This window comes from Pseudomonas sp. NFR16 (assembly GCF_900108875.1).
In the GTDB taxonomy this organism is placed as follows: Bacteria; Pseudomonadota; Gammaproteobacteria; order Pseudomonadales; family Pseudomonadaceae; genus Aquipseudomonas.
Map to the genome: position 1 here is coordinate 1,395,533 of NZ_FNYJ01000001.1, position 114,698 is coordinate 1,510,230.

103 protein-coding genes and 2 pseudogenes (1 of these 105 cut by a window edge) are annotated in these 114,698 nt (G+C 61.6%); 37 read left to right on the plus strand and 68 right to left on the minus strand.

What is annotated here, in order from left to right:
• The 7 genes from BMZ10_RS06330 to BMZ10_RS06360 form a co-directional block, all read left to right on the plus strand.
• Positions 1–369, plus strand: a 369-nt coding sequence (locus BMZ10_RS06330) for a hypothetical protein (RefSeq protein WP_218147168.1), incomplete at its 5' end; no start/stop codon positions are given.
• 156 nt (positions 370–525) lie between these two features.
• Positions 526–1,011, plus strand: coding sequence for a DUF3304 domain-containing protein (locus tag BMZ10_RS06335; RefSeq protein WP_093459147.1), 486 nt, complete (start codon positions 526–528; stop codon positions 1,009–1,011).
• The gene (locus BMZ10_RS06340) at positions 1,008–2,909 is read left to right on the plus strand and encodes a T6SS phospholipase effector Tle1-like catalytic domain-containing protein (RefSeq protein WP_093459148.1); all 1,902 of its coding nucleotides are present in this window, start codon (positions 1,008–1,010) and stop codon (positions 2,907–2,909) included. Before BMZ10_RS06335 ends, BMZ10_RS06340 begins: the two co-directional genes overlap by 4 nt.
• Entirely contained in the window at positions 2,906–3,394 is a 489-nt protein-coding gene (locus BMZ10_RS06345; RefSeq protein ID WP_093459149.1) for an META domain-containing protein, read from the plus strand. Before BMZ10_RS06340 ends, BMZ10_RS06345 begins: the two co-directional genes overlap by 4 nt.
• Positions 3,394–5,025, plus strand: a complete 1,632-nt coding sequence (locus BMZ10_RS06350) for a type VI lipase adapter Tla3 domain-containing protein (RefSeq protein WP_093459150.1) — start codon at positions 3,394–3,396, stop codon at positions 5,023–5,025. The genes BMZ10_RS06345 and BMZ10_RS06350 overlap by 1 nt, the downstream gene beginning before the upstream one ends.
• On the plus strand, positions 5,022–5,291 hold the full coding sequence (locus BMZ10_RS06355; protein WP_093459151.1) for a PAAR domain-containing protein: 270 nt from the start codon (positions 5,022–5,024) through the stop codon (positions 5,289–5,291). The genes BMZ10_RS06350 and BMZ10_RS06355 overlap by 4 nt, the downstream gene beginning before the upstream one ends.
• A 282-nt stretch (positions 5,292–5,573) precedes the next feature.
• Positions 5,574–6,503 (plus strand): LysR family transcriptional regulator, encoded by a 930-nt coding sequence (locus BMZ10_RS06360; RefSeq protein ID WP_093459152.1) that lies wholly within the window; start codon positions 5,574–5,576, stop codon positions 6,501–6,503.
• 119 nt (positions 6,504–6,622) lie between these two features.
• Here the strand turns inward: BMZ10_RS06360 and pstB are convergent, their stop codons facing one another.
• The 7 genes from pstB to BMZ10_RS06395 form a co-directional block, all read right to left on the minus strand.
• Positions 6,623–7,402: a phosphate ABC transporter ATP-binding protein PstB gene (gene pstB / locus BMZ10_RS06365; RefSeq protein WP_093459153.1), complete on the minus strand. Its 780-nt coding sequence runs from the start codon at positions 7,400–7,402 to the stop codon at positions 6,623–6,625.
• On the minus strand, positions 7,402–8,280 hold the full coding sequence (gene pstA, locus BMZ10_RS06370; protein ID WP_093459154.1) for a phosphate ABC transporter permease PstA: 879 nt from the start codon (positions 8,278–8,280) through the stop codon (positions 7,402–7,404). Before pstA ends, pstB begins: the two co-directional genes overlap by 1 nt.
• A complete protein-coding gene (gene pstC / locus BMZ10_RS06375; RefSeq protein ID WP_093459155.1) occupies positions 8,277–9,272 on the minus strand; it encodes a phosphate ABC transporter permease subunit PstC in 996 nt (331 codons plus the stop codon). Before pstC ends, pstA begins: the two co-directional genes overlap by 4 nt.
• A 70-nt stretch (positions 9,273–9,342) precedes the next feature.
• Positions 9,343–10,362: a phosphate ABC transporter substrate-binding protein PstS gene (gene pstS / locus BMZ10_RS06380; RefSeq protein WP_093459156.1), complete on the minus strand. Its 1,020-nt coding sequence runs from the start codon at positions 10,360–10,362 to the stop codon at positions 9,343–9,345.
• Between the two features lie 355 nt (positions 10,363–10,717).
• On the minus strand, positions 10,718–12,025 hold the full coding sequence (locus BMZ10_RS06385) for an MFS transporter (protein WP_093459157.1): 1,308 nt from the start codon (positions 12,023–12,025) through the stop codon (positions 10,718–10,720).
• Between the two features lie 57 nt (positions 12,026–12,082).
• On the minus strand, positions 12,083–13,276 hold the full coding sequence (locus tag BMZ10_RS06390) for a CaiB/BaiF CoA transferase family protein (protein WP_093459158.1): 1,194 nt from the start codon (positions 13,274–13,276) through the stop codon (positions 12,083–12,085).
• 2 nt (positions 13,277–13,278) lie between these two features.
• Positions 13,279–14,109: an enoyl-CoA hydratase/isomerase family protein gene (locus BMZ10_RS06395; RefSeq protein WP_093459159.1), complete on the minus strand. Its 831-nt coding sequence runs from the start codon at positions 14,107–14,109 to the stop codon at positions 13,279–13,281.
• 262 nt (positions 14,110–14,371) lie between these two features.
• On the opposite strand from BMZ10_RS06395, the gene BMZ10_RS06400 reads away from it, so the two are divergent.
• The 6 genes from BMZ10_RS06400 (at position 14,372) to BMZ10_RS06425 (ending at position 18,700) form a co-directional block, all read left to right on the plus strand.
• Entirely contained in the window at positions 14,372–15,055 is a 684-nt protein-coding gene (locus BMZ10_RS06400) for a GntR family transcriptional regulator (RefSeq protein WP_093459160.1), read from the plus strand.
• Between the two features lie 113 nt (positions 15,056–15,168).
• On the plus strand, positions 15,169–15,489 hold the full coding sequence (locus BMZ10_RS27695) for a hypothetical protein (protein WP_177182054.1): 321 nt from the start codon (positions 15,169–15,171) through the stop codon (positions 15,487–15,489).
• 408 nt (positions 15,490–15,897) lie between these two features.
• Positions 15,898–16,212 (plus strand): antibiotic biosynthesis monooxygenase, encoded by a 315-nt coding sequence (locus BMZ10_RS06410; protein WP_093459162.1) that lies wholly within the window; start codon positions 15,898–15,900, stop codon positions 16,210–16,212.
• A 223-nt stretch (positions 16,213–16,435) separates the two neighbouring features.
• Entirely contained in the window at positions 16,436–17,767 is a 1,332-nt protein-coding gene (locus tag BMZ10_RS06415; RefSeq protein WP_093459163.1) for an OprD family porin, read from the plus strand.
• Between the two features lie 109 nt (positions 17,768–17,876).
• The gene (locus tag BMZ10_RS06420) at positions 17,877–18,290 is read left to right on the plus strand and encodes a cupin domain-containing protein (RefSeq protein WP_093459164.1); all 414 of its coding nucleotides are present in this window, start codon (positions 17,877–17,879) and stop codon (positions 18,288–18,290) included.
• 146 nt (positions 18,291–18,436) lie between these two features.
• On the plus strand, positions 18,437–18,700 hold the full coding sequence (locus BMZ10_RS06425; protein WP_093459165.1) for a hypothetical protein: 264 nt from the start codon (positions 18,437–18,439) through the stop codon (positions 18,698–18,700).
• Between the two features lie 41 nt (positions 18,701–18,741).
• Here BMZ10_RS06425 and xylB read toward each other — a convergent pair whose 3' ends face one another.
• The 6 genes from xylB to BMZ10_RS06455 form a co-directional block, all read right to left on the minus strand.
• The gene (gene xylB, locus BMZ10_RS06430) at positions 18,742–20,223 is read right to left on the minus strand and encodes a xylulokinase (RefSeq protein ID WP_093459166.1); all 1,482 of its coding nucleotides are present in this window, start codon (positions 20,221–20,223) and stop codon (positions 18,742–18,744) included.
• A 27-nt stretch (positions 20,224–20,250) separates the two neighbouring features.
• Positions 20,251–21,249: a LacI family DNA-binding transcriptional regulator gene (locus tag BMZ10_RS06435; RefSeq protein WP_093459167.1), complete on the minus strand. Its 999-nt coding sequence runs from the start codon at positions 21,247–21,249 to the stop codon at positions 20,251–20,253.
• Between the two features lie 26 nt (positions 21,250–21,275).
• A complete protein-coding gene (locus BMZ10_RS06440) occupies positions 21,276–22,217 on the minus strand; it encodes an ABC transporter substrate-binding protein (protein WP_093459168.1) in 942 nt (313 codons plus the stop codon).
• A 61-nt stretch (positions 22,218–22,278) separates the two neighbouring features.
• On the minus strand, positions 22,279–23,271 hold the full coding sequence (locus tag BMZ10_RS06445; protein WP_093459169.1) for an ABC transporter permease subunit: 993 nt from the start codon (positions 23,269–23,271) through the stop codon (positions 22,279–22,281).
• A complete protein-coding gene (locus BMZ10_RS06450; protein ID WP_218147170.1) occupies positions 23,268–24,890 on the minus strand; it encodes a sugar ABC transporter ATP-binding protein in 1,623 nt (540 codons plus the stop codon). Before BMZ10_RS06450 ends, BMZ10_RS06445 begins: the two co-directional genes overlap by 4 nt.
• Positions 24,891–25,223: 333 nt before the next feature.
• Positions 25,224–25,622: a nuclear transport factor 2 family protein gene (locus BMZ10_RS06455; protein ID WP_093459170.1), complete on the minus strand. Its 399-nt coding sequence runs from the start codon at positions 25,620–25,622 to the stop codon at positions 25,224–25,226.
• A 188-nt stretch (positions 25,623–25,810) separates the two neighbouring features.
• Here BMZ10_RS06455 and BMZ10_RS06460 point away from each other — a divergent pair, with 188 nt between their 5' ends.
• The 4 genes from BMZ10_RS06460 (at position 25,811) to BMZ10_RS06475 (ending at position 31,663) form a co-directional block, all read left to right on the plus strand.
• Positions 25,811–26,998: an ABC transporter substrate-binding protein gene (locus tag BMZ10_RS06460; protein WP_093459171.1), complete on the plus strand. Its 1,188-nt coding sequence runs from the start codon at positions 25,811–25,813 to the stop codon at positions 26,996–26,998.
• 83 nt (positions 26,999–27,081) lie between these two features.
• Positions 27,082–27,951 carry a branched-chain amino acid ABC transporter permease gene (locus tag BMZ10_RS06465; protein ID WP_093459172.1) on the plus strand — a complete coding sequence of 290 codons (870 nt, stop codon included), beginning with the start codon at positions 27,082–27,084 and terminating at the stop codon, positions 27,949–27,951.
• Positions 27,948–30,440 carry a branched-chain amino acid ABC transporter ATP-binding protein/permease gene (locus tag BMZ10_RS06470; protein WP_093459173.1) on the plus strand — a complete coding sequence of 831 codons (2,493 nt, stop codon included), beginning with the start codon at positions 27,948–27,950 and terminating at the stop codon, positions 30,438–30,440. The genes BMZ10_RS06465 and BMZ10_RS06470 overlap by 4 nt, the downstream gene beginning before the upstream one ends.
• A complete protein-coding gene (locus BMZ10_RS06475) occupies positions 30,437–31,663 on the plus strand; it encodes an amidohydrolase family protein (RefSeq protein ID WP_093459174.1) in 1,227 nt (408 codons plus the stop codon). Before BMZ10_RS06470 ends, BMZ10_RS06475 begins: the two co-directional genes overlap by 4 nt.
• A 1,139-nt stretch (positions 31,664–32,802) precedes the next feature.
• Here the strand turns inward: BMZ10_RS06475 and BMZ10_RS06480 are convergent.
• The 3 genes from BMZ10_RS06480 to BMZ10_RS06490 all read right to left on the minus strand — a co-directional run bounded on the left by BMZ10_RS06480 (position 32,803) and on the right by BMZ10_RS06490 (position 37,630).
• On the minus strand, positions 32,803–33,495 hold the full coding sequence (locus BMZ10_RS06480) for a GntR family transcriptional regulator (RefSeq protein ID WP_093459175.1): 693 nt from the start codon (positions 33,493–33,495) through the stop codon (positions 32,803–32,805).
• A gap of 97 nt (positions 33,496–33,592) precedes the next feature.
• Positions 33,593–35,164, minus strand: coding sequence for a gamma-glutamyltransferase family protein (locus BMZ10_RS06485; protein ID WP_093459176.1), 1,572 nt, complete (start codon positions 35,162–35,164; stop codon positions 33,593–33,595).
• A gap of 102 nt (positions 35,165–35,266) precedes the next feature.
• Positions 35,267–37,630: a DNA polymerase II gene (locus BMZ10_RS06490; protein ID WP_093459177.1), complete on the minus strand. Its 2,364-nt coding sequence runs from the start codon at positions 37,628–37,630 to the stop codon at positions 35,267–35,269.
• 190 nt (positions 37,631–37,820) lie between these two features.
• Between BMZ10_RS06490 and BMZ10_RS06495 the strand changes: the two genes are divergently transcribed.
• The gene (locus BMZ10_RS06495) at positions 37,821–39,059 is read left to right on the plus strand and encodes a M20/M25/M40 family metallo-hydrolase (protein WP_093460084.1); all 1,239 of its coding nucleotides are present in this window, start codon (positions 37,821–37,823) and stop codon (positions 39,057–39,059) included.
• A gap of 63 nt (positions 39,060–39,122) precedes the next feature.
• On the opposite strand, the gene BMZ10_RS06500 is transcribed toward BMZ10_RS06495, so the two are convergent.
• Positions 39,123–40,292, minus strand: a complete 1,170-nt coding sequence (locus BMZ10_RS06500; protein ID WP_093459178.1) for an aspartate aminotransferase family protein — start codon at positions 40,290–40,292, stop codon at positions 39,123–39,125.
• Positions 40,293–40,390: 98 nt separating this feature from the next.
• Here BMZ10_RS06500 and BMZ10_RS06505 point away from each other — a divergent pair, with 98 nt between their 5' ends.
• The 3 genes from BMZ10_RS06505 (at position 40,391) to BMZ10_RS06515 (ending at position 43,651) form a co-directional block, all read left to right on the plus strand.
• Positions 40,391–41,293 carry a LysR family transcriptional regulator gene (locus BMZ10_RS06505; RefSeq protein ID WP_093459179.1) on the plus strand — a complete coding sequence of 301 codons (903 nt, stop codon included), beginning with the start codon at positions 40,391–40,393 and terminating at the stop codon, positions 41,291–41,293.
• Between the two features lie 153 nt (positions 41,294–41,446).
• Positions 41,447–42,463, plus strand: coding sequence for a zinc-dependent alcohol dehydrogenase family protein (locus tag BMZ10_RS06510; protein ID WP_093459180.1), 1,017 nt, complete (start codon positions 41,447–41,449; stop codon positions 42,461–42,463).
• A gap of 249 nt (positions 42,464–42,712) precedes the next feature.
• Complete coding sequence (locus BMZ10_RS06515) at positions 42,713–43,651, plus strand: PI-PLC domain-containing protein (protein WP_256214376.1); 939 nt, start codon at positions 42,713–42,715, stop codon at positions 43,649–43,651.
• Here BMZ10_RS06515 and BMZ10_RS06520 read toward each other — a convergent pair.
• The 3 genes from BMZ10_RS06520 to BMZ10_RS06530 all read right to left on the minus strand — a co-directional run bounded on the left by BMZ10_RS06520 (position 43,638) and on the right by BMZ10_RS06530 (position 46,202).
• On the minus strand, positions 43,638–43,955 hold the full coding sequence (locus BMZ10_RS06520; protein ID WP_093459181.1) for a hypothetical protein: 318 nt from the start codon (positions 43,953–43,955) through the stop codon (positions 43,638–43,640). The two genes, BMZ10_RS06515 and BMZ10_RS06520, sit on opposite strands and share 14 nt — an antisense overlap.
• A gap of 291 nt (positions 43,956–44,246) precedes the next feature.
• Positions 44,247–44,684, minus strand: coding sequence for a DoxX family protein (locus BMZ10_RS06525; protein ID WP_093459182.1), 438 nt, complete (start codon positions 44,682–44,684; stop codon positions 44,247–44,249).
• Positions 44,685–44,792: 108 nt separating this feature from the next.
• A complete protein-coding gene (locus BMZ10_RS06530; RefSeq protein WP_093459183.1) occupies positions 44,793–46,202 on the minus strand; it encodes an MltF family protein in 1,410 nt (469 codons plus the stop codon).
• A 186-nt stretch (positions 46,203–46,388) separates the two neighbouring features.
• Between BMZ10_RS06530 and BMZ10_RS06535 the strand changes: the two genes are divergently transcribed.
• The 4 genes and pseudogenes from BMZ10_RS06535 to BMZ10_RS06545 all read left to right on the plus strand — a co-directional run bounded on the left by BMZ10_RS06535 (position 46,389) and on the right by BMZ10_RS06545 (position 49,292).
• Positions 46,389–47,198 carry a TatD family hydrolase gene (locus BMZ10_RS06535; RefSeq protein ID WP_093459184.1) on the plus strand — a complete coding sequence of 270 codons (810 nt, stop codon included), beginning with the start codon at positions 46,389–46,391 and terminating at the stop codon, positions 47,196–47,198.
• Between the two features lie 684 nt (positions 47,199–47,882).
• Positions 47,883–48,035, plus strand: a pseudogene (locus BMZ10_RS28225) (HAMP domain-containing protein); the annotation flags it as partial.
• Between the two features lie 114 nt (positions 48,036–48,149).
• Positions 48,150–48,911, plus strand: a complete 762-nt coding sequence (locus tag BMZ10_RS28230) for a methyl-accepting chemotaxis protein (protein ID WP_371265949.1) — start codon at positions 48,150–48,152, stop codon at positions 48,909–48,911.
• Between the two features lie 159 nt (positions 48,912–49,070).
• Entirely contained in the window at positions 49,071–49,292 is a 222-nt protein-coding gene (locus tag BMZ10_RS06545) for a hypothetical protein (RefSeq protein WP_093459186.1), read from the plus strand.
• A gap of 62 nt (positions 49,293–49,354) precedes the next feature.
• On the opposite strand, the gene BMZ10_RS06550 is transcribed toward BMZ10_RS06545, so the two are convergent.
• The 7 genes from BMZ10_RS06550 to BMZ10_RS06580 form a co-directional block, all read right to left on the minus strand.
• Positions 49,355–50,149, minus strand: coding sequence for an acyl-CoA thioesterase (locus tag BMZ10_RS06550; RefSeq protein ID WP_093459187.1), 795 nt, complete (start codon positions 50,147–50,149; stop codon positions 49,355–49,357).
• A 100-nt stretch (positions 50,150–50,249) separates the two neighbouring features.
• Complete coding sequence (locus BMZ10_RS06555) at positions 50,250–51,029, minus strand: CHAD domain-containing protein (RefSeq protein ID WP_093459188.1); 780 nt, start codon at positions 51,027–51,029, stop codon at positions 50,250–50,252.
• Positions 51,030–51,051: 22 nt separating this feature from the next.
• The gene (locus BMZ10_RS06560; RefSeq protein WP_093460090.1) at positions 51,052–53,046 is read right to left on the minus strand and encodes a transglutaminase TgpA family protein; all 1,995 of its coding nucleotides are present in this window, start codon (positions 53,044–53,046) and stop codon (positions 51,052–51,054) included.
• A 13-nt stretch (positions 53,047–53,059) separates the two neighbouring features.
• Positions 53,060–54,016 (minus strand): DUF58 domain-containing protein, encoded by a 957-nt coding sequence (locus tag BMZ10_RS06565; RefSeq protein ID WP_093459189.1) that lies wholly within the window; start codon positions 54,014–54,016, stop codon positions 53,060–53,062.
• Positions 54,013–54,930 carry an AAA family ATPase gene (locus BMZ10_RS06570; protein WP_093459190.1) on the minus strand — a complete coding sequence of 306 codons (918 nt, stop codon included), beginning with the start codon at positions 54,928–54,930 and terminating at the stop codon, positions 54,013–54,015. Before BMZ10_RS06570 ends, BMZ10_RS06565 begins: the two co-directional genes overlap by 4 nt.
• 191 nt (positions 54,931–55,121) lie before the next feature.
• Positions 55,122–55,400 (minus strand): hypothetical protein, encoded by a 279-nt coding sequence (locus BMZ10_RS06575; protein ID WP_093459191.1) that lies wholly within the window; start codon positions 55,398–55,400, stop codon positions 55,122–55,124.
• Between the two features lie 155 nt (positions 55,401–55,555).
• Positions 55,556–55,948 carry a tautomerase family protein gene (locus tag BMZ10_RS06580; RefSeq protein WP_093459192.1) on the minus strand — a complete coding sequence of 131 codons (393 nt, stop codon included), beginning with the start codon at positions 55,946–55,948 and terminating at the stop codon, positions 55,556–55,558.
• Positions 55,949–56,191: 243 nt separating this feature from the next.
• On the opposite strand from BMZ10_RS06580, the gene BMZ10_RS06585 reads away from it, so the two are divergent.
• Positions 56,192–57,250, plus strand: coding sequence for a patatin-like phospholipase family protein (locus BMZ10_RS06585; RefSeq protein ID WP_093459193.1), 1,059 nt, complete (start codon positions 56,192–56,194; stop codon positions 57,248–57,250).
• A gap of 24 nt (positions 57,251–57,274) precedes the next feature.
• On the opposite strand, the gene BMZ10_RS06590 is transcribed toward BMZ10_RS06585, so the two are convergent.
• The 6 genes from BMZ10_RS06590 to kdpF form a co-directional block, all read right to left on the minus strand.
• Positions 57,275–57,964, minus strand: a complete 690-nt coding sequence (locus BMZ10_RS06590) for a response regulator (RefSeq protein WP_093459194.1) — start codon at positions 57,962–57,964, stop codon at positions 57,275–57,277.
• Positions 57,965–58,021: 57 nt separating this feature from the next.
• Positions 58,022–60,679: a sensor histidine kinase gene (locus BMZ10_RS06595; protein WP_093459195.1), complete on the minus strand. Its 2,658-nt coding sequence runs from the start codon at positions 60,677–60,679 to the stop codon at positions 58,022–58,024.
• A 185-nt stretch (positions 60,680–60,864) separates the two neighbouring features.
• Positions 60,865–61,431, minus strand: coding sequence for a potassium-transporting ATPase subunit KdpC (gene kdpC, locus BMZ10_RS06600; RefSeq protein WP_093460093.1), 567 nt, complete (start codon positions 61,429–61,431; stop codon positions 60,865–60,867).
• Between the two features lie 63 nt (positions 61,432–61,494).
• Entirely contained in the window at positions 61,495–63,564 is a 2,070-nt protein-coding gene (kdpB, locus tag BMZ10_RS06605) for a potassium-transporting ATPase subunit KdpB (protein ID WP_177182055.1), read from the minus strand.
• 9 nt (positions 63,565–63,573) lie between these two features.
• Complete coding sequence (kdpA, locus tag BMZ10_RS06610; RefSeq protein ID WP_093459196.1) at positions 63,574–65,268, minus strand: potassium-transporting ATPase subunit KdpA; 1,695 nt, start codon at positions 65,266–65,268, stop codon at positions 63,574–63,576.
• A gap of 5 nt (positions 65,269–65,273) precedes the next feature.
• Positions 65,274–65,369, minus strand: a complete 96-nt coding sequence (gene kdpF / locus BMZ10_RS06615) for a K(+)-transporting ATPase subunit F (RefSeq protein ID WP_037009437.1) — start codon at positions 65,367–65,369, stop codon at positions 65,274–65,276.
• A gap of 1,089 nt (positions 65,370–66,458) precedes the next feature.
• Between kdpF and BMZ10_RS06620 the strand changes: the two genes are divergently transcribed.
• From BMZ10_RS06620 to xopAW, 3 genes are all read left to right on the plus strand, one after another.
• Complete coding sequence (locus BMZ10_RS06620) at positions 66,459–67,211, plus strand: response regulator (protein WP_093459197.1); 753 nt, start codon at positions 66,459–66,461, stop codon at positions 67,209–67,211.
• Entirely contained in the window at positions 67,208–68,284 is a 1,077-nt protein-coding gene (locus BMZ10_RS06625) for a sensor histidine kinase (protein WP_093459198.1), read from the plus strand. The genes BMZ10_RS06620 and BMZ10_RS06625 overlap by 4 nt, the downstream gene beginning before the upstream one ends.
• Positions 68,285–68,442: 158 nt before the next feature.
• Positions 68,443–69,303: an EF-hand domain-containing protein gene (gene xopAW, locus BMZ10_RS06630; protein WP_093459199.1), complete on the plus strand. Its 861-nt coding sequence runs from the start codon at positions 68,443–68,445 to the stop codon at positions 69,301–69,303.
• Between the two features lie 56 nt (positions 69,304–69,359).
• On the opposite strand, the gene BMZ10_RS06635 is transcribed toward xopAW, so the two are convergent.
• The 9 genes from BMZ10_RS06635 to BMZ10_RS06675 all read right to left on the minus strand — a co-directional run bounded on the left by BMZ10_RS06635 (position 69,360) and on the right by BMZ10_RS06675 (position 76,213).
• Positions 69,360–70,412 carry an AI-2E family transporter gene (locus BMZ10_RS06635; protein ID WP_093459200.1) on the minus strand — a complete coding sequence of 351 codons (1,053 nt, stop codon included), beginning with the start codon at positions 70,410–70,412 and terminating at the stop codon, positions 69,360–69,362.
• A 91-nt stretch (positions 70,413–70,503) separates the two neighbouring features.
• Positions 70,504–71,328 (minus strand): DUF4892 domain-containing protein, encoded by an 825-nt coding sequence (locus tag BMZ10_RS06640; protein WP_371265929.1) that lies wholly within the window; start codon positions 71,326–71,328, stop codon positions 70,504–70,506.
• Positions 71,329–71,478: 150 nt separating this feature from the next.
• The gene (locus BMZ10_RS06645) at positions 71,479–72,333 is read right to left on the minus strand and encodes an alpha/beta fold hydrolase (protein WP_093459202.1); all 855 of its coding nucleotides are present in this window, start codon (positions 72,331–72,333) and stop codon (positions 71,479–71,481) included.
• Positions 72,330–73,163, minus strand: a complete 834-nt coding sequence (locus BMZ10_RS06650; RefSeq protein WP_093459203.1) for an alpha/beta fold hydrolase — start codon at positions 73,161–73,163, stop codon at positions 72,330–72,332. Before BMZ10_RS06650 ends, BMZ10_RS06645 begins: the two co-directional genes overlap by 4 nt.
• A gap of 137 nt (positions 73,164–73,300) precedes the next feature.
• On the minus strand, positions 73,301–73,720 hold the full coding sequence (locus tag BMZ10_RS06655) for a hypothetical protein (protein ID WP_177182056.1): 420 nt from the start codon (positions 73,718–73,720) through the stop codon (positions 73,301–73,303).
• Positions 73,721–73,840: 120 nt separating this feature from the next.
• Complete coding sequence (locus BMZ10_RS06660) at positions 73,841–74,284, minus strand: hotdog fold thioesterase (RefSeq protein ID WP_093459204.1); 444 nt, start codon at positions 74,282–74,284, stop codon at positions 73,841–73,843.
• A gap of 78 nt (positions 74,285–74,362) precedes the next feature.
• Positions 74,363–74,821 (minus strand): phosphohistidine phosphatase SixA, encoded by a 459-nt coding sequence (gene sixA / locus BMZ10_RS06665; RefSeq protein WP_093459205.1) that lies wholly within the window; start codon positions 74,819–74,821, stop codon positions 74,363–74,365.
• Entirely contained in the window at positions 74,818–75,162 is a 345-nt protein-coding gene (locus tag BMZ10_RS06670) for a DUF4389 domain-containing protein (protein WP_093459206.1), read from the minus strand. The genes sixA and BMZ10_RS06670 overlap by 4 nt, the downstream gene beginning before the upstream one ends.
• 25 nt (positions 75,163–75,187) lie before the next feature.
• Positions 75,188–76,213 (minus strand): NAD(P)H-dependent glycerol-3-phosphate dehydrogenase, encoded by a 1,026-nt coding sequence (locus BMZ10_RS06675; RefSeq protein WP_093459207.1) that lies wholly within the window; start codon positions 76,211–76,213, stop codon positions 75,188–75,190.
• 313 nt (positions 76,214–76,526) lie between these two features.
• On the opposite strand from BMZ10_RS06675, the gene BMZ10_RS06680 reads away from it, so the two are divergent.
• The 3 genes from BMZ10_RS06680 to fabB all read left to right on the plus strand — a co-directional run bounded on the left by BMZ10_RS06680 (position 76,527) and on the right by fabB (position 80,441).
• Entirely contained in the window at positions 76,527–78,452 is a 1,926-nt protein-coding gene (locus BMZ10_RS06680) for a response regulator (protein ID WP_093459208.1), read from the plus strand.
• 242 nt (positions 78,453–78,694) lie between these two features.
• Entirely contained in the window at positions 78,695–79,210 is a 516-nt protein-coding gene (gene fabA, locus BMZ10_RS06685) for a 3-hydroxyacyl-[acyl-carrier-protein] dehydratase FabA (protein ID WP_093459209.1), read from the plus strand.
• A gap of 10 nt (positions 79,211–79,220) precedes the next feature.
• Positions 79,221–80,441, plus strand: coding sequence for a beta-ketoacyl-ACP synthase I (fabB, locus tag BMZ10_RS06690; protein ID WP_093459210.1), 1,221 nt, complete (start codon positions 79,221–79,223; stop codon positions 80,439–80,441).
• Positions 80,442–80,504: 63 nt separating this feature from the next.
• Here the strand turns inward: fabB and BMZ10_RS28235 are convergent, their stop codons facing one another.
• Positions 80,505–81,368: a methyl-accepting chemotaxis protein gene (locus BMZ10_RS28235; protein WP_371265950.1), complete on the minus strand. Its 864-nt coding sequence runs from the start codon at positions 81,366–81,368 to the stop codon at positions 80,505–80,507.
• Positions 81,360–82,115: pseudogene (locus BMZ10_RS28240) on the minus strand (MCP four helix bundle domain-containing protein); the annotation flags it as partial. The pseudogene BMZ10_RS28240 and the gene BMZ10_RS28235, both read right to left, overlap by 9 nt.
• A 218-nt stretch (positions 82,116–82,333) precedes the next feature.
• On the opposite strand from BMZ10_RS28240, the gene BMZ10_RS06700 reads away from it, so the two are divergent.
• The gene (locus BMZ10_RS06700) at positions 82,334–83,197 is read left to right on the plus strand and encodes a pirin family protein (protein WP_093459212.1); all 864 of its coding nucleotides are present in this window, start codon (positions 82,334–82,336) and stop codon (positions 83,195–83,197) included.
• Positions 83,198–83,296: 99 nt separating this feature from the next.
• On the opposite strand, the gene BMZ10_RS06705 is transcribed toward BMZ10_RS06700, so the two are convergent.
• The gene (locus BMZ10_RS06705; protein WP_093459213.1) at positions 83,297–84,022 is read right to left on the minus strand and encodes a dienelactone hydrolase family protein; all 726 of its coding nucleotides are present in this window, start codon (positions 84,020–84,022) and stop codon (positions 83,297–83,299) included.
• 78 nt (positions 84,023–84,100) lie between these two features.
• Complete coding sequence (htpG, locus tag BMZ10_RS06710) at positions 84,101–86,005, minus strand: molecular chaperone HtpG (protein WP_093459214.1); 1,905 nt, start codon at positions 86,003–86,005, stop codon at positions 84,101–84,103.
• A gap of 339 nt (positions 86,006–86,344) precedes the next feature.
• On the opposite strand from htpG, the gene BMZ10_RS06720 reads away from it, so the two are divergent.
• Positions 86,345–86,599 carry a hypothetical protein gene (locus tag BMZ10_RS06720; RefSeq protein WP_093459216.1) on the plus strand — a complete coding sequence of 85 codons (255 nt, stop codon included), beginning with the start codon at positions 86,345–86,347 and terminating at the stop codon, positions 86,597–86,599.
• Positions 86,600–86,700: 101 nt separating this feature from the next.
• Here BMZ10_RS06720 and brnQ read toward each other — a convergent pair whose 3' ends face one another.
• The 10 genes from brnQ to sdhC all read right to left on the minus strand — a co-directional run bounded on the left by brnQ (position 86,701) and on the right by sdhC (position 99,902).
• The gene (gene brnQ, locus BMZ10_RS06725; RefSeq protein ID WP_093459217.1) at positions 86,701–88,014 is read right to left on the minus strand and encodes a branched-chain amino acid transport system II carrier protein; all 1,314 of its coding nucleotides are present in this window, start codon (positions 88,012–88,014) and stop codon (positions 86,701–86,703) included.
• A gap of 389 nt (positions 88,015–88,403) precedes the next feature.
• Positions 88,404–89,288, minus strand: a complete 885-nt coding sequence (sucD, locus tag BMZ10_RS06730) for a succinate--CoA ligase subunit alpha (protein WP_093459218.1) — start codon at positions 89,286–89,288, stop codon at positions 88,404–88,406.
• Positions 89,288–90,454 carry an ADP-forming succinate--CoA ligase subunit beta gene (gene sucC / locus BMZ10_RS06735; protein WP_093459219.1) on the minus strand — a complete coding sequence of 389 codons (1,167 nt, stop codon included), beginning with the start codon at positions 90,452–90,454 and terminating at the stop codon, positions 89,288–89,290. The genes sucD and sucC overlap by 1 nt, the downstream gene beginning before the upstream one ends.
• Before the next feature lie 204 nt (positions 90,455–90,658).
• Positions 90,659–92,098 carry a dihydrolipoyl dehydrogenase gene (lpdA, locus tag BMZ10_RS06740; RefSeq protein ID WP_093459220.1) on the minus strand — a complete coding sequence of 480 codons (1,440 nt, stop codon included), beginning with the start codon at positions 92,096–92,098 and terminating at the stop codon, positions 90,659–90,661.
• A 167-nt stretch (positions 92,099–92,265) separates the two neighbouring features.
• Positions 92,266–93,513 carry a 2-oxoglutarate dehydrogenase complex dihydrolipoyllysine-residue succinyltransferase gene (gene odhB / locus BMZ10_RS06745; RefSeq protein ID WP_093459221.1) on the minus strand — a complete coding sequence of 416 codons (1,248 nt, stop codon included), beginning with the start codon at positions 93,511–93,513 and terminating at the stop codon, positions 92,266–92,268.
• 41 nt (positions 93,514–93,554) lie between these two features.
• Positions 93,555–96,386: a 2-oxoglutarate dehydrogenase E1 component gene (locus BMZ10_RS06750; protein WP_093459222.1), complete on the minus strand. Its 2,832-nt coding sequence runs from the start codon at positions 96,384–96,386 to the stop codon at positions 93,555–93,557.
• Between the two features lie 287 nt (positions 96,387–96,673).
• Positions 96,674–97,378 (minus strand): succinate dehydrogenase iron-sulfur subunit, encoded by a 705-nt coding sequence (locus BMZ10_RS06755; RefSeq protein ID WP_093460102.1) that lies wholly within the window; start codon positions 97,376–97,378, stop codon positions 96,674–96,676.
• 11 nt (positions 97,379–97,389) lie between these two features.
• Positions 97,390–99,162 carry a succinate dehydrogenase flavoprotein subunit gene (gene sdhA, locus BMZ10_RS06760; RefSeq protein ID WP_093459223.1) on the minus strand — a complete coding sequence of 591 codons (1,773 nt, stop codon included), beginning with the start codon at positions 99,160–99,162 and terminating at the stop codon, positions 97,390–97,392.
• Between the two features lie 3 nt (positions 99,163–99,165).
• Positions 99,166–99,534, minus strand: a complete 369-nt coding sequence (sdhD, locus tag BMZ10_RS06765; protein ID WP_093459224.1) for a succinate dehydrogenase, hydrophobic membrane anchor protein — start codon at positions 99,532–99,534, stop codon at positions 99,166–99,168.
• A complete protein-coding gene (gene sdhC, locus BMZ10_RS06770) occupies positions 99,528–99,902 on the minus strand; it encodes a succinate dehydrogenase, cytochrome b556 subunit (protein ID WP_093459225.1) in 375 nt (124 codons plus the stop codon). Before sdhC ends, sdhD begins: the two co-directional genes overlap by 7 nt.
• Positions 99,903–100,265: 363 nt before the next feature.
• On the opposite strand from sdhC, the gene gltA reads away from it, so the two are divergent.
• Entirely contained in the window at positions 100,266–101,555 is a 1,290-nt protein-coding gene (gene gltA / locus BMZ10_RS06775; protein ID WP_093459226.1) for a citrate synthase, read from the plus strand.
• A gap of 71 nt (positions 101,556–101,626) precedes the next feature.
• Here gltA and BMZ10_RS06780 read toward each other — a convergent pair whose 3' ends face one another.
• The 9 genes from BMZ10_RS06780 to BMZ10_RS06820 form a co-directional block, all read right to left on the minus strand.
• Positions 101,627–102,232 carry an START domain-containing protein gene (locus BMZ10_RS06780; RefSeq protein WP_093459227.1) on the minus strand — a complete coding sequence of 202 codons (606 nt, stop codon included), beginning with the start codon at positions 102,230–102,232 and terminating at the stop codon, positions 101,627–101,629.
• A gap of 56 nt (positions 102,233–102,288) precedes the next feature.
• Positions 102,289–102,546 carry a YkgJ family cysteine cluster protein gene (locus BMZ10_RS06785; protein WP_093459228.1) on the minus strand — a complete coding sequence of 86 codons (258 nt, stop codon included), beginning with the start codon at positions 102,544–102,546 and terminating at the stop codon, positions 102,289–102,291.
• 102 nt (positions 102,547–102,648) lie between these two features.
• A complete protein-coding gene (locus BMZ10_RS06790) occupies positions 102,649–103,314 on the minus strand; it encodes a translation initiation factor 2 (protein ID WP_256214389.1) in 666 nt (221 codons plus the stop codon).
• 148 nt (positions 103,315–103,462) lie between these two features.
• Positions 103,463–104,902: an aminotransferase-like domain-containing protein gene (locus BMZ10_RS06795; RefSeq protein WP_093459230.1), complete on the minus strand. Its 1,440-nt coding sequence runs from the start codon at positions 104,900–104,902 to the stop codon at positions 103,463–103,465.
• Positions 104,903–105,115: 213 nt separating this feature from the next.
• Complete coding sequence (locus BMZ10_RS06800) at positions 105,116–105,931, minus strand: OmpA family protein (protein WP_093459231.1); 816 nt, start codon at positions 105,929–105,931, stop codon at positions 105,116–105,118.
• Positions 105,928–106,281, minus strand: coding sequence for a DUF4398 domain-containing protein (locus BMZ10_RS06805; protein WP_093460108.1), 354 nt, complete (start codon positions 106,279–106,281; stop codon positions 105,928–105,930). Before BMZ10_RS06805 ends, BMZ10_RS06800 begins: the two co-directional genes overlap by 4 nt.
• A 21-nt stretch (positions 106,282–106,302) precedes the next feature.
• Positions 106,303–107,118, minus strand: a complete 816-nt coding sequence (locus tag BMZ10_RS06810; protein ID WP_093460105.1) for a substrate-binding periplasmic protein — start codon at positions 107,116–107,118, stop codon at positions 106,303–106,305.
• Positions 107,119–107,261: 143 nt separating this feature from the next.
• The gene (locus tag BMZ10_RS06815) at positions 107,262–108,191 is read right to left on the minus strand and encodes an electron transfer flavoprotein subunit alpha/FixB family protein (RefSeq protein WP_093459232.1); all 930 of its coding nucleotides are present in this window, start codon (positions 108,189–108,191) and stop codon (positions 107,262–107,264) included.
• On the minus strand, positions 108,192–108,941 hold the full coding sequence (locus tag BMZ10_RS06820) for an electron transfer flavoprotein subunit beta/FixA family protein (protein WP_093459233.1): 750 nt from the start codon (positions 108,939–108,941) through the stop codon (positions 108,192–108,194).
• 526 nt (positions 108,942–109,467) lie between these two features.
• Here BMZ10_RS06820 and BMZ10_RS06825 point away from each other — a divergent pair.
• Positions 109,468–111,132: an electron transfer flavoprotein-ubiquinone oxidoreductase gene (locus BMZ10_RS06825; RefSeq protein WP_093459234.1), complete on the plus strand. Its 1,665-nt coding sequence runs from the start codon at positions 109,468–109,470 to the stop codon at positions 111,130–111,132.
• An 86-nt stretch (positions 111,133–111,218) separates the two neighbouring features.
• On the opposite strand, the gene BMZ10_RS06830 is transcribed toward BMZ10_RS06825, so the two are convergent.
• A complete protein-coding gene (locus BMZ10_RS06830) occupies positions 111,219–112,124 on the minus strand; it encodes an AraC family transcriptional regulator (protein WP_093459235.1) in 906 nt (301 codons plus the stop codon).
• 178 nt (positions 112,125–112,302) lie between these two features.
• Here BMZ10_RS06830 and BMZ10_RS06835 point away from each other — a divergent pair, with 178 nt between their 5' ends.
• Positions 112,303–113,355 (plus strand): NAD(P)-dependent alcohol dehydrogenase, encoded by a 1,053-nt coding sequence (locus BMZ10_RS06835; RefSeq protein WP_093459236.1) that lies wholly within the window; start codon positions 112,303–112,305, stop codon positions 113,353–113,355.
• 164 nt (positions 113,356–113,519) lie between these two features.
• On the opposite strand, the gene BMZ10_RS06840 is transcribed toward BMZ10_RS06835, so the two are convergent.
• Both BMZ10_RS06840 and BMZ10_RS06845 read right to left on the minus strand, forming a co-directional pair.
• On the minus strand, positions 113,520–114,326 hold the full coding sequence (locus tag BMZ10_RS06840) for an IclR family transcriptional regulator (RefSeq protein ID WP_093459237.1): 807 nt from the start codon (positions 114,324–114,326) through the stop codon (positions 113,520–113,522).
• 64 nt (positions 114,327–114,390) lie between these two features.
• Positions 114,391–114,698, minus strand: the final stretch of a protein-coding gene (locus BMZ10_RS06845; RefSeq protein WP_093459238.1) for an MFS transporter. The gene runs 1,006 nt beyond the window's last position; only the last 308 of its 1,314 coding nucleotides appear in the window; the start codon falls outside the window, past its right edge; its stop codon occupies positions 114,391–114,393.

A 114,698-nucleotide genomic window follows, 5' to 3' on the forward strand; every position in this document is an offset into this window, starting at 1 on the left:
CGTGATTACCAGCAGGCGCTGACCGCCTGGCGTGCGCAACAGCAGGCTGATCAGCAAGCCGCGCTGGAAGGCAAGTACGTGGTGCCAGCCCCGCCGCCCCGAGACCCACTCGGCGAATCCGGCCGGGAAATGCTGCGCCTGTACCGCAGCGGACAACCGGCCATTTTCAGCGATGCCCATCCCGGCTCCAGCGTGGATGGCACCACCGACGGACGTGATCTGGTCCACAAGGTGTCCGGCCGGCGGGAAAACTGGAGTTACCTGCGCCTGCGTCATCTGTTCGCCGGTGAACGCGTGCGCTACACCCCTGCCCCCCTGCGCAAGGACGCGCCTACATCATCAATCGTTGAAATGAGGAGACGAGCATGAAAGAAATCCCTGTTGGCCATTCCAATTGTGTCGAGTAATGCGTGCACAAGTGCAGTTTTGTTTCAGATGAACGCTCGAAAAGCATTCACTTTGTTTTTTAGCAGCTCTGAGCAGCAAAGAAAGACTGTTTTAATTAAGCTCTAACAGGAGCGCTCTATGCGCATGAACCTCGGTATATTTTTGGCACTCGCCGCGCTATTCATTGCGGCGTCCAAATATGAAAAACCACCACCTGAACCGCCGCCTAAACCTAGGTATTTCGGGACGGCTGTATCACCGATGGACCACGAAATAAGCGATACGTTTGTCAGACCGGTGTACGTGAATGGAGGCTGGGTTAGCGCCGCGGGTCCGGGCGGAAGTACCGTGACAGGCGCGCTCAGCCTGCCTATGCCATGGCATCCGGGATTGACCGTTCGGGTTAAATGGCGGCGTTGCGAGCCTTACGGAAAAAACTGTCGCTGGATAGAAAAAGAAGTGTTGGTTCACCCTTATGACCATTCGGGAGGGACCAATCTGCACATTCTGGAAAATGATGATGTGTTGATAATCCCAACCATGCTGGCTCCGAATAATCCTGATTATCCCGGCCCTGGCTTCCCCGGAAAAAACTTCTACGCACGGAAAGGAATCTCAAAATGAGCGATATAAGCTGGAGTCCGCTGGATGCGCCCCCCTCTCGGTTTACTTTCCCGAACTTGCTGCGCCCTATAGCCCAATATCCCTGCCGATTGAAACTCAACTTTTCGATATATTTCGATGGTACGAGGAACAGCAAAGAGGAAGACAAACCGAAGGGATCACATAGCAACGTCGCAAGATTGTTCGAACTCGGGATTCATGACGAACAGCAATGTATATACCAGCTATATATCCAAGGTGTAGGGACTCGTTTTCCCGAGATTGGTGAGCCAGAGCCTCATCCAAACGGCGCTAAAGAGGGCGCATTCGGAGACCGGCGGATCCGTTACGCCATGCTTTTCATTGCGAACAGAGTCGCACGCCTCTCGCATGGCCGCGAGTTGGTCGCCGAGGATCCACTGTCCCTCACCCACGCCGTCAAGGACGACACCCTGATCCCCCGTTGGCGCGACCAGATCACCGCCATGCTCGTCCCACGCGTCGGCCGCCCGAAGATCGATGAAATCACCCTCGACCTGTTCGGTTTCTCGCGGGGGGCGACGGCGGCCCGGTCCTTTCTCAATCAATTGCTGATGCATTTTGGCAACGGAGACAGCACCTTCTGCGGCATTCCGCTGCGGGTGCGTTTCATGGGGCTGTTCGACACCGTGGCCTCGGTAGGGCTGGCCGACGCCTATCCGCTGCCGGTGGATGGCCATATGCACTGGGGCAAGAAATCCCTGCTGACCATTCCCGATTGCGTCGAGCAATGCGTGCACATGGTCGCTGCCCATGAAAACCGTGTCTCGTTTCCGGTGGACCTGGTCCGTGCCGGTGACAGCTATCCAGCCAGCTGCCTGGAGATCGTCTACCCCGGCATGCACGCCGACGTAGGGGGCGGCTATGGCCTGCGCGACCAAGGCAAAGGGACCCAACTGGCAGACGGCAGCGTGCGTCATTTACACGCGGACAAGCTGTCGCAGATTCCGTTGAACGATATGTATGAACGCGCACTGCAAGCCGGCGTCCCGTTAAGAAGAATTGATCAAATAGGCCTTGGCGACTCATCAAATGACCTTGCCATCAGCCCCGAACTCCAGGACAGCTTCGACGCCTACATGGCGCAACTCACCGCTTTGCAAGGTGGCGCTCCGGTCACCGAGCACATGCTCGCCCACCGCAAGCTCTATCTGGGCTGGCGTAAACAATTCATCGCGGACGAGGATTTCAGCCAGTTGTCCTTCGTGCGCCACAGCGGCGATCAGGAACGCGTGGACCTGATCGAGGCCAACCGTCAACTGCACGAACGCGTGGCGATGTTCGGCAACGATGCTCAACGGCGGCAGTTTCTGGAGCGCAATCAGTACAGCCTCGCCTCGCCGATGGAAAAGGGCTTTCACCTCGAATGGCGCCACGCCCCTGCCGTGACGCCGGAGGTCGGGCGGTTTCTCGAACAGTACGTGCACGATTCCCGTGCCCACTTCGTGCTGACCGATCCGCAGACCGAGGATGAACATCGTGTGCTGCATCAATCACTCGAACAACAGGAGCGTGATTACCAGCAGGCGCTGACCGCCTGGCGTGCGCAACAGCAGGCTGATCAGCAAGCCGCGCTGGAGGGCAAATACGTCGTGCCAGCCCCGCCGCCCCGAGACCCACTCGGCGAATCCGGCCGGGAAATGCTGCGCCTGTACCGCAGTGGACAACCGGCCATTTTCAGCGATGCCCATCCCGGTTCCAGCGTGGATGGCACTACCGACGGACGTGACCTGGTCCACAAGGTGTCCGGCCGGCGGGAAGACTGGAGCTACCTGCGCCTGCGTCATCTGTTCGCCGGTGAACGCGTGCGCTACGCACCTGCCCCCCTGCGCAAGGACGCGCCTACACCATCAATCGTTGAAATGAGGAGACGTGCATGAATCGCAAAGGATTGCTTTACGGATGGATCGTTTTTCTGGCTGTTGCGCTGACTGGCTGCCAGCAGGAGCAAGCGCCCGAACCGGTCAAGGATAAATCCATGCCGTTACGCGCCACGGTCTGGAAACTGACCCAGCTGGACCTGGGCCAGACGCCCTACGCCCTCACCGATATTCCGCAGGAAAGCCACGTGGGCTTTGTGATTTTCAACAGCGATGACCAGACCCTGATTGGCTTCGCCGGTTGCCAACAGGTGGACGGTCGCTATCGGGTCGAAGGCGAGCAGTTGAAGGTAGAAGCGATCACGTTGACCGGTTCGCGCTGCTACAACCCGCGCTTTGATCAGGTCGGCGACCGTTTTGCCCAGGCCCTGCGTAGTGCGACCAGCTATCGTCTCGCCACGGATGACGCACGACTGGAGCTGATGACAGACGGAGTGGTCAGCGCGGTGCTGCTCTACCGCCAGTCAGAAGAAGGATACTGGTAATGGGTACTCAGCAAAACGATGCCGGCCGCGTGGTGCTCAAGTCCCCGCGAAGGTTGAATGACCCTCCGTTTCGCCTGCCGAGAGGTTATATCCGAGTCGCCCTGCTGCTGATAGGTGCGTGGCTGGGATTTTTCGTGGCGGTGAAAGGAGGGCTGGTGGCCGAAGGGCGCCACATGCCGGGTGTTGCCCGCGGAGCGCTCTGGATTGTCTTGGGCGTATTAAACGCGTTCGTATTGCACGCCTTATGGAAAATGAACGCTTACGAACGGCAGGGACGACTCGAAGTCAAGGCTCAAAGCCAATGGTTGATCGACGAAGCACAGCGAACCTTCGCCCTGGAGATACAGGGTGCCGGGCTGGGCATGCACGGCACTGCGCTGGGCGATTTATGGGCAGCATTGAGCAGTGGTGAAGTGGCTGTGAGCGCCACGGCCACGTTGCAAAAGCACAATTACAGCACCCGGGACTGGCTCTACCCCTTGCGTCGAATGGCGTTTCGAGGCGCGGCCGCTCACGCGGTGACCTTCTGGCCGATTCCGACCTTTGTCGTGGGCTCGCTGCGCTCCGATGCCCAACAGGTCAGTGCAGCCTGGATGATCAATGAAGCGCGTAATGCCGCCATGTTGGGACAGAGCCTGTTCGTCTCGCCTTTCGCCGAGCGGGGCAATCAGGCGCCGACGATGATCCGGCGTGCATTTGCGTTCATGGACGAGCAATCGCAAGTGCCACAGATCCTCGTGGTCAGCGATGAGGAAGACGCTTCAAGCGAGTCTTCGGTGAGAGCGAACACCTGCGCGTTGTTGCTCGGCGGTGCAGGACGGGCGTCGTCATTGGCCGCATCCTCCGTGGAAACGCCCAAAGGCGACGCGTTCATGAAAACGGCGCCGGGCAAACTCTGGACGTGCTTCTGGCAGGCCGACCAGGCTTACGCGGCGCACTATCAGCTCGAACACGATCCTCAGCATACCGGCGACGTCATCATTCCTCGCACGATGCCCGCCAGCTATTGGCTGGATCGAGTACCCACCCTGATCAAGACTGCCGGAGAGTCAGGCATCGGATCGTTCGTGCCCGGCCGCTGGCTGCCGGTGCGCTGGGGGACGTTCCAGGTGAAGACCTTCGAGACCGCGCCCGTGCTCGGTTACCTGCACCTTCCAGTGACCGTCGCCACCTTGCCGGAGGACGCCGGAGCCACGACTGGCGCGCAAAATGTTGCGGCGGTGAAGGACGGCCGGATCGGCGCGCTCAATTCCCTGCCGGTTGGCGAACGGCCTGTCCGGCTGTTTTATGACAGCACTCAGCACCCTGCCAATGCCTCGACGCTGATGCGCGCGATGTCCGAATTGCAGCGTGAGGGTCACGGGCTGGACATGGCAAACGCCAATGAGGCGTTCGATATCGGGCTGCGAGTGGGCAACACCGGCGTCGGCAGCCCGTTGCTGTCGATCAATCTGGCGACAGCAGCCAGCCATGAGGCGGGTGGCGTCAGCGCGGTCGTGTACACCGGCGAGGATCACAGCATGACCTTCCAGATGATTCGTCCGCCTAATGCTGCGCGCAAGCGCCTGAACGAACAGAGCGAAGGGTTTGCCAATCCATTCGTTCCTGGCATTGAGGTCACTGCGAAATGAAGAATCCGATCTGTCTGGGCGATCCCACCAGCGGCGGCGGCAGCGTCATCAACTGCCAGATGGCCGAGACTCACACCATTCAGGACGTTCCTGTGGCAGTCGTAGGCGACAGTGCAAGCTGCCCTTTGCATAAGGGCGTGTTCACCTTTCAGGAAGGGCATCCGGTTCGGAAAATGAATGGCATTTCCGTGGTGTTTGAAGGGCATCGGCTGACGTGCGGGTGCCACGCCTTAGCCAGACATGCGCTGGCTGTCCAGTCCTCGTAGGCGGTGCGATCAGGTCTCTGCCGGTCAGGCTGTGCCGCCCATGCCGGCGCCTTCGTCCGATGCCGGTCAGGAGCGAGAGCAGTCGCGAAGACTGATTCCAACCCATGCATCTGTACAGCGTGCACCGACCTCTTCACGGCTGAAGCCGGTCCTGCAAAAGCTGCAGCTCGCAGGACCGGCTTTAACGGGGAAGGCTGGACGCGCACCAATGGCGGTCCATAAACTGTCGTCCATCATTTCGTTACAAAATGGATGACACATGCTGGGCAACGGGGACGTTTTATGAACCGCAATGAGCTGCGCAAGGCCGATATCAACCTGATGGTGGTGTTCGAGACCTTGATGCAGGAGCGCAACGTGACCCGGGCCGCCGAGAAGCTGTTTCTTGGCCAGCCCACGATCAGTGCGGCGCTGAACCGGTTGCGGGCGCTGTTCAATGACCCGCTGTTCATCCGCGTCGGCCACCGCATGGAACCGACGGCGCGGGCCAATGAGATCATCCATCACCTGTCGCCGGCGCTGGACGCAATGTCGGTGGCGCTGAGTCTGACCCGGGATTTCGACCCGGCCAGCAGCGACATGACCTTTCGCATCGGGCTTTCCGACGACGTCGAATACAGTTTGCTGCCACCCTTGCTGCGCGCCATTCGTGAGGAAGCGCCGGGCATCGTCATTGTCATCAAGCAGGTCAACTACTGGAATGTGTCGGAACTGCTGATGTCCGGCGAGATCACCGTCGGCGTGTGCCTGACCCGGGAGTTGCCAGCCAACGCCAAGCGCAAGTTGCTGCGCAGCGTACAGCCGATGGTGGTACGGGCGGACGCGTCTGCCGAGCCGATCACCCTGGACGAATACTGCGCGCGGCCTCACGTGGTGGTGTCCCACGTGGCGAACATCTCAAGCTTTGCCGATGAGTGGCTGGCGGCAATCGGCCGCAAACGCAAGGCGGTTCTGTCGGTGCCGCAATACAGCACGTTGCCAGCGCTGATGGAAGGCACGGATCTGCTGTGCAATCTGCCGGATCATCTGACCCTGGCGATGAGCAAGGCGGGATTGCTGCGCGGCGAGCCTTTGCCCTTCATCACGCCCAACCTGGAGCTGTCGATGGTCTGGCTGAGCGTGATGGACACCGACCCCGCCGAACGCTGGCTGCGCAAGCGGCTGGAACAGTTCATGGGCGACCACAGCGCAATCCCGCCGGCGCTTCTCTGACACACCACGTTAAACGTGATGGCTGACGCTGCTGTCAGGAACTGCGTGCGCAGGTTTCCAGGCTTAATGCCTCTGGGTCCATCCGTTGACGGCGTCCCTGCCCTCAACTGTCGAGTCGATCAACCAAACCGGCCGGTGATGTAGTCTTCGGTCTGGGTTTTGGACGGTTTGGTGAAGATGGTGTCGGTGTCGCCATGCTCGATCAGCTCACCCATGAACATGAACGCGGTGTAGTCCGAGCAGCGCGCGGCCTGTTGCATGTTGTGGGTCACGATGACCACGGTGAACTGCTCCTTGAGCTCGGTGATCAGCTGCTCGATACGGCCGGTGGAGATCGGGTCGAGTGCCGAAGTCGGCTCGTCCAGCAACAGCACTTGTGGACGCAACGCGATGGTACGGGCGATGCACAGGCGTTGCTGCTGGCCACCGGACAGGCTTTGCGCGCTCTGCTTGAGCTTGTCCTTGACTTCGTCCCACAGTGCGGCTCCGCGCAGGGCCTCTTCGACACGTTCTTCCATTTCGCGACGCGACAGCTTTTCGTGGTGACGCACGGCATAGGCGATGTTGTCGAAGATCGACATCGGGAACGGCACCGGCTTCTGGAACACCATGCCGACGTGGCTGCGCAGGCGGTTCATCGAATAGCCCGGCGCCAGAATGTTTTCCCCATTGAGTATCACTTCGCCCTTGGCTTCCTGCTTCGGGTACATCGAGTAGATCCGGTTGAATACGCGCAACAGGGTCGACTTGCCGCAACCCGAAGGGCCGATGATCGCAGTGATGCGCTTCTCGGGAATATTCATGTCAATCGATTTGAGCGAACGATGGCCGTTGTAGAAAAACTCGAGGTTGCGTACCTGGATTTTGGTTTTTTCGTCGGCAAGGGAAAGGTTATTCATCAGGACGCCTTATTGCGCAAAAGGAGAAGACGGGAGCTGAGGCTCAGCACCAATACAAACAAGGTCAGAATCAAGGCACCGGCCCAGGCCAGGGAATGCCAATCATCGAACGGGCTCATCGCGTACTGGAAGATCACCACAGGAACGCTTGCGATCGGCTTGAGCAGGTCGCTGCTCCAGAACTGGTTGCCGAACGCGGTGAACAGCAGCGGTGCGGTTTCGCCTGTGATACGTGCCAGCGCCAGCAGAATGCCAGTGACCACGCCGGCCTTGGCGGCCCGCAGGACGATCTGCAGCGTCAGCTTCCACTGCGGCACACCCAGCGCCAGCGCCGCTTCGCGCATCGTCGAGGGTTGCAGTTGAAGCATTTCATCGGTGGTACGCACCACCACCGGAATCACCAGCAGCGCCAGGGCCAGCGCACCGGCGAAGGCCGAAAAGCCCACCTGATGGTTGGTGACCGCACTGAGCGGCAGGATCACAGCGGTATAGACAAACAGGCCCAGCACGATGGACGGCGCCGACAGCAGGATGTCGTTGATGAAGCGCACGGCATTACCGAGCTTCGAGTGACGGGCGAATTCTGCCAGCCAGATCCCGGCCATCAATCCGATCGGCGTGCCGATCAGCAGACCGATACCGGACATCAGGAAGCTGCCGTAGAACGCGTTCGCCAGACCACCGGTCGAGCCCGGCGGCGGGGTCATATCGGTAAACAGGCGCAGGTTCAATGCCTGGAAGCCGTTGATCAGGGTGGTCAGCAGGATCCACACCAGCCACAGCAGGCCGAAGACGGTGGCGCCACAGCTGAGGACCATTGCGATGCCATTCTTGATCGCACGGACCCGGTACAGGTTTTCGTTATCGACCTTGCTCATACACCCTCCTTGCGCGACAGACGAGACAGCATCAGACGGGCAAACGCCAGCACGATGAAGGTGACGACAAACAACAGGAAGCCCAGCGCAATCAGCGACGAGCGATGCAGGTCGGTGTAGGCCTCACTGAACTCGTTGGCGATGACCGAGGCGATCGAGCTGCTCGGCATCATCAGCGATGCCGAGAACTGGTGGGCGTTACCGAGCACGAAGGTGACGGCCATGGTCTCGCCCAATGCGCGGCCAAGGCCCAGGAAAATACCGCCGACCACGGCCGAGCGGGTGTACGGCAGGACGATGTCCCAGACCACTTCCCACGTGGTTCCGCCCAGCGCGTAGGCGGATTCCTTGAGGGCAACCGGCACGCTGCGGAACACCTCGGTCATCACCGAGGTAATGAACGGCGTGATCATGATCGCCAGCACGATGCCGGCAGTGAGCATGCCGATACCCAGCGGCGGCCCCTGGAAAATCGCACCGATCAGCGGCAGCGCGCCCAGATTGTCGTTGATCCAGGGCGCCATGTTTTCGGCCATGAACGGGCCGAACACGAACAGCCCCCACATGCCATAGATAATCGAAGGAATGCCCGCCAGCAGTTCGACCGCGGAGGCAATCGGCATCCGCAACCATGGCGGCGCTACTTCAGTCAGAAAAATCGCGATGCCGAAACTCACCGGAACGGCGATCAGCAGCGCGAGAAAGGATGTCACCAAGGTGCCGTAGATCGGGACCAACGCGCCGAAATGGCCGTTGACCGCATCCCATTCAGTACTGGTAAGAAATTCGAAACCAAACGTCTTGAACGCCAGGGCTCCGCCCCAGAGTGTCGAGCCGGCGATGCTCGCCAGCAACAGCAGCACCAACAGAGCCGCTCCCAGCATCGTGCGCCGGAACCAGGCGTCGTGTCGGTGATCGCGGGCCGCGCGTCTTTCGCTCTCGGATGTGACATCCGGAATCACAGCGGACATGTATTGGGTGTTTTCAGTCATGGTGGGTCCACTCGCAAGGAAACCCTGTCACCGAGCGCTCGATGACAGGGGTAAGCCGGATTACATCGAGTTACTTGGTGAACTCGGTCTTCCAGTAGTCTTCGATCTTGCTGACCAGCTCTTTAGGCAGTGGCACGTATTCCAGCGACTCGGCCTGGGCCTGACCTTTTTCCAGCGACCACTTGAAGAAGTCGAAAGCAGCAGCGCTCTTTTCGGCGTTCTTCGGTTGCTTGTACATGATGATCCAGGTGGTCGCGGTGATTGGCCATGCGTCAGCGCCCGGGGCGTTGGTCATGATCAGGTTGAAGTCCTTGGCGCTTGCCCAGTCAGCGGTTGCAGCGGCGGCGGCGAAGGCCTTGGCGCTTGGCTCGACGGATTTGCCGGCGGCGTTTTCCAGCTTGGCGTAGGCGATGTTGTTGGTCTTGGCGTAAGCGAATTCGACGTAACCGATCGAACCCTTGATCTGCTTCACGTAAGCAGCCACACCTTCGTTACCCTTGCCGCCTACACCGACTGGCCATTGCACGGCCGAGCCTTCGCCAACGGCTGATTTCCACTCCGGGCTGACCTTGGCCAGGTAGTTGGTGAAGTTGAAGGAAGTGCCCGAGCCGTCTGAACGGTGAACCACAGTGATGTTGCTGTCAGGCAGTTTCAGGCCCTTGTTCAATGCAACGATCGCTGGATCGTTCCACTTGGTGATCTTGCCCTGGAAGATGTCGGCCAGAACCTTGCCGCTCAATTCCAGCTTGCCGGTTTCGATGCCTTCCACGTTGATGACCGGAACGATACCGCCGATCACGCTCGGGAATTGACCCAGGCCGCCGGCCTGCAGGTCTTCGGCTTTCAAAGGAGCGTCGGATGCGCCGAAGTCAACGGTCGCAGCCTTGATTTGAGCGATACCGCCGCCCGAACCGATGGACTGGTAGTTGATCTTGGTATCAGTGCTCTTGCTGTAGTCTGTCGCCCATTTGGAGATGACTGGGAAAACGAAGCTCGAACCAGCACCAGTGACGTCCGTAGCGTGTGCCATTCCAGTCAGGCACATCGAAGCCAGCAGGAGTGACAGGCGAGTTTTTGTCAGCAGATTCACGGCAATACCTCAACAAGAGAATTTGTGTGTGTGGTCCGGTTGAAGACCCGATGCAGATTAAAAACCCGAAACATTTCTGTTTGATGACAGTCTCTAGACACTCGCGAAAATCTCGGCTGCTCTGTAGGCAATTACCTACACCCTGCAAACGCAAAACCCCCGGTTTCATTGAGGAAACCGGGGGTTGTATAGTGCAGGACGATTTAATATCAACGGGCCATATCGGCGCCTTTCACAGCCGCTTCACGGCACATTCAGTCGCTAAAAAGCGCCTGAGGCGACACATTTGTGACAGCAATCCCTGCGTTCGCCGCGACGGTTCCCTCCCCGGCTCTTGCCAGGGATGAGAGACGCCCTACTTCGCGATCGCGTCTTTGGGTTCAAATGTTTCGAAGTTTTGCGATGGCGATTTTTCGTCCGCTACGAAGGCGTTTTGCGGCTTCATCGTGAAGGTCATCAGCACCCCAAAAGCCAGCACACCGATGGAGATCAGAAACGGCAGCGTCCAATTGCCGGTCACGTCGATGAGATAGCCCGCCAGCACAGGGCTGATGATGGTCGCCGTTGCAGCCGTGCCGTTCATGATGCCGCTTGCCGTACCGGCGCGGTCGGACGCGATGTCCATCGGCACTGCCCACATGGGCCCCACGGTCATTTCATTGAAAAAAAGCGCCATGGCCAGGAAGATCAGCGAATACAGCGGTTCCTGGAAAAGCAGGACCGGGATCAGCGACAGGCCGGTGCACGCCATGCACACCGCCACCAGATAACTGCGCGCCAGGCGCACGTTGCCGGTGCGGCGCAGCAGCTTGTCGCTGATCATGCCGCCGAGCAGATCACCCACCACTCCAGCGAAGAACACGCCGGAAGTGAACAGCACTGCATCTTTGATGTTCAGGTGGTAGTTGTGCATGAAGTACATGGGGATCCAGCTGAGCATCAGCCAGAGAATCCAGTTGTAGCAGAAGTACACGCTGGAAACCGGCAGCATGCGCCGGAACAACCGCATATAAGTGCCGGGCGCGTCGACACGGCGAGGTTTGGGCGCTGGCAGCGCGGCCAGCTCCTGCGGCGTGATGCGCGGATGATCGGCAGGTTTCTCGGTGTACGTGACATACCACAGCACCACCCAGCCGAAGCTCAGCGCGCCTAACAGATAAAAGGAAAAGCGCCAGTCGTACGCGGTCATCAGCGCGGCGACAATCAACGGCGCGCAGGCATTGCCCAGGCGGGCGGCGGCGTGCGTGATGCCCTGCGCGAAGCCACGTTTGTCCTTGGACACCCAGGCGGCCATGGCACTGGTCGACGCCGGAAACGTTGCGCCCTCGCCCAGACCGAGCAACATGCGCGCAGCCACCAGGCTGAGGAAACCGCCCGCCATGCCGGTCAGCACGGTGGCCGCCGCCCAGATGAAGGCGCACACAATCAAGGTGCGCTTGGCGCCGTAGCGATCACTGACCCAGCCACCGATGAACTGAAACACCATGTACGGGTACGCGAACGCAGAAAAGATGAAACCCAGTTGCGTGTTGCTCAGCCCCAGCTCGCTGCTGAATTGCCCTGCCGCCGTGCTGACATTGACCCGGTCGACGTAGGTGATGAAGTACATCAGGCACAGCATCATCATGACGACGGTGGTGGCCTTTATTTTTAGCCTGCTCATGATTGCGATCCTCAGCGTTATTTTTGTAGTTGTTCACACCAATGCGCTTATCAGGGTTCAGAGCTCGAGGATGGCGCCCTCTCGCCGCAGATCGGCGATCTGGCCGGTGTCGTACCCGTACTCGGCAAGGATTTCCAGGGTGTGCTCACCCAGCAACGGTGACGGTCGGCTGACGTGCCGCGGGGTTTCCGAGAAGCGGATCGGCAAGGCAATGCTGCGCGCCGCGCCGGTGAGCGGATGGTGGGTTTCGACAATCATCTCGCGTTCCAGAATCTGCGGATGCTCGACCGCCTGCGAAATGTCCAGCACCGCACCCACCGGCAGGCCGGCAAGATCCAGCCGCGCGACCCAGTTATCAGTGGTGTCCTGTGCCAGGCATTCGGTGATCAGCGCAACCAGCGCCTCGCGGTTGTTCATGCGCAACACGTTGGTGGCGAAACGCGGGTCGTCGCTGATGTGTGGCGCGTCGAGCACCTGCAGCAGACGTTCGTAATTGCCCTGGTTCGCCGCGCCGATGTTGACCCAACCATCCTGAGTGCGGAAAGCCTGATACGGCGTGCTGGTGGAGTTGGCCGAGCCCATCTTCGGCAGGATCACGCCCTCGGAGAAATAATTCGCCGCAGGCCAGTACATCTGCTGAAAGCCGGCTTCCAGCAACGAGGTGTCGACCACCTGACCCAACCCGGTTTTCTGCTTGTGCGCGTAGGCGGCGGCGATGCCCAGCGCCGCGAGGATGCCGGCGTTGATGTCGGCAATCGGCGAGCCTGCCTTGATCGGCGCCTGCCCCGGCTCACCGGTCGCGCTCATCAGGCCCGACAAACCTTGCGCGATCAGGTCAAAACCGCCTTTGTCGGCATACGGCCCCGTGCGTCCATACCCGGACACCGAGCAATAGATGAGCCCAGGATTGAGCTGCCTGAGCGTGTCATAACCCAGCCCGAGCTTTTCCATCGTGCCTTTGCGGTAGTTCTCGGTGACCACGTCCGCGTCGGCCAGCATGCGCCGCAGCACATCCTTGCCGCCATCGGTCTTCAGGTTCAAGGCGATGTCGCGTTTGTTGCGGTTCAGGATCATGAACGAGGCGGACTCGCCGTGTTCCAGAACAGGTGCGAAACGGCGGCAATCGTCACCGTCCATTTTCTCGACCTTGATCACGTCGGCGCCCATGTCGGCGAGCATCATGCCGCAGATAGGGCCGGACATGATGTGCGACAGCTCGATGACTTTCAAGCCTTGCAAGGGACCGGCCATTTTCATTTACCTCCGAAAACAGGTGTGCGTTTGGCCAGGAAGGCCTGGTAACCGATCTGGAAATCCTCGGTGGCGAAGCAGTCGAATGCCTCGTCGTATTCTTGCGCCGTCAGCGGTGCGGGATCAGTGCAGCGCTGCACGAACTGCTTGTGCCACCGGGCGACCAGAGGCGCGCCGTCAGCAATGCGACGGGCGCTTTCCATGGCCTGCTCTTCCACCTGTGCATCCGCCACGACGCGGGTGACGATGCGCTTGCGCAATGCCTCGGCAGCGCCGAAAACACGGCCTTCCAGCAGCATTTCCAGGGTCACGTCAGGGCCGGCAATGCGCATCAGCCCGGCCATCTCGTCATGAGCCATGGCCAGACCGAGCTTGTTGACCGGTACGCCGAAACGGCTCGACTCGCCGCAAATCCGGATGTTGCACAGCGACGCAATGCCCAGGCCGCCGCCGACGCAGATGCCGTGGATCATCGCCACCAACGGATGGCGGCATTGAGCGATCGCGCGCAGTGCGCTGTGCATCACCGGCCCGTAGTGCCGAGCCAGTGCCTGATTGCCGCGATGGGTTTCGAACTCGGAAATATCGTTGCCCGGCCCGAATGCTTTGGTGCCGGCGCCACGAATGACGATGCAGCGCACGGAGTCGTCGGCGTCCAGCTGGCGAAGGGTGTCGTCCAGCAATTTCCACATCGATAAGGTGGTGGCGTTGAGTTTTTCAGGACGGTTCAGCACGACCGTGGCGAGGTTGCCGTCACGCAGGAGGAGGATTTCGGAAGCGGGCCGCTCGTGCTGGCTGCGAACGTCGGAGTCGGGCGAAACATGCGTATTCATACAAGCACCTTATTATTTTTGGGATACCATTTTGTGCATTTGGCATCCCAAATATAGACTTTGCTTTGCGCGACGCAAGTGCTTTTTGCGAGAAATCAGCGGGAGTGGACGAAACGCATCTGCCTTGCAGTTCACGTGAATCGGGCCTCAGGCTCATCAAGCGGCGAGTTTCGTAGATAAATTTTCGATTCACCGGGATAATCGTCGCGGCCTGTGCCGACAAGGCAATGGGCCAATCCGGGATACCGATGGAGAGGGTTTGATGTCCGAACACAACAATCTGGCGAACATCAACGAGGCGGCTTATGCCGCGTTGCGGGAGCGCATCATCAGCGGAGACCTGATGCCCGGCGCCCCGCTGTCCGAACGTGCCTTGTGCGAGCAGCTTGCGGTGTCACGCACCCCGCTGCGGGAGGCAATCAAGATGCTGGCCCGGGAAGGGCTGGTGGAGATTTCCGCGACCCGTCGGGCGAAAGTCGCCAGCGTCAGTCTGGAAGAAGCGGCCAACATGCTGACGTTGCTGGCGGCGCTGGAGGGTCTGTCGGGGGAACAAGCCTGTCAGAAGATTTCGGCGGCCGACATCGCCGAACTGGAGGCCTTGCAGGCTGCGATGCGCCTGTCCCATGAACAGAACGACCTGAGCAGTTACTTCAGCCTCAACCAGCAGATTCACCTGAAAATCCTCGACGTCGCAGACAATCGAGTGCTGTCGGAGATGTTCAATAACCTCAACGCCCGGCTGCGCCATGTACGCCGTCGCCTGAACCCGACTCCGGGCCGCTGGCAGCAGGCGATCAACGAACACGAGCAGATGCTCACCTACCTTAAAAAAGGCGACAGCAAAAAACTGCGCGCCCTGATGGAAGATCATCTGCGCAACAAGATCGATGTGTTTCTGGCAACGATGCTGGAACATGGCATTGTCAGCGCGCGGCGCTCGGCTTGATGGTGAGACGCGGCATGACGCTGGGAGTCTGATGACCGTCTGTCGGCAAGAATGCACCTCTGCACAGCGGCAACGGACCAATGTGTATCCATGACAACAAAGGGATTCACATCATGATCAAGACTAAATTGACTGCCCTGACGCTTGCCGGCCTGATGGCTGTTGCAACTGGATCTGCGTTTGCCGGCTCTACCGGTCCAACCAATCCGGACAGCACCACGGGCCCGCGTCCAAGCAGCGCCGGTCCGAACACGGATGGCACGCCGAAGACCCCGAACAGCTCGACCCCAGGCACCAAAGGCATGGGCAGCAGCGACGGCAACGGCGCTACGGGTGAAGGCGGCGGCATGAGCAACGGCAACGGCATGGGCGGCAGCGGTGGCGGTACCGGGGGCGCAGGTGGAGCGGGCGGCTCGGGATCGGGCAGCAAGTAATCAGTCTGAATCAAGGGTGCGGACCGGCCGATTCTTACGGCTGGCACCCTGTTCGAACGCCTGACTGCGTATCGAACAAACTGTCTCACCCGTGCGGCTTGGTCGCTGTAGTCACGCTAAATGACCCCATCAGGCAAGCCGCATTTTCGTGAGCACCACTCCATTCAGATTTTTGCTCACAAAGCCACCTGACATTTCACTTTCCTTTTTATTTCGCCTGCTTGAATTGGTCTCCTGCTGAGTCCCCAGATTGGCCGTTGGCCGCTTGCCCCTAGGACCCGTATCCTCAAAGCGCTTGAAATCAGGTCATCCCCTCGGAAAAATCCGCGACTGACGCTACTATTCAGAGCTGCGTATTGCCCTGCCCTTTTCTAACGCCCCGAATCTGCTGCGACGGAGACATCCTGCATGACCGAGGAAGCCAAGAACACTGTACGTATTTATGCGGCTCATGGCCGATCGGAAGAATTGGGCGCTTACCTGGCGTCGATTGTCGAACGCCTGCCATCGATCCCCGGCTGCGTGTCCAGCGTGCTCAACCGTGACGCCCTCGATCATGATCTCTGGACTATCGATGTGTGCTGGCAGTCCTGCCAGGCGATGAACGCGCGTTTTGCCCAACCTAGCAACGAGGGCCTGAATGGATTACTGAGCAACCGCTTCGTCCGGCATGTTGCCTTCGACAGCGACTCGGAGCGATGCAACTTGCCCGGCGCGCGCTGAAGCCGACCAGGCCATGATCATCTGAAGCTCCACTTTAACGATTCGCGATAATTGGCTGTTTACTAAACCAATCGTCAGAAAAACCCCGATTGAAGAACCGATTGCGCCCATGAACTGGCGAAGCGTCTGACAGGGATTATCCTTTGCGTCTTGCGGGCAAGTTGGTGCTATTGCCACTCGTGTAATAGCGAACTGCCTCAAAGACCCAAGAGGTAATGCCATTATGAGAGTGATGACTCTGAGCCTGATCGCTTTGGCGGTCTCGGCTGGATATGTCCAATCAGTAGAAGCAGAGCCCTTCGTCAGTGATCAGGCCGACGCCAAAGGGTTCGTCGAAGACGCCGGTTTCGACGTCCTGTTACGCAATTACTACTTCAACCGGAACGGCAAGAGTGGTGCCGATGACCAGCGCGACTGGTCTCAGGCAGCGATGGCCAACTTCAGCTCCGGCTTTACGCCGGGAACGGTCGGATTCGGCGTCGATGCCTACGGCTGGTTTGGCCTGAAACTGGACGGCGGTGCCGGACACTCCGGCACCGGCAACATTCCGGTGGACAGCAGCGACAGTCCCGAGGATGAGTTCTCCACAGCGGGCGGCGCGCTCAAGGCGCGCATTTCCAGGACTGAACTCAAATGGGGAACGATGCAGCCGACCGCGCCTGTCTTCGCCGCAGGCGGCACCCGGCTGTTCCCTCAGACGGCCACCGGCTTCAGCCTGCAGAGCAGTGAGTTCAAGGGGCTGGACCTGGAAGGCGGTCACTTCACCGCCGGCAACGGCCCGCAACACACCCGCTCCAGCGGCGAACTCTACGCCGCGTACGCTGACGTGACCACCAGCAGCGTCGACTTCGTCGGCGGCAAATACTCGGTCAACGACAGCCTTTCCTTCCAGCTGTATGGCTCGGAATTCAAAGACGTCTGGCGTCAGTACTACGGCAACGCCAACTACGTGCTGGCACTGCCCGCCGAGCGCTCGCTGACGTTCGATTTCAATATTTACCGCACCACGGACGAGGGCCAGGCCAAAGCCGGCAGCATCGACAACACCACCTGGTCCCTCGCCGCCGCCTACGATTTCATGCCCGGTCACACCTTCACCCTCGCCTACCAGAACGTCCACGGCGACGAGCCGTTCGACTATGTCTCGTTCGGTGACAACGGGCCTGGCACCACAGGCGACTCGATTTTCCTCGCCAACTCGATTCAGTATTCGGACTTCAACGGCCCGGGCGAAAAATCCTGGCAGGCACGTTATGACCTCTCCATGAGCACCTACGGCGTACCGGGTCTGAGCTTCATGGCCCGTTATGTCAACGGCTGGGACATCGATGGCACCAAGATGGCCGCCGACAGCCCCTATCGTGATTACGGCTACGGGGACAACGGCAAGCATCACGAAACCAACCTGGAAGCCAAATATGTGGTTCAGAACGGGCCCGCGAAGGATCTGTCGTTTCGCGTCCGTCAGGCGTGGCATCGGGCAAATGCCGATCAGGCCGAAGGTGATCAGGACGAGTTTCGGCTGATCGTCGACTACCCGATCTCCATCCTCTGACCTTGAGCGCAAGCTGATTGGCCTAACGATCTTTCTGCGGATTGGGAGTGTGACCCGTGCCTGGCCAGGCCTAACGTGTCGGCTGTCACTCTCTTCCACAGGACCGATCATGAACGCTTTGAAACTGCTCGTTGCCGCCCTCTCCTGCGCGGCCCTTTGGCTGCCGCTCGGCGCGCTGGCCCATGACGCCGGACAGGAAAAAGTCACCGTGTTGGAAAGCCACCCGATGCTCAATGCGCCAAGCAAGAAGGCAATGGTGCTGACGGTCGATTATCAGCCCGGACAGGTCTCGATTCCGCACAGCCACAGCGGCAGCGCGATCGCCTACGTACTCGAAGGCGCGGTCATCTCCCGGGTCAACGAGGGCAAGGCGACCACCTACAAGGCTGGCGAAACGTGGTACGAGCCGGCCGGTTCGAAACACTATGAATCGCGAAACGCGAGCACCAGTAAACCGGCGAAACTGTTGGTCTTCATCCTGCTGGACGACAACGCCGAGATCCTCACGCCGCTGCCGAAATGATTGACCGCCCGCTGTGCGAAGGCTCTGGCGCGCGGCGCCGTCGGTCAGCAGGTGAACGCGGCGACCTCAATTTTTCCGCTCAACTGTCGATAAGCCATCAGTAGAGCCCGCATTCGGGCCGGACTTGATAAGCAAAAGGCACAGGCATGTACAACATTTTTCTGCTGGTAGAACACGGCCGTGATCAGGGCGAAGTTTCAGTGCTTGGCTGGTTCGATGACGAACGTGCGGCGAAGGACACCGCAGAAGCCATGGAATGGAAGGCTTACCGCGAAGAGGCCAAACGTCATCACCAATGGTCGGCGCAGCCGCTGCTGCCGCCGGACCAGACGCCGCATCGCCGGTTCTGGGTCAAGGGCATCTCCAAGTTCACCCACACCCCGGCACCGCGCTCGTGGGCGGTGCATTAAGGTTGCGAGTGATTCCCGCAGGTGCTGATCGAGCCCGCGCCTTAGCCGTGCAGCGCCTGCGCAGCGGACAGTAATCCGCGAAACTTCGCATGACGCTCGCGCAGCGCAGGCTGGGTCGCGGCGATGGGTCGATAGCGCGCTTTCACCGGCATGCCTTGTTGCAGCAACTCCCCTTGGCCGATCGCCAGAAAGCCCAGCCTGGCCGCGCCGATGCAGGCGCTCAGCTCACTGCCCTGCAGCGTGTAAACCTCGCGGTCGAGAATATTGGCCAACAATTGCGCCCAATACTCACTGCGCGCGCCGCCACCGACCAGCGCGCAGGCGTTGACCGTCGCCCCCGCTGACATGCATGCGTTCATCGCATCCAGCAGGCCAAAACCCACCCCTTCGAGCACCGCATAACCGAGCATGGCGGGTGTGCTGTCGTGCCCCAGATTCATGAAGCCGCCACGCAGCAACGGGTCGTTGTGCGGCGTCCGCTCGCCGGCCAGATACGGCAGGAAAACCGGACTGGAAATCGGCACCGGGCGGTCCACTGGCAGGCCGAGCCGGACCAGTTCGAGCAACGTCTGCTCATCCGGCTGGCCCAGCAGACGCGTCACCCAGCGCAGGCAACTGGCCCCCGCGAGCATGGCGCCCATGGTGTACCAGCGTTGCGGAAGCGCGTGGCAAAAGCTGTGCACTGCTCGCGCCGGATTGCCAGCGGGGCGATCGGTAATGGCGACGATGGCCGCGCTGGTGCCGAGGGTGACAAACGTATCACCGGACTGGACTGCGCCGATCGCCACTGCCGAAACGGGATTGTCGCCGCCACCGGCCGCAACGGGCAGATCGACCGGCAGCCCGAGCTGCGCAGCGGCCGCGTGGGTCAGGGTGCCGCAGCGCTGATCCGCTTCCAGCAGCGTCGGCATGTGTTCAAGGGTCAGCCCGGTGGCGTGCAGCATGGGTTCGTACCACTCGCGGCGCGCCACATCCAGCCACAAGGTCCCCGCGGCATCGGACATGTCACTGACACGCTGGCCGGTCAGCAACAGCCGCAGGTAATCCTTGGGTGAGAGCACGCAATCGATCCGCGCGAACAGTTCCGGCTCATGCTGGCGCATCCACAGCAACTTCGGCGCGGTCAGCCCCGCCATCGCCAGGCTGCCGGTCACTTCAGCGTAATGTGGGTAATCGCGGTTGAGTTGGGCGGCCTGCGCCACGGCGCGGGAGTCGTCCCACAGAATGGCGGGGTACACCACCTGCCCTGCGCCGTCGAGCATGACTGCGCCATGCATCTGCCCGGATACGCCTACGCAGGCAATCCGCTGCCAGGCTTGCGGCTGACTGTCGCGCAACCGCGCCAGCGCGGTCAGACACGCCTGCCACCAGTGTGCCGGGTCTTGTTCCGACCAGCCCGGCTGCCGACGAGAAACACTTATCCGCTCGCCCGCCTGCGCCAGAACCGCGCCACTGGCGTCGAGCAAGATGGCCTTGAGTTCGGAGGTGCCCAGATCGATGCCCAGAGAAACAGCCTGGCTCATTGGTGTTCAATTCCTTGTGGCGGAAGCTCAAGGGCATCCACATGAATTTCGGATAAGCAGCGTCGGTGACAGCCGCTCGGACAGGCGTGTGCCATCAGGGTGGTCGATGCGCTGGAGCAACAATTGCACCGCCCGTGCGCCCAGTTCATGCACCGGCTGGGCGATCACGCTCAGGCGTGGCACGAAAAAGTCGGCCCAGTCGAAGTCGTCGAAACCCACCAGCGCCATCCGCTCAGGCACTGAGACCCCGGCGTCCCGCAGGGCGTGCATGGCGCCGATGGTCATCGGGTTGTTCGCCGCCATGATCGCGCTCGGCGGCTCATTCAGGCCCAGCAACTGACGCGCTGCGAGACGCGCCGATTCACGGTTGGATTCGCCGTTCACAAGCAGCGCGTCATCGAAGCGCAAACCGCCATCGGCAAGCGCCTGCCGGTAGCCCTCGATGCGTTCCTCAGTGGTGCTCAGGCCGCGGTGGCCGGCGATCATGCCGATACGCCGATGGCCATGACCGATCAGATGGCTGACCAGTGCATGAGTGGACTGGCGATTTTCCACGCCGACCTGGTCGAAGCCTTGCGTCGCCAGGCGGTCGACGAGCACGGTGGGAATGGCGTTGGCCTGCAGATACGCCAGCGCCGCGCGCTGCGGATCGCTCGAAGGCGCCAGCAGGATCCCGTCGACACGCCGGTGATGCAGCGCCGTGACCACGCGCAGTTCCTGCTCGGGATCGTCATGGGTGTCGACGAACAGCATCATGATGCCGTAACGCGCGCACTCGGTTTCGATGGCATGCACCGTCTCGCTGAAGTAATGGTTGGACAGCGCCGAGATCGCTACGCCGATGGTGTTGGTGCGCGAGCGGGCGAGCGAACGGGCCAGGGTGTTGGGGATGTAACCCAGCGCTTGCACGGCCTGCTGCACCGCCTCGACGGTCTGCGGACTGACCTTGCGCGTGCCGTTGAGCACGTGGGAAACCGTCGAAGTCGACACCCGCGCAAGGCGCGCCACATCCTCCATCCTGACCACAGCGTTCACCTCCTCCGCGCGGCGTTTCAGTGCTTGCTCGACCAGCCCGTGTAGCTGCCGACATTGTCGCGGGTGATCAGCTTGGGCGTCAGCTGCGTCACGGCTTGAGCGGGTTTCTTGTCGTTGAGCAGATCGTTGCCGATCACCACCGCCTGCTGGGCCATCGCCCACGGGTCCTGACTGGCCGAGGCTTGAATCGAGGACTCGGACTTGAGCGCATGTTCGATGTCCGGCGCGCCGTCCACCGACGTGATGATGATGCCTGCGCGTTTCAACTGCCGGGCCGCCAGGTCGCTGCCGATGGCCTGCGGATCATTGATCGCAAACAGGCCGTCGATTTTCGGGAAGCGCGTCAGGTAGCCCTGCATCGCGTTGAGGCCGCCGTCCCGCGAGCCTTTGGCGTCCTGATCGTCGGAGAGAATCTTGATGTCCGGCGCGCCGGCGAACGCTGATTTGCAACCCGTGACGCGGTCAGTGACGGCCGTCACTTGCGGGCCGTTTTCGATGATCACGTTGCCCTTGCCCGAGAGCTTGTCGACGATGAACTGACAGGCCAGCTTGCCCGCTTCGACGTTGTCGGTCTGCACCGTTGCGTCCACCCCGGTGGCGCTGACATCGACGGCGACGACCTTGATGTTCGCGGCCTGGGCTTTCTTGATGGCCGGGGCGATGGCCTTGGGGTCCACCGCGTTGATCAGGATCAGATCGACGCCCGCGGCGATGAAGTTATCGATCTGCGAGAACTGCTTGCCCAGGTCGTAATCGGCGGACACCGACGTGACCTTCACACTGGGGTTGATCTCCAGCGCCTTGGCCTTGGCGCCGTCGGCCAGGGTCACAAAGTATGGATTGCCGAGCGAACCCAGGCTGATGCCGACGGATTTCAACTCGCGGGCCTCAACGCCCTGAGACAGCAGGGCTGCGAAGGAAAGGGAAACGACAGCCGGGAATAGACGTTTGAAGTTCATGATTGCTCTCTTGTGATTATTGTCGCGGCGGTTGCTTGAAATTCGGGGTCAGCGGCGTGCCTCAGGTCCGCGCACCGGACTGACGATAACGGTCCAGGGCCACGGCACCGATGATCACAATGCCCTTGATGATGTACTGCCAGATGTCGGATACCCCCAACAGCACCAGCCCATTGGTGAGCACCGCGATGATCAGCGCACCGATCAGCGTGCCACCGATGGTGCCCACGCCGCCGGTAAAACTGGTGCCGCCCAGAATGACTGCGGCGATGGCGTCCAGCTCGTAAGACTGCCCCAACTGCAGGCCATTGGCGGCGAACAGCCGTGAGGCGCTCATCACCGCACCCAGTCCGGCCAGCGCTCCGGACAGCGCGTAGACGAACAACAACACTTTCCACACCTTGATGCCGGACAGCCGCGCCGCTTCGGGGTTGCCGCCCACTGAGTAGATCTGCACGCCCATCACGGTGCGGCGCAGGATGAACCAGGAAATCACGATCACCGCCACGGCAATGATCACCAGCCACGGCACGCCCAGCACCGAATCGTTACCGATGAAAGCAAAGGGCAGATCGGGGTTGAACACGGTTTTGTCGTCCGCCAGTAACCGGGCCAGGCCGCGCATGGCTGTCAGCGCACCCAGCGTGACAATGAAGGGCGGCAGGCGCATGAACGCAATCAGGCCGCCATTGACCAGCCCCAGCAACAGGCCGAAACCGATCCCGGCAAAGATGCCGAGCATGCCGTACTGGGGCGACATCGAGGCCTGCAACGCGACCACCGCCGACGCCGCGAGGATGGCCCCCACCGAGAGGTCGATGCCGGCGGTAAGAATCACGAAGGTCATGCCTGCCGCCAGCACCACATTGACCGAGGCCTGCTGGGTGATGATCGACAGGTTCTGCCACGTCATGAAGCTGTCGGTCATCAGCGCGAAGCCCACCAGCAGCAACACCAGTACGGGCAACATGCCGAGGGTGCGCATCCACTCTCTGGCCCGTTCGCGCCGGCTGATGGCGTCTACGCGTGGCGAGTTTTCCAGGGTCAGACTCATGGCCTGGCCTCCTTATTGTTGTTATTGGAATTTTTGAAACTTGTGGCACGTCCCTGTGGGAGTGCGGTGTCTGTGATGCCGGGTGCCTGCTCGCCTCCAGTGGCAAGATCGATGATCCGCTCCTGAGAAATCGCATGCCCCGAGGCGCCGCCGACTTCGGCCACCAACTGCCCTTCACGCATGATCAGCACGCGATCGCAGGTGCCGATGATTTCCGGCAGCTCGCTGGAAATCAGCACGACGCCGACGCCGGCTTTCGCCAGGTCATTGATGATCCGGTAGATCTCGGACTTGGAGCCGATGTCCACGCCACGGGTCGGCTCATCCAGAATCAGCACGTGGGGTTTGACTTCCAGCAAGCGCGCCAGCAGCACCTTTTGCTGATTGCCACCGGACAGCGCGCCAACGCTGACCTTGCCGGACGCCACGCGAATCGACAGCGCGCGGATGGCCTCCAGCGCACGCCGCGCGCCACGTCCCCGGTCCAGCACGCCACCGGCACGAGCGTCCGGCACGCAGGCGCAGACATTGATGTTGTCGCGCACGCTCATGTCGAGGAACAGCCCTTGCGCCTTGCGATCCTCCGTCAGATACACCACACCGGCACGTATGGCGTCAGTGGGATTGCGCAGCGGCTCGACGACTTTGCCAGCCACTTCGAGCGTGCCCGAGGTGCGCGGGTCGGCGGCGAAAATCAGTCGCGCCAGCTCGGTCCGGCCCGCGCCGACCAGCCCGGCGATACCCAGCACTTCACCGGCGTGCAGGTCGAAACTGCACGGCTTGACGCGTTTACCGTCGGCCATGTCACGCACGCGCATCACCACTGCGCCGGGATTGTAGGCGGCGTGTTCTTTCTTGTAGAAACCGGAAAGGTCGCGCCCCACCATCATCTTCACCAGAGCGTCTGCCGACAACGCGTCGCGCTGCAGCATGCCGACGTATTCGCCGTCGCGAAGGACCGAAACGCGATCAGACAGTTCGTAGATTTCGGCCATTCGGTGGCTGATGTAGATGATCGCCAGACCCTGGTCGCGCAGTTGCTTGATGAGGGCGAACAGGCGGTCGGTTTCCCGTGACGACAACGGCGTCGTGGGCTCGTCCATCACCAGAATCCGGGCGTTGGCATGCAGTGCCCGGGCGATCTCGACTAACTGCCGTTCGGCGATCGAGAGCACGCTGACGCGGGTCGAGGGTTTGAAATCCGCACCCAGTCTCGCCAGTACCTCCACGCACCCCGCTTCCATCGCCTTTCGATCGATGCTCCAGCCACGGCGCAGCTCACGGCCCAGGTAGATATTTTCAGCGACGCTCAGGTTCGGGCACAGGCTCAACTCCTGATAAATGACCGCAATGCCCCGCGCTTTGGCAGTCAGCGGGTCGAACGCGGCAAGCGCATCGCCACCGACGCGGATCTCGCCGCCGGCGTCGGCCTGATACGCGCCCGAGAGGATTTTCATCAGCGTCGACTTGCCCGCCCCGTTCTCACCCATCAGCGCGTGGACTTCTCCGGCGTAGACTTTCAGCGCGACGTCTTTGAGCACGCGCAGGCCGTTGAAGGTCTTGGATATGGCGTTCATTTCCAGTACGGGCATGGGGTGTTCAGCGAGGATTGCGCTCATGGTCGAGCGCCCGGGAGGAATGTGACGGATGCGGCAGTTGCAGAAAAAACACGCGGCAGCAGAGCAGACAAGCTGTTCATGGGTCTCTCCGAGGTTTCTTGTTTTTATGCCTGGCCACCTCGTTTGGGTGACGCTCGGGAATTACGTTGAAACACTCTAGAACAGCTGAAACGATTCACGCAAGCGCTTGCTTTTTTCCGCCGACGAAATCACCTATGGGCCTGCCACGACCGGCGCGGCTGTGGCGTCGTCCGTCATCAGCGCTCGTCCGCAGGCGATGACTTGCACACGCCACCGCCCACCGTTCGGTTTGCACGCGGAATAAAGCGGTCGTCAGGCCTTGGCGATTTCCGGTGCCAGCATCCACTCGGCACTGTCGTTCCACACGTCCATGCGGGTGATCTTGCCGTCGCGCACTTCAAAGCGGTCCAGGTAACGATTGCCCGAGAAGCTGCGGCCGTCCGGCCACTCGCCGTACAACGTGCCGTTGGAGTAGACGACGGTGTGATCGCCCCGGTCCATCCAGTCGAAATTACCCAGCGCTTTCTTGACCCACGCGTAGCGTGCTCCGTTGAATGCCGTGATGGCGAGCGGGTCCGGCATCGCGCGGCCACCGGTAAACGTGATCTTCACATCGTGGCTCATGAACGTGGCGGCTCGAACCGGATCCGGCGCCATGGAAGCCTCGAGAAAATTGCTAACAATCTGCACCGCTTCATTCGTTTCAGACATCACTGATTCCCCTTTCATTTGAAATGACGATGAACCTGGCCGTGCCTTCGCGTGGTGCATCGTGCGTTAATCTGGAGCGTATTCGCTGGCTGAACTCCCCATAAATACAGGCATTTTGGCGAGACTCAGGCTGGCATCCTACTTGCTAGCAATAATTTTACAAGTGCTAGCAATCAGGAGCGTCACCCATGTCATTCCGGCTTCCAAACATGCAGCGTCTGTTGTTCCCAGTGGCGGCGGCTTTCACGCTGACCCTTGCAATCGGTGGCGGCGCCCAGGCGGCCGAACCACCGATCAAGGTCGGTCTGGTGGCGGCCTTGTCGGGGCAGTCCGCCAAATCCGGCGAAGCACTGACTCGCGGCCTGACCATGGCCATCAATGAAGTCAACGCCCACGGCGGCGTACTGGGCCGCCCGCTTGAGCTGGTGCGCCGTGATGACGAAAGCAACCCGTCCAAGGGCATGCTGGCCGCTCGCGAGCTGATTCAACGGGAGAAAGTCACGGTGCTGTTCGGCGGCCTGGACACCCCGGTGTCGCTGGCGATCGTGCCGCTGGCCAACCAGCTGAAAGTCCCGTTCATGGGCATCTGGGCGGCAGGCACCAAAATCACTGAAAACGGCGCGGCGGATAACTATGTGTTTCGCGTATCCGCAGTCGATGAGCTGGTGGACGAAGCGCTGGTCAAGTACGGCGTCGATCAGGGCATGAAGAAGCCCGGCATGATCCTCATCAACAATCCGTGGGGTGAGTCGAACGAGGCCGGTTTCAAACGCGCGCTGGAAAAACGCGGTCTGCAGGATGCCGGCGTCGAACGCATTCAGGACAGCGATCTGGACGTGGTGCCGCAGTTGACCCGGCTGAAAAACGCGGGCGCCGACACGCTGCTGCTGGTAGGCAACGTCGGCCCGTCGGCGCAAGTGGTCAAATCGCTTGATCGCATGGGCTGGGACGTGCCGGTGGTGTCGCACTGGGGCCCGGCCGGTGGGCGCTTCGGTGAACTGGCAGGTCCGGGTGCCTCGCGCGTGCATTTCATCCAGACGTACGTATTCACCGAGCACAACAACGCCAGGGGCGACGCCCTGCTCGCGTCGCTCAAGGCGGCCTATCCGCAGATCAAGAGCCTGGCCGACGTGACGCCCGCGGTCGGGATCGCCAACGCCTACGACGCCTTGCACCTCAGCGCGCTGGCCATCGAGAAAGCCGGCAACACCGACGGCAAGGCGGTGCGCGACGGCTTCTATGCGATCACCGATTACGACGGCCTGATCAAGCACTACACCCAGCCGTTCACCGCGCAGAAGCATGACGCCCTCGGGCCGGACGACTATGTGTTCACGCACTTCGAGGGCGATCAGATCGTTCCGCTCAAGCCGTGACCCAGGCAGCGGCCTGACCCGCCAGGCACGTCTTCGGCGTCGGCGCTGTCGACGCTGTTTTTCCAAGCACTAAGGATTTCGCCATGTTCACCGCCGCCATTGTCACAGGCCTGGGCCTGGGCAGTATGTACGCCCTGCTCGCCCTGGGTTTCCACTTGACCTACGTGGTCTCGCGCACGGTCAACTTCGCTCAGGGCAGCGCCATGATGGTGGGCGCAGTCGTGGGCTACACGCTGTGCATCACCTGGGGGCTTTCGCTGTGGCTGGCGCTGCCGCTGACCCTGCTGCTCAGCGGCGTGTACGGACTGGTCATCGAACGCTGGCTGGTGCGCCCGTTTCACAGCCGAGGCTCGCAAGCCTGGCTGATGGCGACGGTGGCGGGCGGAATCCTGGTCGACAACCTGGCGCTGTTCACCTTCGGCAAGGAGCCGCGTCAGTTCGAAAGCCGCCTGGTCAACCTCAAGGTCGAGCTGTTCGGCAACGACATCGGCGCGCTGCAAATCCTGATTCCGCTGATTGGCGCGGCCATTGCGCTGGCGCTGTACCTGGTGCGGCGCCACACCCGTCTCGGCAAAGTGCTTGAGGCCTGCGTACAAAACCCGCGCGCGGCGATGCTGATGGGCATCAATGTCAATCGCGTGGTCGCCATCGCGTTCGCCGTTTCGACCATTTTCGCCGCCATTGCCGGCCTGTTGATCGCGCCGCTGTTCAGCGTCAACGCGGAGATGGGCATGTTGTTCGGCCTGAAGGCTTTCGCCGTCGCGATTCTGGGCGGCATTTCCAGCGCCGGAGGCGTCTTCGCTGCAGGGCTGCTGTTCGGCTTGACCGAGGCCTTGATCACGCTTTATTTCGGCTCGGCATTCACCCAGATCTTCACCTTTGCACTGGTGATTCTGGCGCTCGCGATCCGCCCTGACGGCCTGTTCGGCAGTAAGGCACTGGTGAAAGTATGAAAAACCTGCAAAACCTCCTCGGCCCTGTTTCCATTGCAGCGCTGGCCCTGTTCAGCGTGGCGGCGGCCTTCGTGCTCGACAGTTACTCGTTGCTGGTCTTCACCCTCTGCGCGCTGGCCGCAGTAGTCGGTGTCGGCCTGAACGTGCTGATCGGTCTGAGCGGTCAGATTTCCTTCGGCCACATCGCGTTCTATGCGATCGGCGCCTACGTCAGCGCACTGATGACCCTGGCCGGGCTGCCGCTGTGGCTGGCGTTGCCGACTGCCGGGCTGCTGGCGGGCGGCGTCGGGGCGCTGCTGGCGATTCCGGCGCTGCGCGTGACCGGTCCTTATCTGGCGATGATCACCATCGCCTTCTCTTTCGTCGTGCACCACAGCCTCATCGAGTGGCGCGACGTCACCGGTGGGTCGAACGGCCTGATGGGCATCCCGCTGCCGGAGTTCGCCGGAATCGACCCTTCGATCCTGTTGGCGCTGATTGCCGCAGGGCTGATGGTCGCCGCGCTGACGTTTTATCAGCGCTTGCACCAGAGCGGCTGGGGTAAGGCGATGCGCGCGGTGAAAGCGTCGGAAATCGCGGCACGCTCGCTGGGTTTCAACCCGGTGTTGAGCAAGACCCTGGCATTCGCCTTGTCGGCGGCGCTGACCGGGCTGGCCGGTGCATTGCTGGCGCCGCTGCTGATGTTCATCAACCCGGAGTCGTTCCCTTTCTCGCAGTCGATCCTGTTCGTGCTGGCGGTGATCGTCGGCGGCAGCGGCACGCTGTTCGGCCCGGTACTGGGCGCTTTGCTCATCGTCCTGGTGCCTGAATTGCTTTCGGATTTTGCCGAATACCGGCTGCTGATTTTCTCGGTCCTGTTGCTGATCGTGCTGTGGATCGCGCCGAACGGGCTGCTCGGCGCCCTCGCCCGGCGCTGGATCAAGCCGATACCGCTGACGCCTCCGCTGCAGATCGACCACAAGCGCCTCGCCGATTATCTGGGCGGGCACCCACACCGCGAGGGTCTGCACATTCGCGACATCGGCATTCGCTTCGGCGGTGTGCAAGCGGCGCAGCAGGTCAGCCTTCATGCACCGGCTGGCAGCATCACCAGCATCATCGGGCCGAACGGCGCCGGGAAAACCACGGTGCTGAACATGATCAGCGGGTTCTACACGCCTGACAGCGGCCGGATTGACCTCGATCAGCCGCTCGCCGGTCTGCCGGCCTGGCAAACCGCTCGCGCCGGGATTGCCCGCACGTATCAGACCACCCAGCTGTTTGGCGAAATGTCAGTGCTGGACAACGTGCTGGTGGCCATGCAGAAGGGCCGTCTGGGCTTCATCTTCAGCCGCGCCACTGCGCAGCAGCGGTCGCTGGCGCTGGATCTGCTGGCACTCGTGGGTTATCGCGGTGCGGTGAACATTCCGGCCGAAGACCTGCCCCACGTCGACCGTCGTCTGGTGGAAATCGCCCGTGCGCTGGCCACCGCGCCGTCGGTGCTGCTGCTCGATGAACCTGCAGCCGGGTTGAGTCGCCGGGACACCGACGCGCTGGCCGATGTGTTGCGTCAGTTGTCGGCGTTCGGCTTGACGGTGATTTTGGTGGAACACGACATGGCGCTGGTGATGTCGGTCTCGCAACGCCTGCTGGTGCTCGACGCTGGCAAGCCGATCACCGTGGGCACACCGGCGCAAGTGCAGCAGGACGAGCGCGTCATCGCGGCGTACCTGGGTGGCACCGATTATCAGGCCAGCCCGCGTGAAAGCCAGTGGGCCGGCAGTCACGACGCACGTCTTTTCGTCAAGGATCTGGTCATCGATTACGGCGCTGCGCCGGTGGTCAACAAGGTCAATCTGGTGGTCAATCCGGGCGAGCTGGTGGCGATCCTCGGTGCCAACGGTGCGGGCAAGTCCAGCATTCTGCAGTGCCTGGCCGGCCTGCATCGCGCTTCGGGCGGCAGCATTCTGCTGGACAACGAAAACATCGAACACAGCAGCGCCAGCAGCATTGCCGGTCAAGGCCTGGCGCTGGTACCCGAAGGGCGTCAGGTGTTCCCGTACCTGAGCGTGCGCGACAACTTGCTGCTGGGCAGCTACTCGCGCAGGGAGACGTTCGACGCCGATGCCGAAATCGAGGCCATCCTGCAGCGCTTCCCGCGCCTGCGTGACCGAATCGACAGCCCCGCCGGACTGCTCTCCGGGGGCGAACAGCAGATGGTCGCGGTTGGCCGTGGCCTGATGGCCAAACCGAAAATCCTGCTGCTCGACGAACCGTCGCTCGGCCTGTCGCCCTCGATGATCGGCGAGTTGTACGACGCGCTGGCAGCGCTGCGCGACGAGGGCGTGACGCTGTTGTTGGTGGACCAGATGGCCAACCTCGCCCTGCAGGTCGCTGATCGTGCCTACGTGCTGGAAACCGGCCAGGTGATCAAATCCGGCAGCGCCGCGCAGCTGCGCGAGGACACCGAACTGGCGGCTGCCTACCTGGGCGAAGGGGTCACGGCATGAGCGCGCTGATCATCCACAACGCCCGCGTCGGCAATGCTCCCGGGCTGTCCACATTGCTCGTCGAAAACGGCCATTTCGTCGAGGCCTTCAGCGGCGATGCGACGTTGCGCGAGACGCTCGATCTTGAGGGTCGGCTGTTGCTGCCGGGGCTGGTGGAAACGCATATTCATCTGGACAAGGCCTGCATCATGCAACGCTGCCAGTTGCAAGCGGGCACCCTGGCGGAGGCGGTGCAGCAGACCCGCACCGCCAAGGCGCGGTTCACCGAAGAAGATGTGTATCAACGCGGCGCGCAGGTGCTGGACAAGGCCATCCTGCAAGGCACCACGCACATGCGCACCCACGTCGAACTCGACCCGCAGATCGGTCTGACCGGCTTCAATGCGATACGTCGTCTGCAAGCCGATTATCAGTGGGCCGTGAGCCTTGAGATCTGCGTGTTCCCGCAGGAAGGCATGCTGAACAATCCCGGCACCGAAGCGTTGTTGCGTCATGGACTGGAAAATGGTGCGACCGTGCTCGGCGGCTGCCCTTACACCGACAGCGACCCGCTGGGCCAGATCGACCGGCTGTTCGAGCTGGCGGTCGAATACGACTGCGACCTCGACCTGCATCTGGATTTCGACCTGAACCCGCAAGGCATGACCGTTGACCACGTGGCCCTGTGCACCGAGCGCCACGGCTGGGGCGGCCGGGTGACCATCGGCCACGTCACCAAGCTGTCGGCCCTGCCAATGGAGACCCTGATCGCACTGGGCATCCGGCTGGCGGAAGTCGGCGTGCAGGTCACCTGCCTGCCGAGCACCGATCTGTTCCTTACCGCTCGCGAGCATTTTCACAATAAGCCAAGAGGCCTGGCGCCCCTGGCGCACCTGCATGCCTGCGGCGTGACCTGCTCGGTGTCGACCAACAACATCGGCAACCCGTTCACGCCCTACGGCGACGCCTCGCTGGTGCGCCAGGCCAACCTGTTCGCCAACGTCAGCCAGCTGGGCACCGTGGCGCAATTGCTGCAATGCCTGGCGTGGGTATCGACCGAGTCCGCGCGGCTGCTGCGCCTGCCACACTACGGGCTGACGCCCGGCTGCCACGCCGACTTCATCGTCTTCGACGCCCCCTCACCCGCCGCCGTAATCGCCGAAATCAGGCCGCCAGTGATGGGATACAAACGCGGCAAACGCACCTTCGAACGCCCGCAAGGCAGACTGCTCATGCCTGATTGACCGCTTTGACAGCAGGTGCCCTTGCAGGAGCGCGCTTGCCCGCGATGGGCTGCGAAGCCGTCGTGAATCAGCCTCCGCGGTTTGTCTGATATAACGCAGTTACCGGTTTTGCTGCCGGTACCCGGCAGATCGCGAGCAAGCTCACTCCCACAGGTCTCGCGGCCCATTCCCAAATCCGTCAGCGCCGCATAACCCTTGTAGGAGCGTGGCTTGCCCGCGATCGGCTGCGAAGCAGTCGTGAATCAGCCTCCGCGGTTTGTCTGATAGAACGCATTTACCGGTTTTGCTGCCGGTACCCGGCAGATCGCGGGCAAGCGCGCTCCTACGCCTGCGGCAGAGGCGGTCTGATGTCGATTTCAATGTCTTTGATTCTTCCCCAGAGACTTGCTTGCACGCGGAATAGTCGACACCGAATATCCCAGGTAGGAGCGCGCTTGCCCGCGAAGACGCCGGTACAGCCGCCACGTCTCCAGAGGCTGGAACCAAGCCTTCGCGAGCAAGCTCACTCCTACAAGTATCGCGGTCCATTTCCAAATCCGTCAGCGCCCCCTAACCCTTGTAGGAGCGAGCTTGCCCGCGATGGGCTGCGAAGCAGTCGTGAATCAGCCTCCGCGGTTTGTCTGATATAACGCAGTTACCGGTTTTGCTGCCGGTACCCGGCAGATCGCGAGCAAGCTCACTCCCACAGGTCTCGCGGCCCATTCCCAAATCCGTCAGCGCCGCATAACCCTTGTAGGAGCGTGGCTTGCCCGCGATCGGCTGCGAAGCAGTCGTGAATCAGCCTCCGCGGTTTGTCTGATAGAACGCATTTACCGGTTTTGCTGCCGGTACTCGGCAGATCGCGAGCAAGCTCACTCCCACAGGTCTCGCGGCCCATTTCTAAATCCGTCAGCGCCACCTAACCCCTGTAGGAGCGAGCTTGCCCGCGATGGGCTGCGAAGCAGTCGTGAATCAGCCTCCGCGGTTTGTCTGATAGAACGCATTTACCGGTTTTGCTGCCGGTACCCGGCAGATCGCGAGCAAGCTCACTCCCACAGGTATCGCGCCCATTTCCAAATCCGTCAGCGCCGCATAACCCTTGTAGGAGCGTGGCTTGCCCGCGATCGGCTGCGAAGCAGTCGTGAAACTGGCCGCGGGGTTCAGTCCTTCAATGCCTGCTTGAGGTTGAATTCGGCGGGGGCTGCGGACTCGAGGGCCAGTTGCCCTTCCAGTTCGTCCAGATGCTCGATCATGACGGCGACGGCTTTCTCGTGATCACCGGCTTCCAGCGCGGAAATGATCTGCTGGTGTTCGTCCGACGCACAGGACGGCACGTCATTGCGTTGGTACAAAGCCACGATCAGCGAGCTGCGGACCATGAGGTTGCCGAGAATTTCACTCAGCACGGTGTTGCCGCAGATCGCGCCGAGCATCAGGTGAAACTCGCTCAGCTCACGCACGATGGCCCGGCGATCGGTGTCGTTGGTTGCCTTGCGCTCATTGTTCATGTGAGTGGCGACGCGTTGGCGCTGCTTGCGCATGATCGCAGGGGTGATGGATTCAACAATTGCCCGCTCGATGGCTCGACGGGCGCTGAAGATGTCCCGCGCCTCCTTGGCGGTCGGCTGGGCGACCATCGCGCCGCGATTGGCCTCGATGGTCACCACCTTCTGCAGGGCAAGGCGTTGCAGCGCGGCCTGCACATGGTTGCGGTTGGCTTGCAGGGTTTCGACGATCTGCGCTTCGATCAAGCGCGTGCCGGGCGGCAGACGATGCTGGGCGATAGCCTTGTACAACGCATCGACGATGCGCTGAACTTCAAGCTGTTTGGCGGTGACTGTGCTCAAGCCCATCCATTCCTCATCTGTACGGAGAACCTCATGCCACGCGCGCCACGGGACGCGGGCGGGCAACGGGCGGCATTATCCGCCAGCGCCCGAGGCACGGCAATCAATCGCGCAGTCCCAGACCGACGCCCTCGCCGCGTGGGTCATGCAAGGCATGGCGGACACCGTCGCGATCGATACTGATGATCCCGGCGTGCCCGGTCATGGGGCTCTGCGCAGGGATCATCTCCACGTCGTGGCCGCGCTGCGCAAGGCCGATGGCGGTATCGGCGCCGATGTCGCTTTCCAGCTTCAGGTTGTCGGTGCTGTCGAAGAAACTGCGCCCCAGCAAAAAGCGCGGCGTGCTCAGTGCGCGGTCGATGGGCTGGCGATAGTCGATCAGCTGGGTGGCGAGCACCATCTGCGTTTGCGGCTGACCGTCGCCGCCCTGGGTGCCAAAGAAAAAGCGGCGGCCATCGTCCGCCAGATAGCATGACGGGTTGAGGGTATGGGCCGGCCGCTTGCCCGGTGCCCAGCCGTTGACATGGGTCGGATCGGCGTTGAAGCCGGCCGCACGGTTCTGCCACAGCACGCCGGTATCGCCCAGGATGCAGCCTGAACCAAAGTCATGGAACAGACTCTGGATCAGGCAAGCCGTGCGGCCTTGTTCGTCGGTGGCGGCCATCCAGACGGTGTCGGCGGGAAGCCCAGGCTCGTTCCACGGCGCCGCGCGCTGATCGTCGATCGCGGCGGCGTAGCGTTGGATGCTTGCTGGCGACAGACTCGCGGCGAAATCCCACTGTCCGTGAGCCGGATCGCACAATTCGGCATTGCGCCTGAGCAAGCCCTGTTTGATCGCTTCGACCAGCCGGTGATAGTACGCTGCGCTGCCATTGGCGATGTCGGCCAGCGGCCTGTGCTGCAGGGACGCCATCGCCTGCAAGGTGTAAAGCCCCTGGCTCGGCGGCGCCACATTGAACAGCTGCCCCTGACGATAACGCACGCTGAGCGGCGCCACCTCCATCGCCTGAGTGGCGCGCAAATCAGCGCCCGTCAGCCCGCAGTCGAGCCTTGCGAACGCTTCACTGAACGCCTCTGCCAACTCGCCGCGGTAGAAATCCTCGACGCCGTGGCGCGCCAGGTGCCGCAACGTATTTGCCAGCTGTGGCTGACGCAACCTGTCGCCCTCCTGCATCCAGCGGCCATCGGTTTTGCACAGGGCGTGCAGATCGGGCAACTGCTCGATCAGCGGCTGACGCAGGGTTTGCCAGAACAACTGCGATTGCGACACGGCCACGCCTGCCTGCGCAGTGTCAGCGGCGTCTGCGAGCAGGTCCGCCCAGCCCATGCGCGAGCCCCATTGATGGCGGCTGATGTTCGCCGCCGTCTGCCAACTGGCGAGGGCGCCGGCGGTCGTGGCCACTGAGCTCGGCCCGCGCACGCCGATGCTGCCCGCCTCGGGCAAACGCCCCCCGGCCTGACCGATCCCCATGATGGTGCGCACATCGCCGTCGTGGATCATCCACAGGGCATCGCCGCCCAGACCGGTCATGTGCGGAAACACGGCGCTGAGCATCGCGCTGGCCGCCAGCATTGCATCGATCGCCGTACCGCCGGCCTCCAGAATTTGCAGCCCTGCGGCACTGGCGTCGGCGTGTGGAGTGGTGATGACAGCGCGGCGAGAAGTCGCAATCATGAGGCAGGCCCTTTTTAAATTGCTAGCTATTGGATATTTATTGCTAGCAAAGCAAAAGCTGTGCCGTCACTCCGCGCGCTGCGGAAAGCCCCCTCGCCGACCTCAGAACAGCCCCATCTGGCCGCCGATCAAGGTGGCGAAATCGTCCTGCACGAACGGCAGGATGGCATCGGCGATAGGTTGCAGCTGGCGGGTGATGTAGTGGTCGTAGTCGATGGCTGCGCTGCGCACCTCCAGCGGTTCGGGACCTGCGACGGTGATGACGTAGCTGATCCAGCCACGATTCTGATATTGCAGCGGTCGCCCCTGTCTGCGGTTGTAGTCGTCGGCGATCCGCGCGGCGCGCACGTGCGGCGGCACGTTGCGTTCGTAGTCGTCGAGCGCCCGGCGCAGGCGTTTGCGGTAGATCAGTTGATCGTCGAACTCACCCGCCAGCGTGCGCCGCACATAGTCACGCACATAATCCTGATACGGACGCCGATTGAAGATGCGCAGGTAAAGCTCCTGCTGAAACGCCTGTGCCAGTGGCGACCAGTCGGTGCGTACGACTTCCAGGCCCTTGTAGACCATTTCATCTTCGCCGTTGGCGCGGGTGACCAACCCGGCATAACGCTTCTTGCTGCCCTCTTCCGCGCCGCGAATCGTGGGCATCAGGAACCGTTTGAAGTGGGTTTCGAATTGCAGTTCCAGCGCGCTTTCCAGACCGAATTCAGCGCGCAGGTGTTCGCGCCACCACTCGTTGACGCCGCTGACCAGCGGCTTGCCGATCTGCGCGGCCTCTTCCTGCCCGTGCGCCCGTTTGAGCCAGACGAACGTGGAGTCGGTGTCGCCATAAATCACCTCGTAGCCCTGCGCTTCGATGAGCTGCCGGGTCTGGCGCATGATCTGATGCCCGCGCAAGGTGATCGACGACGCCAGACGCGTATCGAAGAAGCGGCAACCACTGGAACCCAGTACGCCGTAAAAGGCGTTCATGATGATTTTCAACGCCTGAGAAAGCGGCGCATTGTGCTCGCGCTTGGCGGCCTCGCGCCCCTCGGCGACCCGGGCGACGATGGCGGGCAGGCAATGTCGGGTGCGCGAGAACCGTGCGCCGCGAAAGCCTTCCACGGACAGGCTGTCATCGGGGTGCTTGACGCCTTCGATCAATCCCACCGGGTCGATGAGAAAGCTGCGGATGATCGAGGGGTACAGGCTCTTGTAATCGAGGACCAGCACCGATTCGTACAGCCCAGGTCGCGAGTCCATGACAAATCCGCCGGGGCTGGCTTCCGGCATGCGCTCGCCCAGGTTGGGCGCGACGAAGCCCTGCCGGTGCATCAGCGGCATGTACAGATGCTCGAAGGCAGCCACCGATCCTCCGCTGCGGTCGGCTGGCAGGCCGGTCACCGTCGCGCGTTCGAGCAAAAAGGTGAGCAGTTCGGTCTTGGCGAAAATGCGCGTCACCAGCTCACAGTCCTTCAGGTTGTAACGCGCGAGCGCAGGCTTGTCCTCGGCGAACATGCGGTTGATTTCGTCCATGCGCTGGTAAGGGTTGTCGATGGCCTTGCCTTCGCCCAACAAGGTCTGCGAGACGTTTTCCAGACTGAACGAAGGGAAACTCCAGGTCGCCGAACGCAAGGCCTCGATGCCATCGATGATCAGGCGTCCGGGGGCGGAGGCGAAAAAGTGGCTGTTGCGCGCCCCGTGCTCGCGCCAGCCCATGACCTCGCCGCCACGGCCGAGGCGCAGCGGCACGTTCAACCGCCGCGAATGTTCGTGCAGCACCCGCAGGTCGAACTGCACGACATTCCAGCCGATGATCGCGTCCGGATCGTGCAACGCCAGCCAGTCATTGAGTCGCTCCAGCAACACCTCGCGGCTGTCGCAGTACTCGAACGCGAAATCGACCTGTGAAGCGTCGCCATTGGGCGGGCCAAGCATGTAAACCTGACGTTCGCCGCAGCCTTCCAGCGCGATCGAATACAGCTCGCCGCGTTCGGTGGTCTCGATGTCCAGCGACACCAGTTTCAGCTGCGGACGGTAATCGGGCGCCGGTTTCATCTGGGTGTCGAGCAACACGCCGTTCTCGTCCGGCGTGCCACTGAATTGCACGGGTGCGGTGATGAAACGCTCCATCAGGTATCGCTCGGGCGGCCGCACGTCGGCTTCGTACAGGTCGACGCTGGCGCTGCGCAGATCCTTTTCCAGATTCATCAGTTGTCGATGCTGGCGCGTGTACAGGCCGAGCACCGGCCGATGCCGGAAATCACACAGCTGCAGCGGCTTGAGTTCAACGTCTTTCTCGTTGCGCAGCACGGCTTCGGCGCGCTCGCGGTGCACCGCGGGAATGAACGCCACAGAGGTCTGCAGCGGCAGGCGGACCTGACGCGGGCCGTCGTCGGTGGCGAGCCAGAACTCCACCTCAGTGCCTGCATCGGTATCACGCCAATGCCGGGTCAGGACAAAACCCTGCTGTAAATCCACCGCTGCAACCTCGAAAACCGCTTCTCAGGAGCGCGATTCTACGGCGATCGGCACGGGAAAGCGCGCGGCGTTACGCTGTTCTCCCCAGCCGAGCAGGATGCCTCGCATGCGTCAGCGTTCAATCGGCGGGGAACAACCCGCGCGCATCGGGTATCACAACCTCACTCGCACATCATCTGAGGGATCCAGCATGCTCGTTCGACGTACCGCTCTGGCCGCTTCTGTCTGGGTTGCACTGCTCGGCAGCCACGCTTTCGCCGCCGAATTTTCCGCCGACGCCTTACTCAAGAAAGCCGAGGCCGAACAGAAGCCGTATCTGGCCACACTCAAGCAATTGGTCGATATCGACACCGGCACCGGACAGGCGGCCGGTCTGAAAACCGTGAGCGCAGTCCTGGTCGAGCGGCTCAAGGCGCTGGGGGCAAGCGTGCAGACCACGCCTGCGACGCCTTCCGCTGGCGATAATATCGTCGGCACTATCAAGGGCAACGGCAGCAAATCGTTCCTGCTGATGATCCATTACGACACCGTGTTCGGACCGGGCACTGCCGCCAGGCGGCCCTTCCGTGTCGACAGCGAACACGCCTACGGCCCGGGCGTTGCCGATGCCAAAGGCGGCGTGGCCATGGTGCTGCACACCCTCAAGTTGCTGCAGGATCAGACATTCAAAGACTTCGGCAGCATCACGGTGCTGTTCAACCCCGATGAAGAAACGGGCTCAGCCGGCTCGAAGAAACTCATTGCCGAACTGGCGGCGCAAAACGATTACGTGTTCTCCTTCGAGCCGCCGGATAAACACGCCGTGACCGTCGCGACCAACGGCATCAACGGCGTCTTCGTCGACGTCAAAGGCAAATCGTCCCACGCAGGTTCCGCGCCGGAGGCCGGGCGTAACGCCGCGATGGAGCTGGCCCATCAGCTGGTACAACTGAAGGACCTCGGCGATCCGGCCAAAGGCACCACGGTGAACTGGACGCTGATCAAGGGCGGCGAAAAGCGCAACATCATCCCGTCCAGCGCAGCCGCCGAGGGCGACATGCGCTATTCCGATCTGAGCGAATCCGACCGGGTGCTTGCCGATGGTCAGCGCATTGTGCAGAGCAGACTGATTGACGGCACCGAGGTGACGTTCCGTCTGGACAAGGGGCGTCCGCCGCTGGTGAAGAACCCGGCCACCGAAAACCTCGCGAAAACCGCGCAAACCCTCTACGGCAAGATCGGCCGCAACCTCGAACCGATCGCCATGCGCTTCGGCACCGACGCCGGCTATGCCTACGTTCCCGACAGCCAGAAACCGGCGGTGCTGGAGACCATGGGCGTCGTCGGCGCGGGATTGCATGCCGACGACGAATACGCCGACCTGTCCAGCATCGCGCCACGGCTGTACCTGACGGCCGCGATGATCATCGAGCTGTCCGGCGGACAATGATCGGCCGACGCGCTGCGGCTCCTCATGCCGTGGCGAGTGCAGACAGAGCACGCGCGCGCCGGGTCATCCCAGCGCGCCGGCGATCCCGGCAACGATCATCTCCACATCGGTCTCATCGATCACCAGTGGCGGCAGCAGGCGGATGGTCTGGCCGCGGGTGACGTTGATCAGCACGCCGAACTCCTGCGCGGCCGTCAGGCACAAATCGCGAATCGGCTGGTTCAATTCGATGCCGATCATCAACCCCAGCCCACGGATGCGGACTACGTTCGGATGGCTGCCGAGTGATTCACGCAGGCGGCGCAGCAGGCGTTCGCCCTGCTCAGCGGCGTTGTGCAGCAAGCCTTGCTGTTCGACGATGTCCAGCACCGTGCAGCCGACGCGGCAGGCCAGCGGATTGCCGCCGAAGGTGCTGCCATGGCTGCCCGGCGTGAACAGACGCGCGACGGCGGCGGACGCCAGGCACGCGCCGATGGGAATGCCATTACCCAGGCCTTTGGCCAATGTCATGACGTCGGGCACGATACCCTCGTGTTCGAAAGCGAACCAGCGCCCCGTGCGGCCGATGCCGGTCTGAATCTCGTCAAGCATCATCAGCCAGCCGTTGTTGCTGCAATGCGCGCGCAATGCCTTCAGGTAGCCCGGTGGCGGCAGCATCACGCCGCCCTCCCCCTGAACCGGTTCGAGCAGCACCGCCACTAGGCGCTCGCCGTAGGTCCTCGTTGCGCGCTGGACGGCGGCCATGTCACCAAACGCGACCTTGATGAATTCACCGGACATCGGCTGATAACCCAGGCGCGCCGTGCCGTTGTCGCTGGCCGACAAGGTGCCCAACGTGCGGCCATGAAAGGCGTTGTCCATGACCAGCACCAGCGGCTGTTCGATGCCCTTGGCCCACCCATGCAGGCGCGCCAGCTTCAGCGCCGTCTCGTTGGCCTCGGCCCCGGAATTGTTGAAGAACACCTGCGCCAGTCCAGAGAGTCGGGTGAGCTTGTGCGCCAACCGCTGCTGCCAGTCGATGCGGTAATGATTCGAGGTGTGCAGGAGCAGACCGGCCTGTTCACTGATGGCCGACACAATCCACGGATGGCTGTGCCCGACGTTGGTCACCGCAACGCCCGCGACGGCGTCCAGATACTGGCGACCGCTGGCGTCCCAGAGTCGCGCGCCCAGGCCTCTGACGAAGCTCAGCGGCAGAGGTTTGTAGGTGTTCATCAGGCAGGCGGCAGTCATTGGCAAAGCTCCATCACAGGTTGTGATGTCAGTATCGTTAGCCGCGATTGCTGTATAAAGATCGACTTTCTTGAGTCACTTTAAAGCGAGGCTTGATAATGGACCTCTTTCAGGCGATGACAGTGTTCGTCAGGGTAGTCGATGGCGGCAGCATGACTGCGGCGGCTCGCCAGTGCGAAATGTCCACAACCATGGTAGGCAATCACCTCAAAGCCCTTGAGCAGCGTCTCGGGGTAAGCCTGCTGCAGCGCACCACTCGCAGACAGAGCCTGACCGAATTCGGCCTGCAGTATTATCGGCGCTGCATTGACGTGCTGGGGTTGGTGGAAGATGCCGAGCGCATGGCCGAACAGGTGCAAACCCAGCCAGGCGGCACGTTACGCATCACCGCTGCGCCGGCTTTCGGCGCGGAACGCCTGGCACCGATGCTCAGCGATTTCCTCCAGCGCTACCCGCAGATCAAGGCCGAAGTCGTCCTGAGCAATCAGCTGATGGATCTGGTCGAGCATGGCTTCGATATCGCCTTCCGCCTGGGCGTGCCGGAAAATTCCGCGCTGATCGCCCGGCCCTTGCAGGACTACACGCTGACCATCTGCGCCTCCCGGCATTACCTGGAGCGGTGCGGCACGCCCGAAACCGCCGCCGAACTGCGCGACCACAACTGCCTGGCGTATGCCTATCCCGCCGGGGACGACTGGCGCGCCGCCGACAAACTCTGGCGGCTGACCGGGCCCGAAGGCGTCGTGGAAGTGCCAGTGTCCGGGTCGATGATCGTCAACAGCTCGCCGGCGCTGCGTCAGGCAGCACTGGCGGGCATGGGCGTGGCGATGTTGCCGGATGTGCTGATCAGTGACGACCTGCAGGCCGGCAAGCTGGTGCCGTTGCTTCAGGATTATCAGCCACCCAGCCGGCCGCTCTGGCTGATGTACCCTCAGGACCGCTACCGCTTGCCCAAGGTCAGGCAGTTCGTGGAATGCGCACTTGAGGCGTGGGGGCGGTAACCCCCAAGCGTCGCCCGACGTGACGGGCAATCCTGCGAGTTCCGCACATTCGAATTGATAACAGGCATGTCGGGTATCAACCGACAGAAATAGTGCCTGAACCCGCGCGTCGATACAGTCATTACAACCCTAATCAAATGAGTCGAGGTTGAAATGTCACGCGCCATCAAATTTCATCGCTTCGGCAAAGCCGATGTGCTGAGTTGCGAAGAACAGCCTGACCGCTTGCCCGGTCCTCAGGAGGTGCTGGTTCGTACCGAGGCCATCGGCATCAGCTGGGACGACGTATTGTGGCGGCAAAACCTGGCCCTGGCCGAGGTCCGCCTGCCCGCAGGCCTTGGTAGCGAAATGGCCGGTATCGTCGAAGCCGTCGGCGCTGACGTGACGGACCTGAACGTCGGCGACAAGGTCGCCAGCTTCAAGGCCATGAGCGCCAACCAGTATCCGGTCTGTGGCGATCACGTCCTGGTGCCGCGCAATGCGCTGACCCGCTACCCGCAAACGCTGACGCCCACCGAGGCCAGCGTGCATTACACGCCGATGCTGCTGGCATACTTCGCGTTCGTTGACCTGGCGAAGGTGCAGCCTGGCCAGACCGTGCTGATCACCGACGCCACGTACAGCCCTGGAATCGCCTTCGTGCAACTGGGCAAGGCGTTGGGCCTGCGGGTGATCGCGGCCACCCAGCACGCCGAGGACCGGGAGTACCTGCTGGCCAATGGCGCCGAACGGGTGATCGTCACCGACGAGGACGACATCTGCCTGCGCATCGATACCGTCACCAAAGGCCAGGGGATCGAAGCGGTGTTCGACGGTCTGGGCGGCATGCAGATGTCAATGCTGGGCGATGTGCTGGCGCCCCGAGGCAGCCTGGTGCTGTATGGCCTGCGCGGCGGTAACAAAACGCCTTTCCCGGCCCTGCAGGCTTTCCGCAAGAACATGCGGTTCTTCGTTCACTGCCTGGAGAACTTCACCGGCAAACCCGAAGCGGGAATCGAACAGGACGGGCCGGCGATGCAACGCGCGCTGGAGGTCATCAATGACCTGACGGCCAAGGGGCTGCTCAAACCCGACATTCATCGCACCTGGCCGTTCGAGCAGTTCGGCAAGGCGCACAACCATCTCGACGACAAACCCGTGCGCGGCCGCGTGGTACTGACGATTCGCTGAACACGCTGTGCTGCAGCTCCCGGCGCAGCGTCCCCCGCTGTCGATTCACCCCTTCCCGGCGTTTACTGAAAGCGAAGGTAAACGCCTGATCCGACCCGCACTTCTCCCCTCGCAAACATCAGGCAACAGTTGTCGGCGCCACGGCCATTGACCCACGGCGGCCGATAGCCACACTCCAGTGAGGAATCTTCAAGCCACCGGCTCGAGCCCTTGCTCATCAGGCTCGACAACACGTCAAAGGAATGACCCATGACCACGCTCGACAACGTTCACCCGCATCCCGCCCATCTGGACTGGATGGCGCAGACCCCGCACCTGGCGGCGTTGCGCATCGACGAATTGATCCTTCCAGGCACACACAATTCAGGCAGCGACAAGCTGTCTCCCAATCTCGGCCTGCCGCAGGAACTGGCTCAGGACGTGTCTCCGTTCGAACAGATGCGTCAGGGCATCCGCGTGCTGGACCTGCGCGTATCGTTTTATGGAAAACACCCGAAAGGCGACCCCAGACGCTTTCAGCTCTTTCACCTGTCATCCTCTGGCCGGACCATTGCGGTCGACATCATCGAGCGCGTGCTGGATTTCTGTCGAGAACTGGAAGCGTCAGGCGCAGCGGCGCGCGACATCATCATCCTCGATTTCCACCAGTTCGACGGATTCACCCCGCAGGCGCACCAGGAATTGCAAGCGTTGCTGAGCAATCGACTGCGCCAGCGACTGCTGCCCAGAGCATCATCCACCCTGACCCTGGAGGAAATCTGGGGCAATCATCCCGGCAAAAACGTGGTGCTGGCCTACGCCCACACCACGCCCGGTGATGATTTCTGGCGCGGCGTCAGCCAGCGCTGGCCCGGCGAGAACCTGTTCAACACCAACACCCTGAAGGCGTTCATCAACGAGGTGGCCGCCGAGTACAAGCCCGCGCATTCACTGGTCGCCGTGCAATGCGCAAAGTATTCACTGCCCCTGCACGCACCCACCGACCTCAGCCACAAGGTGGATCAGTGGTTCGAATCGATCGACGAGAACAGCTTCATTCAGAACTTTTTCATCATCAACACCGACTGGTCGTTGCGCAGCGGGCTGATCGCCAACTGCCGCCACGCCAACCGCATTCGCGCGCAACACAAAGCCAGGCATCCGGACCGGCCGCTGCAGCCGATGCGTCGGGCCGTCAGCAGCGTGTAATCAGCCCCTGCCGGGCAACGCGGGTCAGGTGATGAATCACGGCGTTGGCATGCACTGCGGCTGGCGCCTGAATGACAGCGAGGTCGAATTGATCATTGGCGAAACGCTCCAGTGACTCGCCTGCATCGATGAACTGGATGAGCAAGGCATGAGGACCGTTCTGGCGACGGGGCCAGCCATCCAGATAACGCAGCAGCGTCGGCTGATGGGAACCGCCCAGAAGGATTTTCGGATTACGACGATTGAATTGACTGGCGATAGGAGCCAGGCGAACGAGGGGGCGCGGGTTGGCGTAACTGCTCATAGTGTCTTCTCTGCCTCAGTGTTCCGCTGGGCAGCGGTGAGAGGCAACACCGAACCAGCGCTTTAGCGGTATTTCGACGGCGTTTTCACGTCATCAGGCGCCCCGCAAGTAGCTGTTTAAATCGGCGCATGCGGCATCCTAGAGAAGCCGCACGGGAATTGTCAATTGGCGCTTTGGGTGGCGTTGCAGGCAGGGACGAAAAACCTCTGTCGTCTTCTGATTTGCCTGAGGCGGCGATTCGGGATCGCCGACTTGAGCAGGCCAGGAGACGACAGAGGCGATGAAGCCGGGTTACTTGCTGGCGATCAGCCGGTCCAGCGACAGGCGACCGGCACCTTCGAACAGCACCGCGACGGCGCCTGCAATCAGCGCTAGGCCGAACTCATAACCGTTATTGGCCATGAACAGACCGTTGTGGATGTGCACCGAAAGGATCGCCACCACCAGCATCACGATGATCACCAGCGCGGCAGGACGTGCCAACAGACCGAGGAACAGTGCCAGACCGCCGAAGAATTCAGCGCTACCGGACAGCAGCGCCATCAGATAGCCAGGATTCAGCCCCAGGCTGGCCATGTACTGGCCGGTGCCTTCCAGGCCATAGCCGCCGAACAGACCGAACAGCTTCTGGCTGCCGTGCGCCATCAGGATGATGCCGACGATGATTCGCAGTGCGGTGATGCCGAAGCCGGCGCGAGTGGTGAACAGGGATTTGAGTTGCGCGTTCATGGAGCTAATTCCGTTTGCGTTAGAGAATGGCGCCATCTTAATCGGATTAACAAATATGAAAATCGCAAAAAACGCATCTAAACCATCGAATTATCGAATCTATACCCGTTAACGCGGACGCGCGTCAGGGTCTTCCAGCGAACTGCGCGCCTGGTCATACGCCAGGTAATACTTATTCACGCTGTTGACGTAGCTGACGACGTTCTTGCCGCCCTGCTCCATCGCGACCCGCTCGACCTGAAAAAACCACTGGTTCGGGTTCAGCCCCTGGCGCCTGGCCTCGGTGCGCATGGCCTGTACACGCTCCGGCCCCAGGTTATAGGCCGCCAGCGTGAACGCCATGCGCTCGCGCTCGTTGATCTTCGGGCTGGAGAAAAACTTGCGGCGAATCATCGCCAGGTATTTGCTCGCCGCCTGAACGTTGCCGTCTACATCGTGAATGTTGCCAACGCCGACGCGCTGCGCGGCGGACGGGGTGATCTGCAACAGGCCGGTGGCGCCGCTGCCCCCTTTGGCGCCGGGGTTGAGCGCCGACTCCTTGAACGCCAGCGCGGCCAGGTCCAGCCAGTCCATTTTCTGCGCATCGGCATGCAGTTGCAGGGTTGGACGCAGCTTTTCCAGGCGCAGACGATCGGCTCGCGCCAGTGGGTTGTGGATCTGATACAGATCCTTGTAGGCCTTCTGGAAGGCCACGTCCTGATTGCCGGGCACTTCGTAGGTTTCCAGGAAGCGGTTGACCGCTGCGTGCAGCATCACGGCGTCCTTGCGCACGAACCAGTTCATGTCGCCCGGGTCACTCAGCGCCACCGACCGGTCCAGCCGCAGTCTGGGCATCACCTTGGCCCAACGCTCTGCAATGGGCTGCTCGACCACGGTCAGGTGATAGATCCCGGCCTGAACCATCTCCAGCACATCTTCGACGGCCAGACTGGGATCGACCCACTCGATCTTCACCGGCGGCAGCTTGCGCAACGCAAGCTTTTGGTTGAGCTGAATGATTGCCGCGTCGGCGGCGCTGCCGCTGGTCAGCATCAGCGTGCGCCCGGAAAGCTGCTCGGGGTGTTTGAAGCTGCGCTCGCCCTTGACCCCGACAACCACCAGCGGCACGTGGCTGGCGACCGGTTCGGTGGCGTCGACATAACGGGCGGCACTGGCGTCGAGCAATTCGCCCGGCGCAACCAGATCGCCTTCGCCGCGCTGCAATGCGGCCAGCAACTGATCCTTGGCTTTGGGAATGAGCTTGAGGGTAATTTTCTGGCCATCGCGGGCGTGGCCATTGAGGTATTTCTCGAACGCCTGCAAGCGACAGTATTCGATGCCGACCGGTTCGCCTTTCACTTCACCCGAACTGTTGCGGCTCTGATTGACCAGCACGCGCAACACCTTGCTGCTGCGAATGGCGGCCAGATCGCGCACCTGGTTTTTCTTGATCACCACTGGCGGACCGGCAGGACGAGCCGATGCGTGGGTGGGCACCAGCAACAGGCACAGCAATGAGATCAGAGAGGCTCGGATCATTGACGCTCCGGGAAAAGGCCGAAAATACGGGCTTGAAGCCTGTGCAGGACAGTCACTTGCGCCGCGGCGTGCGCCACGACTGGCAACCTCACAGGGATCTAATAATTCTAAGCAGTTGAACCTGCTTGTTTTTTATCGCTTCAATGGCTCTGGTATTCTTCTCGGCCTCTGGCCTGAGGTAGCACCATGCAATTAATCGACATCGGCGTCAACCTGACAAACGCAAGCTTCGCCAACCGGGAGCGCGAGGTCCTGGACCGCGCGTACGCCGCGGGCGTCGAGCAATTGGTGCTCACCGGCACTGACGTCGAAAGCAGCGAACAGGCGCTGCAACTGACCCGCCAGCTGGACGAAAGCGGCCAGCGTCTGTTCAGCACCGCGGGCATCCATCCGCATTCGGCAAGCGCCTGGACGTCAGCAACCGAGAAACAGTTGCAGGCCCTGCTGAACGAAAAACCGGTGTGCGCAGTGGGCGAATGCGGGCTGGATTTCAACCGCGACTTCTCGCCGCGGGCGCAACAGGAAAAGGTGCTGGAGGCGCACCTGGCACTGGCCGTCTCCTTGCAGATGCCGGTGTTTTTGCATGAGCGTGATGCCGATGAACGCCTGCTGGCGATTCTGCGCGATTACCGCGATCACCTGCCCGCGGCCGTGGTGCACTGCTTCACCGGCGAAAAACGTGCGCTGTTCAATTATCTGGACATGGACCTGCATATCGGCATCACTGGCTGGATCTGCGACGAACGACGCGGCACCCACCTGCATCCGCTTGTGCGCGACATCCCCCGTGGCCGCCTGATGCTGGAGAGCGACGCGCCCTACCTGCTGCCCCGTACGTTGCGGCCAAAACCGAAAAACGGCCGGAACGAACCTGCCTACCTGCCCGAAGTGCTGCGCGAAGTCGCCCTGCACCGGGGCGAAAGCGAGGCCGATGTCGCCGCCCACACAACGGCGTGCGCACGTGCATTCTTCGGATTGCCGAACCTGACGGACTGATACAGCCGTTTCGCACCCGATCCGTCGGGTTGCCTGACCTTCTTTAAAGATCAGCCTGAGCCAGAGGCGACTGAGCAGTCGCCCTCGCAGGCCAGCGCACGCCTGTCCTTTTCCCATGAACATAAGTGCACCGGTGAAACCTTGATGCAGATCAACGCCGGTGACCTGCACAGTTGAGAAAATACTGGCACCTTGCCTTATCACGTGCATCCACAGAAGAGCTTTATCATGAGCCGCTGGCTGAGCAACATTTCCCTGAAATACAAGTTCTGGGCGGTCAATGCCGTCGCTTTCGTGACCACCCTGCTGCTGGTGTTGTATGCCCTGCAGCTTGAGCAACGCAGCCGGGCCGACGATGCACGTAACGCGGCCCGGTCCCAGGCGACGCTGCTCTCGGCCTGGCCCGTCGGCCAGCCGCTGCCGAGGGCGGAGGGTCTGCTGATTTTCCAGGCGGGCCAGGCGCCACAGCTCAACGGTCAGGCCCTGACGGAACTGGCACAGGCCAGCGGCTGGATCGAGCTGTCAGGCGCTGCGTTATTGAACGATGTCCCCGTGATCGGCGCTCAGGTGGTGACCTTGGGTGACCGCCGTGTCGCAGTGCTGGCTGCTGCGCCTGACCTGCCGCAACTGCTGGCCGACCACTTCAGTCATTACGCGATCGCGGTGTTCATCCTGATGCTGGCCATGCTCAGCGCATCGCAATTGCTGATCCGTTTTCTGCTCACCCACCTCAATACCCTCAAGGACGTGATGCTCCACGTCGAGAAAAGCGGCGACCTCTGTGCCCGGGTGCCGCTGGTCGGTGAAGATGAGGTCGGGCAGATGGCCAAGGCGTTCAATGCGATGCAGGCCGGTTATCAGCGCATTGTCGCAACCGTGGCGCAGTCCGCCGCGCAACTGGATCAGGGCGCCGTGCACCTGGCAGCGGGCATGAGCGATGTGCGTCAAGGCATGCTGGGCCAGCAGAGCGAGACCGATCAGGTCGCCACCGCAATCAATGAAATGACGGCAACGGTCCATCACATTGCCCAGCACGCCAGCGCCACCCGCGATCAGTCGCAGAACGCCGACACCCTGGCCGGAACCGGCAAGGACGTCGTGGATCGGGTGCAGACGTCCATCGCGGGGCTGTCCAGCGGCGTGCAGCAAACGGCGGGCATGATTCAGCGGCTGGCCGAGGACAGCCAGAAGATCAACGGCGTGGTGAACGTGATTCACAGCATCGCCGAGCAGACCAACCTGTTGGCACTCAATGCGGCAATCGAGGCGGCACGGGCCGGGGAAATGGGACGCGGCTTTGCCGTGGTGGCCGATGAAGTGCGTAACCTTGCCAGGCGCGTACAGACCTCGACCGATGAAATCACCACGATGGTCTCGGCGCTGCAGGCCGGCACCCGTGACGCCGTGGACTTCATGCAGGAAAGCTCGTACAAGGCCGATGACTGCGTGCAGCATGCACGCGAGGCCGGGCAGGCGCTGGCCGCGATCACCGAGGCGGTGGCGCAGATGCGTGAGAACAATACCCAGATCGCCGTTGCCGCGCAGCAACAGAGTCAGGTGGCTGAAGAGATGAACCGGGCAGTGGTCAGTATCCGTGACGTCACCGAGCGCACCGTGCGCCAGACGCTGGATTCGGCCAGCACCAGCGATGAACTGGCGACACTCGCCGGCGCGCTGAACTCAGCCATCGGCCAGCTGCAATTGCGTGGCTGATGATCGATCCACCAGCGGCAACGCCCGCGACCACGATTGACTGACACTGCTGCGCCCTATCACGGCCATAGCGAACGTCGATTCGCCGAGCTGAACTGTCGAGCCTATGCTGACTCTATCGAAAACACTTCTTATTAGTTTTTACGGAGGGTCAGCATCATGCCCAAGTTCATTGCCAACCTGCACATCGACGACTTTTTCAGCGCTGCGAGCAAGTCCGGCCTCTCGTCGAATCTGGTGGTCTCTTCCATTGCGTTCCCGCTGTCGATCGTCTCAGGCCTTCTGCTGCTCGACGGCGTGCTCAATGCGAGCGTGACCTCCGCCGCCATCGGCGCGCTGGGTCTGGTGGCGGCCCAGGCCATCAAAGCCCGAGCCCAGTAAGGTCTCGGGCGTGGCCCACGCAGGTCGTTTCACGTCAACGAAGCAGGGTGACCAACGCACCCTCAGCCAAACACCGTCACCGTCTGGCGACTGATCGCCACCAACTCGCCCTTGGGCGTCCACAACCCTGCCGCGACATGACCATAGCCGTCACGTGCATGCTCGATCACCGCCTTGTATTGCGTCCAGTCGCGGGTGGTCATCGCCGGCAACGGCTGCACGAACTCAATGGTCCAGGTCAATGAACTGCCCGGCGCAGGTCTGGCCAGATGTGCCAGCACCGCAGGCGGCCAGGTATCGACCAACGCCAACAGGTGCGCTTCGGTCAGCGCTTCTTCCTCGACGTCACGCAACCGCGCATACCCGCCGATAGCCCGGGATTTCGTATTGGAAAACGGCATGCCGCCCAGCGCCCAGCGCATGTCCATGAACCGCAGGTATTCCGGCATCGCGCCGGCGATGAAGGGCAGCGCGGGCGACTCCAGCACCGGCTTGAATGCGGGCGCAGGCTCAGCATTCACGCTGACCGATGATTCCCGCGCCGCACCGAAGCTGCCCTGTATCAGCGTCATCACTTCGCCGTTCTGAATCGCGCGCCCCAGCACCTGGCTGACCGCCTTGCCCTCGCGCAGGATTTCGACTTCGAAAGCAATCGGCACATCGATCGCAGGCGGCCCGATGAAGGAAATCGCCAGTGAGCGCACCGGCCGACCAGGCGCAACCCTGGCCTGCATCGCCTCGTAGACCAGCGCCGCCATCAGGCCGCCAAAACACGAGCGACCCTGAGACCAGGATGAAGGCACGCTGACGGATTGAGGATGGTCGTGTACAGCGTCGAGCAATTCGGAAAACTTCATGCGCACTCCATGGCGGGCGGGCGTCGGACATTTCCCGATGTTAGCGAGGCAAGATCCGCAGGACAGGGCTCATAAGTGCCAATCCTGCGGACAGTTCAGATCAATGGCCGGGACGTTTACCAAAACAGGCGTCGGACAGACGCTCCAGTTCCCGGTCGGATTTTTCCTCGGCGCGGTGAATCGCCAGCTCCCATCCGGCCACGCAAGGGGCCAGGTCCGGGTGATGGCGCGCCTGCTCCAGCCACTGCAGATGATCGTGCCAGTCGCCGAGTGCGCCTTGTGCGGCTTTGAGGCGTTTCTGCATGCCCTTGGGCTGATGGCTGAGCTCGGGGTAAGCCTCGGCGGCGTAGCGCACACGCTTGATCAGCAGGCGCAGGCGATGACGGTCATGGTCCGGATCGGCCATGGCCTCGCGCAGCTTCTTCCATTGCTTGTCCATGCGTTTCTCGATGCGCTGGCGCAATTTGCGCAGCAGCCCGTGGCGCTGCTGCGCGCGCAAAAAGGACGGCAACTGATCCAGCACGCCAAACAGCCGATTGAGCTCGGCGGATGTCGCCACGTTCGGGCACGCGGCATCCAGAAAGGTGGTGCGCTTGCGTGCGGCCCGGTCCAGCCCCTGCTCGCTGAGAAACGCCGCCAGCACCTGCATGTCTCGCAACGGCGTGGTCAGGTCGCCGACGCCCTTGGCGGCTTCTTCGATCTGATCCATCCCGGGCAACCCGCGCAACGGTCGCAGCACGCTGCGAAGCCGCCGCACAGTGGTGCGCAGATCATGCAGGGCTTCGCTGTCGGTGGACGCTGCCAGCCGCGCGTGGCAGGCCAGCAACTTGACGTTGAGACTGAAAATCTCGGCGATCAGATGATCGACCATGGCAGACATGACACGCTCCTTAAGAATGTGGCTACTTGGCCCTCATCGTAGACAAGCGCCAAGGCAAGCTGCGCCGCAGGCGCTTCAAGCGGCGCCGCAATTGCGCCGTTGAGCCGGACGCGCCGGCATAACGCTGGGCCTGGAATTCATCGACGAAGCCTTCGATCGCTTCGGCGTGCTGGGGAAAATGCAACGCCGCGCGCCGGGCAAAAGCCTGAGCGCCCTCGCCTTGCTGACGCTTGAGACCATGGCGCGCGAGCAACCGTTCGAAGCGATTGAACAGGCGCAGCTGAGAATCGCTTTCCCGACGCCACGGCTTGAGCAGCCACAACGCCAGCAGCCCGAGAATCGCCAGGCCGGAGCCTGCGAACACCGGCGCCTGGACACCGGAGAACCAGCGACCCAGCACCTGCAACTGCTGCTGGCCCTGATAGCCGAGCACCCAGCGCTGCCAGCCATAATTGAGGTTATCCCAACTCATGCGCAGGGCATTGACCCAGGCCAGGTGCCGATAGCGCAAGGCGGACATGGGTGAATCGGCGAGAAACTCTTCGCCCGACGCCAGCGCCTGTTCCAGCCCCTGTTCGATGCGTGCAGGTGCCACCGCAGCGGTCGGGTCGACGCTGCGCCAGCCGACGCCTGCCTGCCAATACTCGACCCAGGCATGCGCATCGAATTGCCGCACGCTGATGTAATTGCCGTCCGGGTTCAGCTCGCCGCCCTGGTAGCCGGCCACTACGCGCGCCGGAACGCCCGCGGCGCGCAGGGCGAAGGTCATCGCCCCGGCATAATGCGCGCAGAAGCCGCTGCGGCTGGCGAACAGGAAATCATCGATGCTGTTGGGGCCAAGCGTCGGTGGCTTGAGTGTGTAATGGAACGGCTGCTCGGTGAAGTACGACAGCATGGCGTCCACCAGCGCATCCGTCCTGGGGTAGCGACGATGCAGATCGGCGGCCCATTCGCGGGCCTCGGGATTGCCTTTGGCGGGCAGTTGCAAAGCCTGCGAACGGGCGCTGTCACTGAGCGTGGTTTCGCGGACAGCGTCGGGCCATGACACAACGTTGTAGAGCATCGACTGCTCGACAGGACGTCGGCGCTGCCAGCGAAAATCGCTCATCTGCCGCGCACCGGCCAGGTCGGTCTGCCCGACGTCCATCGTCATCAACCAGGGCTTGCCGGTGGGCTCCAGCACGATGCTGTAAGCGATCTGCTCGCCCGCACGACGCCAGTCCGGCGCGTCCGGCACCTGCGCGCGGGAAGATTGCGACCAGCGCCGGCCGTCGAACTGCTCCAGCGTCAGGGCGCGCCAGTATTGCTGGCTGCGCGGTGGCACGGGGCCATCGAAGCTGGCCCGAAACACCAGCGAGGCTGACTTGCTCAACTCGGCGATGTCCCCCGGCGCCATGCTGTCGGACAACCCCGTCAACGCCTTGTTGCTGGGCTGCGGCAGCGACCAGAGCGGGTCCAGCCGAGGAAAGAACAGAAACAACAGCAGCATCAGCGGCACTGCCTGCAGCAACAGCTTGGCGGCGAGCATCAGCGTGCCCGCAGGCTTGCTTGCAAGGTTCGATTGCTGCAGCCCGATCAGCGCTGCCAGCAGCGTCGCGATCGGCAGCAGCGTGAACAGCCCCCACAGCAGCGCATCCTCGAACAGGTAGCCCACCGCGACGCAGAAGAAGCCCAGAAAGATGAGCACCAGCGCATCGCGCCGGGTCTGCATTTCGAGCATCTTCAGGATGAACGCCGCGATCAGCAGCGCCGCCCCGGCGTCCAGCCCGATCAGGCTGCCACGCGCCAGGAAGATGCCGCCCGCAGTGCCGACCAACAGGCCCGACTTGATCCACGTGCCGGGCATGCGCACGCGCATGCGGAAGATTTGAATGCGCCAGAATGTGCACACCAGCCACAGAATGATCAGCGCCACGGGCACGTGCAGCGCGAACGGCACAATCACCAGCGCCTGCGCGATCAGCAGCCAGTTCAGGCTGATCCGCGGGATCGGCTGGGCCAGTTGGGTCGACGTCATGGCGATGCCCTGTTCATGCCCGCACGCCATACAGGGCGAGCTGGCGCAGGCAGGCTTCGCGATGTGCGTCGCCGCTGTCCACCGCCGAGAGAGAATTCGGCAGGCGCAGCGCAAACGGCTGTTGGCGCTGGGACAGTTCGAGAACCCAGTAACACAGGCGCGACAGACGCTCCTCGATGTCACCGCCCAGGGCCATGAAGTCCAGGCACAGGTCATGGCCGCTCAGATCGCTGAATTCCTTGACCATCAGGCCTTGCCCGCGCGACCAGGCTTTCCAGTGCATGCGCCGCATCGAGTCGCCGGGCTGCCACGGGCGCAGTCCCTGGTAATCATCGACGCCCTGACCCTGAGTGGCCTGACCGTCATCCTGCGCATGGGGTTGCACGCCCTGCAGCAGCGGCATCGTTCCGGCCACCGGGCGCGGGTAGATCAACACCGTCTGCTCCAGATCGAGCCAGGTCCAGGCACGAAAGATCCCCAGCGGAAACACACTTTCCACGCGCAGACGCGGCGCGCGCAGCCAGCCACGGTTGAGCGCCGGCAGCGTCAGGGCGATCTCCACCTGACGCTCGGCCTCGACGTCGGTCTGCTCCAGATGTTCGCTGTCCCAACCCAGCGCGATGGCCTGATGGCCGCGTTCGGCGCTTTCCAGCCGCAGGCGCAGTTGCACCGGCTCGCCGACGAACACCGAGCGCGCACTGCCGGCGCTGAGGATCAGCCCGCTGAAGTTGCGATACGTATGAAGGATGGCGAGCACGCCGACCGACAGCATGAGGAAGGTCAACCCGTAGGCGAGGCTGTTCTGGTAATTGATCGACACCAGCAGCAGCAAAAACAGCACGAAGGCGTAGGTGCCGCCAACGCGGGTCGGCAGGATGAAAATTCGGCGGTGATCCAGCTCGATCCGCGAAGCGGGAGGAATGCGACGTCCTACCCAGCGCTGCCAGACCGGTTTGAACTTTTCGATCAAAGCACCGGCACCTCACGCAGCAGCCATTGAACCAACGCCCCGCCGCCATGCCCGGTGGGGTCCGTACGCTCGCGCAGGCGATGCCCGATCACCGCGGGGAGAATCGCCTGAACGTCTTCGGGAATCACATAATCGCGGCCAGCCAGCAAGGCCCACGCCCGCGCCGCCGACAGAATCGCCAGGCTCGCCCGGGGTGAAAGGCCGTAGGCGAACTGCGGCTGGCTGCGCGTGGCATCCACCAGCCGCAGCACGTAATCCACCAGCGCGTCGCTGGCGCGCACCTGCCGTGCCTCTGCCTGCAAGGCCGCCAGCCCGGCGTGATCGAGGACCGGCTCGATACGCGGCAACAGCTCGCGCCGGGACTCGCCCAGCAACAACGCGCGCTCCGCCGACCGGGCCGGATAACCCAGCGACAGACGCATCAGAAAACGATCCAGCTGGGACTCGGGCAAGGCGAAGGTACCGCCCTGGCTAAAGGGGTTCTGGGTGGCGATGACGAAGAAAGGCTCGGGCAGCAAACGGGTTGCGCCCTCAATCGTCACCTGCCCTTCTTCCATGGCCTCTAGCAGTGCGCTCTGACTTTTTGGCGTGGCGCGGTTGATCTCGTCCGCTAACACCAGTTCGGCGAAGATCGGCCCCGGATGGAAAGTGAACTGCCCGGTTTCCCGGTCGAAAATCGAGGTGCCGAGGATGTCGCCCGGCAGCAGGTCGGAGGTGAACTGGATCCGCTGGAAGCTTAAACCCAGCACCCGCGCGAGGGTATGGCTGAGCGTAGTCTTGCCCATGCCGGGCAGATCTTCGATCAGCAGATGGCCGCCGCCCAGCAGGCAGGTCATCGCCAGGCGAACCTGGGGCTCCTTGCCCAGCACCACTTCATTGATCGCGTTTAAACACGCATCCAGTTTTCTGCCCATCGGAAGGCCTCCCCAGGCGACTGCTTATGGCTAGTAGGACTGCAGAAAATGCCAGACGTGCAGCCACTTTAAAGTCAGCGTAGGCGTTTTCGCCAGCGCGCAGGAAGGGATTGGGAAGGATTTATTGCGAAGCGGCTGTGGAAGCGAGCGTGCCCACTCCCACAGCGCCGGGCGAGGCGTTTGGAACCGGTTTACCGTCCGGCGCGGGACTCACGAATATAGAAGCGGGCTTTTTCAGCCTTTTCCGAGCAACCTTCGAACGCTTCGAACTGCTGCTGGGTCTTCGCGCCGGTCAACAACGACAGGGCCTTGGAGTAGCTGACCGTGCCTGCAAAGCCTTCGGCCTTGGCCAGATCCAGCTCGTGCCAGGCGGCATCGAGTTGCGTGCCGCAGGTATCGCGGTAAGCGGTTTTACCGGCGCAACCAGTGAGAACCAACGCCAACAGGGGCAGGCAGATCCACGCTTTCATGGGGTGTTACCTCAACAATGGAAATCGACGTTGCCGGTTTGACGATACTGCGATGCAAAAGTGCCATACCGGGACGGCGCAGCGTATCCGATTCTGCGACCGGCTTGGCAATGTAGCGGGTCAGTCATCCTCCAAGCCTGTGTCCACGCCCGGCGTTACGGTGCGGGGGCGTAGTGCATGTCGCCGTTGCCGAACGACCAGTTCTCGCGTTTGGTTTCCACCAGGTTGATCCACACATCTTCCTGTCGCAGACCGGTGCGCTCGTGGATCCCCTGCGCCACCGCCTTGTAGAACGCCTTCTTGACCTCGGTCGTGCGTCCCTCATTCCAGGTGATCTGGATGAACACGATGTCCGGCGTGTAGGTGACGCCCAGATACCCTTCGGCGGGATAGACCAACTCCTCGGCGGTGTGACGGTGGATGATCTGAAACCGGTCATGCTCGGGCACGCTGGCGGTGGTGCGCATCGCCTGGTAGATGACGTCGCCGATGGCGGCAATGGTCTGGGCAGGTGTCTGAGCGGCAACATCGATTCTGACGAGGGGCATGATGCGATCCTTTTTTGTGGTTGAAATGGCGGACGTTCTATGTGCGTTACCCGGCTGCTGATGCCCACACGCTATGCCTGGCGCCGGATTTGAGCAAGCGAATTTAGCGGGCGGTCGTCATCTTGATGGGCGATGCGATCTGCAGCGCATTGCAGGCCCTATCCCTGAGGAGGATGTACAACAGCAGATGATTCGCGGCAGCCTTGGGCGTAGGGTAGAACCTTTGCGGTGGGGGGCAGGCAAATGAAAAAACGAATCGCGCTGGTGCTGGGATCCGGCGGTGCCAGAGGCTATGCGCATATCGGGGTGATCGAAGAACTGGAGCGCCGCGGTTACGACATCGCCTGCATCGCCGGCTGTTCGATGGGCGCGGTGGTTGGCGGGATTTACGCGGCCGGCAAGCTGCCCGAGTACAAGGCGTGGATCGAGAGCCTCGATTACCTCGATGTGCTGCGGCTGGTGGACGTGAGTTTCCGCCTGGGCGCCATTCGCGGCGAAAAGGTCTTCGGCAAGATTCGCGAGATCGTCGGCGAGGTCAACATCGAGGACCTGCGCATTCCCTACACCGCCGTGGCCACCGACCTCACCAACCAACAGGAAATCTGGTTTCAGGAAGGTAATCTGCATTCGGCGATGCGCGCTTCGGCGGCCATTCCGAGCCTGTTCACCCCTGTGGTTCAGGGCAATCGCACGCTGGTCGACGGTGGCTTGCTCAACCCGTTGCCGATCGTGCCGGTGGTGTCCAGCCACTGCGACCTGATCGTTGCGGTCAACCTCAACTCGACCAACCAGAAACATTACCAGTTGCCAGTGATCGAGCGACCGCCCGCGGTGAAGAAGCGCTTCGACAGCCTGATCAACTCCATCGGCTCGCACCTGCCGTTCCGGCGCAAACTGGAGGTCGCGGGCGGCGACGTGCTGCGGCTGCAGCAGGACAGCCTCAAGGCCACGGCTGCGACGATCGCCAATCCCTGGTTGGCGGGCGACAGCGAGTCTGCCGATCCTCAGGGCCAGCAACCTGCCGCTGCGCCACAGGCCGCCGGCGCGCCGAAGTCCGCCAGCGGCTCGATCATCGTCGACAACGTCGGGCCCGCCTCCCTGCTCGACCTGATCAACCAGAGCTTCGAAGTCATGCAGACGTCGTTGGCGCAATACAAGATTGCCGGTTATCCGCCGGACATCCTGATCAACGTGCCCAAGCGGGTCTGTCGGTTCTTCGAGTTCTACAAGGCGCCGGAACTGATCGCCCTGGGTCGGGAAATCGCCCGGGATACGCTGGACCGCTACGAGCGGGAGCATTGAGCGTCCCGGCCGTGGCGACGCGCATCAGCCTTCCATCAACCGATACCCCACGCCCGCCTCGGTGACGATGAAGCGTGGCGCGGCCGGATCGTCCGCCAGTTTCTGACGGAGGTGGCCGACCACGATGCGCAGGTAATGGGTGTCCTCCACATGGGTCGGGCCCCAGATGTCCTTGAGCAGTTGCTGCTGGGTGATGACGCGGCCCGGATGCCGTGCCAGTTGAGCCAGCACCGCATATTCTTTGCGAGTCAGCGCGACTTCAACGCCGTCCAGCGACACCCGCCGATACGCCAGATCGACCGTCAGCGGCCCGATCACCAGCGCCGCTTCCACTTTCCCGCTCTCCGGCGCCTGACGCAACAACGCGCGGATGCGCGCCAGAAACTCCTGAATGCCGAACGGTTTGGTCACGTAGTCGTTGGCGCCGGAGTCCAGCGCACGCACCTTCTCGCCTTCGCTGGCGCGCACCGACAACACCAGCACCGGCACCGCCGACCACTCGCGGAACTGGCTCAGCACATCCTGGCCGTCCATGTCGGGCAAGCCCAGGTCCAGCACCAGCAGATCGGGTTTGTTCAGCGCCGCTTGCGTCAGACCTTCACTGCCAGTGCCGGCTTCGAGCACTTTGTAGCCTTGTGATGCGAGGCTGATCCGCAGGAATTTGCGAATCTGCGGCTCGTCATCGATCACCAGAATGGTCGCCGTCTGGCTCATGCTTTTCCCGTTACTCGTCAGATTCGATTTTAAAACAGCAGCGTACCCGGCAAACGATCAGACCGCCTGCTCGATTTCAGCCTGAGGCTGCGCCTGCAGCGGCAAATGCAGGCTGATGCACGTGCCGCGGCCTTCGATGCCGTCCGCGACACTGATGCGTCCGCCATGGGCGCCGACCATGCCCTGACAGATCGCCAGCCCGAGCCCTGTGCCCTGCCCGCCCCGGTCGCCGCGTGCAGCGGTGTAAAACATGTCGAAAATCTTCGCCCGCTCGTCTTCGGGAATGCCCGGCCCTTCGTCGCTGACGGCGAACACCAGTTCGTCGGCCTCGACCCGCACGGCCATCTGCAGGCGACCGTGAACCGGCGAAAAGCGTGCGGCATTTTCCAGCACGTTGATCAGCGCCTGCTCGATCAGCGCGGCATGCACATAGAGCAGCGGCAGCTCAAGCGGCACATCGGTCTCGATGTGCAGCGGCGCCAGCACCGCGCGCAGTCGATTCAGCGCACTGCCGACGATGTCTCCGGGCGATACCCAGTCGCGCGCCAGCTTCAATGCGCCGTGGCCCAGGCGGGTCATGTCCAGCAGGTTCTGAATGTAACGATCCAGCCGCTCGGCCTCGTCGCGCGTGCCCTCGAGCAACTCGCGCCGGTCTTCCAGCGGGATCGCTTCACCCAATGCCAACAGGCTGTCGATGCTGCCGCGCATGGCCGTCAACGGGGTGCGCAGGTCGTGTGACACCGAAGCCAGCAACGCGCTGCGCAGCTGTTCGGTTTCGCCGTGCAGACGCGCGGCCTCCAGATCCTGCGCCAGGCGTGCCCGCGCCAGCGCCTGCCCGAGCGGCTGACTGAGTGCGCCCAGCAGGCGCCGACGCTGGGGGCTGAAGCTCTGCCCGTCTCGCGGCCTGACGCCGAGCAGCGCCAAGGGTGCATCGTCGACCCACAATGGCAGCCACCACCAATTGCCCGACGGCAGCGTGCCGGTGCCCCGACCTGCCGGCTGGCCGTGCTGCCAGGCCCAGTCGGCGGCCGCGCGCTCGGACCCGGAAAACTCCAGCGAGCCCCCGACTTCGATTTTCCAGCCCTGCTGACCATCGCGGTCCAGCACGCAGATCTGCAATTCGCGCCAGTCGGCCAGATGGTGCTCCGCCGCGCTGAGCACTGCCTGACGATCGGTGGCGGCGGTCAGGCGCTTGGACAGGTCAAGCAGCTCGCTGGTCTCTTCCTGAGTGTCGCGCAACGCCTGCAGCTGACGCCGCTGGCGAGCGGCGAGATTGCCGGTCAGCGCCGCCATCAACAGGAAAAACAACAGCGTCAGCACGTCTTCTTCGCGCTGGATGCTCAAGGAAAAGTTGGGCGGTATGAACAGAAAGTCATAGGCCAGAAACGACAGCACCGAGCAGACCATCGCAGGGCCCACGCTGCTGCGCACCGCCACCAGCAGCACGGCCGCGAGAAACACCAGCGAGATATTCGGCAGCGCGAGGACGCTGGACACCGCCCATGCCAGCGCACTGGCCCCCACCGTGGCCAGCACGGCCAGCAGATAATCGAACCAGACGAGTGGGTGCGGTGAAGCCGAGCGGGCCTGATCGGGCCGCGCTTCGCTGTCGAGCACGTTAATCTCAAGGCCGTGGGCGTTGCGCAGCAGTCGCGAGGCCAGGCCGCCACCGAACAGCCGACGGCGCAGCAACGGCCGCGACTGACCGACCAGCACCAGACTGGCGCGGCGCTCAGCGGCATGCTGGATGAGAGCTTTCGCCACCTCGGGCGCACGCAGCACCACGACTTCTCCGCCCAGCCGCTCGGCGAGCTGCTGCGCACTCTGCAGGCGAGCGCGTGCCAGTTCGTCGAAGAAGCGGCCGTTGTCGACGTGCACCAGACTCCACGGCAGGTGCCGCCGCTGAGCGACCCGGCTGGCGTGGCGCACCAGTCGGTCGGCCTGATCGTCGCCGTCGATGCCCACCAGCAAACGGCCTCGCACCGCAGGCGCGGCCTGCCCCATCTGGCGATAGCCCAGCGCAAGATCGTTGTCCACCTGAGCGGCCGCCGTCTGCATCGCCAGCTCGCGCAACGCCGTCAGATTGGTCTGGGTGAAAAACGCGTCGATGGCCGCCCTCGCCTGCTCGGGCACGTAGACCTTGCCATCGCGCAGACGCTCCAGCAGTTCGCGCGGCGGCAGGTCGATCAGCACCAGTTCGTAGGCTTCCTGCAGCACCCAGTCGGGCAGCGTTTCGCGCACCTGCACGCCGGTGATGCCGCGAACCTGATCGTTGAGGCTTTCCAGATGCTGCACATTGACCGTGGTGTAAACGTCAATGCCGGCCGACAACAGCTCCTGAATGTCCTGCCAGCGCTTGGCGTGTCGGCTGCCGGGGGCGTTGGTGTGCGCCAGTTCGTCGACCAGCACCAGTTTGGGCCGGGCCAGCAGCAGGCCGTCCAGGTCCATTTCTTCGAGCATCACGCCGCGGTATTCGCTACGCAGCATCGGCTGCTGAGGCAGGCCGACGAGCAAGGACTCGGTTTCGGCGCGGCCGTGGGTTTCGACCACGCCCACGCGCAGCACCACGCCCTGGCGCAGTTGCGTGTGGGCGGCCTGGAGCATGGCGTAGGTCTTGCCCACGCCCGGCGCTGCGCCCAGGAACACTTTCAACCGGCCCCGGTCGTCCCGGGGCAGATCGGCCAGCAAAGCGTCCGCGCGGCTGTTTGAGTTCACGAAGATAATCCTGTTGCGTTGTCGCGATTCAAAGTGTGCTTCCCGGTGCCTGACAAAAAATAAATGGTGGCAGCGAGCTTGATCGCGAAGAGGCCAGTGCATTCAGCAAAAAATGTGTCGCCTGAACCTTAGTCTTCGCGAGCAAGCTCGCTGCCACTGGCTGCCTTGTACAGTGACTCTGCCAATCAATTCACGACTTTGCCAGACGTCAATGCTTCCAGGCTCTGGTTCAGCGCCAGCACATTGACCACGGGCGGGCCGATCAGCGGGTTGTAGGTGTTGGCCGCGATGAGCTTGTGCACCGAATCGCCTGGCAGATGACGCGCCGCCGCAATCCGCGCCACCTGATAATCCGCCGCCTCTGGTGACAGGTGCGGGTCCAGACCGCTGCCGGAGGTGGTCAGCAGGTTCAGCGGCACCGGGCCCTGGTTATCGACCTTCTGCTTCGCTGCCTCGTCGCCGATGCGTGTCGCCAGCGCCGGGTTGCTTGGCGACAGGTTGCTCGCCCCGCTCGCGACGGTGGCATAAGCGCCGGCGGACGGACGCGGATGAAACCATTGTTCGCCGCTGAAATCCTGCGCAATCAGCTCCGAGCCCCGGACTTTGTCCTGATCGTCGTACACCAGGCTGCCGTTGGCCTGCTCCGGGAAAGCCACTTGCGCAACACCGGTGACCATCAGCGGATAAGCCACGCCGGTGATCAGGGTCATCAGAACGATCAGGCTCACGGCCGGACGCAATACACTGGACATCATTCATTCCTCATTCGAAAAAGGTGACTGCGGGCATGGGCCGCCCGCAGTGCAGGCAGTCGGTCAAACCAGATGCAACGCCGTCAGCAGCAGGTCGATGGCTTTGATCCCCACGAACGGCACGACGATCCCGCCCAGCCCGTAGACCAGCAGGTTGCGTCGCAGAAGGTGCGCCGCGCTGGCCGCCTGCACGCGCACGCCACGCAGTGCCAGTGGAATCAGCACCACGATGATCAACGCGTTGAAGACGATCGCCGAGAGAATCGCGCTCTGCGGGCTGGCCAGGTGCATGATGTTGAGCACACCCAGTTGCGGATAGATGGCCGCGAACAGCGCCGGCAGGATCGCGAAGTATTTCGCCACGTCGTTGGCAATCGAGAACGTGGTCAGCGCGCCGCGGGTAACCAGCAACTCCTTGCCGATCTGCACCACGTCGAGCAGCTTGGTCGGATCGCTGTCCAGATCCACCATATTCGCCGCTTCGCGTGCAGCCTGAGTGCCATCGTTCATCGCCATGCCGACGTCAGCCTGGGCCAGTGCGGGGGCGTCGTTGGCGCCGTCGCCGCACATCGCCACCAGACGGCCGTCGTTCTGTTCCTGACGAATGCGCTCGAGTTTCTTCTCCGGCGTGGCCTCGGCGATGACGTCGTCGACGCCCGCTTCGGCAGCAATCGCAGCAGCGGTCAGCGGGTTATCGCCCGTCACCATCACCGTGCGGATCCCCAACTTGCGCAACTCGTCGAACCGCTCGCGAATCCCCGGCTTGACCACGTCCTTGAGATGAACGGCGCCCAACAGCTTGCCGTCGCCGCACACCAGCAGCGGCGTGCCACCGGTCTTGGCGATCTTGTCGATCTCGCGGGACAGGGTCAGCGGCAGATCGGCGCGGTCGCGGCCGAGGAACTTGAGCAGTGAATCGACCGCCCCCTTGCGGTACACGCGGCCATCGTAGTCGATGCCGGACAGGCGCGTTTCGGCGCTGAACGGCACCGCCGTCACCTGACCGGGCGATGGCTCGTTCATCGGGTGCAGCGCGCGCAGGTATTCGACGATCGACTTGCCTTCGGCGGTGTCGTCGGCCAGCGAGGCCAGCAATGTGCCTTCGGCCAGCTCCTTGGCGCTCACGCCGGGCGCGGCATAGACCGCGGCGCAGCGACGGTTGCCGAACGTGATGGTGCCGGTCTTGTCCAGCAGCAGCACATGGACGTCGCCCGCGGCCTCCACCGCGCGGCCGGATTTGGCGATGACGTTCAGGCGCACCAGACGGTCCATGCCTGCAATGCCGATCGCCGACAGCAGCCCGCCGATGGTGGTCGGAATCAGCGTGACCAGCAGCGCCACCAGAAACACCAGCGGCAGGCTGCCGCCGGCAAAGTGGGCGAACGGCTGGAGGGTGACGACCACCAGCAGGAAAATCAGGGTCAGGCCGATAAGCAGGATGTCCAGCGCCACCTCGTTGGGGGTTTTCTGGCGCTTGGCGCCTTCAACCAGCGCGATCATGCGGTCCAGCGTCGACTCGCCGGGATTGGCGCTGATCCGCACCAGCAACCAGTCGGACACCAGCCGGGTATTGCCGGTGACCGCCGAGCGGTCGCCGCCGGACTCGCGGATCACCGGCGCGGATTCACCCGTGATCGCGGCTTCGTTGACCGCTGCGATGCCTTCGATGACCTCGCCGTCACCGGGAATCAACTCCCCCGCTTCGACGCGCACCACGTCACCCTTGCGCAACGTGCTGGCGTTGACCATCAGAAAGCCGCCCGTCGCGCCTTTGAGTCGAGCCTTGAGGCCGTCCGTTCCGGCTTTCAGGCTGTCGGCGCGGGCCTTGCCGCGCCCTTCAGCCAAGGCTTCGGCGAAGTTGGCGAACAGCACGGTAAACCACAGCCAGACCGCAATCTGCACAGCGACGAAGGTCGGCACGGCCGGATTGGGGATCAGGCACAGAATCGTGGTGAGGATGGCGGTCAGTTCGACCACCAGCATGACCGGTGCGCGTTGCAGCTGACGGGGGTCGAGCTTGACGAACGCCTGAATCAACGCCGGGCGCCAGAGGTCACCGAACCCGGTCTTGACCGGCTCGGCCGCGGCCGGCGCGTGCACAGTGTTTTTGGTCACAGGAGCTTGCATATTCATGATCAATCCTCAGAAGCCCAGGCTCAGATGTTCGGCAATCGGTCCTAACGCCAGCGTCGGCAGGAACGTCAGGCCGCCCACCAACAGAATCGTCACGGTCAGCAACGTGACGAACAGCGGGCCATGGGTGGGAAAGCTGTTGAGCCCCAGCGGCGCGGTCTTCTTCGCCCCCAGACTGCCCGCCAGCGCCAGCACCGGCAGGATGTAGCCGAAGCGGCCAATGAACATCGACAGGCTCAGCATCAGGTTGTGGAACAGCGTGTTCGCACTGAAACCGCCGAATGCCGAGCCGTTGTTCGCGGTGGCCGAGGTGTAGGTGTAAAGCAGCTGGCTGAAGCCATGGGCGCCCGGGTTGCTCACCGAACCGGCAGGCCCTGGCAACGAGGCCGCCAGCGCGCCGAACACCAGCACGCCGACCGGCATCACGATCAGCGTCGCAACCAGTAATTTCACTTCGGTGGCCTGAAGTTTCTTGCCCAGGTATTCCGGGGTACGGCCAATCATCAGCCCGGCGAGGAACACGGCGATCAGCACGTTCAGCAACATCCCGTACAGGCCTGCGCCGACGCCACCGAAGATCACCTCGCCGACCATCATGTTGGCCAGCGCGATCATCCCGGTGAGCGGGTTGAGGCTGTCGTGCATGCCGTTGACCGACCCGTTGGACGCGGCAGTGGTGGTCGCTGCCCACAGTACGGTGGCGGTAGTGCCGAAGCGGGTTTCCTTGCCTTCCATCGGCGCGGCCTGCTCGACCGCCGCCAGGTTCAGCGCCGGGTTGGGCTGGTATTCGGCCCACAGCGCGGTCGCGCCGCCAATCAGGAACAGCACGAACATGCAGGCGACGATGGCGCGGCTCTGGCGCATGTCCTTGACGTAATGGCCGAACGTGAACACCAGGGCGACCGGAATCAGGATGATCGACACCAGTTCGAACAGGTTGCTCCAGGTGGTCGGGTTCTCGAACGGATGCGCCGAGTTGACGCCGAAGAACCCGCCGCCGTTGGTCCCCAGTTGCTTGATCGCGATCTGACTGGCGGCTGGGCCCAGAGGGATCGTCTGGTCAGCGCCTTGAAAGGTAACGGCGTCGACGTAATGGGCGAAGGTCTGCGGCACGCCCTGCGAGACCAGGAACAGCGCGAGGATGATGCACAGCGGCAGCAGGCCGTACAGCGTGGCGCGGGTCATGTCGGTCCAGAAATTGCCCAAATGCTGAGTCGAGCGTCGACCGATGCCGCGGCAGAATGCGACCAGCACGGCGATACCGGTGGCAGCGCTGACGAAGTTCTGCACGGTCAGGCCGGCCATCTGGCTCAGGTAGCTGAGCGATGCTTCGCCGCTGTAGCTCTGCCAGTTGGTGTTGGTGACGAAACTCATGGCGGTGTTGAACGCCAGCGACCACTCCATCCCTGGCAGGCCTTGGGGATTGAGCGGCAGTGCGCCCTGAAACAAGAGAATCGCGAACAGCACGACGAACCCTGCCAGGTTGAATGCCAGCAAGGCCAGGGTGTAAGTCTTCCAGTTATGCTCAACCGCGGGGTCGACGCCCGACAATCGATAGCAGATGCGCTCGACCGGCCCCAGCACCGGCGTGAGGAAGGTGCGCTGACCTTCCATGACGTTGTAATAGAACCGTCCAAGCATTGGCGCGGGCAGCAGCACCAGTGCGAAAAAAGCCAGAATCAGCAGATAGTCATAGCTGTGCATGGCCGTCACTCCTCGACCCGGCCGGCGCGCAGCAGCGCCACCAGCAAGTACACGAATAACCCTGCGGCCAACAGCAGAGACACCCCATCCAGAACGCTCATGAAAAACTCTCCGTCATACGGCGACTGCCGTGTGGAGGAATTGTCGTCATGAGGGGTGTAAAGGAACGAGATCGAGGCGTGGCATGCGGCATAAAGAAAGCGTAAAGACTGCCGATTTTGCTGGGCATCGAGGCTGGCTCAGCTGTAAAGAACCTGCTCGGCGGGCGCTGTCTGACGCCAAAACGGATTCGGCCCGCGCGAGGCACTTTTTCAGAGCCGGATGAGGGGCGTTCCGCCATCAACCGTAGAAGCGCGGCTTGCCCCGCGATCTGTGGAGTACCGGCAGCAAAACCTGTGCATGTCGAGTGTCAGACATAGCGCGGTGGCTGGTTTTACGACTGCTTCGCAGCCGATCGCGGGCAAGCCGCACTCCTACAGGGACCGGGGCGGCTGCTGACTTGTTTTTCCGACACGACGACCCCTTCGCCATCAACCGTTTTTTTGTATCCCCGCCCTGCCGCGCAGATGACTCACGCGGGAGTGGGAGCTAACGCTTAGTACGTCCAGCGTACCCCGCTGTCAGCTGTAGGAGCGCGGCTTGCCCCGCGATCTGCCGGGTACCGGCAGTAAACCTGTGCATGCGGAGTGTCAGACATTACGCGCTGGCTGGTCTTACGACTGCTGCGCAGCCGATCGCGGGCAAGCCGCACTCCTACAGGGGCCGGGGCGGCTGCTGACTTGTTTTTCCGACACGACGACCCCTTCGCCATCAACCGTTTTTTTGTATCCCCGCCCTGCCGCGCAGATGACTCACGCGGGAGTGGGAGCTAACGCTTAGTACGTCCAGCGTACCCCGCTGTCAGCTGTAGGAGCGCGGCTTGCCCCGCGATCTGCCGGGTACCGGCAGTAAACCTGTGCATGCGGAGTGTCAGACATTACGCGCTGGCTGGTCCTACGACTGCTGCGCAGCCGATCAAAAACGTCCAGAGAAGTCGCTGCCCCAACCACATGTACATTTCTTGATACATTCAGGACAATCCGCCGACACCTCGCTCCGTCACCCTTCCGCCCCGCTCGCCTGCGAAGTAGCATGGCAGCGTTGTTCTTCACTCGCGGCCTTTCCCGGCCGCATCACATGGCGGCAGCAACATGCAGACAACCCCCGACAGCAACACCGCCAACCCGCAGGCCGATGAGCGTCGCTGGAACACGCGTGCGCTGATTGTCGATGACGATGTGCCGATCCGGGAGTTGCTGTGCGATTACCTGGCGCGCTTCAACATTCAGAGCACCGGCGTGACCGACGGCAATGCAATGCGTCAGGCGCTGGCTGAAGAAACCTACGACGTGGTGGTGCTGGACTTGATGCTGCCCGGTGAAGACGGTCTTTCGCTGTGTCGCTGGCTGCGCAGTTCGTCGGATATTCCGATCCTGATGCTGACGGCCCGCTGCGAACCCACCGACCGTATCATCGGCCTGGAACTGGGCGCTGATGATTACATGGCCAAGCCGTTCGAGCCGCGTGAGCTGGTGGCGCGCATCCAGACCATTCTGCGCCGCGTGCGGGACGACCGCACTGAAGAACGTGCCACGCTGCGTTTCGACAATTGGCGGCTGAACAGCGTGCTTCGGCAGCTGACCGCTCCCGACGGTCTGGTCGTGCCGCTGTCCAACGCGGAGTTCCGCCTGCTGCGCGTGTTCCTCGAGCGTCCGCGTCGCGTGCTCAATCGCGAACAGCTCCTGGACGCCGCGCGGGGCCGCTCGATCGAAGCATTCGACCGCAGCATCGACCTGCTGGTCTCACGCCTGCGGCAGAAACTGGGTGACGACCCCAAATCCCCTCAACTGATCAAAACCGTACGTGGCGAAGGCTATATGTTCGACGCCAGGGAGATTGGTTGATCCGCTCTGCCGACACCCTCTTCGCGCGATTATTCGGTGGCGCGCTGCTGGCGATCATTCTGGCGCACCTCCTGGCATTCATGTGGTTCCGCCATTACGGTCCGCGGATGCCGCCCCCGCCGCCCCCCGCCGCACAGCAAGCTCAGGCTGCGCCTGACAGCGGCGCCCCAGGCCAGCCTTCCGGCAGATTCGACGCCTTGCGCCCGCCACCGGGCCGTCCTCCGTTTTTGGGTATTCCGCTGATTCCATTGATGTTCCAGTTGATCACGCTGGTCATCGCCGCGTGGTTCGGCGCCAAGGCCCTGAGTCGTCCGGTGCAGCGCATCAGCGAGGCGGCCGAGCGGCTGAGCGAGAACCTCGACAGCCCGCCGCTGGACATCAAGGGACCGCGAGAAGCGCGTCAGGCCGCGGCCACGTTCAACCTGATGCAGGAGCGCATTCGCGAGCAGGTGCAACAGCGCGGCCGCATGCTCGCCGCGGTCTCCCACGACTTGCGCACCCCCCTGGCCCGCCTGAAATTGCGCGTCGAGCAGATTGACGAGCCGAAATTGCACGGTCAGATGACGCAAGACCTGAACGACATGATCGGCATGCTCGACGCGACGCTGACCTACCTCAACGAACAGCGCACCAGCGAGGCGCTGCAATATTTCGACGTGCAGGCGCTGATCGAATCTTTGACCGAAAACGCTCAGGACAACGGCGATGATGTGCAGGCCAGCGGCACTTGCCGGCCGCTCAAGTCTCAGCCGATGGCGTTGCGCTCCTGCCTGCACAACCTGATCGACAACGCCCTGCGCTATGCCGGCCACGCCCGGGTGGAGATCGAAGACGCCAGCGACCGCCTGCAGGTGCGCGTCGTCGACCATGGCCCGGGTATTCCGGACCACCTGCGCGAAGCGGTGTTCGAACCCTTCTACCGCGTCGAGGGTTCACGCAACCGCAACTCCGGCGGCGTTGGAATCGGCATGACCATCGCCCGCGAAGCCGCCCGCAGAATGGGCGGCGACCTGCGCCTGGCAGAAACCCCTGGCGGCGGCCTCACCGCCGTGCTCGACCTGCCGCGCATCTGAATCGTCACCACGCTGGTGGGCGTAAACCCATGGCAACCACCCCCCTCCTCGCCGCGTAAGCCCCGCGTTACAAAGCTCACATACCCAGGACACGCGCCCCGTGGACGCTGCATCAGCCGGAGCACCCGGTTTTATCCATCTGATGGGGAGTCAGTCCGATGATCACAGGCATCAGCGGCAGCAGCAGTTATTCCAGCTATGTCAGTTCAGCCACCAGCAGCGCCAACAGCAAGAAGTTCGCTGAAGATCTCGTCAAGAAACTCGACGCCAACGGTGACGGCAGTATCGACAAGGACGAGTTGAGCTCGGCCCTGTCCTCGGATTCAAGCGATGGCATCACGGTCAGTCTGAGCAAGGCGTTCAGCGATCTGGACAGCGATGACGATGACAGCCTCGACGCAGACGAACTGGCGGCGATGGCGCCGCCACCTCCGCCGATGGCCATGGATGCCGCGTCCGCCTCCGATCAGGCGCAGGATCTGCTCAGCGCGCTGGACACCGACGGCGACGGCGCCGTCAGCAGCGATGAATTGACCGCCGCGCTCAGCAGCACCGACAGCAACGCCGATGGCACTCGGGTTTTCGATGCACTGGACACCAACGAGGACGGCACGGTCAGCCTTGAAGAGCTGACCGCCGGCCTGCAAGCCCAGCAGCCACCGCCACCCGCCAACGATGCAGGCGACCTGTTCAGCAGCCTGGACACCGATGGCGACGGCAGCATCACTGCCGCCGAACTCACCCGTGCGCTGCAGAACAATTCGAGCGCCGACGGCAGCAATTCGACCTCTTCCAGCGCCGGTGCCGTCGACTCGCTGTTCAGTGCGCTGGATGCCGACGGCAGCGGCGGCGTCAGCGCAGACGAACTGAGCGCAGCGCTCAAACCTGATGCCAGCCAGCAATCCACCGCCGCCACTCAGGCCAGCGAGGCACTGAACCGCATGGTCGCGGCCCTGAGCGACCGCTACAACCTCAACAGCAGCGCAACCGCAGGCAAATATCTGAGCACGTCGGCCTGATGCAAAAAACCGCCGCGGAACCTGTGTTCGGCGGCGGTTCTGTCAGTCATGAACCGTCACTTTGGCAACTGGCGCGCGCGGCTGTCGCCGACCCAGTCGAGCAGCAGACTGTACGCCACGGCCAGCAGTGTCGGGCCGATGAAAAGGCCGATAAAGCCGAACGCCAGTAACCCGCCAAACACCCCCAGCAGCACGATCACCAGCGGCAGATTGCCTCCGCGACTGATCAGATAAGGCTTGAGGACGTTGTCGACCCCACTGACGATGAACGTCCCCCACAGCCCGAGAAAGATCGCCATCCCGTAATCGCCTTTCCAGGCCAGCCATGCCGTCGCGGGAATCCAGATCAGCGGCGGGCCCATGGGCACCAGACTGAGCAGGAAGGTGCCGATCCCCAGCACCAGCGCCCCCGGAACACCGGCAATCAAGAAGCCGATCAGCGCCAGCACCGCCTGCGCAGCCGCGGTCCCGATCACGCCATTGACGACGCGTTGCACGGTCCCGGCGACCAGATCGAGGTAATACTGCGCGCGATCGCCGATCAGCCGCTCCAGCAGACTGAGGACGAACGCCGCCAGACGCGGCCCGTCGCGGTAGAAAAAGAACACGAAAACGATGCTCAGGGTCAGTTCGAGAATGCCGCCGCCGATCTGCGCACTGCGCGCCAGCAACCAGTTGCCGACCTGTCCCAGATAAGGCTTGACGCTGGCAAGCATCGCCGCGCCTTGCTGATCGATGGTCATCCAGTAACCCACCAGCCGTTCGCCCACCAGCGGAATACTGCCGAGCCAAGCGGGCGGATCCGGCAGCCCATCGACCTGCACGTCCTTGACGAACGCCGTCGCGTCGCGCACGTGATCCGCCAGATTGAACCCCAGCCACACCAGTGGTGCGGCGACCAGCAACATCCAGCCCAGCGTGAGGATGCCGGCAGCCAGGGATTCGCGGCCATTGAGCCAGCGGGTGAGCAATGGCATCAGCGGCCAGCTGGCAAATGCCAGCACGGCGCCCCAGAACAGCGCCGACCAGAACGGCGCCATCACCCACAGGCAGGCCCCCAGCAACGCCAGCAGCAGAATCTGCACCAACAGGCGATCGTTATTGAGCATGGTCATTCCGCAGAAGTGAATCGAAGTATTGAGCATAACGGCGAACCGGAGGGCTCGCCCGCTATTGAGCAAAATCAGCGCCCGGCAGGCGTCAGCGAATGACTTCCAGTGTCAGGCCCGGGCTTTCGTTGTCTTTGCTGCCAACCTCCAGTCGCGCCTTGCGCACGCCTTTATCCACCAATGCCTGAAGCCAGGCTTCGCGTTGCGCCCCGGAGAGCACGATGCGCAGGGTGCTGTCCAGATTCAAGCCTCTGGAGAGCAAGGTGAGCCATGGATCTTCGGGTGCTCCGGTCAGCATGGGCAAGTCCAGCTTGCCGGTGCTCTTGAGCTCCCGCAGCAGGGTCGCGGACGTGGGCAGCAACGTGCCCAGCGGCGCGCTGGCCTGCATCTGCTCGACATGCAGGTACGCGCGGCGATTGCCTCGGGTGATCCCATAGAGTGCAACCAGCGTGTCGTTTGCCGGCGCCGCCAGACGCAACAGCAGATAGGCCTGCTGATTGTCGGCGCCATACAGCTTGGCGTTGCCGAACACGTCGTTGGCCCACAGGCTGCTTTCGCCGCAATCACGCGCCTGACACCAGAACAGCAACTGCGCGCCTTGGCTCTGCAGCGCTTCACGGGCGGCGGTAAAGGCTTCGTCGGAGCTGTGCTCGCCGGGGAGTTGATAGGTGATCGCGGTCACACTGCCCCGGGCGGAAACCTGACCGTCGAAGCGCAACTGGCCGCTGATCTTGCGAATGGAGCCTGACGGGTAAATCCGCTCAAGTTCGGCGGCGGGACGATAATCGATGATTTCGGCATCGGTGAGGCGTGGCAGATTGGGCAAGTCCTGACTGCCGGGAACATCGGACGCCTGACTCAAACCGGTGTGACCGACGACGCAGAGCAGCAGGCCCAGCGCGGGAAGTAAACGCATGGGGGCTCTCATCGGCAGGGAATCGGGAGGCAAAGCAAGGCCGCAACGACGTGCGGCTTGGGAAGTGATGTGCGTGTGCGGCTTGGGCGGTGGTCCATCGTGCAGTCTCCTGTTTCTACACGCCCAGCGTCGGCAGTTGCAGGGCGCAAGTCAAGGAACGGCGAAGAACCGATTGAAACAGTCTGCAACAGAGCGCGCACCCGCTTCGTCGTTCAGGTGCAGATGATGCCCGCCCGGCAGTTGCGAGACCTGAAACGGCACGCTGGCCAGCAACGCTTTGTTCTGCGCCAGCATGCCCTCCTCGGCGACGATCAGTTGTGCAGGGCATTGCACCGCGTTGACGAACGACATCGCCTGCGCGCGCGTAAGACGAATCGGAGAGGCCAGGGTCAGGCGACTGTCGCTGCGCCAGGTGTACCCGCCGGGCACCGGCATCAGCCCGCGCTGCGCCAGCAACTCGGCCGCCTCGCGACTGACCGCGACGGCGCCTTTCATGCGCGCTTCGACGGCGCGGTCCATGTCCGCATACACCGGCTTGCGCTTGCCCGATTGCGCCAACTGTCCCTGCAGCGCGGTGCCCATCCGCTCAGCAGCGGACTCGGGCTCGCCCAGCGGGGGAATCAGCCCATCTATCAAGGCAAGGCGACGGACACGCTGCGGCATGGCGCCTGCCACGATCACCGAAACGATTGCGCCCAGCGAGTGGCCCAGCAGCGAGAACGTCCCCCAGCCCATCTGCGCCGCCACCTGCAACACATCGTGGGCGTAGTCCGGCAGGCCGTAACCGGCGCCAGCCGGGCGATGACCGGAATGGCCATGACCGGCCATGTCGACGGCAAGTATGCGCAATCCTTCAAGCCTGGGCGCCAGACGCGCGAAGCTGTTGGCGTTGTCGAGCCAGCCATGCAACGCGATCACCGGCTGGCCGTCCGGCGGCCCGAACAGGTGCGCCGCCAGTTCGATGTGCGGCAGGCTCAGACGTATTTCTTCAACCGAACAGGTCATGCGCGAGCCCGCTGAGGGGCCTGAACGTCATTGCCGGCTTGGGCCCTGGCCGTCCAGCGGGAAAACAGCTGCTTGAGCATTTGCGCGGTGTCCTCGGGGTGTTCAAGCGGAAACATGTGCCCGCCCGGCACCGAAAGATACTCGCCTTCGCGCATGCTTCTCACCGACAGCGCGTGATGGCGACGCACGACATCGCTGCGTACGCCGCGCACCATGGCCAGCGGCACCCGCAGATGGCGGGCCATGCCCGGACTGGTGTGCGGGACGCTGCGGTAGATGCTGATCTCAGTGGCCGGATCGAAGCGCAGTCGCAGTTGGCCGCCTTGCGCCTGCAGACCGTGCAGCAGATAGGCCTCGAAGCATTCCGGATCGAAGCGACGAAACAGGTTCTTGCCCGAAAAATATCGGCGGGCAGCGTCCAGATCGGCAAACACCTCACGACGCCCCAGCGTGCGCCCTGCCGGGGTGATGCGATCGATGAAACCGAAGCGCTTGGCGGCGCGAATCATCCACTGATCGAAGCGCGTCAGTACCGGCGAATCGAGCATGACGACGCCGCGGTACAGCTCCGGATGACGCAAGGCGGCGTGATAATGCAGCACGCCGCCCAGCGAATGGCCAACGCCCCACACCGGCTGCGGCTGTTCACGCAAATGATGGACGAGTTCATCGACCAGATTGGGCCAGTTGTCGGTGACCGGAAACCGCGGATCGTGGGCGTGCTGTTCCAGATGGATGACCTGAAAATCATCCCCCAGCGCTGCAAACAACTTGCCGTAGGTGGCGGAAGGAAAGCCATTGGCGTGAGCGAAAAACACAGTCTGGGTCATGCCGGCGCATCCATCGAAAGCAAACAGGCTGCAATTGTGCGCAGCGCCCCCTGTGCGCAGCAATGACCGGAACTGCCATCGATGATGACACTCCGGTCATTGACCGGATATATAAACTGCAACGTTCTGATGAATGTTCAAAGCGTCTGGGTGAATCTGTCCAGACACGCCTGAATGTAGGCCACTTGAAATGCGTAGGCCTCGTGAATTCCGGTCTTGAGCTCACTGGGCAACTTTTGCTTCTTGAAGCTGAGAATCCCGGTCTGCATCCGTTGCACGGCAATGTCGGCTGCTTCCTGAAAAGCAGCCAGCTCGGTGCTTTGGGGGTAAAGCTGTTTTAAAGCATCGACCCTGCGGTCAGCCTCGTCACGCAACTGCTGAAACTCGATATTGGTGAGCGAACCATCGCCGTAGATGCGTGCCAGCCATTGACCCAGCTCGGTTTCCTCACGTTGCGCCTCGGCTTTTTCAAGTTCCGACAGCTCAGCGGCAAGCTTTGCGATTTCAACTGCCTTGCTGGAGATTTCGTCACTGATCAATGCAGCTTTTCTGCTCATGTCACTCCTCCTTGAACCCGCGTCATCCCGTCATGGGACCTCTTCAGGCTAGGCGCATACACTCACAACAACAACTGTCACTTCTGACAGTTGACGACTGCACAAATCAAGAGTCTTAAATCAGCGCGTGGGCGGCTGTTCGCCGAGGGGCACCACGGCCACGGTCAGGCGAGAGATGCAACTGGCCTTGCCTTCGTCGCTGGTAAGGCGGATGTCCCACACATGGGTGGTGCGACCGATGTGCACCGGGTGTGCGACCGCCGTGACCCGCCCGCTGCGCAGGCCGCGCAGATGGTTGGCGTTGATTTCGAGCCCGACGCAGAAGTACTTGCTGGTATCGATCACCAGGTAGCTGGCCGACGAGCCCACTGTCTCGGCCAGCACTACTGAAGCGCCGCCGTGCAACAGACCGTAAGGTTGATGGGTGCGATGATCGACCACCATGCTGGCGGTCAGGGATTGCTCGTCAAAAGCCTCGAAACGGATGTCCAGTACTTCACCGATGGTGTTTTTCTGCATCGCGTTGAGGGCTTCGAGGTCGGGGGTTTTATGCCACAGACTCATGTCTTTTCCTTGTGGTTGATGTCACGAACCCGGTATCCCGGCAGAACTGAGAGACCGCATCGCCCGCCAAAACGGGCATTACACCGGATGACGAACGCGCGACAGTTCCATTGCGCCCGCCAGCGGAAAATCCGCTTCCAGCTCGGCCAGGCTGGCGGTGTGCATGGGCTCTGCCTGTTGCAGACTGCCGTGCACCGCCAAGCCGATAAGCGAACCCACCAACGGTTGATGGCTGACCAGCAGCACGTCGTCGGCCGCGTACAGATCGAGGTTTTCCAGCACCTTGCGCGGATCGCTCTCAGGCGTCAGCCACGGCACGGTCACCACCGGTTCGGCAAACCCCAGTGACTGGCGCACCAGCTCGGCGGTCTGCTGTGCCCGCACATAAGGACTGGCGATGATCCAGCGCAGCGGCTGACCCAACAGCTGCGCAGCGCTGCTCAACACTTCTTCGCGGCCATTGGCGGTCAGCTCGCGCTCGGCGTCTGTGCGCGCGCGATGCTGAGCTTCGCCGTGGCGCAAGATCCACAACCTCATAGTTTCGGTTCCTCATCGCGCACAGGGTGCTCGGCAGCGGGAACGGTGTGTGGCGCCTCGCCCTCCGGAGCACGTGGAACGGGCCAGTCGGCAAACGGCCACGGCTTCTGATCGGTATGAAAGGTGCCAAACCGGCCGATCTGCGCCAGAAACTGGCTGAGGCTGTCACCGAACGACATCATGCTCAGACTGGGCGCGCCGTAGAACAGGCGGTACGTGAGCTGAACCAGCACCACCACCGCCAGGACCAGTTCGGCCACCTGCCAGACCACGACAAAGACCACCATCCAGAGGATGCGCAGCAGGATCGATTCGTGTTGCTTGAATTTTGACTCGTTCAAGAGCTTCTCCACCTGAAAATTTCGGTCAGTTGAAACCACTGGTTGAAATGAAATCCACATCGGTCTTGGGCTCGGCCCGCATCAGCAGTTCGATGACCTGCTCCAGCGTGCGCCCCTCGAAGAGGATGGCGTGCAATCCGGCGACCAGTGGCATGTAAACCTGCAGTTCCTGCGCTTTGGCCTTGAGGACCTTGAGCGTGTTGACCCCCTCGGCCACTTCGCCCAGACGCGTCACCGCTTCATCCAGGCTCAGCCCCTGCCCGAGGGCGAAACCGACCTGGTAATTGCGGCTTTTGGGCGATGAGCAGGTGACGATCAGATCGCCCACACCCGCCAGCCCGAGAAAGGTCATCGGATTGGCGCCCTGACTGACCGCAAAACGGGTCATTTCGGCGAGCGCGCGAGTGATCAGCATGCTCTTGGTGTTCTCGCCCATGCCCAGTGCAACGGCCATGCCGGCGACGATGGCATAGACGTTCTTCAGGGCACCGCCCAGTTCGACGCCGAAGCGGTCGGCGCTGGCGTACACACGGAAGGTGCGCCCATGCAGCGCGGCCTGGACCTGTTGACAGAGATCGTCGTCTTCACTGGCGACCACGGTGGCGGTCAGCGCGTGCTCGGCAATCTCACGGGCCAGATTGGGCCCGGACAGCACGCCGATGCGCGCGTTGGGTGCGATGTCTTCGAGGATTTCACTCATCAGCTTGAAAGTCTGCGCCTCAATGCCTTTGGTCAGGCTGACGAGCATTTTTTCGGCCAGCAACTCGACATGAGGGGTGAGGACGCTGCGCAGCGCGCTCGAAGGCAGCGCGACGAAAATCAGCTGGCTGTCGCGCAACGCCGCTGCCAGATCCGTCACAGGCTCCACGCCATCGAGCACCTTGATGCCCTTGAGGTAGCGCGGGTTCTCGCGATTGACGCGGATCGCCTCGGCCTGCTCCCGGTCACGCATCCACTGCAGCACCCGATGGCCATTACCGGCCAACAGATTGGCCACGGCCGTCCCGAAGCTGCCGCCGCCCAGAACCGCTATTGGTTGCTGTTGGGTCATAAAACAATCCATTCAGAGCCATCACATCTGGCGGTGGCAGCATTATACGGAGCGCAATGCCTGCCACCAGCGGCAAAACACGTGTCGAAGAACATATAGCCGATCCCTACTCTTCACGAGGAAATTACCCACGGCTCGGTTAAGATGCGCGCCCGACACGAAAAATTCCGGCGTAACGCCGATGAGCTATCGTTAGTGCGCTCCCGAAGAGATCCATCACATGACGCAACGTTCTTCCTTCCCGCGCACCGGCCAGCCCCGCGTCTTCTGAAAAATGGCGAATGAAGTCCCCACCCAGAGCCGGAACTCAGTGATGACGGTACAACGCGGCTGGAACATCAGCACACGAACTCAGATCCTCAGCCTGGGGCCGGCCTTGCTGTTGACGCTGTTGCTGATCAGTTTCTTCACCGTGGTGCGTATTCAGGACCTGCGTCAGGAGCTCAATCACACCGGCCAGCTGATCGCCAACCAGCTGGCGCCCGCCTCGGAATACGGCGTGATCGTCGGCAACGACGACGTGCTCGAAAGCCTGATGAAAGCCACCATGAACACACCTCACGTGCGCTTTCTCGAGGTTCAGAACAGCGCCGGACAGGTTCTGGTCCATGTCGAGCAGACCGCAGACAACAACCACACCCGGCAGATGGAAGTGTTCCAGGCGCCTATCCGCCTGCAACGGGTGAAGGCGCAGAACGACCATGCCGATGAGCTGGACGACAACGCCAGCGTCCCGGTGGAGGATTATCTGGGTCGTGTGCTGGTGGGCATGTCCAGTGATGCGTTCAATCTGCGCGAGCAGGAAATCCTGCTCAAGGCCGGCATCCTGGCGCTGTTCGCCCTGCTGTTTACTTATATCCTCGCGCGGCGCCTGTCCTTGAGCCTGTCACAGCCGATCAGCGCAATGAGCGATGCGGTGAAGGCCATCCAGCATGGCGATTACACCGCGCCTCTGCCCGTGGCGGACGACGCCGAGCTCGGCGATCTGGCCCGGCACATCAACAACCTGGCGCTGGGCCTGGAAAAAGCCAGCCGCGAGCAGAAACAGGCGATGGATGAACTGATCCGGACCCGAGAAGAAGCCGAGCGCGCCAACCGCGCGAAATCGGAATTTCTGGCGATGATGAGCCATGAGTTGCGCACCCCGATGAACGGCGTATTGGGAATGCTGCAGTTGATGGAAACCACGAAAATGACCGAGGAGCAGGCTGAATATTCCGCCCTCGCCATGGAATCCACCGAGCATCTGCTGCGGGTCATCAACGACATTCTCGACTTCTCGCGTTTCGAGCGCGATGCGCTTGAGCTCGAGAACATTGCGTTCAATCTGGCGGACCTCATCGCCACATCCGTACAGGCGTTTGCTCATGACGCGCAACAGCGGGGCCTGGCGCTCGAGCTGGATCTACCGCCGGGGCTTGATTCGCTAAGGGTCAAGGGCGATCCGACGCGCATCCGGCAGATCCTCGTCAACCTGATCGGCAACGCTCTGAAGTTCACCGAGTTCGGCAGCGTGCGCGTCGAGACCGCGTGGCAGCAGACCGATCCCCAGCACATCCTGTTCATCTGCGCAGTGCGCGACAGCGGCATTGGCATTTCCCCGGATTTGCTGGAGTCGATGTTCGATGCGTTTCAACAGGCCGACAATTCCATTTCCCGGCGCTACGGCGGCACCGGACTGGGCCTGCCGATCGCGCGCAACCTTGCCGAACGCATGGGCGGCTCGCTGCACGCGCAGAGCAGCGAAGGTCTGGGCTCGGTGTTCAATCTCGAAATTCCGCTGCAACGGGTGCAGCAGGATGAGCCGGCGCCTCAGTCCGGCGCCACGGGCGAAATGCCGCATGAGCGCGAAGGCTGCGTGCTGCTGGTCGAGGACAACCCGGTCAACCGCACCGTGGTCGAGGCCATGCTTCGCAGTCTGGGCCTGCAAGTAAGCATTGCTGCAGACGGTGCTGAAGCAGTGAGCATGGCCAGCAAGGAACAATTCGCCCTGATCCTGATGGACTGCCGGCTCCCGGTGATGGACGGTTACGAGGCGACGCGACGAATTCGCGCGCTGCCAGGGCTCGATACACTGCCGATCATTGCCCTGACGGCCAACGCACGGCACGGCGATCGCGAGATCTGTATTCAGGCCGGAATGAACGATTACCTGGCCAAACCGTTCAAACGTACTGATTTACAGCAGGTTTTGCAGCGCTGGCTGACCTTTAAGGCATCTGTGACTGGCGATAAATGATAAATTGCGGCAGTCTTGTGCGCTGGATCGACCCGCGCCGACGCGCGGACAGAAAATTTCAGTGCACAGGTGTACATTCATTTCGCCCGTGCTGTGACTTTCACTACAACGCAATAGTCTATGAGTAGGCTGCCAGCAGACCCCTTGTGTGAGAACTACCGTTCTCCTCAGTCAGGGACGAACGCTGGCCAGATCGGGTTAGTACGCCACACCCTGCCGCACAGGATTATCGAGGAGCTCGCATGACCAAACAAAACGCCTTTACCCGGGAAGACCTGCTGCGCTGCAGTCGCGGTGAGCTGTTCGGCCCAGGTAACGCGCAACTGCCCGCCCCCAACATGCTGATGGTTGATCGCATCACCCATATCAGTGAAGAAGGCGGCAAGTTCGGCAAAGGTGAATTGGTCGCCGAACTGGATATCACTCCTGACCTGTGGTTCTTCGCCTGTCACTTCGAAGGTGACCCGGTAATGCCAGGTTGCCTGGGCCTCGACGCCATGTGGCAGTTGGTCGGTTTCTTCCTGGGCTGGCAAGGCCTGCCAGGTCGCGGCCGTGCGCTGGGTTCGGGCGAAGTGAAGTTCTTCGGCCAGGTCCTGCCGACCGCCGGGAAGGTCACTTACAACATTCACATCAAGCGCGTCCTCAAAGGCAAGCTGAACATGGCCATCGCCGATGGTTCGGTCAGCGTGGACGGCCGCGAAATCTATACCGCCGAAGGCCTTCGTGTCGGCGTATTCACCTCCACTGACAATTTCTAAGGGTATTCGCATGCGCCGCGTCGTTATCACTGGTCTGGGCATTGTTTCCTGCTTGGGCAATGACAAAGACACCGTCTCCGCCAACCTGCGTGCAAGCCGCCCTGGCATCCGTTTCAATCCGGAATATGCCGAAATGGGTCTGCGCAGCCAGGTCTCGGGCTCCATCGACCTCAACCTCGAAGAGCTGATCGATCGCAAGATCTATCGCTTCGTCGGCCACGCTGCGGCGTATGCCTATCTGGCCATGAAGGACGCCATCGCTGACTCCGGCCTGACCGAAGAACAGGTTTCGAACCCGCGTACCGGCCTGATCGCCGGCTCCGGCGGCGCGTCGACCCTGAACCAGATGGAAGCGCTGGACATCCTGCGCGAGAAAGGCGTCAAGCGCGTCGGTCCGTACCGCGTGACCCGCACCATGAGCAGCACCGTTTCGGCCTGCCTCGCGACGCCATTCAAGATCAAAGGCCTGAACTACTCCATCGCTTCGGCGTGCGCGACCAGTGCTCATTGCATCGGCACCGCCATGGAACAGATCCAGATGGGCAAGCAGGACGTGGTGTTCGCAGGCGGCGGTGAAGAAGAACACTGGAGCCAGTCGTTCCTGTTCGACGCCATGGGCGCGCTGTCCAGCAAACGTAACGAAACGCCTGAGCAGGCTTCGCGCGCTTACGATGCCGACCGTGACGGTTTTGTCATTGCCGGCGGCGGCGGCATGGTCGTGGTCGAGGAGCTGGAACACGCTCTGGCACGCGGCGCGAAGATCTACGCGGAACTGGTCGGCTACGGCGCGACTTCCGATGGCTACGACATGGTCGCACCGAGCGGCGAAGGCGCCATCCGCTGCATGCAGCAGGCGATGTCGACTGTCGACGGCAAGATCGACTACCTGAACACCCACGGCACTTCGACGCCGGTCGGTGACGTCGCTGAAATGAAAGGCGTGCGTGAAGTGTTCGGCGACAACGCGCCGGCCATCAGCTCCACCAAGAGCCTTTCGGGTCACTCCCTGGGCGCTGCCGGCGTTCACGAAGCGATCTACTGCATGCTGATGATGGAAGGCAACTTCATGGCGGGCTCCGCCAACATCGACGAGTTGGACCCGGAAGTGGCCGATCTGCCGATTCTGACCAAGACTCGCGAGAACGCCGACATCAATCTGGTGATGAGCAACAGCTTCGGCTTCGGCGGCACCAACGCCACGCTGGTCATGAAGCGCTGGACCGGCAAGTAATCTGCCTGTCTGAGCTCAATAAAAAGGCGCCCTCCGGGGCGCCTTTTTTATTCGCGGTCGGCCTTACACTGTAAAGGCCGCCACCATCCCGTTCAAATCCGTCGCCAGCCGCGACAGGTCATGGCTGGCGGCGCTGGTCTGATTGGCGCCTGCCGAGCTCTGCAGTGCGATGTCGCGGATATTGGTCAGGTTGCGATCTACTTCACGGGCCACCTGCGCCTGCTCTTCCGAAGCACTGGCGATGACCACGTTTCGCTCGGTGATCAACGTGATGGCGGCGGCAATGTCGTTCAACGCGACCCCCGCCGATTGCGCCAGCTCCAGCGTCGATTGTGCGCGGCTGTTGCTGCCCTGCATGGCGTTGACCGCCTGATCGGTGCCCTGCCGAATGTCGACCACCAACTGCTCGATTTCCTGAGTCGAGGACTGCGTGCGATGGGCCAGCGCGCGAACTTCATCAGCGACGACCGCAAAACCGCGCCCCGCTTCGCCTGCCCTTGCGGCCTCGATCGCAGCGTTGAGCGCCAGCAGGTTAGTCTGCTCGGCGACCGAACGGATGACATCCAGCACTTTGCTGATGCCATACACCTTCTGCGCCAGAATCCCTACCTGATCGCCTGCCTGCGTGACGTCGTGCGCCAGATGCCCGATCGACGCGACCGTCTGCTGCACCTGCTCGCGGCCACGCTGGGCAATCCGGTCTGACTCGCCGGACGCCTGCGACGTCGCCACCGCATTACGCGCGACCTCCTCCACCGCGGCCGTCATCTGATTGACCGCGGTGGCGGCCTGATCGATTTCCAGGCTTTGCTGATGCAGGCCCCGCGTGGAATCTTCGGTGACGGTGCTCAGCTCCTCCGAAGCCGACGCCAGTTGGTTCGACGAATCGGAGATGCGCAGAATCGTGCGCCGCAGGTTTTGCTGCATGGTTTTCAAAGCCTCCAGCAGGCGTGCCGGTTCGTCGCGGCCGTGGATCACGATGTTGGCCGTCAGATCACCTGCCGCCACGACCTGAGCGATACCCAGCGCCTGAGCCAGCGGCATGACAATACTGCGCGTCAGGCCCCAGGCCAGCATCAGGGTAATCAGCGCCGTGAACAGCATCATGCCGACGACCCAATTGGTGGCGCTGCCAAATACGGCCAAAGCCATTTCGCTGGCCTGACCGGCACCCTGCTTGTTCAGGGCGGTCAACTCGTTGAGCGCCACAGTCATTTTGTCGGCGTATTGATTCATTTCGCCGTTGACCACCTGAAGCGCCGCGTCCAGCTGATTCTGAGCGGAAAGCTCCATCACCTGGTTCTGCCGCTGCAGGTAGGCCTGTTGCGAAGCAAGGAAATCGTTATACAACTCGCGTTCTTTCGCTGAGCCGATCAACTGGAGGTAGCGGGTCTCGGCAGCCTGCAAGCCGGACTTCAGGCTTTCCAGTTTGGCGATGTTCACGCGCAATGCCTCGGGGCTTCGGTTGAGCATCAGTCGAAGGGTCAGCGTCCTGATCCTCATGATGTCCTGGCCTACAGAGCCCAACTCTATGACGCTCGGGAGCCATTTGCCTTCCACCAGATCCGATTGCTTGCGCATGCTGGACATCTGCATCAACGCAAAAGCGCCCAGCCCGAACACCAGCAGCGCGAGCACCCCAAAGCCAAGAGCGGCACGGGGCGCGATATTCATGTTTCTTACGGTCACAATGGGTCCCTCCTAAAAATCCTGCCCTGTTGAGGTGCAGCTGGTTGTTGCTACAGATATCGGCGTGGAGGCGTACATTCTGTAGGACCGTTCGGCATTTCCTAACGGCGTCTATCCGAGCGAATCGATTCGAGAGCACAGACGATCCAGACGGCGATGGGTAACTCGCTTATCCTGTCATCAAGCCCACTGAGAGCCCTGACATGTTCACCATCAAACCGCGAGCGGAAGACGTTGAAGGCCAGCCTATTCTGCGTCCCCTGCCCTCCGCTCAGTGCCGCAGCGTCGGCCCCTTCGTGTTTTTCGATCACATGCTGGAAACCTCTTACCCGCCGGGCCGCGGAATGGACATTCGCCAGCATCCACATATCGGCCTGTCCACCCTGACCTACCTTTTCGAGGGCGAGATCCGACACAAGGACAGCCTGGGCAGCGATCAGCACGTGTTGCCAGGCGAGGTCAGCTGGATGACGTCAGGGAGCGCGATCGCGCACATCGAACGCACGCCTGAAGCGCTTCACGACGCCGGCTCGCGCTTGCATGGCCTGCAAATCTGGCTGGCCTCGCCCAAGGAGCATGAACAAGGCCCGGGCCACTACAGCCATCACCCTGCTGCGACGCTGCCGGTGAGCGATTCGATGGGCATCAGCATTCGCATGATCGCCGGGACAGGGTTTTGCCTCCAGTCACCGGTGCCGGTGCTGTCGCCCACGCTGTATGCCGAACTCAGGATGCAGACCGCCACGACGCTGCTGATTCCGGCCGAGCATGAGCAACGTGCGCTCTATGTGATCGGAGGTGACATGCTGCTGGACGGTGAGCCTGTCGAACCCCGCAGCCTCATCGTGCTGGACGCGGGCGAGGAGCCGACATTGAGCGCTGAAAGCGAAGCCCATGCCGTGCTGATTGGCGGTGCGCCGCTGGATGGGCCGCGCAGGATGAACTGGAATTTCGTGGCCAGCGATCCGGCCTTGATCGATCAGGCACGCGCCAGATGGGCCGCCGGAGACTGGCCGACCGTTCCAGGGGAAGTCGAGCGAATCGAACTACCTTCAGGCAAACGCTGAACTCGGCCGGAACCGAGCCTGTTCGCGACGGCGTGCGTGCATTCATCCCCTCGGAGCATCACGCCACGCCATCCCGAGCACGCTCATTTCGAAGGCGTATCAGCCCGCGAAGACTTCATCCAGCAGGTTATGCATGGCAGTGAACGCGCGGTTTGACACGGTCGGGTTATACATCTGCACGCCAGGATTATTGGCGTGTTTGTCAGTGAACGAGTGGAAGGCGCCGCCGTAACTCAGCAGTTGCCAGTCGACGCTGGCGGCGTTCATTTCCGCTTCGAACGCAGGCAATTGCTCCTTCGGCACCAGTGGATCGGAAGCACCGTGCAGCACCAGCACTTTGCCCTGGATGTGCTTGCCGCCGTCCGGATGAGTGGTGTCCAGCGTGCCGTGGAACGAGATGGCCGCCTTCAGCGGCGCACCGGTACGGGCCAGTTCCAGCGAACAGCAGCCGCCGAAGCAGAACCCGAACGTTGCCAGACGCGTCGAGTCCACCGCCGCAATGTTTTGCCCGGTCAGTTGATCCAGAGCAGCCTGCATGCGCGTGTTCAGCAGGGCACGGTCGTTTTTCAACGGCATCATTGCAGCCGCGGCTTCGTCGCCGTTTTTCGGGCGAACGCCCTGGCCGTACAAATCGGCCAGCAGCACCACAAAACCTTTGCCGGCCACTTCCCGGGCGATGTCCTCGGCGTCCTCGCTGATGCCCATCCAGTTTGGCGCCATGACCAGACCCGGAGCGGCCTCGGCACCTTCGCTGAATACCAGACGGCTCTCAAAGGATTTGCCATCGATCTGATACACCACGGACTGCACAGTCACGTTGCTCATTGCAGACTCCTGCTGTTGAGAATGAAAGATCATCAAATGACAAAACCCGCCGAAGCGGGTTTTGTCAGCACTCGAATGTTAAACCGAGAGCTCCACCAACAACTTGTTCAGACGGCGCACGTAAGCGGCCGGATCCTTCAAGCTGTCGCCCGCGGCCAGCGCGGCCTGATCGAACAGGATGTGTGACAGGTCGCCGAAGCGCTCTTCGTTCTGCTCGTTGTCCAGCTTGCCGATCAGCGGATGCGTCGGGTTGAACTCGAAGATCGGCTTCGAATCCGGAACCTTCTGACCGCTGGCTTCCAGAATCTGACGCATCTGCAAGCCCAGATCCTGCTCGCCGATGGCCAGAATCGCAGGCGAATCGGTCAGGCGATGGGACACGCGAACTTCGCTGACAGCCTCACCCAGCGCAGTTTTCAGGCGCTCGATCAGGCCTTCTTTGTCCTTGGCGACTTCTTCCTGGGCTTTCTTGTCCTCTTCAGAGTCCAGTTTGCCCAGATCCAGGTCACCCCGTGCCACGTCGACAAAACCCTTGCCGTCGAAGTCGCTGAGGTAGCTCATCAGCCACTCGTCGATACGGTCGGTCAGCAGCAGCACTTCGATGCCTTTCTTGCGGAAGACTTCCAGGTGTGGACTGTTTTTGACCTGCGCGTAGCTCTCGCCGGTGAGGTAATAGATCTTGTCCTGACCCTCTTTGGCGCGCGCCAGGTACTCGGACAGGGCCACGCTCTGCTCGCCGCTCTCGTCGGAGGTCGACGCGAAACGCAGCAGACTGGCGATCTTTTCCTTGTTAGCGAAATCTTCGGCCGGACCTTCCTTCATGACCTGACCGAAGTTCTTCCAGAAGCTTTTGTATTCTTCCGGCTGGTTTTTCGCCAGTTTCTCCAGCATGTCCAGCACACGCTTGGTGAGCGCCGACTTCATCGAGTCGATGATCGGGTCTTTCTGCAGAATCTCGCGGGAAACGTTCAGTGACAGGTCGTTGGAATCGACCACACCCTTGATGAAGCGCAGGTACAGCGGCAGGAAGGACTCCGCCTGATCCATGACGAACACGCGCTGCACGTACAGTTTCAAGCCGCGTGGGGCTTCGCGCTGATACAGGTCGAACGGCGCGCGGGCCGGAACGTAAAGCAGCGAGTTGTATTCCAGCTTGCCTTCGACCTTGTTATGGCTCCAGCTCAGCGGATTTTCGAAATCGTGGGCGATGTGTTTGTAGAACTCCTGGTATTCCTCATCCTTCACTTCGGTGCGCGGACGAGTCCACAAGGCACTGGCGCGGTTGACGGTTTCCCATTCCTGCACCGGTGCAGGCTCGCCTTCGACGGCGATCTGCTCTTTCGGCAGCTCGATCGGCAGGGCGATGTGGTCGGAGTATTTCTTGATGATGTTGCGCAGACGGTAACCATCGGCGAATTCGTCTTCTCCGCTTTTCAGGTGCAGCACGATACGGGTGCCGCGGTCGGCTTTTTCCTGCGTGGCGACTTCGAACTCGCCTTCGCCTCTGGAGGACCAGTGCACGCCTTCGCTGGCAGGCAGGCCCGCACGACGGCTAAAGACTTCGACCTGATCGGCAACGATGAACGCGGAGTAGAAACCGACACCGAACTGACCGATCAGGTGCGAATCCTTCTTCTGATCGCCGGAAAGGTTCTTCATGAAGTCGGCGGTGCCCGATTTGGCAATGGTGCCCAAATGGGTGATCACATCTTCACGGCTCATGCCGATGCCGTTGTCTTCGAGAGTGACCGTCTTGGCGTCCTTGTCGAAGCTGACGCGGATCTTCAGCTCGGCGCCGCCTTCCAGCAGCTCAGGTCGGGACAGCGCTTCGAAGCGCAGCTTGTCGACGGCGTCGGAGGCGTTGGAAATCAGCTCGCGGAGAAAAATCTCCTTGTTCGAATACAGCGAATGGATCATGAGGTGCAGCAGTTGCTTTACCTCGGTCTGGAAGCCCAGGGTTTCCTTTTGAGTTTCCACACTCATGGTCATCAAACTCCAATCAGTCGACACAAATAGGGAGGGCCGCGCCAGACGCCTGTTGAAGGCCGGGCGGCGGGTTGTCATCAAGGTGGGGGCTGGGTCAGGGATTTCAAGGGAGCGGCATCACGGGATTGAGGAATCTTCATCGTTCGGAAACATGAACGCCTGCGGTCTTCCCCTGCTTGCCGTGCATAAACGTTTAATCAGCCTGACTGCGCGGCATTGCGCCGGCATTTTGTAAACCCGAGGTAACAGCCGGTTTTTAATCCTCGACAACAATGGAACTAACTTAATAGCGCTGTGCTCGAAGGCACGTAGATGTTCAATAAGGAGAAACACCCCATGCGTAAGACTTTAGCCATTGCCCTCATGCTTTCTGCCACTTTGGGTCTCGCTGCCTGCGATAAAAAATCCGAGGATAAACAGCAAGATGCAAACAAGGCTGCTCAGCAGTCCCAGGAGTCGATGCAGAAGGCTCAAGATAAAGTGAACGATGCAGCCAAAGAAAGTCAGGAAGCTGCTCAGAAAAACGCCGAGGCCGCACAAGAACGCGCGAAAGAGGCAAACGAACAGACACCGGCTCCAACTAAGCCGTAAGTTCGAAAGTTTTCAGAAAATAAAGCCCGCACTAAGCGGGCTTTATTTTTATGCGGAGAATAATGTTCAACGGCGCAAGCGCTTGCGCTGTCGCCCTCTCTTCAGGCCAGCGACTCACTGCGCTTGCCCAGCAGCCGGTCCACCACGAATGCGATGAACAGAGTGATCAGCGAGGGAATCAGCCAGGCCAGGCCCTGCTCGCTCAACGGCAAATGGCCCACAGCGTCAGGCAGGTAAGCGCCGAGACCAGCGCCTTTCGCTGCATCCACAGCACCGAACACGAATGACACCAGCATCACCGGCGCAATGATCCGCCCCTGTGCGTGCCAGAAATCCTTGCAGAAGCTCAAGGCCACCAGCGCAATGCACGGCGGGTAAATCGCGGTCAGTACCGGGATGGAGAACTGGATGAGCTTGGTCAGACCGAGGTTGGAGACCAGCAGCGAAAACACGGCCAGAAGGATGACCAGCGTCTTGTAGGACAGTGGCAACAACCGGCTGAAGTATTCGGCGCAGGCACAGGTCAGACCGACTGCGGTCACCAGACACGCCAGGGAAATCAACACCGCCAGGAAGCTGCTGCCCAGCGTACCGAAGGTGTGTTGCACATACGCGTGCAGCACGGCAGCACCGTTCGTTGCGTCCGCGGCGACAGCGTGGCTGCCCGAACCGAGGCGGAACAGACTGACGTATACCAGCGCCAGGCCGACGCCGGCAATCAGGCCGGCGATGATGGCGTAGCGCGTGATCAGGCGTGGCGACTCAACGCCGCGCGAACGAATGGCATTGACGATGACGATGCCGAACACCAGCGCACCCAGGGTATCCATGGTCAGATAGCCATTGATGAACCCTTGCGAGAACGGCGCCGCAACGTAAGCCGGTTGCGCGCTTCCGACATCACCGGCAGGCAGCGCAAACGCCGCGATGCCCAGCACGGCCAGTGCGATGATCTTCAACGGGGCAAGGAAACGTCCGACGGTATTGAGCAGGCGGCCCGGATACAGCGAGATCCAGAACACCAGAAGGAAATAAACCAGGCTGTAGAGAAACAGCGCCAGTGGGCTTTCGCCGGTCAGTGGCACCAACCCGACTTCGAAGGACACCGTGGCCGTGCGCGGCGTGGCGAACAGCGGGCCGACGGAAAGGTAGCAGACCGCCGCCAGCAGCGTCCCGGCGATCTTGCCGATGGGACTGCTCAACGCGTCCATTGCACCGCCGACCTTGGCCAGCGCGATGACCGTCACGACTGGAAGACCGACCGCAGTCACCAGAAAGCCCAGCGCCGCCATCCACACGTGTGGACCGGCCTGCAGGCCTACGATGGGAGGAAAGATGATATTGCCAGCACCCACGAACAACGCGAACGTCATGAAACCCAGCGCCAGGATGTCCTGGCCTTTCAACACTTTCATCAAAGAAACCACACTGCTGAATCGGAATTAAGAAGAGGACTTCCCTGAGGGTGAGGGAAATGCTGCCCGTCCTTTTAAGACAGACCCGTTGCGCGCAGCAGCTCCTTATGGGGGCCGACCACGCAAAATGGCGGCTAGCCTACCTTATTTTTCGCACCGTTACAGGGCGGTGCGACCGATGAACGCACGTTGCTGTCGCATTTCGGACAAGTCCTACAAAACTCCGCCAGACTGCTCGCCCTTCGTAACCCTGCGCCTTGCGAGTACGAGGCTGCTGTACGGATTGAATGCTTGCGACTGGAAACGCCACGCCTAAATCCAGACCCGGAAAACACAAAGGCCACCCGAAGGTGGCCTTTGTCGATCAGAAGATGATCAGCAAGCGATGCTTACTTCTTCATTTCCCAACCGGTCAGCTCAGCCAGGGCTTTGCCGATGTCTGCCAGCGAACGCACGGTTTTGACGCCTGCGTCCTGCAGTGCAGCGAATTTCTCGTCTGCGGTGCCCTTGCCGCCAGAGATGATTGCGCCCGCATGGCCCATGCGCTTGCCCGGAGGAGCAGTCACACCGGCGATGTAGGAAACCACTGGCTTGGTCACGTTTGCCTTGATGTAAGCAGCCGCTTCTTCTTCAGCCGAACCGCCGATCTCACCGATCATGACGATCGCTTCGGTCTTCGGGTCTTCCTGGAACAGCTTCAGGATGTCGATGAAGTTGGAGCCCGGGATCGGGTCACCACCGATACCAACGCAAGTCGACTGACCGAAGCCGGCGTCAGTGGTCTGCTTCACAGCTTCGTAAGTCAGGGTGCCGGAACGCGACACGATACCGACTTTGCCTGGCAAGTGAATGTGACCTGGCATGATGCCGATCTTGCACTCGCCTGGGGTGATGACGCCTGGGCAGTTAGGGCCGATCAGGGTAACACCCAGCTCGTCGCACTTGACCTTGGCATCCAGCATGTCGAGGGTAGGAATACCTTCGGTGATGCAGATGATCAGTTTGATGCCGCCGAACGCTGCTTCAAGGATGGAGTCCTTGCAGAACGGAGCCGGAACGTAGATCACGCTCGCAGTCGCGCCCGTCTGTTCAACGGCTTCGCGAACGGTGTTGAACACTGGCAGGTTCAGGTGAGTGGTGCCACCTTTGCCTGGGGTCACGCCGCCAACCATTTTGGTGCCGTAGGCGATGGCTTGTTCGGAATGGAAGGTACCTTGCGAGCCGGTGAAACCCTGGCAGATAACCTTGGTGTCTTTATTGATCAGGACGCTCATTATTTGCCCTCCGCAGCTTTGACGACTTGTTGAGCAGCGTCGGTCAAGCTGGTAGCAGCGATGATGTTCAAGCCGCTTTCTGCCAGTACTTTAGCGCCCAGGTCAGCGTTGTTGCCTTCGAGGCGCACAACGACCGGGATTTTCACGCCGACTTCTTTAACGGCGCCGATGATGCCTTCGGCAATCATGTCGCAACGAACGATGCCGCCGAAGATGTTGACCAGTACTGCAGCGACGTTGCTGTCGGACAGGATGATCTTGAACGCTTCGGTCACGCGCTCTTTGGTCGCGCCGCCACCTACGTCGAGGAAGTTGGCTGGCTTGCCGCCGTGCAGGTTGACGATGTCCATGGTACCCATGGCCAGGCCGGCACCGTTGACCATGCAGCCGATGTTGCCTTCCAGTGCCACGTAGTTCAGTTCGAACTTGGCAGCGTGGGCTTCACGTGGGTCATCTTGCGATGGATCGTGGAAAGCCTTCAGCTTTGGCTGACGGTACATGGCGTTGGCGTCGATGTTGATCTTCGCGTCCAGGCAGTGCAGATCGCCGTCAGCCTTGATGACCAGCGGGTTCACTTCCAGCAGGGCCAGGTCGTGGTCCTGGAACAGCTTGGCCAGACCGGTGAAGATCTTGGCGAACTGAGCAACCTGCTTGCCTTCCAGACCCAGCTGGAAAGCCAGATCGCGACCCTGGAACGGCTGAGCGCCAACCAGTGGATCGACAGTGGCTTTGAGAATCTTCTCAGGTGTTTCGTGAGCGATTTTCTCGATGTCCACGCCACCTTCGGTGGAAGCCATGAACACGATACGACGGCTCGAGCGATCGACTACAGCGCCCAGGTACAGCTCTTTGGCGATGTCAGTGCAGGATTCGACCAGGATCTTGGTGACTGGCTGACCGTTGGCATCAGTCTGGTAAGTGACCAGACGCTTGCCCAACCACTGTTGAGCGAACGCAGCTGCGTCTTCCTTGCTGCGAACCAGCTTGACGCCGCCCGCTTTACCGCGACCACCCGCGTGAACCTGGGCTTTGACAACCCACTCGGTTCCGCCGATTTTGTCGCACGCTTCTGCTGCTGCTTCCGGGGTGTCTACTGCAAAGCCCTTGGATACTGGCAGGCCGTATTCAGCAAACAGCTGCTTACCCTGATACTCGTGAAGATTCATGCTTATTACCGTCTTCGTTAGGTACTGCGCATTCGGTGCTGCTCGTCTAAGCGTGCCGCACCACCTGTGACCGCTTCTCCCGGAAGGTGCCAGGACGGACACCTGAATGCCTGTCTGATACCACCGGGAGTTCGAGTCCAACGGCCCTTCCGCGGTAAGCCTTGCGAGCAAGGCTCACGACGGGCGGACCGTCGTGGTTTTTTCTTAGCGTTTCTTCTTGTTCTGGATGTGGATGGCGTGGCCATTCACTGCCAGTGCAGCTTCGTGCAGCGCTTCGGACAGCGTCGGGTGCGAGAAGACCATCATGCCGATGTCTTCGGCACTGGTGCCGAATTCCATGCCGATCGCGCCCTGCTGTACCAGTTCTGCGGCGCCTGGACCAATGACGTGTACACCCAGTACACGGTCGGTCTTGGCGTCGGCGATGACCTTGACGAAACCGCCGGTGTCGTTCGCAGCCATTGCACGACCACTGGCCGCGAACGGGAAGCTGCCGACGTTAACCTCTACGCCTTCGGCCTTCAAGGTCTGCTCGGTTTTACCGACCCATGCGATCTCCGGGTGGGTGTAGATAACCGACGGGATCAGGTCGTAGTTCATCTGGGTCTTGTGACCCTTGATGCGCTCGACAACCATGATGCCTTCTTCCGACGCTTTGTGTGCCAGCATCAGACCACGGACCACGTCACCGATCGCGTAGACGCCAGGAACGCTGGTCTCGCACTGGTCGTTGACGAAGATGAAACCGCGCTCGTCGATGTCGACGCCGCTGTCGGAAGCCAGCAGATCGGTGGTCACCGGACGACGACCTACCGCAACGATCAGACGATCGAAGGTGATGTTCTGCTCACCATCCTTGTCGGTGTAGTTGACAACGACTTCGTTGCCGTTGACTTTCGAACCGGTGACGCGCGCGCCCAGCTTGATGTCCAGACCCTGCTTGGTGAAGGTCTTCTGCGCTTCCTTGGAAACGGCTTCGTCAGCGGCTGGCAGGAATTTCTCCAGCGCTTCCAGAACGGTCACCTTGGAACCCAGACGCGACCACACCGAACCCAGCTCCAGGCCGATGACGCCAGCGCCGATCACGCCCAGGCGCTCAGGCACGGCCTGGAATTCCAGGGCACCGGTGGAGTCGACGATGACGTTCTGGTCGACTGGCGCCGGCGGAATGTCGATCGGACGCGAGCCGGACGCCAGGATGATGTTGTCGGCTTCGATGACTTCGGTGGTGCCGTCAGGCTTGGTCAGCTCGACTTTCTTGCCGGCCAGCAGCTTGCCGTGACCTTGCAGCGAAGTGACACCGTTTGCCTTGAACAGGCTGGCAACGCCGCCGGTCAGGCCTTTGACGATCTGGGCCTTGCGGCCGACCATGGCCGGTACGTCCATCTGTACGTCGCCGGAGATGGAAATGCCGTGCACGTTGAACTGGTTCTTGGCTTCGTAGAATTTCCACGAACTGTCCAGCAGCGCTTTGGAAGGGATGCAGCCCACGTTCAGGCAGGTACCGCCGAGAGCCAGTTTGCCCTCTTTATCCTGATACTTCTCGATGCAGGCAGTCTTGAGACCAAGTTGCGCGGCCTTGATGGCGGCCACATAACCGCCAGGGCCTGCGCCAATCACTACCACGTCGAATTTCTGGGACATACAAAGAGTTCCTCTTTAGCTGCGAGCTTCAAGCCACAAGCTGCAAGCTGATCCGTGATGCTCTACAGACGAGTTGCAGCCTGCTGTTAGGATGTTGCGACGACCCAAGCGCAGGCGCCAGGCTGCTTGCGGGCAGCTTGGCGCGTGCGGCTTGTGGCTGCCTTGAATCAGATATCCAGCAACAGACGAGCCGGATCTTCCAGCAGGTTCTTGATGGTCACCAGGAAAGTCACAGCTTCTTTACCGTCGATCAGGCGGTGATCGTACGACAGCGCCAGGTACATCATCGGACGGATGACAACCTGACCGTTGATCGCCATCGGGCGTTGAACGATGTTGTGCATGCCCAGGATGGCCGCTTGCGGCGGGTTGACGATCGGGGTCGACATCATCGAACCGAAAGTACCACCGTTGGTGATGGTGAAGGTACCGCCAGTCATCTCGTCGATGGACAGTTTGCCGTCACGGGCTTTCTTGCCGAAGGTGGCGATGCCGCCTTCGATTTCAGCCAGGCTCATCTGCTCGGCGTTACGCAGAACAGGAACCACCAGACCACGGTCGCTGGACACGGCAACACCGACGTCGGCGTAACCGTGGTAAACGATGTCCGAACCGTCGATCGAAGCGTTGACTGCCGGGAAGCGTTTCAGCGCTTCGGTGGCGGCCTTGACGAAGAACGACATGAAGCCCAGACGCACACCGTTATGGCTCTTCTCGAAGAGATCCTTGTACTTCGAACGCAGGGCCATGACTTCGGTCATGTCGACTTCGTTGAAGGTGGTCAGCATCGCCATGGTGGACTGAGCTTCTACCAGACGCTCGGCAACCTTGGCACGCAGGCGGGTCATCGGAACGCGCTTCTCGGTGCGGTCGCCGGCAGCGACCACAGGAGCGGCAGCTGCGGCGGCAGCAGGCTTGGCAGCCGGTGCGCCGGCCGGAGCGGATTTCTTCGCTTCGACGGCAGCGACCACGTCTTCCTTGGTGACACGGCCGTCTTTGCCGGTGCCTTTGATGCTGGACAGCGCGATGCCGTTTTCTTCAGCCAGCTTGCGGGCGGCCGGTGCGCCGATCGCGTCTTCGTCGCCGGCAGCAGGTGCCGGAGCGGCGGCAGCGGCGGCAGGTGCAGGCGCGGCGGCCGGTGCGGCAGCGGCAGCGGCAGGCGCGGCCGAAGCCGTGGCGCCGGCGTCCAGGGTTGCGATCAACTCGTTGGACAGGACGGTGTCGCCCTCGCCTTTGACGATCGATGCCAATACGCCGTCAGCTTCGGCCAGTACTTCGAGAACGACTTTGTCAGTCTCGATGTCGACCAGCAGCTCGTCACGTTTCACCGCCTCGCCCGGCTGTTTGTGCCATTTGGAAATGGTGCCGTCGGCAACGGATTCCGGGAAAGAGGGGGCTTTGATCTCAATAGCCATTGTCTGTAATTCCTTAATTCGGTTTCTAGTGCGCGAAGGCGTTAAACAGTGAACGCGTCTTGCAGCAGTTTTTCCTGCTGCTCGGCGTGCATCGAAGCGTAGCCACAAGCAGGAGCAGCAGAAGCATCACGACCGGCGTACTCGAGAACGAGGTTGCGGTTGTGATTGCCGATGCTACGGCGCAAGTGATGCTGGCTGCTGTACCAGGCGCCCTGGTTCATCGGCTCTTCCTGACACCAGACCACATGGGTCAGGTTGGTGTAAGGCGCGATGGCCTCCATCAGGTCGTCTTCCGGGAACGGATAGAGCTGCTCGATACGCACGATGGCGATATCTTCGCGGCCTTCGGCACGGCGTTTTTCCAGCAGGTCGTAGTACACCTTGCCGCTGCACAGGACCAGGCGGGTCACCTTGGCCGGATCGAGGGTGTCGATTTCCGGGATGACCGTCTGGAACGAGCCTTCGGCCAGATCTTCCAGCGTCGAGATGGCCAGCTTGTGGCGCAGCAGCGACTTGGGCGTCAGCACGACCAGCGGCTTGCGCAGAGGACGAATCACCTGACGGCGCAGCAGATGGTAGATCTGTGCCGGAGTGGTCGGCACGCACACCTGAATGTTGTGCTCGGCGCACAGCTGCAGGTAACGCTCCAGACGAGCCGAAGAGTGCTCTGGCCCCTGCCCTTCGTAGCCATGCGGCAAGAGCATGGTCAGACCGCACAGACGGCCCCATTTGTGCTCGCCGCTGGTGATGAACTGGTCGATCACGACCTGCGCACCGTTGGCGAAGTCACCGAACTGGGCTTCCCAGATCACCAGCGCGTTCGGCGAGGTGGTCGAGTAGCCGTATTCGAATGCAAGCACCGCTTCTTCCGACAGGAACGAGTCATACAGGTCAAAGCGAGGCTGACCGGCGTACAGGTTCTGCAGGGGCACGTAGGTGGTTGCGTCTTTCTGGTTGTGCAGGACGGCGTGGCGGTGCGAGAACGTGCCGCGGCCGACGTCTTGCCCGGTGATGCGCACCGGATGCCCTTCGAACGCCAGCGTGGCGTAGGCCATGGTTTCTGCGTAACCCCAGTTGATCGGCAGGCCACCGGCTTGCATCTTCTGGCGGTCTTCGTAGATCTTCTGGACCTGACGCTGAACCACGAAGCCTTCCGGCAGTTCCATCAGCTTGGCCGACAGTTCCTGCAGGGTCTTGAGATCAAAACGGGTGTCATGACGCGCAGTCCAGGCGTGGCCCAGGTAAGGACGCCAGTCGACGAACAATTCCTTGTTCGGCTCTTTGACAAGGCTTTTCACGACGTGCATGCCGTTGTCCAGCGCATTGCGGTACTCGTCGACCTTCGCCTGAGCGGCGGCGGCATCGAGCACACCGGCGGCGGCCAGGGCGTCGGCGTACAGCTCGCGGGTCGTGCGCTGCTTGGAGATCTGCTGGTACATCAGCGGCTGAGTACCGCTCGGTTCGTCGGCCTCGTTGTGGCCGCGACGACGGTAGCAGACCAGGTCGATCACCACGTCACGCTTGAACTGCATGCGGTAGTCGATTGCCAGCTGGGTCACGAACATGACCGCTTCAGGGTCGTCGCCGTTCACATGGAGGATCGGCGCCTGAATCATCTTGGCAACATCGGTCGCGTATTCGGTCGAACGCGCGTCCAGCGGGTTGCTGATGGTGAAGCCAACCTGGTTGTTCACCACGATGTGGATGGTGCCGCCGGTCTTGAAGCCGCGGGTCTGCGACATCTGGAAGGTTTCCAGCACCACGCCCTGACCTGCGAACGCAGCATCACCGTGGATGGAAATCGGCAGCACTTTCTCGCCGGTGGCGTCGTTGCGACGATCCTGACGGGCGCGCACGGAGCCTTCCACCACCGGAGAAACGATTTCCAGGTGAGACGGGTTGAACGCCATGGCCAGGTGAACTTCGCCGCCGGTGGTCATGACGTTGGACGAGAAGCCCTGGTGATACTTCACGTCACCGGAACCGAGTTCGACCTTCTTCTTGCCTTCGAACTCGTCGAACAGCTCGCGCGGGTTCTTGCCGAAGGTGTTGACCAGTACGTTCAGACGGCCACGGTGAGCCATGCCGATGACGACTTCCTTGGTGCCGTAGGAACCGGAGCGCTGGATCAGTTCGTCCAGCATCGGGATCAGGCTTTCGCCGCCTTCCAGACCGAAGCGCTTGGTGCCCGGGTACTTGGTGCCCAGGTACTTCTCCAGACCCTCGGCCGCGGTGACGCGCTCGAGCAGGTGGCTCTGAATGTCGGCGGAGTAAGCTGGACGGCCACGCACGCTTTCGAGGCGCTGCATGAACCAGTTGCGCTGGTTGGAATCGACGATATGCGTGAACTCCGCACCGATGGTGCGGCAATATGTCTTCTGCAACGCGTCGACGATTTCGCGTAGGCTCGCTTCCTCCTTGCCGATGAACAGGTCGCCGGCACGGAATGTGGTATCGAGGTCAGCGTTGGTCAAACCGTAATGGTTGATCGACAGGTCAGCTGGCGCAGTACGCTTCCACAGACCCAGAGGATCGAGTTGCGCACCCTGATGGCCGCGCATACGGAATGCCTGGATAAGTCGCAGCACTTCGACTTGCTTCTTCTCGTGTTCGCTGCTCACGCTACCGGCGGAGACCGGCTGAGCGCGGCGCTGGTTTTTCCCCAGCAACACGAAATGATCGCGAACCGTAGAGTGCGATACATCGGTGGCAGTGCTGCCGTCAGCCGGCAACGTCTGAAAGTAGGTGCGCCACTCTTCTGGCACAGCGTTAGGGTCGTGCAGGTAGAGTTCGTAGAGCTCTTCCACATAGGCAGCGTTACCACCGGAAAGGTGGGCGCTGTTCCACATGCGCTGCATCACGCTTTCTTGCATGCTTGGTCACCCTCGGTTAGGGGACACCACCGGCGTCGACACCGTTGCAAACTTGAAAAGTCCGGCAGCGATTTCGAATCAAGTCGCTGACTGCACCAAGTCGCTAGGATCACGCAGATAGTCCGGGTACCAGCCCGGATGCCCCTGCTGGTCTCATTTCTTCAAAATAAGAGCCGCGGCCAAATGACTGCTGCTCAGGTTTAAACTGCGGCGCCGGTTGAAGCCTGCGCCGCAGCGTTTACGGGCACAACGTTTACACATGCATCGATGTTACAGGTACAAGGAACTCAGATACCGCTTTTCAGCAACATGCTGCGAACATGACCGATTGCCTTGGTCGGGTTAAGACCTTTCGGGCAGACGTTGACGCAGTTCATGATCCCGCGGCAGCGGAACACACTGAACGGGTCATCCAGCGATGCCAGACGCTCCTGGGTCTTGGTGTCACGGCTGTCAGCCAGGAAACGGTAGGCTTGCAGCAGCGCGGCTGGACCGAGGAACTTGTCCGGGTTCCACCAGAACGAAGGGCAGGAAGTCGAGCAGCAGGCGCACAGGATGCACTCGTACAGACCGTCCAGCTTCTCACGCTCTTCAGGCGACTGGAGACGTTCGATGGCCGGCGCCGGCGTGTTGTTCTGCAGGAATGGCTTCACCTTCTCGTACTGCTTGTAGAAGATGCTCATATCGACAACCAGGTCACGGATGACCGGCAGGCCCGGCAGTGGACGAACCACCAGCTTGTTGCCCTTGACCACGGAAGACAGCGGCGTGATGCATGCCAGACCGTTCTTGCCGTTGATGTTCATGCCGTCGGAACCGCAGACGCCTTCACGGCAGGAGCGACGATAGGAGAAACCTTCGTCCTGCTCCTTGATGAGGGCCAGCACGTCCAGCACCATCAGGTCCTTGCCACCGGTGTCGACCTGGAATTCCTGCATGAACGGCGCAGCGTCCTGATCAGGGTTGTAACGATAAACACTGACTTGCAACATGGCGATCACCCTTAATAAGTCCGAACCTTAGGCTCAAAAGTCGGAACAGTCTTCGGCGAGAAGTTCACGGCACGCTTGGCTACGCGCTTTTCACCCGGGAAGTACAGGGTGTGGCACAGCCAGTTTTCGTCGTCGCGATCTTCGAAGTCTTCGCGAGCGTGCGCACCACGGGACTCCTTGCGATGTTCTGCAGCAATGGCCGTTGCCTCGGCGACTTCCAGCAGGTTCTGCAATTCCAGCGCTTCGATCCGGGCAGTGTTGAACGCCTGGCTCTTATCGTTGATCTTGACCTTCGCGATGCGCTCGCGCAGGGTGGCCAGCTGAGCGATACCCTTTTGCATGTATTCACCCGTGCGGAACACACCGAAGTAGTTCTGCATGCAGCTTTGCAGCTCTTTGCGCAGGGTGGCGACGTCTTCGCCATCAGTGCGCTCGTTCAGGCCGCTGAGGCGGGCCAGAGCGACGTCGATGTCGGTGTCGGAGGCGCGACGGTAGTCGATGCCTTCGTTGAGCGCCTGCTCCAGGTGCAGACCGGCAGCACGACCGAATACGACCAGGTCCAGCAGCGAGTTGCCGCCCAGACGGTTGGCACCGTGAACCGATACGCACGCCACTTCACCGACCGCGAACAGGCCCGGGATGATGGCGTCTTCGCCAGCGGCGTTCTGCGTGATCGCCTGACCATGAATATTGGTGGCGATGCCGCCCATCATGTAATGGCAGGTCGGAACGACCGGGATCGGCGCAACGGCAGGATCGACGTGTGCGAAGGTCTTGGACAGCTCCATGATGCCTGGCAGACGGCTGTGCAGCACTTCTTCACCCAGGTGATCGAGCTTCAGCATCACGTGGTCGCCATCCGGACCGCAACCATTGCCGGCGATGATTTCCTTGACCATGGAACGTGCAACGACGTCACGACCCGCGAGGTCTTTCGCGTTCGGTGCATAACGCTCCATGAAACGCTCGCCGTGCTTGTTGATCAGGTAACCGCCCTCACCGCGGCAACCCTCGGTGACCAGTACACCTGCACCGGCAATGCCGGTCGGGTGGAACTGCCACATTTCGATGTCCTGAACCGGCACACCTGCACGCAGGGCCATGCCGACGCCGTCACCGGTGTTGATCAGGGCATTGGTGGTCGACGAGTAGATACGGCCTGCGCCGCCGGTAGCCAGTACGGTCGCGTCTGCGCGGATGTACGAGGTTTCACCGGTTTCGATGCAGATGGCGATGATGCCGACGAAAGCGCCGTCCTGGTTCTTCACCAGATCCACTGCGTAGTATTCGTTGAGGAACACGGTGCCGGCCTTCAGGTTGGCCTGGTACAGGGTGTGCAGCAAGGCGTGACCGGTACGGTCGGCAGCAGCGCAGGTACGCGCAGCCTGACCGCCTTTACCGAAATCCTTGGACTGACCGCCGAACGGACGCTGATAGATGCGACCTTGCTCGGTACGGGAAAACGGCAGACCCATGTGCTCGAGTTCGAATACGGCTTCAGGGCCTACGGAACACATGTATTCGATCGCGTCCTGGTCACCGATGTAGTCGGAACCCTTGACGGTGTCGTACATGTGCCAGCGCCAGTCATCGTTCGGGTCGGCCGAAGCGATGGCACAGGTGATGCCGCCCTGGGCGGAAACGGTGTGGGAGCGAGTGGGGAAGACCTTGGTGACTACAGCGGTCTTGTGGCCGCCCTGAGCCAGCTGCAATGCAGCGCGCATGCCTGCACCGCCGCCGCCGATGATGATGGCGTCGAATGAAAGTGTATTAATGTTAGCCATGAATCAGATACCCCAAAGAATCTGCACACCCCAGACGAAGTACGCGAACATCGCAATGCCGCAGACAGCCTGGAAAAGGAAACGCACCGCTGTCGCGGACTTGCCCAGCGCCATCGGCGTCAGGTAGTCGGTCGCGATGGTCCACATGCCGACCCAGGCGTGAGCGCCCAGGGCAACGAAGGCCAGCAGACTGAAAATGCGCATTCCGTTATGGGAGAACAGAGCGTGCCACGTGGCGAAATCAATGCCAGGGTGGGCGATCAGGTATCCGATCAGGAAGATGAAATAAGCCGCGAGCACTACAGCGGAGACGCGCTGCGCCATCCAGTCATAGAGGCCCGAACGTGACAGGTTCGTAACGCTGGTTACCATATCCAAACTCCCGCCAGAACAATCAACACCAGGGAAACGGCGATGATGATTTTCGAGCCCAGTTTTCCGCCTTCCAGCGTCTCACCGATACCCGCATCCATGATCAAGTGGCGAACACCGGCCACCAGGTGATACAGCAAGGAGGACAGGAGACCCCACACAACGAGCTTGGCCAGCGGACTGGTCAGGCCATCCTTCACCTCGGCAAAGCCTTCCTCGGAACCCAGAGACTTGCTCAATGCGTAAAGCATGATGGCGAGGCCCAGGAAGAGGATGATGCCGGAGACGCGATGAAGAAATGACGTTACGCCGGTGATGGGGAGTTTGATGGTCCTTAGGTCTAGGTTTACAGGTCGTTGGCTTTTCACGGCTTTTTTTCACACTGAAGAGCCCCTAACAATCAGGGCAAGTTGTTGGGAAGTGCACTGGTCAGGTACCCACTACCCAGGAAGTGACGGCCCCCAGAAAAACGGGCCTGAAAGCCCCTGGCGGTCGGACGCCGAGTATAGACAGTTAGCCAACTAATGACAACGCAAAGACCCCACGCCAAGGGCGGATTGCTTTAGCTCGATAAAAGGCGTAAATGGCAGGTAATTTCGAGGAAAACATCGCCTTAAAGCCTTCTGCTACAAGACTTTTGGCAAATTGACTTTAGAATTTATCTCACTATAGTGGTGCGGGCCCTGCGTGGGGGGCCTGTCTGATGATTTGAAGCATAAATAGGAGGCCACATGGCTGACAAAAAAGCGCAGTTGATCATCGAGGGCGCTGCCCCCGTCGAGCTGCCCATTCTGACCGGCACAGTTGGTCCCGATGTAATCGACGTACGCGGCCTGACCGCCACCGGACGCTTCACATTCGACCCAGGCTTCATGTCGACCGCCTCATGCGAATCCAAGATCACCTACATCGACGGTGATAACGGAATCCTGCTGCATCGCGGCTACCCGATCGAACAGCTGGCCGAGCAATCGGACTATCTGGAAACCTGCTACCTGCTGCTGAACGGCGAACTGCCAACTGCCGAACAAAAAGCTCAATTCGTCGGCACCGTGAAGAATCACACCATGGTGCACGAGCAGTTGAAGACCTTCTTCAACGGCTTCCGTCGCGATGCTCACCCGATGGCCGTGATGTGCGGCGTCGTCGGTGCCCTCTCGGCGTTCTACCACGACTCGCTGGACATCAATAACCCTCAGCATCGCGAGATCTCGGCGATCCGCCTGGTCGCGAAGATGCCTACCCTGGCCGCGATGGTGTACAAGTACTCCATGGGTCAGCCCATGATGTACCCGCGCAATGACCTGAGCTACGCAGAAAACTTTCTGCACATGATGTTCAACACCCCGTGCGAGATCAAACCGATCAGCCCGACGCTGGCCAAGGCCATGGACCGGATTTTCATCCTCCACGCCGACCACGAACAGAACGCCTCCACCTCCACCGTGCGCATGGCAGGCTCTTCGGGCGCCAACCCGTTTGCCTGTATCGCGGCCGGCATCGCCGCGCTGTGGGGCCCGGCACACGGTGGCGCCAACGAAGCCGTTCTGACCATGCTCGATGAAATCGGCGATGTCTCGAACATCGACAAGTACATCGCCAAGGCCAAGGACAAGAACGATCCGTTCAAGCTGATGGGCTTCGGTCACCGCGTTTACAAAAATCGCGACCCGCGCGCCACCGTGATGAAACAGACGTGCGACGAAGTCCTGCGCGAGCTGGGCATCACCAACGATCCGCAGCTGGAACTGGCGATGCGCCTGGAAGAGATCGCGCTGACCGATCCGTACTTCATCGAGCGCTCGCTGTACCCGAACGTTGACTTCTACTCGGGTATCATTCTGAAAGCGATCGGCATTCCGACCAGCATGTTCACCGTGATCTTCGCCCTGGCCCGCACCGTCGGCTGGATCTCGCACTGGAAAGAAATGCTCTCCAGCCCGTACAAGATCGGCCGCCCGCGCCAGCTGTACACCGGCGAAGTCTCTCGCGACATCGTGCCGCTCGCAGAGCGCAAGTAAGCGCGACAGCGACACGAAAAAGGCTGCCGATTGGCAGCCTTTTTTTGTACGCCGAAAAACGCTTGCGGCACTTACTGCTCCGCATGCTCCTTGAGCGCCTTGAGCGTGTTGAACGGCGCGTCAACGACGAACTTGTTGGCAAGCCAGGACGGAACGCTGCCGCCCGGCTCGGTGTGCACCTGGTAGGTGACTTCGGTCAGGTTGTCGCCCTTGGGCACGAACTTCCAGTAGCCCTCGACCTGCGCAACCCGCACGAAGCCTTTCTCTTCAGGAATGTACTTGGGCTGCCCCAACAACTTGCGAGTGAGACTGCCATCGGCACCCTCCACGGTCGTGATCTCCAGCACCGAATCACGCGGGGTGACTGGCCACGGCGTGTTGAACTGGGTGTAGGTCCAGGTCTTGTCGCCCTCATGTTTGAGGATCTTCTGCGACTTGCACTCATGAATCCAGGCACACGCGGCAGCGACATCCTCTTGCAGGGCGCGCAGTCTGGGAATGCCCGCTTTGATGGTGGCCACACCCTGATAAGCCTTGTATTGAGAGCCCGCGACGTCACTGAGCGAGACCTTGATGCCCTCCTCGTTCTTGGCAACCTTCCAGTCCTCAGCCTGGGCACACGCAACGACCATTACAGTCAGGCCGATTCCACACGCAATCCGGTACAGCGAACCCATTGTTGTATTCCTTATTCTTGAAGTTCAGTTGCCTCGATTGATTCACATCCCTGCCTTCAAGCAACCGATGTGAGCGTCTCCCACCAACCCAGCAGGCGAATAGCGTCTTCCGAACTGCTGCCACAGACTTCCACGTCTGCCGAGAATTGGCCACACACCGCCGGCCTTTCCGGCCTGCCGAACAGCCCGCAGAGCATGTCGACCGACAGGTGCAGGCAACGTTCGCCAGCAGGCTTGCCCTGTGGCATGCCGGGAATCGGCGAAGTGATGGAGGGTGCAATGCAGCAAGCGCCGCAACCCGGACGGCATTCCATGGAAACTTCCTCTGGGAGGCAGTGAGAGATGACAGGATCTTAACCGCTAAAACGGGCGTTTGAAAATACAGGATTCAGGCAACCCGAATGTTCGAGGGGCCGTTACTGCTTGAATTTGAAATCGAGGGCGGCACCTTCGACATCCCGACGCGCCTCGTTTCGCAGTTGCAGCTGCATTTCGTTGCTGAGCAGACGGCCCTGAAGCTGAAAATCCGGATCGCTCTGCGAATCGGGAAACAGCTGCGGGAGCAGCGGCTTGGCGCCTGCTGGCGGCGTCTTGGACTTGGCAGCTGAGGTAATCACATTTGGTGGCGGGGCCAATTGCTTGACCATCTCCGGCGGCAGACTCAAATCGAGCTGAGCCTTCGGCAATCGCGTGTCCTTGACCACTTGGGACGCAGGCTTGGTCTTGCTGGCAACCGGCGCGCGATTGGCCACCTCTGAATTGTCGGCCTTGATCTTGGCCGATCGAGCATTGGCACTCGGGGTTTTCTGCTCGACCGCAGCCGCCTTGTCGGGTGTGATGCCAGGCGCGACGGGCTTGGCGGGAGGCTGCGGCTTACTCGACGCGATAACGGGCACCACCCCAGCATCGGGCGCGAGATCGTGAACCGTTGGCGCAGCTGCAGCAGGAACAGCGGGCTTTTGCACTGGTGCAGGCGCCTGGGTGTCCTTGGCCTGAGCCGTGGGCGCAGTCGCGGTCGTCGCTACCTTAGGCGGCGGTGTCACTGGCTTGTCGCCATCGCAAGCGCTCAACAAGACCAGCATCAACACGCCCATACAACGCAATGAATTCATAGATCGAAGACGGCAGATTAAGACACGAGCCAATATGCTGGCCCTTTAGTCAACCGGTGACAAGTGAAGCCCTTGTCAGCCAGCCCCTGAACAGTGGAAAGCAACGGACCGGCTGAGTTCACCACGTTTGACCGGCGTCCTGACACAACTGCTTGGCGAGCATGCCCACGGTCATCAACGCCCTCTCCGCCTCACGATTCCATGGCAGCCCGCAATTGAGCCGGATGCAGTGATTGAACTGTTCTGTGTTGCTGAAGATAAGCCCCGGCGCGATGCTGATGCCCTGCTCAAGCGCACGCACGTGCAACTCCTGCGTATTGACCCGACCTGGAAGGCTGATCCACAAGATGAAGCCGCCTGCCGGACGACTGATTTGCGTGCCCTCTGGAAACATTTGCTGCACCGCCAGCTGAAAGGCGCTCAGGTTCTTGCGATGCTCCTGGCGAATATACCGCAGATGCCTGTCATAGCCGCCGTTCTCCAGATAAGAAGCCACGGCCATTTGCGTCACACTGCACGCCGAATGCGTGCTGAAGGTTTGCAGCCGCTGGATTTCCGCCTGGTACTTTCCGGCGATCATCCAGCCGATGCGCACGCCCGGCGACAGCGTCTTGGAAAAGCTCGAGCAGTAGATCACCCGCCCCAGGCGATCGAACGCCTTCAGCGCTTTGGACTTGTTCTGCTCATACATCAGCTCGCCGTAAATGTCGTCTTCGATCACCTGAATGTCGAAATCCGAGGCCAGCCGCAGCAGGTGTTTCTGCCGTTCTTCGGGCATCGTGCTGCCCAGCGGATTGCTCAACCGCGAGGTCATCACCAACGCCTTGATAGACCATTGATTGGCCGCCAGCTGCAAGGCCTCCAGGCTGATGCCGGTGTTCGGATCGCTGGGAATCTCGATGACTTTCAGGCCCAGCAGATCGGCCAGCTGCAGCAGCCCGTAGTAGGTCGGCGACTCGGCCGCGATCAGATCACCGGGGCTGGTCAGCACGCGCAACGACATCTGCAAAGCGTCGACGCAGCCGTGCGTGATGACGACCTCTGACGGATCGACGACCACGCCGGCATCGCGCATGCGGATTGCCACCTGACGCCGCAACGGCTCGAAACCCGGGCTGAACATGTAATTGAAGGCACGTGGACTCTGGAAGCGCGTGACCTTCGCCAACTGCTGATGCAGCGCACGCAGCGGCAGGTAATCGATGTGCGGCACCGCAGCACCGAACGCAAAGACACCCTCACGCCGGGCCTCCACCAGCACTTGCTGGATGATGCTGGCGCGAGTGACCAGACCCGGCCGCTCGACCCGTGCAATGTCGGGGGTCGGTGCCGTCAGGGCAGGCGTTTGATGGACGTAGTAACCAGACTGCGGACGCGCGCGGATCAGCCCCTGATCTTCGAGATTGGCGTAGGCCTGCAGGACGGTGGCATGACTGACATTAAGCTGCGAGCTCATCTTGCGCACCGAAGGCACGCGCTCACCGGGCTGATACACGCCACGGCGAATGTCTTCAGCCAACTGCTGAGCGATACGTTGATACAGCAGAAGATTGGTCATGGCGTCCCTCGCGTCAGGGTAAATCGATTCCGGCGCACAGTTATCAATCTTACCGGAACAGTCATGAAGTGTACGGGGACAGTTTGGGATACCGCCAGTAATACTTAAGTGTGACGGAAATTTCGCTAAGCCGTTTGCGCCAAACGTCTGGGCGATTTGCACAAAAAAGCCCGGCTTCTTTGCTGAAAAGCCGGGCCTGATCGACAAAATAGCTCAGCGCGGGGCGCTTAAATGGCCTTTCTCGTCGGAGAACACGATTTCCACCCGACGATTTTGCGCCCTTCCCCGTTCGGAAGTGTTCACATCCACCGGGTATTGATCGCCATACCCTTCCACCTGGATGCGCTCGTCTTCGATCCCGAGGTCTGCCAGGACATCCGCCACCGCTTGCGCCCGGTCACGGGACAGTTGCAGGTTTTCCTGAGCGTCGCCGGTGCTGTCGGTGTAACCCTCGATACGCACTACGCGCTTGGGATTAAATTGCAGAAACTGCACGACCTTCAGCACGGTACGGTTTGCCGAGCTCTTGAGTTCGGCATGGCCGGTGTCGAACAGCATGTCGCCCAGTGTCATGACCAGACCCCGTTCGGTCTGCAACGTGGAAAGGCTGATCACCTGATCTTCGGCCCATTTACCTTGCTGCTGCGCACCCGACAATTTCGCCTCGCGCAGCGCCAGTTGCAGGCGCTGGCGTTCAAGCTCGAGGCGCGCAAGCTTCTCCTGATTGAGCAGCAACTTGCTGTGCTCGGTGGCAATGGCGCTGTAGCGGCTGCTCAGGTACGCGTAATGGCTGACGTCGTCGGCACTGCCGATGTAACTGGACAGACGCTCGGCTCTGGCGAGCAATTCGCCTGCGCGGATCACGTCCTTCGGCGCGCTGCGCAAGACGTTGGTGTCTTCTTTGACTTTCTGGAAATCGGCGCTGGCGCTCTGCAGTGTGGCTTCGCTGACGGGGTGGGCCGCGCAACCGTAAAGCCCGGCAACCGCCACCAGCATGGCGACGCTCAATACACGCGGGACGACGTTCATTGGCTCGCCCCCAACTGCTTGCGAAGACGCTCCAGGCGCGCGTTGACCTGTGCAACCTGTTCGTCGCTCTTCTGCGTCAGGACCCGCGCTTCCGCCAGACGGGCATCCAGCTCAGCCTGCTCGGCCTGCATGCGCGCATCCTTGTAGGCCTTGTCGGCCATGTCGGCGCGGGCTCGAGCCAGTTTGGCCTGCGCCTTGGCAAGGTCCGGTTCGTCATCGGTCGCACCCACGGCGCCCGCCTGAGTCACCGCCTGTTCGGTCAGCTTCAACTGTTCAACCGGGGCGGGATCGTTCGCGCAGCCGAACAGAGAGGCCGTTGCCATGGCTGCAATCAAAGGTCGTATTTTCAAAAGAAAGCTCAAAAAACATTCCTACTGGTGGGTGGCGCTGGTCGGCTGCAGCAACTGGGCTTTCCACAATTCCAGATTGCGCGTAACGGCTTCACTGGAGCGGCCCGAAGCAGACAATTCTGTCATTTTTTTCGCCAGCTGTCCGCGCAGCCAGGGCTCATTGCACGCCGAATTGAATGACAACGCCAGATACAAACCCGGCCGGTCGAGCGGCAGCGGCTTTGCCTCAAGGTCCGCCGCCAGGGTCTGCGTCATCGCCATGCCCGCGTAGCGTCCGGCCAGCACGTATTCGACCTGTCCCTGAACAAGGGCCTGGAAGGTCTGCGTCAGGTTGGTCTTCTTCTCCAGCGTGAGGTGCTCTTTGATCGCGCGCTCGAACGCAGGGGTCACGCGGGTTTTCTCGGAGATGGCGCCCGCATGGCCCTGCAGGTCCGCCAGTGCGTTGAAGGGTTGAGCGTGGCCTGCGCGGGTCCAGACCATGATTTCGTTCTGGGAAACCGGCGGATGAACGAAGTCCAGCGACTCGAGTTCGGCGTCGTTCAGCGGAGTGTCGGCCAGCAGATCCATGCGTCCGGTGCGCACTTCCTCCAGTGCCTGACTGCGTTTGCCCGCAAACAGAAGCTCGACCTTGATGCCTATCTGCGTCGCAGCCTCTTTGAGCAGATCGGCGTTGGCCCCCATCAAGTGCTTCGGATCTTGCGGGTCACGCCACAGGTAAGGCGGTGCATCAGGGCTGCCCGTCACGATCAGACGATCGCACTTGCCCGCCGCCATCGTCAGCGAAGGCACGAGCAGTATTGCGCCTGCCAGTGATGCCAGCGTACGCCTTGGCGACAACATGGCTACATCCTTTTTTCGCCCCATAAAAAAACCCGCTCTGTTCCGACCGGGGAAAACATCATTCGGCGCAGTGCAACCGACGATCGACGTTTTCCAGCAGCCCGAACGAACGGGTTCTCTTTATAAGTCAGACGGCTGGATTAGACCAGCTTCTCCAACTCCGGGACGGCTTCGAAGAGGTCGGCAACCAGGCCGTAATCGGCCACCTGGAAGATCGGCGCTTCTTCGTCCTTGTTGATCGCGACGATCACTTTGGAGTCCTTCATGCCGGCCAGGTGCTGGATCGCGCCGGAAATACCGACAGCGATGTACAGCTGCGGCGCGACGATCTTGCCGGTCTGACCGACCTGCATGTCGTTGGGCACGAAGCCTGCGTCGACAGCAGCGCGAGAAGCGCCGACGGCTGCGCCCAGCTTGTCGGCCAGCGCATACAGATGCTTGAAGTTGTCGCCGTTCTGCATGCCGCGGCCGCCGGAAACGACGATTTTGGCAGCGGTCAGTTCAGGACGGTCGGACTTGGCCAGTTCTTCATTGACGAAGGACGACTTGCCTGCGTCGTGGGCCGCAGCAACGGTTTCAACGGTCGCCGAACCGCCTTCAGCGGCAACGGCGTCGAAACCGGTGGCGCGTACGGTGATGACCTTGACCGCCGCCGACGACTGAACGGTCGCAATGGCGTTACCGGCGTAGATCGGGCGCTTGAAGGTGTCAGCCGACTCAACCGAGATGATCTCGGAGATCTGATCGACGTCCAGTTGCGCAGCCACGCGCGGCAGGATGTTCTTGCCGTTGGAAGTGGCAGCGGCCAATACGTGGCTGTAACCCGCAGCCAGCTCGCCAACCAGGGGTGCCACGTTTTCCGGCAGTTGGTGCGCGTAGGCGGCGTTGTCGGCAACCAGCACCTTCGCGACGCCAGCGATCTTCGCAGCCGCTTCACCTACAGCGGCGACGTTCTGACCCGCGACCAGGACGTGGATGTCACCACCGATCTTGGCGGCGGCCGCCACGGTGTTCAGGGTGGCGGGAGCGATCGCGCCGTTCTCGTGCTCAGCGATAACCAGGATAGTCATTTAGATTACCTTCGCCTCGTTCTTCAGTTTTTCGACCAGTTCTGCAACCGACTTGACCTTGATGCCTGCACTGCGGGCAGCCGGGGCTTCGACTTTCAGGGTCTTGTTGGTCGAAGACGTGGAAACGCCCAGCGCGTCAGGCGTCAGGGTTTCGAGCGGCTTCTTCTTGGCCTTCATGATGTTCGGCAGCGACGCGTAGCGTGGCTCGTTCAGGCGCAGGTCGGTGGTGACAATCGCTGGCAGCTTCAACGAAACAGTCTGCGCGCCGGCATCGATTTCACGGGTGACGTTGACGCTGTCGCCGGAGACTTCAACCTTGGAGGCGAAGGTGCCTTGGGCGTAGCCGCTCAGCGCAGCCAGCATCTGACCGGTCTGGTTGTTGTCGCTGTCGATGGCCTGCTTGCCAAGGATGACCAGTTGAGGCTGTTCTTTATCGACAACAGCCTTGAGCAGCTTGGCCACGGCCAGGGAGGTCAGCTCGTCAGCGGATTCAACGAGGATGGCGCGATCGGCACCCAGTGCCAAAGCAGTGCGCAGTTGCTCCTGAGCGGTGGTCGGGCCAATGGAAACGACGACGATCTCGGTCGCGACGCCTTTCTCTTTCAGGCGTACGGCTTCTTCCACAGCGATTTCGCAGAAGGGGTTCATCGACATTTTGACGTTAGCGAGATCGACGCCGGAGTTGTCCGCTTTGACGCGAACCTTGACGTTGTAGTCGACCACTCGTTTGACAGCTACAAGAACCTTCATGGATTCCTCGTTACTCTCCGGTGAAAAGAAAGTCGCCAGGCTCAGCCCGGCGATGGGTACACGTCAGTGTAAAGAACACCTCTGAAAACAACGTATTCGTCGTTGCTGAATGCTGATTTCAGCAAAAACAGCCGCTCAGCCACGCCAACTCAAGCCAGAGGCCGGCTGGCCGTGTAAACTGCACCGCGCCCCGCCGCCCCTTGGGCCCAGCGGATCTGCAGCACAGCATTGCGTCGCTTTTAGAGGCGTTCTCCTGCCTGACGGTCAGCCTACGGCGAGCGCAAAACCGCCCGTATCTTGACCGGAACGCCTATTCCGGTCAATACGACAAAAACGCCAGTCACAAGCCGCGTCCCTATGTTTTATCAGGGTTTCGGCCGATTCAAACAAACGTTTGTATTGGACCTGTGAGGTGGTGTAGATATAATGCAGACCCTTTGAGATATCGCGCAGGCGCACCCCATGCGCGTGTCGGTTTTAGCAATCTATAAAAATATGCCGTTGAGCCCTGAGTAGGAGATAGCCTGTGGAACGCGAATACATGGAATTCGACGTCGTCATCGTCGGAGCCGGCCCCGCCGGGCTTTCCGCCGCATGCCGCCTGAAACAGAAAGCCGCCCAAGCCGGCCAGGAAATCAGTGTGTGCGTGGTGGAAAAAGGCTCTGAAGTTGGCGCCCACATCCTGTCGGGTGCGGTGTTCGAACCTCGCGCCCTCAACGAGCTGTTCCCGGACTGGAAAGAACTGGGCGCCCCGCTGAACACACCGGTCAAAGGCGACGACATTTATGTCCTGACCAGCGCCGAAGCCGGCACCAAAGTGCCGGGCGCGTTCGTGCCCAAGACCATGCACAACGAAGGCAACTACATCATCTCCCTGGGCAATCTGTGCCGCTGGCTGGCCCAGCAGGCGGAAAACCTTGGCGTGGAGATCTACCCGGGCTTCGCCGCCCAGGAAGCGCTGATCGACGAAAACGGCGTCGTGCGCGGGATCATCACCGGTGATCTGGGCGTGGACCGTGAAGGCAATCCCAAAGAAGGCCTGTACACCCCGGGCATGGAGCTGCGCGGCAAGTACACGCTGTTCGCCGAAGGCTGCCGCGGGCACATCGGCAAACAGGTGATCAAGCGCTTCAATCTGGACAGCGAAGCCGACGCTCAGCATTACGGCATCGGCCTGAAGGAAATATGGGAAATCGACCCGGCCAGACATCAGCAAGGCCTGGTGGTGCACACCGCTGGCTGGCCGCTGGATGTCATGGGCACCGAAAACACCGGCGGCTCTTTCCTCTATCACCTGGAAAACAATCAGGTGGTGGTCGGCCTGATCGTCGACCTGTCGTACGCCAACCCGTACCTGTCGCCGTTCGACGAGTTCCAGCGCCTCAAGCATCACCCGATCCTCAAGCAGTATCTGGAAGGCGGCAAGCGCGTCAGCTACGGCGCCCGCGCGATCTGCAAAGGCGGTCTGAACTCGCTGCCGAAAATGGTATTCCCGGGCGGCGCGCTGATCGGCTGCGACCTGGGCACGCTGAACTTCGCCAAAATCAAAGGCAGCCATACCGCGATGAAATCCGGCATGCTGGCCGCCGAGTCGGTGGCCGACGCGCTGTTCGCGGGCAACGAGGGCGGCGATGCGCTGAACACCTACGTCGACGCGTTCAAAGCCAGCTGGCTGCATGAAGAACTGTTCGCCAGCCGCAACTTCGGCGCGGCCATCCACAAGTTCGGTCCGGTACTGGGCGGCGCGTTCAACTTCATCGATCAGAACCTGTTTGGCGGCAAGATCCCGTTCACGTTGCACGACAACAAGCCTGACTACGCGTGCATGAAGCTGGCGGCCGACTCGAAGAAGATCGATTATCCGAAACCGGACGGCAAACTGAGCTTCGACAAGTTGAGCTCGGTGTTCATCTCGGGTACCAACCACGAAGAAGAGCAGCCTTGCCACTTGAAGCTCAAGGATCCAGGCATTCCGATCAACGTCAACCTGCCCAAGTACGATGAGCCGGCCCAGCGTTACTGCCCGGCAGGTGTTTACGAGGTGGTGACTCAGGAAGACGGCGCCAAGCGCTTCCAGATCAACGCGCAGAACTGCGTGCACTGCAAGACCTGCGACATCAAGGACCCTTCGCAGAACATCACGTGGGTGGCGCCGGAAGGTGCGGGTGGGCCGACCTACCCGAATATGTAAAAGACGCAGCGGCAAGTGTCGAGCTGCAAGCGACAAGAGAAAGGCGCCCTGATGGGCGCCTTTTTCCGTTTATCAGGCCTGACGCTTTACGCCGAAAACCGCAGCCGGTCGCCCTCTTCTCCCGGATTGCGCTCGAAATACCGTTTGTACTCGCGGCTGAATTGCGACGTGCTCTGATAGCCCACCTTGTGCGCGACCTGCGCCACGCCCATGCCTTCGCCGATCAGCATCTGCTGGGCCTTGAGCAGCCTCAAGCGCTTCAGGTATTGCACCGGCGACAACAGGGTGCTGCGCTTGAAGTGCTCATGAAAGGTCGATGCGCTCATGTTGGCGCAGCGGGCAAGATCATCGACGCTCAATGGCTCGTTGTAATGATCGCGAAGAAACTGCAGCGCCGCGCCGATCCGCGCGAAGTGGCCCTGTTGCTCGACCAGCGCCCGCAATACGCCGGCCTGGGCGCCTCGCAGCGCGGCATACAGCACTTCCCTCACCCGCGCCGCGCCCATCACTTGAGCGTCGAGCGGATCGTGCAGACAGCGCAACAAACGCTCGACACTTTCACGCATGGATGCGTCCAGCTCGGCAGACGTCATGGACTCGGGCGTCTGCGCCTTCACCGACGGGTCGGGCGCCAGGTGCATCAACTGCACCAGCTCGCTCAGCACCGTGCGGTCGATGGACACGGCGACGCCATACATGGGTTCATCCCGGGTGGCGAAGGTTTCGCACATGAACGGCACCGACAGCGCCTGAACCAGGTAATGGCCTGCGCCGTACTCGAACGTGCGTGGCCCCAGGCGCGCGAGTTTGCTGCCCTGGGCGAGGATGATCAGGCTCGGCTCATAGATCTGCGGACTGCTGGCGACATAGCGGTCCCACGACATTGCCTGCACGCCACGAACGCGTGTATCGACGAAGCCGGGTTGCACCGCGAGGGGCTTGATCAGGGCGACCAACGTGGCGTTGGCCGCTGAATGAAGAGTCAGTGACATAGGTGACCGGACAGAGGATTAGACACTGGCATCATCGCAGATATGCCGCATCAAGCCTCTACCGCAAAGGCAACTTCGGAGGAATGTGCATGACAGACGGAGAATCGTTCATGGCTGCCGTCGACCCCGCTGCGGACAATAGCCCGCCTCAACCGTCATCGTTTTTGCGAGGTATTACATGTACACAGCCATCGGTTACGCCGCTCAGTCCGCAACCACTCCCCTCGCCCCCATGACCTTCAACCGCCGCAGCCCGCGGCCTGACGATGTGGCCATCGAAATCCTCTACTGCGGCGTGTGCCATTCGGACATCCATCAGGCACGCAACGAGTGGGGCATCGCCGTTTACCCACTGATGCCAGGCCATGAAATCGTCGGCAAGGTCACCGAAGTCGGCGCCAATGTGAGCAAGCACAAGGTCGGCGATCTGGTGGGCGTTGGCTGCATGGTCGACTCCTGCCGTCATTGCGAAGCCTGCGCCGCCGATCTGGAGCAATACTGCCTGGAAGGCCCGACCCTGACCTACGCCACACCCGACCGCATCGACGGCAGCAACACCATGGGCGGCTATTCCAACAGCATCGTGGTCAGCGAGCACTTCGTGGTGCGCATTCCCGAGAAGCTGAATCCGGCCGCCGCAGCGCCAATCCTCTGCGCGGGCATTACCACCTATTCCCCACTCAAGCATTACGGCGTCAAGGCAGGCGACAAGGTGGGCGTGCTGGGCATGGGCGGTCTGGGCCACATGGGCATCAAGTTCGCCAAGGCCATGGGCGCAGAAGTCACGCTGTTCACCCGCTCGGCCAGCAAGGCGGAAGAAGCCCGCCGTCAGGGCGCCGATCACGTGATCGTATCCACCGACGCCGAGCAGATGAAGGCCGCTGCCGGTCGTTTTGACTTCCTGCTCGATACCATCCCGGTGCAGCACGACCTCAATCCGTACCTGGAAACCCTGCGCTTCGACGGCGTGCACATCTTGGTCGGTCTGATCGAACCGGTGGACCCGGCGCTGCATGCTGCCAATCTGGTAATGAAGCGTCGAGTGCTGGCGGGTTCGCTGATCGGCGGCATTGCCGAAACTCAGGAAGTACTGGATTTCTGCGCCGAGCATGACATCAGCTGCGACATCGAGATGCTCGACATCAAGCACATCAACGAGGCTTACAGCCGCATGATCGCGGGCGACGTGAAGTACCGTTTCGTCATCGACATGGCCACGCTGAAAGCCTGATCGCTTGCCTTCTGATCGTTCCATGGGGACGGTCAGAACGCGATAACTGTAGGAGTGAGCTTGCTCGCGATCGCCGTCGTTTACTCACCTCATCAGGAGACAGGTATACCGCGATCGCGAGCAAGCTCACTCCTACAAGAAGGGCGTTTGATCAGACAGAGGGATCAGCCCCCCAACTCCGCCGACAACCGTGCCGCTGTTTCTTTGATCACCGGCACCAGTTCGGCCATCTTTTCCAGCGGCATGTACGGCACCGTGCTGGCAATGCTGATACCGGCGACGATGTGTTTGCTCGCATCGCGGATCGGCGCCGCCACGCAGCGGATCGACGGTTCGTTGTCTTCCAGATCGAACGCGTAACCGCCCTTCACGTATTCGTGCATCCGCGCGCGCACCTGCTCCCAGGTCTGCTCCTGATGCGCAGGCCACAGCGGGTTTCGGGTCACCTCCGGCACACTGATGTCGTACAGACGCCGCCATTCGCTTTCAGGACTGTCCAGCAACAACGCCTTACCGATGCCGGTGCGCGCCAGCGGCATGCGATGGCCCACCCGCGAGCGCATTTCCGGACCGTTGCGACCGGGATTCTTGTGCAGATACAGCACCTCGTCGCCATCGCGCACTGCCAGGTGAACGGTGTCGCCGGTCAACGCCGACAGCTCGTCGAGGAACGGCCTGGCGAGCATCGCCAACGGCACTTCTTCGCGCGCCTGAAACCCCAGTTCGATCAGTTTCGGCCCCAGCAGATACCCCACTTGCGGCAGCACGCGCAGGTAACGCTCCTCCACCAGGCAACTGGCCAGCCGATGCGTGGTGCTGCGCGTGGTGCCGATCTGACGGGCAATTTCCTTGAGATCACGGGCGCCGCCGGCGACGGCCTGAACCACCCCAAGTCCGCGCAGCAAGGTTTGCGTGCCGGTCGGCGCAGGGTCTTTGCCAGTCACGCCAGCGGTGTCGGAAGAATCGTGCATATCGCGCCTTATCGAATCAGAAAGCTGGCGGCATTATCGTCGCCAGCTTCGTAGCCTGCCAGCCTTAAAGCTCGATGCGCTCGACCTTGCCCACCAGCAGGATGTAGGACAACGCGCCCAGCAGCGCGAGCACGGCGATGTAGGTGATGGCTGGCGCAAAGGATTCGCCCGACGCCAGGAAGCCGATGACGATCGGCGTGGCAATGGCCGCAAGGTTGCCGATCAGGTTGAACGTCCCGCCGGTCAGGCCCAGCAGGCGCGCCGGCGCCAGTGTCGACACCAGCGACCAGGTGATCGAGGCCAGTCCGTTGCCGAAGAATGCCAGCGCCAGGAAGGCAATGACCAGCGGCGTGGAGTCGACGTAGTTGGCGC

What these genes read in the sequence shown, in the direction of transcription:
- BMZ10_RS06335 (WP_093459147.1), top strand. Translation starts at nt 526, where the DNA reads ATGCGCATGAACCTCGGTATATTTTTGGCACTCGCCGCGCTATTCATT.
- BMZ10_RS06340 (WP_093459148.1), top strand. Translation starts at nt 1,008, where the DNA reads ATGAGCGATATAAGCTGGAGTCCGCTGGATGCGCCCCCCTCTCGGTTT.
- BMZ10_RS06345 (WP_093459149.1), top strand. Translation starts at nt 2,906, where the DNA reads ATGAATCGCAAAGGATTGCTTTACGGATGGATCGTTTTTCTGGCTGTT.
- BMZ10_RS06350 (WP_093459150.1), top strand. Translation starts at nt 3,394, where the DNA reads ATGGGTACTCAGCAAAACGATGCCGGCCGCGTGGTGCTCAAGTCCCCG.
- BMZ10_RS06355 (WP_093459151.1), top strand. Translation starts at nt 5,022, where the DNA reads ATGAAGAATCCGATCTGTCTGGGCGATCCCACCAGCGGCGGCGGCAGC.
- BMZ10_RS06360 (WP_093459152.1), top strand. Translation starts at nt 5,574, where the DNA reads ATGAACCGCAATGAGCTGCGCAAGGCCGATATCAACCTGATGGTGGTG.
- pstB (WP_093459153.1), bottom strand. Translation starts at nt 7,402, where the DNA reads ATGAATAACCTTTCCCTTGCCGACGAAAAAACCAAAATCCAGGTACGC.
- pstA (WP_093459154.1), bottom strand. Translation starts at nt 8,280, where the DNA reads ATGAGCAAGGTCGATAACGAAAACCTGTACCGGGTCCGTGCGATCAAG.
- pstC (WP_093459155.1), bottom strand. Translation starts at nt 9,272, where the DNA reads ATGACTGAAAACACCCAATACATGTCCGCTGTGATTCCGGATGTCACA.
- BMZ10_RS06385 (WP_093459157.1), bottom strand. Translation starts at nt 12,025, where the DNA reads ATGAGCAGGCTAAAAATAAAGGCCACCACCGTCGTCATGATGATGCTG.
- BMZ10_RS06390 (WP_093459158.1), bottom strand. Translation starts at nt 13,276, where the DNA reads ATGGCCGGTCCCTTGCAAGGCTTGAAAGTCATCGAGCTGTCGCACATC.
- BMZ10_RS06395 (WP_093459159.1), bottom strand. Translation starts at nt 14,109, where the DNA reads ATGAATACGCATGTTTCGCCCGACTCCGACGTTCGCAGCCAGCACGAG.
- BMZ10_RS06400 (WP_093459160.1), top strand. Translation starts at nt 14,372, where the DNA reads ATGTCCGAACACAACAATCTGGCGAACATCAACGAGGCGGCTTATGCC.
- BMZ10_RS27695 (WP_177182054.1), top strand. Translation starts at nt 15,169, where the DNA reads ATGATCAAGACTAAATTGACTGCCCTGACGCTTGCCGGCCTGATGGCT.
- BMZ10_RS06410 (WP_093459162.1), top strand. Translation starts at nt 15,898, where the DNA reads ATGACCGAGGAAGCCAAGAACACTGTACGTATTTATGCGGCTCATGGC.
- BMZ10_RS06415 (WP_093459163.1), top strand. Translation starts at nt 16,436, where the DNA reads ATGAGAGTGATGACTCTGAGCCTGATCGCTTTGGCGGTCTCGGCTGGA.
- BMZ10_RS06420 (WP_093459164.1), top strand. Translation starts at nt 17,877, where the DNA reads ATGAACGCTTTGAAACTGCTCGTTGCCGCCCTCTCCTGCGCGGCCCTT.
- BMZ10_RS06425 (WP_093459165.1), top strand. Translation starts at nt 18,437, where the DNA reads ATGTACAACATTTTTCTGCTGGTAGAACACGGCCGTGATCAGGGCGAA.
- xylB (WP_093459166.1), bottom strand. Translation starts at nt 20,223, where the DNA reads ATGAGCCAGGCTGTTTCTCTGGGCATCGATCTGGGCACCTCCGAACTC.
- BMZ10_RS06440 (WP_093459168.1), bottom strand. Translation starts at nt 22,217, where the DNA reads ATGAACTTCAAACGTCTATTCCCGGCTGTCGTTTCCCTTTCCTTCGCA.
- BMZ10_RS06445 (WP_093459169.1), bottom strand. Translation starts at nt 23,271, where the DNA reads ATGAGTCTGACCCTGGAAAACTCGCCACGCGTAGACGCCATCAGCCGG.
- BMZ10_RS06450 (WP_218147170.1), bottom strand. Translation starts at nt 24,890, where the DNA reads ATGAGCGCAATCCTCGCTGAACACCCCATGCCCGTACTGGAAATGAAC.
- BMZ10_RS06455 (WP_093459170.1), bottom strand. Translation starts at nt 25,622, where the DNA reads ATGTCTGAAACGAATGAAGCGGTGCAGATTGTTAGCAATTTTCTCGAG.
- BMZ10_RS06460 (WP_093459171.1), top strand. Translation starts at nt 25,811, where the DNA reads ATGTCATTCCGGCTTCCAAACATGCAGCGTCTGTTGTTCCCAGTGGCG.
- BMZ10_RS06465 (WP_093459172.1), top strand. Translation starts at nt 27,082, where the DNA reads ATGTTCACCGCCGCCATTGTCACAGGCCTGGGCCTGGGCAGTATGTAC.
- BMZ10_RS06470 (WP_093459173.1), top strand. Translation starts at nt 27,948, where the DNA reads ATGAAAAACCTGCAAAACCTCCTCGGCCCTGTTTCCATTGCAGCGCTG.
- BMZ10_RS06475 (WP_093459174.1), top strand. Translation starts at nt 30,437, where the DNA reads ATGAGCGCGCTGATCATCCACAACGCCCGCGTCGGCAATGCTCCCGGG.
- BMZ10_RS06480 (WP_093459175.1), bottom strand. Translation starts at nt 33,495, where the DNA reads ATGGGCTTGAGCACAGTCACCGCCAAACAGCTTGAAGTTCAGCGCATC.
- BMZ10_RS06485 (WP_093459176.1), bottom strand. Translation starts at nt 35,164, where the DNA reads ATGATTGCGACTTCTCGCCGCGCTGTCATCACCACTCCACACGCCGAC.
- BMZ10_RS06495 (WP_093460084.1), top strand. Translation starts at nt 37,821, where the DNA reads ATGCTCGTTCGACGTACCGCTCTGGCCGCTTCTGTCTGGGTTGCACTG.
- BMZ10_RS06500 (WP_093459178.1), bottom strand. Translation starts at nt 40,292, where the DNA reads ATGACTGCCGCCTGCCTGATGAACACCTACAAACCTCTGCCGCTGAGC.
- BMZ10_RS06505 (WP_093459179.1), top strand. Translation starts at nt 40,391, where the DNA reads ATGGACCTCTTTCAGGCGATGACAGTGTTCGTCAGGGTAGTCGATGGC.
- BMZ10_RS06510 (WP_093459180.1), top strand. Translation starts at nt 41,447, where the DNA reads ATGTCACGCGCCATCAAATTTCATCGCTTCGGCAAAGCCGATGTGCTG.
- BMZ10_RS06515 (WP_256214376.1), top strand. Translation starts at nt 42,713, where the DNA reads ATGACCACGCTCGACAACGTTCACCCGCATCCCGCCCATCTGGACTGG.
- BMZ10_RS06520 (WP_093459181.1), bottom strand. Translation starts at nt 43,955, where the DNA reads ATGAGCAGTTACGCCAACCCGCGCCCCCTCGTTCGCCTGGCTCCTATC.
- BMZ10_RS06525 (WP_093459182.1), bottom strand. Translation starts at nt 44,684, where the DNA reads ATGAACGCGCAACTCAAATCCCTGTTCACCACTCGCGCCGGCTTCGGC.
- BMZ10_RS06530 (WP_093459183.1), bottom strand. Translation starts at nt 46,202, where the DNA reads ATGATCCGAGCCTCTCTGATCTCATTGCTGTGCCTGTTGCTGGTGCCC.
- BMZ10_RS06535 (WP_093459184.1), top strand. Translation starts at nt 46,389, where the DNA reads ATGCAATTAATCGACATCGGCGTCAACCTGACAAACGCAAGCTTCGCC.
- BMZ10_RS28230 (WP_371265949.1), top strand. Translation starts at nt 48,150, where the DNA reads ATGCTGGGCCAGCAGAGCGAGACCGATCAGGTCGCCACCGCAATCAAT.
- BMZ10_RS06545 (WP_093459186.1), top strand. Translation starts at nt 49,071, where the DNA reads ATGCCCAAGTTCATTGCCAACCTGCACATCGACGACTTTTTCAGCGCT.
- BMZ10_RS06550 (WP_093459187.1), bottom strand. Translation starts at nt 50,149, where the DNA reads ATGAAGTTTTCCGAATTGCTCGACGCTGTACACGACCATCCTCAATCC.
- BMZ10_RS06555 (WP_093459188.1), bottom strand. Translation starts at nt 51,029, where the DNA reads ATGTCTGCCATGGTCGATCATCTGATCGCCGAGATTTTCAGTCTCAAC.
- BMZ10_RS06560 (WP_093460090.1), bottom strand. Translation starts at nt 53,046, where the DNA reads ATGACGTCGACCCAACTGGCCCAGCCGATCCCGCGGATCAGCCTGAAC.
- BMZ10_RS06570 (WP_093459190.1), bottom strand. Translation starts at nt 54,930, where the DNA reads ATGGGCAGAAAACTGGATGCGTGTTTAAACGCGATCAATGAAGTGGTG.
- BMZ10_RS06575 (WP_093459191.1), bottom strand. Translation starts at nt 55,400, where the DNA reads ATGAAAGCGTGGATCTGCCTGCCCCTGTTGGCGTTGGTTCTCACTGGT.
- BMZ10_RS06580 (WP_093459192.1), bottom strand. Translation starts at nt 55,948, where the DNA reads ATGCCCCTCGTCAGAATCGATGTTGCCGCTCAGACACCTGCCCAGACC.
- BMZ10_RS06585 (WP_093459193.1), top strand. Translation starts at nt 56,192, where the DNA reads ATGAAAAAACGAATCGCGCTGGTGCTGGGATCCGGCGGTGCCAGAGGC.
- BMZ10_RS06590 (WP_093459194.1), bottom strand. Translation starts at nt 57,964, where the DNA reads ATGAGCCAGACGGCGACCATTCTGGTGATCGATGACGAGCCGCAGATT.
- kdpC (WP_093460093.1), bottom strand. Translation starts at nt 61,431, where the DNA reads ATGTCCAGTGTATTGCGTCCGGCCGTGAGCCTGATCGTTCTGATGACC.
- kdpB (WP_177182055.1), bottom strand. Translation starts at nt 63,564, where the DNA reads ATGAATATGCAAGCTCCTGTGACCAAAAACACTGTGCACGCGCCGGCC.
- kdpA (WP_093459196.1), bottom strand. Translation starts at nt 65,268, where the DNA reads ATGCACAGCTATGACTATCTGCTGATTCTGGCTTTTTTCGCACTGGTG.
- kdpF (WP_037009437.1), bottom strand. Translation starts at nt 65,369, where the DNA reads ATGAGCGTTCTGGATGGGGTGTCTCTGCTGTTGGCCGCAGGGTTATTC.
- BMZ10_RS06620 (WP_093459197.1), top strand. Translation starts at nt 66,459, where the DNA reads ATGCAGACAACCCCCGACAGCAACACCGCCAACCCGCAGGCCGATGAG.
- xopAW (WP_093459199.1), top strand. Translation starts at nt 68,443, where the DNA reads ATGATCACAGGCATCAGCGGCAGCAGCAGTTATTCCAGCTATGTCAGT.
- BMZ10_RS06635 (WP_093459200.1), bottom strand. Translation starts at nt 70,412, where the DNA reads ATGCTCAATAACGATCGCCTGTTGGTGCAGATTCTGCTGCTGGCGTTG.
- BMZ10_RS06640 (WP_371265929.1), bottom strand. Translation starts at nt 71,328, where the DNA reads ATGCGTTTACTTCCCGCGCTGGGCCTGCTGCTCTGCGTCGTCGGTCAC.
- BMZ10_RS06645 (WP_093459202.1), bottom strand. Translation starts at nt 72,333, where the DNA reads ATGACCTGTTCGGTTGAAGAAATACGTCTGAGCCTGCCGCACATCGAA.
- BMZ10_RS06650 (WP_093459203.1), bottom strand. Translation starts at nt 73,163, where the DNA reads ATGACCCAGACTGTGTTTTTCGCTCACGCCAATGGCTTTCCTTCCGCC.
- BMZ10_RS06655 (WP_177182056.1), bottom strand. Translation starts at nt 73,720, where the DNA reads ATGAGCAGAAAAGCTGCATTGATCAGTGACGAAATCTCCAGCAAGGCA.
- BMZ10_RS06660 (WP_093459204.1), bottom strand. Translation starts at nt 74,284, where the DNA reads ATGAGTCTGTGGCATAAAACCCCCGACCTCGAAGCCCTCAACGCGATG.
- sixA (WP_093459205.1), bottom strand. Translation starts at nt 74,821, where the DNA reads ATGAGGTTGTGGATCTTGCGCCACGGCGAAGCTCAGCATCGCGCGCGC.
- BMZ10_RS06675 (WP_093459207.1), bottom strand. Translation starts at nt 76,213, where the DNA reads ATGACCCAACAGCAACCAATAGCGGTTCTGGGCGGCGGCAGCTTCGGG.
- BMZ10_RS06680 (WP_093459208.1), top strand. Translation starts at nt 76,527, where the DNA reads ATGACGGTACAACGCGGCTGGAACATCAGCACACGAACTCAGATCCTC.
- fabA (WP_093459209.1), top strand. Translation starts at nt 78,695, where the DNA reads ATGACCAAACAAAACGCCTTTACCCGGGAAGACCTGCTGCGCTGCAGT.
- fabB (WP_093459210.1), top strand. Translation starts at nt 79,221, where the DNA reads ATGCGCCGCGTCGTTATCACTGGTCTGGGCATTGTTTCCTGCTTGGGC.
- BMZ10_RS28235 (WP_371265950.1), bottom strand. Translation starts at nt 81,368, where the DNA reads ATGCAGCAAAACCTGCGGCGCACGATTCTGCGCATCTCCGATTCGTCG.
- BMZ10_RS06700 (WP_093459212.1), top strand. Translation starts at nt 82,334, where the DNA reads ATGTTCACCATCAAACCGCGAGCGGAAGACGTTGAAGGCCAGCCTATT.
- BMZ10_RS06705 (WP_093459213.1), bottom strand. Translation starts at nt 84,022, where the DNA reads ATGAGCAACGTGACTGTGCAGTCCGTGGTGTATCAGATCGATGGCAAA.
- htpG (WP_093459214.1), bottom strand. Translation starts at nt 86,005, where the DNA reads ATGAGTGTGGAAACTCAAAAGGAAACCCTGGGCTTCCAGACCGAGGTA.
- BMZ10_RS06720 (WP_093459216.1), top strand. Translation starts at nt 86,345, where the DNA reads ATGCGTAAGACTTTAGCCATTGCCCTCATGCTTTCTGCCACTTTGGGT.
- brnQ (WP_093459217.1), bottom strand. Translation starts at nt 88,014, where the DNA reads ATGAAAGTGTTGAAAGGCCAGGACATCCTGGCGCTGGGTTTCATGACG.
- sucD (WP_093459218.1), bottom strand. Translation starts at nt 89,288, where the DNA reads ATGAGCGTCCTGATCAATAAAGACACCAAGGTTATCTGCCAGGGTTTC.
- sucC (WP_093459219.1), bottom strand. Translation starts at nt 90,454, where the DNA reads ATGAATCTTCACGAGTATCAGGGTAAGCAGCTGTTTGCTGAATACGGC.
- lpdA (WP_093459220.1), bottom strand. Translation starts at nt 92,098, where the DNA reads ATGTCCCAGAAATTCGACGTGGTAGTGATTGGCGCAGGCCCTGGCGGT.
- odhB (WP_093459221.1), bottom strand. Translation starts at nt 93,513, where the DNA reads ATGGCTATTGAGATCAAAGCCCCCTCTTTCCCGGAATCCGTTGCCGAC.
- BMZ10_RS06750 (WP_093459222.1), bottom strand. Translation starts at nt 96,386, where the DNA reads ATGCAAGAAAGCGTGATGCAGCGCATGTGGAACAGCGCCCACCTTTCC.
- BMZ10_RS06755 (WP_093460102.1), bottom strand. Translation starts at nt 97,378, where the DNA reads ATGTTGCAAGTCAGTGTTTATCGTTACAACCCTGATCAGGACGCTGCG.
- sdhA (WP_093459223.1), bottom strand. Translation starts at nt 99,162, where the DNA reads ATGGCTAACATTAATACACTTTCATTCGACGCCATCATCATCGGCGGC.
- sdhD (WP_093459224.1), bottom strand. Translation starts at nt 99,534, where the DNA reads ATGGTAACCAGCGTTACGAACCTGTCACGTTCGGGCCTCTATGACTGG.
- gltA (WP_093459226.1), top strand. Translation starts at nt 100,266, where the DNA reads ATGGCTGACAAAAAAGCGCAGTTGATCATCGAGGGCGCTGCCCCCGTC.
- BMZ10_RS06780 (WP_093459227.1), bottom strand. Translation starts at nt 102,232, where the DNA reads ATGGGTTCGCTGTACCGGATTGCGTGTGGAATCGGCCTGACTGTAATG.
- BMZ10_RS06785 (WP_093459228.1), bottom strand. Translation starts at nt 102,546, where the DNA reads ATGGAATGCCGTCCGGGTTGCGGCGCTTGCTGCATTGCACCCTCCATC.
- BMZ10_RS06790 (WP_256214389.1), bottom strand. Translation starts at nt 103,314, where the DNA reads ATGCTGGTCTTGTTGAGCGCTTGCGATGGCGACAAGCCAGTGACACCG.
- BMZ10_RS06795 (WP_093459230.1), bottom strand. Translation starts at nt 104,902, where the DNA reads ATGACCAATCTTCTGCTGTATCAACGTATCGCTCAGCAGTTGGCTGAA.
- BMZ10_RS06800 (WP_093459231.1), bottom strand. Translation starts at nt 105,931, where the DNA reads ATGAACGTCGTCCCGCGTGTATTGAGCGTCGCCATGCTGGTGGCGGTT.
- BMZ10_RS06815 (WP_093459232.1), bottom strand. Translation starts at nt 108,191, where the DNA reads ATGACTATCCTGGTTATCGCTGAGCACGAGAACGGCGCGATCGCTCCC.
- BMZ10_RS06820 (WP_093459233.1), bottom strand. Translation starts at nt 108,941, where the DNA reads ATGAAGGTTCTTGTAGCTGTCAAACGAGTGGTCGACTACAACGTCAAG.
- BMZ10_RS06830 (WP_093459235.1), bottom strand. Translation starts at nt 112,124, where the DNA reads ATGTCACTGACTCTTCATTCAGCGGCCAACGCCACGTTGGTCGCCCTG.
- BMZ10_RS06835 (WP_093459236.1), top strand. Translation starts at nt 112,303, where the DNA reads ATGTACACAGCCATCGGTTACGCCGCTCAGTCCGCAACCACTCCCCTC.
- BMZ10_RS06840 (WP_093459237.1), bottom strand. Translation starts at nt 114,326, where the DNA reads ATGCACGATTCTTCCGACACCGCTGGCGTGACTGGCAAAGACCCTGCG.